The sequence below is a fragment of the Opitutus sp. sgz309028 genome, assembly GCF_059821195.1.
In genome coordinates, this window is sequence record NZ_JCAMRR010000007.1 from 1 (window position 1) to 115,343 (window position 115,343).

The 115,343-nt window shown below is 62.7% G+C and carries 85 protein-coding genes, 1 tRNA gene and 2 pseudogenes; 45 read left to right on the forward strand and 43 right to left on the reverse strand.

Annotated elements, in window-relative coordinates; all coding sequences use genetic code 11:
- The first annotated feature begins 187 nt into the window (after nucleotides 1-187).
- The 14 genes from AC6RV7_RS20150 (at nucleotide 188) to AC6RV7_RS20215 (ending at nucleotide 14,831) form a co-directional block, all read left to right on the forward strand.
- Nucleotides 188-1,009 (forward strand): Mks condensin complex protein MksF, encoded by an 822-nt coding sequence (locus AC6RV7_RS20150; RefSeq protein ID WP_500096004.1) that lies wholly within the window; start codon nucleotides 188-190, stop codon nucleotides 1,007-1,009.
- Nucleotides 1,002-1,898: a hypothetical protein gene (locus AC6RV7_RS20155; protein ID WP_500096005.1), complete on the forward strand. Its 897-nt coding sequence runs from the start codon at nucleotides 1,002-1,004 to the stop codon at nucleotides 1,896-1,898. Before AC6RV7_RS20150 ends, AC6RV7_RS20155 begins: the two co-directional genes overlap by 8 nt.
- A gap of 321 nt (nucleotides 1,899-2,219) precedes the next feature.
- Nucleotides 2,220-3,395: a tyrosine-type recombinase/integrase gene (locus AC6RV7_RS20160; protein ID WP_500096006.1), complete on the forward strand. Its 1,176-nt coding sequence runs from the start codon at nucleotides 2,220-2,222 to the stop codon at nucleotides 3,393-3,395.
- 79 nt (nucleotides 3,396-3,474) lie between these two features.
- Complete coding sequence (locus AC6RV7_RS20165; RefSeq protein ID WP_500096007.1) at nucleotides 3,475-4,560, forward strand: type IV toxin-antitoxin system AbiEi family antitoxin; 1,086 nt, start codon at nucleotides 3,475-3,477, stop codon at nucleotides 4,558-4,560.
- Nucleotides 4,557-5,399, forward strand: a complete 843-nt coding sequence (locus tag AC6RV7_RS20170) for a hypothetical protein (protein ID WP_500096008.1) — start codon at nucleotides 4,557-4,559, stop codon at nucleotides 5,397-5,399. The genes AC6RV7_RS20165 and AC6RV7_RS20170 overlap by 4 nt, the downstream gene beginning before the upstream one ends.
- A 215-nt stretch (nucleotides 5,400-5,614) precedes the next feature.
- Nucleotides 5,615-6,403 carry an antitoxin Xre/MbcA/ParS toxin-binding domain-containing protein gene (locus AC6RV7_RS20175; RefSeq protein ID WP_500096009.1) on the forward strand — a complete coding sequence of 263 codons (789 nt, stop codon included), beginning with the start codon at nucleotides 5,615-5,617 and terminating at the stop codon, nucleotides 6,401-6,403.
- Between the two features lie 1,054 nt (nucleotides 6,404-7,457).
- Nucleotides 7,458-9,023, forward strand: coding sequence for a recombinase family protein (locus AC6RV7_RS20180; protein WP_500096010.1), 1,566 nt, complete (start codon nucleotides 7,458-7,460; stop codon nucleotides 9,021-9,023).
- Nucleotides 9,020-9,898, forward strand: coding sequence for a plasmid partitioning protein RepB C-terminal domain-containing protein (locus AC6RV7_RS20185; protein ID WP_500096011.1), 879 nt, complete (start codon nucleotides 9,020-9,022; stop codon nucleotides 9,896-9,898). Before AC6RV7_RS20180 ends, AC6RV7_RS20185 begins: the two co-directional genes overlap by 4 nt.
- On the forward strand, nucleotides 9,895-10,770 hold the full coding sequence (locus AC6RV7_RS20190; protein WP_500096012.1) for a plasmid partitioning protein RepB C-terminal domain-containing protein: 876 nt from the start codon (nucleotides 9,895-9,897) through the stop codon (nucleotides 10,768-10,770). Before AC6RV7_RS20185 ends, AC6RV7_RS20190 begins: the two co-directional genes overlap by 4 nt.
- Before the next feature lie 448 nt (nucleotides 10,771-11,218).
- Nucleotides 11,219-11,674 carry a JAB domain-containing protein gene (locus AC6RV7_RS20195; protein WP_500096013.1) on the forward strand — a complete coding sequence of 152 codons (456 nt, stop codon included), beginning with the start codon at nucleotides 11,219-11,221 and terminating at the stop codon, nucleotides 11,672-11,674.
- Nucleotides 11,675-12,084: 410 nt separating this feature from the next.
- Nucleotides 12,085-12,930, forward strand: a complete 846-nt coding sequence (locus AC6RV7_RS20200) for a DUF932 domain-containing protein (protein ID WP_500096014.1) — start codon at nucleotides 12,085-12,087, stop codon at nucleotides 12,928-12,930.
- Nucleotides 12,931-13,111: 181 nt separating this feature from the next.
- Nucleotides 13,112-13,324: a hypothetical protein gene (locus AC6RV7_RS20205; protein ID WP_500096015.1), complete on the forward strand. Its 213-nt coding sequence runs from the start codon at nucleotides 13,112-13,114 to the stop codon at nucleotides 13,322-13,324.
- A 48-nt stretch (nucleotides 13,325-13,372) separates the two neighbouring features.
- The gene (locus tag AC6RV7_RS20210; protein ID WP_500096016.1) at nucleotides 13,373-14,026 is read left to right on the forward strand and encodes a DUF7673 family protein; all 654 of its coding nucleotides are present in this window, start codon (nucleotides 13,373-13,375) and stop codon (nucleotides 14,024-14,026) included.
- A 511-nt stretch (nucleotides 14,027-14,537) separates the two neighbouring features.
- Entirely contained in the window at nucleotides 14,538-14,831 is a 294-nt protein-coding gene (locus AC6RV7_RS20215) for a hypothetical protein (RefSeq protein ID WP_500096017.1), read from the forward strand.
- Between the two features lie 56 nt (nucleotides 14,832-14,887).
- On the opposite strand, the gene AC6RV7_RS20220 is transcribed toward AC6RV7_RS20215, so the two are convergent.
- The 16 genes from AC6RV7_RS20220 to mobF all read right to left on the reverse strand — a co-directional run bounded on the left by AC6RV7_RS20220 (nucleotide 14,888) and on the right by mobF (nucleotide 30,899).
- Nucleotides 14,888-15,700 carry a LuxR C-terminal-related transcriptional regulator gene (locus tag AC6RV7_RS20220; RefSeq protein ID WP_500096018.1) on the reverse strand — a complete coding sequence of 271 codons (813 nt, stop codon included), beginning with the start codon at nucleotides 15,698-15,700 and terminating at the stop codon, nucleotides 14,888-14,890.
- Between the two features lie 8 nt (nucleotides 15,701-15,708).
- Nucleotides 15,709-16,632 carry an AAA family ATPase gene (locus AC6RV7_RS20225; RefSeq protein ID WP_500096019.1) on the reverse strand — a complete coding sequence of 308 codons (924 nt, stop codon included), beginning with the start codon at nucleotides 16,630-16,632 and terminating at the stop codon, nucleotides 15,709-15,711.
- 7 nt (nucleotides 16,633-16,639) lie between these two features.
- Nucleotides 16,640-17,104: a hypothetical protein gene (locus AC6RV7_RS20230; RefSeq protein ID WP_500096020.1), complete on the reverse strand. Its 465-nt coding sequence runs from the start codon at nucleotides 17,102-17,104 to the stop codon at nucleotides 16,640-16,642.
- A 113-nt stretch (nucleotides 17,105-17,217) separates the two neighbouring features.
- Nucleotides 17,218-18,369, reverse strand: coding sequence for a TrbI/VirB10 family protein (locus tag AC6RV7_RS20235; RefSeq protein ID WP_500096021.1), 1,152 nt, complete (start codon nucleotides 18,367-18,369; stop codon nucleotides 17,218-17,220).
- Nucleotides 18,366-19,244 carry a hypothetical protein gene (locus AC6RV7_RS20240; protein WP_500096022.1) on the reverse strand — a complete coding sequence of 293 codons (879 nt, stop codon included), beginning with the start codon at nucleotides 19,242-19,244 and terminating at the stop codon, nucleotides 18,366-18,368. The genes AC6RV7_RS20235 and AC6RV7_RS20240 overlap by 4 nt, the downstream gene beginning before the upstream one ends.
- 26 nt (nucleotides 19,245-19,270) lie before the next feature.
- Nucleotides 19,271-19,951, reverse strand: a complete 681-nt coding sequence (locus tag AC6RV7_RS20245; RefSeq protein WP_500096023.1) for a hypothetical protein — start codon at nucleotides 19,949-19,951, stop codon at nucleotides 19,271-19,273.
- Nucleotides 19,952-20,272: 321 nt separating this feature from the next.
- Nucleotides 20,273-21,490, reverse strand: a complete 1,218-nt coding sequence (locus AC6RV7_RS20250; RefSeq protein WP_500096024.1) for a hypothetical protein — start codon at nucleotides 21,488-21,490, stop codon at nucleotides 20,273-20,275.
- 18 nt (nucleotides 21,491-21,508) lie between these two features.
- On the reverse strand, nucleotides 21,509-21,751 hold the full coding sequence (locus tag AC6RV7_RS20255) for a hypothetical protein (protein WP_500096025.1): 243 nt from the start codon (nucleotides 21,749-21,751) through the stop codon (nucleotides 21,509-21,511).
- 42 nt (nucleotides 21,752-21,793) lie between these two features.
- Nucleotides 21,794-22,603, reverse strand: coding sequence for a type IV secretion system protein (locus AC6RV7_RS20260; RefSeq protein WP_500096026.1), 810 nt, complete (start codon nucleotides 22,601-22,603; stop codon nucleotides 21,794-21,796).
- Nucleotides 22,600-23,094 (reverse strand): YMGG-like glycine zipper-containing protein, encoded by a 495-nt coding sequence (locus AC6RV7_RS20265; protein WP_500096027.1) that lies wholly within the window; start codon nucleotides 23,092-23,094, stop codon nucleotides 22,600-22,602. Before AC6RV7_RS20265 ends, AC6RV7_RS20260 begins: the two co-directional genes overlap by 4 nt.
- Nucleotides 23,095-23,117: 23 nt before the next feature.
- Nucleotides 23,118-23,786, reverse strand: a complete 669-nt coding sequence (locus tag AC6RV7_RS20270) for a hypothetical protein (protein WP_500096028.1) — start codon at nucleotides 23,784-23,786, stop codon at nucleotides 23,118-23,120.
- A gap of 11 nt (nucleotides 23,787-23,797) precedes the next feature.
- Complete coding sequence (locus AC6RV7_RS20275; protein ID WP_500096029.1) at nucleotides 23,798-26,500, reverse strand: putative type IV secretion/conjugal transfer ATPase; 2,703 nt, start codon at nucleotides 26,498-26,500, stop codon at nucleotides 23,798-23,800.
- 2 nt (nucleotides 26,501-26,502) lie between these two features.
- A complete protein-coding gene (locus tag AC6RV7_RS20280) occupies nucleotides 26,503-27,129 on the reverse strand; it encodes a DUF4133 domain-containing protein (RefSeq protein WP_500096030.1) in 627 nt (208 codons plus the stop codon).
- Between the two features lie 72 nt (nucleotides 27,130-27,201).
- Entirely contained in the window at nucleotides 27,202-27,609 is a 408-nt protein-coding gene (locus tag AC6RV7_RS20285) for a hypothetical protein (protein ID WP_500096031.1), read from the reverse strand.
- Nucleotides 27,610-27,785: 176 nt separating this feature from the next.
- The gene (locus AC6RV7_RS20290) at nucleotides 27,786-28,172 is read right to left on the reverse strand and encodes a hypothetical protein (protein ID WP_500096032.1); all 387 of its coding nucleotides are present in this window, start codon (nucleotides 28,170-28,172) and stop codon (nucleotides 27,786-27,788) included.
- A 3-nt stretch (nucleotides 28,173-28,175) separates the two neighbouring features.
- Nucleotides 28,176-30,899, reverse strand: coding sequence for a MobF family relaxase (gene mobF / locus AC6RV7_RS20295; protein ID WP_500096033.1), 2,724 nt, complete (start codon nucleotides 30,897-30,899; stop codon nucleotides 28,176-28,178).
- Between the two features lie 297 nt (nucleotides 30,900-31,196).
- On the opposite strand from mobF, the gene AC6RV7_RS20300 reads away from it, so the two are divergent.
- Together AC6RV7_RS20300 and AC6RV7_RS20305 are read left to right on the forward strand one after the other, a co-directional pair.
- On the forward strand, nucleotides 31,197-32,828 hold the full coding sequence (locus AC6RV7_RS20300) for a type IV secretory system conjugative DNA transfer family protein (RefSeq protein ID WP_500096034.1): 1,632 nt from the start codon (nucleotides 31,197-31,199) through the stop codon (nucleotides 32,826-32,828).
- A 32-nt stretch (nucleotides 32,829-32,860) separates the two neighbouring features.
- Complete coding sequence (locus AC6RV7_RS20305; RefSeq protein ID WP_500096035.1) at nucleotides 32,861-33,139, forward strand: hypothetical protein; 279 nt, start codon at nucleotides 32,861-32,863, stop codon at nucleotides 33,137-33,139.
- A 24-nt stretch (nucleotides 33,140-33,163) separates the two neighbouring features.
- Here AC6RV7_RS20305 and AC6RV7_RS20310 read toward each other — a convergent pair whose 3' ends face one another.
- The 10 genes from AC6RV7_RS20310 to AC6RV7_RS20355 all read right to left on the reverse strand — a co-directional run bounded on the left by AC6RV7_RS20310 (nucleotide 33,164) and on the right by AC6RV7_RS20355 (nucleotide 51,854).
- A complete protein-coding gene (locus AC6RV7_RS20310; RefSeq protein WP_500096036.1) occupies nucleotides 33,164-34,069 on the reverse strand; it encodes a DUF5677 domain-containing protein in 906 nt (301 codons plus the stop codon).
- Between the two features lie 55 nt (nucleotides 34,070-34,124).
- Nucleotides 34,125-34,559 carry a very short patch repair endonuclease gene (locus tag AC6RV7_RS20315; protein WP_500096037.1) on the reverse strand — a complete coding sequence of 145 codons (435 nt, stop codon included), beginning with the start codon at nucleotides 34,557-34,559 and terminating at the stop codon, nucleotides 34,125-34,127.
- Nucleotide 34,560: 1 nt separating this feature from the next.
- Complete coding sequence (drmC, locus tag AC6RV7_RS20320) at nucleotides 34,561-35,331, reverse strand: DISARM system phospholipase D-like protein DrmC (RefSeq protein ID WP_500096038.1); 771 nt, start codon at nucleotides 35,329-35,331, stop codon at nucleotides 34,561-34,563.
- Nucleotides 35,328-37,154, reverse strand: a complete 1,827-nt coding sequence (drmB, locus tag AC6RV7_RS20325) for a DrmB family protein (protein WP_500096039.1) — start codon at nucleotides 37,152-37,154, stop codon at nucleotides 35,328-35,330. Before drmB ends, drmC begins: the two co-directional genes overlap by 4 nt.
- On the reverse strand, nucleotides 37,147-41,079 hold the full coding sequence (drmA, locus tag AC6RV7_RS20330; protein ID WP_500096040.1) for a DISARM system helicase DrmA: 3,933 nt from the start codon (nucleotides 41,077-41,079) through the stop codon (nucleotides 37,147-37,149). The genes drmB and drmA overlap by 8 nt, the downstream gene beginning before the upstream one ends.
- A gap of 9 nt (nucleotides 41,080-41,088) precedes the next feature.
- Nucleotides 41,089-42,966 (reverse strand): ATP-binding protein, encoded by a 1,878-nt coding sequence (locus tag AC6RV7_RS20335; RefSeq protein WP_500096041.1) that lies wholly within the window; start codon nucleotides 42,964-42,966, stop codon nucleotides 41,089-41,091.
- Nucleotides 42,967-43,003: 37 nt separating this feature from the next.
- Nucleotides 43,004-47,023 carry an Eco57I restriction-modification methylase domain-containing protein gene (locus tag AC6RV7_RS20340; protein ID WP_500096042.1) on the reverse strand — a complete coding sequence of 1,340 codons (4,020 nt, stop codon included), beginning with the start codon at nucleotides 47,021-47,023 and terminating at the stop codon, nucleotides 43,004-43,006.
- Nucleotides 47,020-50,163: a DISARM system SNF2-like helicase DrmD gene (drmD, locus tag AC6RV7_RS20345; RefSeq protein WP_500096043.1), complete on the reverse strand. Its 3,144-nt coding sequence runs from the start codon at nucleotides 50,161-50,163 to the stop codon at nucleotides 47,020-47,022. The genes AC6RV7_RS20340 and drmD overlap by 4 nt, the downstream gene beginning before the upstream one ends.
- Before the next feature lie 69 nt (nucleotides 50,164-50,232).
- Nucleotides 50,233-51,399, reverse strand: a complete 1,167-nt coding sequence (locus tag AC6RV7_RS20350) for a DNA cytosine methyltransferase (RefSeq protein ID WP_500096044.1) — start codon at nucleotides 51,397-51,399, stop codon at nucleotides 50,233-50,235.
- 377 nt (nucleotides 51,400-51,776) lie between these two features.
- A tRNA-Glu gene (locus tag AC6RV7_RS20355) sits at nucleotides 51,777-51,854 on the reverse strand.
- A 116-nt stretch (nucleotides 51,855-51,970) separates the two neighbouring features.
- Here AC6RV7_RS20355 and AC6RV7_RS20360 point away from each other — a divergent pair.
- Together AC6RV7_RS20360 and AC6RV7_RS20365 are read left to right on the forward strand one after the other, a co-directional pair.
- Nucleotides 51,971-52,879, forward strand: a complete 909-nt coding sequence (locus AC6RV7_RS20360) for a phosphoribosylaminoimidazolesuccinocarboxamide synthase (RefSeq protein WP_500096045.1) — start codon at nucleotides 51,971-51,973, stop codon at nucleotides 52,877-52,879.
- A gap of 92 nt (nucleotides 52,880-52,971) precedes the next feature.
- Complete coding sequence (locus AC6RV7_RS20365; protein WP_500096046.1) at nucleotides 52,972-53,514, forward strand: cupin; 543 nt, start codon at nucleotides 52,972-52,974, stop codon at nucleotides 53,512-53,514.
- A gap of 39 nt (nucleotides 53,515-53,553) precedes the next feature.
- Here AC6RV7_RS20365 and AC6RV7_RS20370 read toward each other — a convergent pair whose 3' ends face one another.
- Entirely contained in the window at nucleotides 53,554-54,885 is a 1,332-nt protein-coding gene (locus tag AC6RV7_RS20370) for a CinA family nicotinamide mononucleotide deamidase-related protein (protein WP_500096047.1), read from the reverse strand.
- Between the two features lie 36 nt (nucleotides 54,886-54,921).
- On the opposite strand from AC6RV7_RS20370, the gene AC6RV7_RS20375 reads away from it, so the two are divergent.
- Both AC6RV7_RS20375 and AC6RV7_RS20380 read left to right on the forward strand, forming a co-directional pair.
- A complete protein-coding gene (locus tag AC6RV7_RS20375; RefSeq protein WP_500096048.1) occupies nucleotides 54,922-56,490 on the forward strand; it encodes an excinuclease ABC subunit UvrC in 1,569 nt (522 codons plus the stop codon).
- Between the two features lie 81 nt (nucleotides 56,491-56,571).
- Entirely contained in the window at nucleotides 56,572-58,080 is a 1,509-nt protein-coding gene (locus tag AC6RV7_RS20380; protein ID WP_500096049.1) for a sialate O-acetylesterase, read from the forward strand.
- Between the two features lie 77 nt (nucleotides 58,081-58,157).
- On the opposite strand, the gene AC6RV7_RS20385 is transcribed toward AC6RV7_RS20380, so the two are convergent.
- The gene (locus AC6RV7_RS20385) at nucleotides 58,158-64,115 is read right to left on the reverse strand and encodes a putative Ig domain-containing protein (RefSeq protein ID WP_500096050.1); all 5,958 of its coding nucleotides are present in this window, start codon (nucleotides 64,113-64,115) and stop codon (nucleotides 58,158-58,160) included.
- Between the two features lie 301 nt (nucleotides 64,116-64,416).
- Here AC6RV7_RS20385 and AC6RV7_RS20390 point away from each other — a divergent pair, with 301 nt between their 5' ends.
- A complete protein-coding gene (locus AC6RV7_RS20390; protein WP_500096051.1) occupies nucleotides 64,417-66,057 on the forward strand; it encodes a mucoidy inhibitor MuiA family protein in 1,641 nt (546 codons plus the stop codon).
- An 84-nt stretch (nucleotides 66,058-66,141) separates the two neighbouring features.
- The gene (locus tag AC6RV7_RS20395; protein WP_500096052.1) at nucleotides 66,142-66,642 is read left to right on the forward strand and encodes a paraquat-inducible protein A; all 501 of its coding nucleotides are present in this window, start codon (nucleotides 66,142-66,144) and stop codon (nucleotides 66,640-66,642) included.
- A 98-nt stretch (nucleotides 66,643-66,740) separates the two neighbouring features.
- Here AC6RV7_RS20395 and AC6RV7_RS20400 read toward each other — a convergent pair whose 3' ends face one another.
- On the reverse strand, nucleotides 66,741-67,400 hold the full coding sequence (locus tag AC6RV7_RS20400; RefSeq protein WP_500096053.1) for a hypothetical protein: 660 nt from the start codon (nucleotides 67,398-67,400) through the stop codon (nucleotides 66,741-66,743).
- Between the two features lie 217 nt (nucleotides 67,401-67,617).
- On the opposite strand from AC6RV7_RS20400, the gene AC6RV7_RS20405 reads away from it, so the two are divergent.
- Nucleotides 67,618-68,118, forward strand: a complete 501-nt coding sequence (locus AC6RV7_RS20405; RefSeq protein WP_500096054.1) for a peroxiredoxin — start codon at nucleotides 67,618-67,620, stop codon at nucleotides 68,116-68,118.
- A 1-nt stretch (nucleotide 68,119) separates the two neighbouring features.
- Here AC6RV7_RS20405 and AC6RV7_RS20410 read toward each other — a convergent pair whose 3' ends face one another.
- The gene (locus AC6RV7_RS20410) at nucleotides 68,120-68,785 is read right to left on the reverse strand and encodes a hypothetical protein (protein ID WP_500096055.1); all 666 of its coding nucleotides are present in this window, start codon (nucleotides 68,783-68,785) and stop codon (nucleotides 68,120-68,122) included.
- Here AC6RV7_RS20410 and AC6RV7_RS20415 point away from each other — a divergent pair.
- A complete protein-coding gene (locus tag AC6RV7_RS20415) occupies nucleotides 68,774-69,109 on the forward strand; it encodes a hypothetical protein (RefSeq protein ID WP_500096056.1) in 336 nt (111 codons plus the stop codon). The two genes, AC6RV7_RS20410 and AC6RV7_RS20415, sit on opposite strands and share 12 nt — an antisense overlap.
- A gap of 26 nt (nucleotides 69,110-69,135) precedes the next feature.
- Here the strand turns inward: AC6RV7_RS20415 and AC6RV7_RS20420 are convergent, their stop codons facing one another.
- Complete coding sequence (locus AC6RV7_RS20420; RefSeq protein WP_500096057.1) at nucleotides 69,136-70,032, reverse strand: nucleotidyltransferase family protein; 897 nt, start codon at nucleotides 70,030-70,032, stop codon at nucleotides 69,136-69,138.
- Nucleotides 70,033-70,086: 54 nt separating this feature from the next.
- A complete protein-coding gene (locus AC6RV7_RS20425; protein WP_500096058.1) occupies nucleotides 70,087-71,085 on the reverse strand; it encodes a threonine/serine dehydratase family protein in 999 nt (332 codons plus the stop codon).
- Nucleotides 71,086-71,348: 263 nt separating this feature from the next.
- Here AC6RV7_RS20425 and AC6RV7_RS20430 point away from each other — a divergent pair, with 263 nt between their 5' ends.
- The 3 genes from AC6RV7_RS20430 to AC6RV7_RS20440 all read left to right on the forward strand — a co-directional run bounded on the left by AC6RV7_RS20430 (nucleotide 71,349) and on the right by AC6RV7_RS20440 (nucleotide 73,935).
- Entirely contained in the window at nucleotides 71,349-72,356 is a 1,008-nt protein-coding gene (locus AC6RV7_RS20430) for a type II asparaginase (protein WP_500096059.1), read from the forward strand.
- 123 nt (nucleotides 72,357-72,479) lie between these two features.
- Nucleotides 72,480-73,607: an ABC transporter ATP-binding protein gene (locus tag AC6RV7_RS20435; protein WP_500096060.1), complete on the forward strand. Its 1,128-nt coding sequence runs from the start codon at nucleotides 72,480-72,482 to the stop codon at nucleotides 73,605-73,607.
- A 106-nt stretch (nucleotides 73,608-73,713) separates the two neighbouring features.
- On the forward strand, nucleotides 73,714-73,935 hold the full coding sequence (locus AC6RV7_RS20440) for a hypothetical protein (protein WP_500096061.1): 222 nt from the start codon (nucleotides 73,714-73,716) through the stop codon (nucleotides 73,933-73,935).
- A gap of 19 nt (nucleotides 73,936-73,954) precedes the next feature.
- Here AC6RV7_RS20440 and AC6RV7_RS20445 read toward each other — a convergent pair whose 3' ends face one another.
- Complete coding sequence (locus AC6RV7_RS20445) at nucleotides 73,955-75,091, reverse strand: DNA topoisomerase IB (RefSeq protein WP_500096062.1); 1,137 nt, start codon at nucleotides 75,089-75,091, stop codon at nucleotides 73,955-73,957.
- A 402-nt stretch (nucleotides 75,092-75,493) separates the two neighbouring features.
- Here AC6RV7_RS20445 and AC6RV7_RS20450 point away from each other — a divergent pair, with 402 nt between their 5' ends.
- The 9 genes from AC6RV7_RS20450 to AC6RV7_RS20490 all read left to right on the forward strand — a co-directional run bounded on the left by AC6RV7_RS20450 (nucleotide 75,494) and on the right by AC6RV7_RS20490 (nucleotide 86,050).
- Nucleotides 75,494-76,609, forward strand: a complete 1,116-nt coding sequence (locus AC6RV7_RS20450) for an NAD-dependent epimerase/dehydratase family protein (protein WP_500096063.1) — start codon at nucleotides 75,494-75,496, stop codon at nucleotides 76,607-76,609.
- Between the two features lie 30 nt (nucleotides 76,610-76,639).
- Nucleotides 76,640-77,611 (forward strand): MDR/zinc-dependent alcohol dehydrogenase-like family protein, encoded by a 972-nt coding sequence (locus tag AC6RV7_RS20455; protein WP_500096064.1) that lies wholly within the window; start codon nucleotides 76,640-76,642, stop codon nucleotides 77,609-77,611.
- 5 nt (nucleotides 77,612-77,616) lie between these two features.
- Nucleotides 77,617-78,678 (forward strand): Gfo/Idh/MocA family protein, encoded by a 1,062-nt coding sequence (locus AC6RV7_RS20460; protein ID WP_500096065.1) that lies wholly within the window; start codon nucleotides 77,617-77,619, stop codon nucleotides 78,676-78,678.
- Nucleotides 78,675-79,877 (forward strand): glycosyltransferase family 4 protein, encoded by a 1,203-nt coding sequence (locus tag AC6RV7_RS20465; RefSeq protein WP_500096066.1) that lies wholly within the window; start codon nucleotides 78,675-78,677, stop codon nucleotides 79,875-79,877. The genes AC6RV7_RS20460 and AC6RV7_RS20465 overlap by 4 nt, the downstream gene beginning before the upstream one ends.
- 15 nt (nucleotides 79,878-79,892) lie before the next feature.
- Nucleotides 79,893-81,074, forward strand: coding sequence for a CgeB family protein (locus tag AC6RV7_RS20470; RefSeq protein WP_500096067.1), 1,182 nt, complete (start codon nucleotides 79,893-79,895; stop codon nucleotides 81,072-81,074).
- Nucleotides 81,071-82,198: a CgeB family protein gene (locus tag AC6RV7_RS20475; protein ID WP_500096068.1), complete on the forward strand. Its 1,128-nt coding sequence runs from the start codon at nucleotides 81,071-81,073 to the stop codon at nucleotides 82,196-82,198. The genes AC6RV7_RS20470 and AC6RV7_RS20475 overlap by 4 nt, the downstream gene beginning before the upstream one ends.
- Nucleotides 82,195-83,328, forward strand: a complete 1,134-nt coding sequence (locus tag AC6RV7_RS20480) for a CgeB family protein (protein ID WP_500096069.1) — start codon at nucleotides 82,195-82,197, stop codon at nucleotides 83,326-83,328. Before AC6RV7_RS20475 ends, AC6RV7_RS20480 begins: the two co-directional genes overlap by 4 nt.
- Before the next feature lie 14 nt (nucleotides 83,329-83,342).
- Nucleotides 83,343-84,191, forward strand: a complete 849-nt coding sequence (locus tag AC6RV7_RS20485; protein ID WP_500096070.1) for a TIGR04290 family methyltransferase — start codon at nucleotides 83,343-83,345, stop codon at nucleotides 84,189-84,191.
- A gap of 116 nt (nucleotides 84,192-84,307) precedes the next feature.
- Nucleotides 84,308-86,050, forward strand: coding sequence for an ABC transporter ATP-binding protein (locus AC6RV7_RS20490; RefSeq protein ID WP_500096088.1), 1,743 nt, complete (start codon nucleotides 84,308-84,310; stop codon nucleotides 86,048-86,050).
- Between the two features lie 141 nt (nucleotides 86,051-86,191).
- Here AC6RV7_RS20490 and AC6RV7_RS20495 read toward each other — a convergent pair whose 3' ends face one another.
- The 3 genes from AC6RV7_RS20495 to AC6RV7_RS20505 form a co-directional block, all read right to left on the reverse strand.
- Nucleotides 86,192-88,273 (reverse strand): hybrid sensor histidine kinase/response regulator, encoded by a 2,082-nt coding sequence (locus tag AC6RV7_RS20495; RefSeq protein ID WP_500096071.1) that lies wholly within the window; start codon nucleotides 88,271-88,273, stop codon nucleotides 86,192-86,194.
- A gap of 103 nt (nucleotides 88,274-88,376) precedes the next feature.
- Nucleotides 88,377-94,832, reverse strand: a complete 6,456-nt coding sequence (locus tag AC6RV7_RS20500; RefSeq protein ID WP_500096089.1) for a HAMP domain-containing protein — start codon at nucleotides 94,830-94,832, stop codon at nucleotides 88,377-88,379.
- A 352-nt stretch (nucleotides 94,833-95,184) separates the two neighbouring features.
- Nucleotides 95,185-95,754 (reverse strand): D-lyxose/D-mannose family sugar isomerase, encoded by a 570-nt coding sequence (locus AC6RV7_RS20505; protein WP_500096072.1) that lies wholly within the window; start codon nucleotides 95,752-95,754, stop codon nucleotides 95,185-95,187.
- A gap of 237 nt (nucleotides 95,755-95,991) precedes the next feature.
- Here AC6RV7_RS20505 and AC6RV7_RS20510 point away from each other — a divergent pair, with 237 nt between their 5' ends.
- Complete coding sequence (locus AC6RV7_RS20510) at nucleotides 95,992-96,855, forward strand: hypothetical protein (RefSeq protein ID WP_500096073.1); 864 nt, start codon at nucleotides 95,992-95,994, stop codon at nucleotides 96,853-96,855.
- Here the strand turns inward: AC6RV7_RS20510 and AC6RV7_RS20515 are convergent.
- Both AC6RV7_RS20515 and AC6RV7_RS20520 read right to left on the reverse strand, forming a co-directional pair.
- A complete protein-coding gene (locus AC6RV7_RS20515) occupies nucleotides 96,836-97,720 on the reverse strand; it encodes an NAD(P)-dependent oxidoreductase (RefSeq protein WP_500096074.1) in 885 nt (294 codons plus the stop codon). The two genes, AC6RV7_RS20510 and AC6RV7_RS20515, sit on opposite strands and share 20 nt — an antisense overlap.
- 85 nt (nucleotides 97,721-97,805) lie before the next feature.
- Nucleotides 97,806-98,744, reverse strand: coding sequence for a glutathione S-transferase family protein (locus AC6RV7_RS20520; protein ID WP_500096075.1), 939 nt, complete (start codon nucleotides 98,742-98,744; stop codon nucleotides 97,806-97,808).
- 253 nt (nucleotides 98,745-98,997) lie between these two features.
- Here AC6RV7_RS20520 and AC6RV7_RS20525 point away from each other — a divergent pair, with 253 nt between their 5' ends.
- On the forward strand, nucleotides 98,998-99,597 hold the full coding sequence (locus AC6RV7_RS20525) for a GNAT family N-acetyltransferase (protein ID WP_500096076.1): 600 nt from the start codon (nucleotides 98,998-99,000) through the stop codon (nucleotides 99,595-99,597).
- Nucleotides 99,598-99,711: 114 nt separating this feature from the next.
- Here AC6RV7_RS20525 and AC6RV7_RS20530 read toward each other — a convergent pair whose 3' ends face one another.
- Complete coding sequence (locus AC6RV7_RS20530; RefSeq protein WP_500096077.1) at nucleotides 99,712-102,807, reverse strand: TonB-dependent receptor domain-containing protein; 3,096 nt, start codon at nucleotides 102,805-102,807, stop codon at nucleotides 99,712-99,714.
- Between the two features lie 306 nt (nucleotides 102,808-103,113).
- Between AC6RV7_RS20530 and AC6RV7_RS20535 the strand changes: the two are divergent.
- From AC6RV7_RS20535 to AC6RV7_RS20560, 6 genes and pseudogenes are all read left to right on the forward strand, one after another.
- Nucleotides 103,114-105,618 (forward strand): annotated as a pseudogene (locus AC6RV7_RS20535) (glycoside hydrolase family 2 protein); the annotation flags it as partial.
- Between the two features lie 177 nt (nucleotides 105,619-105,795).
- Nucleotides 105,796-106,770, forward strand: a pseudogene (locus AC6RV7_RS20540) (alginate lyase family protein); the annotation flags it as partial.
- 112 nt (nucleotides 106,771-106,882) lie between these two features.
- Entirely contained in the window at nucleotides 106,883-109,126 is a 2,244-nt protein-coding gene (locus AC6RV7_RS20545) for a histidine kinase (RefSeq protein WP_500096078.1), read from the forward strand.
- Nucleotides 109,123-109,752 carry a response regulator gene (locus AC6RV7_RS20550; protein ID WP_500096079.1) on the forward strand — a complete coding sequence of 210 codons (630 nt, stop codon included), beginning with the start codon at nucleotides 109,123-109,125 and terminating at the stop codon, nucleotides 109,750-109,752. Before AC6RV7_RS20545 ends, AC6RV7_RS20550 begins: the two co-directional genes overlap by 4 nt.
- Before the next feature lie 12 nt (nucleotides 109,753-109,764).
- Nucleotides 109,765-110,832 (forward strand): glycoside hydrolase family 88/105 protein, encoded by a 1,068-nt coding sequence (locus AC6RV7_RS20555; RefSeq protein WP_500096080.1) that lies wholly within the window; start codon nucleotides 109,765-109,767, stop codon nucleotides 110,830-110,832.
- 225 nt (nucleotides 110,833-111,057) lie between these two features.
- Nucleotides 111,058-112,233 carry an endo-1,4-beta-xylanase gene (locus tag AC6RV7_RS20560; protein WP_500096081.1) on the forward strand — a complete coding sequence of 392 codons (1,176 nt, stop codon included), beginning with the start codon at nucleotides 111,058-111,060 and terminating at the stop codon, nucleotides 112,231-112,233.
- A gap of 200 nt (nucleotides 112,234-112,433) precedes the next feature.
- Here AC6RV7_RS20560 and AC6RV7_RS20565 read toward each other — a convergent pair whose 3' ends face one another.
- The 4 genes from AC6RV7_RS20565 to AC6RV7_RS20580 are packed head-to-tail and all read right to left on the reverse strand — an operon-like array spanning nucleotide 112,434 to nucleotide 115,074.
- Nucleotides 112,434-113,345 (reverse strand): nuclease-related domain-containing protein, encoded by a 912-nt coding sequence (locus tag AC6RV7_RS20565; protein ID WP_500096082.1) that lies wholly within the window; start codon nucleotides 113,343-113,345, stop codon nucleotides 112,434-112,436.
- A 38-nt stretch (nucleotides 113,346-113,383) separates the two neighbouring features.
- On the reverse strand, nucleotides 113,384-114,007 hold the full coding sequence (locus AC6RV7_RS20570; protein ID WP_500096083.1) for a hypothetical protein: 624 nt from the start codon (nucleotides 114,005-114,007) through the stop codon (nucleotides 113,384-113,386).
- A 45-nt stretch (nucleotides 114,008-114,052) separates the two neighbouring features.
- Complete coding sequence (locus AC6RV7_RS20575) at nucleotides 114,053-114,847, reverse strand: hypothetical protein (RefSeq protein WP_500096084.1); 795 nt, start codon at nucleotides 114,845-114,847, stop codon at nucleotides 114,053-114,055.
- Nucleotides 114,844-115,074 (reverse strand): hypothetical protein, encoded by a 231-nt coding sequence (locus AC6RV7_RS20580; RefSeq protein WP_500096085.1) that lies wholly within the window; start codon nucleotides 115,072-115,074, stop codon nucleotides 114,844-114,846. Before AC6RV7_RS20580 ends, AC6RV7_RS20575 begins: the two co-directional genes overlap by 4 nt.
- On the opposite strand from AC6RV7_RS20580, the gene AC6RV7_RS20585 reads away from it, so the two are divergent.
- Nucleotides 115,073-115,309: a hypothetical protein gene (locus AC6RV7_RS20585; protein WP_500096086.1), complete on the forward strand. Its 237-nt coding sequence runs from the start codon at nucleotides 115,073-115,075 to the stop codon at nucleotides 115,307-115,309. The two genes, AC6RV7_RS20580 and AC6RV7_RS20585, sit on opposite strands and share 2 nt — an antisense overlap.
- Nucleotides 115,310-115,343 lie beyond the last annotated feature (34 nt).

Below are 115,343 nucleotides of genomic sequence, written 5' to 3' on the forward strand. Positions count from 1 at the left end.
TCAGCTCATCCAATAACTTCACATCCAAGCCGCCATACGGCAGCTGCTTCTCTTTCGTGGTCACTGTCTTGTCCTTTCATTTCAGTGATCCACACACAAACTTTCTGACACGCTCCTCGATACCATTCGGGCAACGCGGGAACGATGCACGGTGGCGCGCACGAAGGCATCGTTGCTCAACGGGGCCATGACGGCACTGGACAAGGATTTTCCGACGCCAACCTTCCGATACGACCATGCCGCACCTGTCGCGACTCGTCTCGCGCAGCTTGAGGCAGAGATCGCTTCCGTTGAGGAGCGGGCAACTGACATCGACAATCGATGGATAGCTCTGCTTACCGACGCGCGTAGCGGGTTCAGCGCGATGCTCAAATCACTGCGTGCCGTTACGAAACAAGCGAAGAAGCTCACAACTGAGCTGGGAAAGCTTGAATTCTCCAGTCTCGCGGAGGTCCGCCTGGAGATTGTGCAGAACCAAACAGCTGTCGCAGAATATGAGCGCCACTCGAAGGATGCTTCGCAGCCGTCGCTGTTCGACACGCCTGAAGAGGCCGAGCACAAGATGTCGCGGTTCATGCAGCTATTGCAGCGCAGACCGCGTCTTCTTTTGTGGGAGCTCTTCTCGCTGCGCTGCGAAGTGCGCCGCAAAGATGGCACCCGCAACGTCTACGACGACTTCGACCAAATCGAGTCTACCGGCACGACCGTGGTCCTGAAGGTCAGCCTGAATCTGCTAGTCCTGCGCGACCTCCTGATCCCCGGCAAGGCGCGTATCCCCTATTATCTCGACGAAGTTCACGCGTTGGACCGTCAAAACTTCGGCAACATTTTGCAGCTTTCAGAGCGGCTCGGATTTGTCGGTATCTACGCCGCCCCTACTGCGGCAGTCGGACCGCGACGATTCGTTCATCTGGTGCCTGACCCCCGCGGCCGGCTGGTCGTTACGGCTGCCCATTGTAAGGACATCCTCCGAGAGCCGGAGGGAGAGAGCGTGATTGTGCATGGATGAAATCCCGCCGTATGTCGGAAAATTGATCCAAGACGGTCGCGTGGCGCTTAGCGGATTGTCCGCTCGCGCCCGTCGCGACCTGAAACCGCTGTTTGCCGGTGGTGCGCTAATCGAGGATGCGTCAGGCCGCGGGTCTGTGGTCGTTGTTCGCCGGCCGGATGTTCTACTCGAATGGGCACGGCAGCAGTATCCAGTTTCGAGCGGCGAGTGGACGATAAGTAGAGAGTCAGATCGCGCGAGATCGGTGCTGATACGCCGCGCCAGCAAGGCGGGTGGAGCTGCCGCAGGAGCAACAGTCCTTCACGTTCGCGCAATAGGCGACGCGAGCATGTTGGTCGATGGCGTAGATTTTCCGGTCGCGAAACTCACATCTCACTTTGGTGTGACGGCATGTCTGGTCCGCAGCGACACGCGTCTGGCGCTCGGCGCTTCCGCGCTCTTGGTTGAAAACCTCGCCTGTTTTCTTGCCGCGGAAGCAATTGTCCCAACGGCGGGTATTGCGATGAACTCGTCAGGTAAAATTTCCGATGCGCTGATTCGATGTTTGGCGCGATCGTCTTTCACTAGCACACTTCTACACCTGCCAGATTACGACCCGGTCGGACTCGCCGATTATCTTCGCCTGAAATCGGCACTTGGTGACCGTGTCTCGCTTTATGTGCCTCCTGACGTCGAAGCGCGCTTCGCTGCCTTCGGAAACAAAGGGCTGATCACGGGGCGCCCTCGCAATCGCAGCCTCCTTGAATCCCTTGGGACGACTATCTGGCCATGCCGAGAATCGTCTAGGATCTTCAATTTGGTCCGAGAATCCGGCAGCGGTCTCGAACAAGAGAGCTTGCTGCTTTCCCGTGACGCCGCCGGACACATCACCCAAAAGGGAGCCGTTTAGCTCTGCGCCACGTTACATTTCATCTGTTACAGAAGTGCTAGGAGATCATCTTCGTGCCCCATATTCTGGCTCATCGCGCGCGGCGATGAAAGATAGCTACGCGTAGCGTAGAGTCTCGTGTAAAGTCCCGTCCCTGAACGTAACAAACACCTTCGTAATCAGGCGCTTGCGAATTCCTGGCGTCCCCACGGGGATTCGAACCCCGGTCTCGACATAGCCAGTTGAACAAAAACGACTTGTGCGTGTCAAAAACGACTTAGAAAACCTGCGTCCTCGGAAAAACTCGGCGTCATTGTCACTGTCATTGTCACCCCCGCAGCCATGGCTTCGCTCCGGAAAAAGCCCAACTCGAAGTTCTGGATCGCCTGCTACACGGACGGGAACGGCGTCCAGCGGCAGCGCTCCACGCAGACGACCGAGCGCACGAAGGCCCTGGGCATGGCCCAGAAATTCGAGACTGCCTATCGGCTGAAGCTCACCGAGGCGCAGGCCCGAAAGATCGTCTCGGACATCTACCAGGAGCTGCGCGGCGAGCAGCTCTACCACGCCACGGTCAAAAAATTCCTGGCCGATTGGCTCCAGAACAAAAAGAACGAGACCACCAGTGGCTCCTACAAGCGCTACGAAAACGCCGTCGACAAGTTCCTCGAGTACCTCGCGGATCGAGCGGAAAAGGACATCGCTTACGTCCACAAGCGTGACGTGTTGGAGTTTCGTGATCGGGTCGCAGAAAAAACCTCGCCGTCCACAGCCAACACGGACCTCAAAATTTTGCGGTCCGCATTCCGGCAGGCGGTAGCCGACGGGCTCCGCCTCGACAATCCGGCCACGGCCATCAAGACGCTGAAAGAGCGCCGGGAAGACGACGAGCCGGAGCGGCGGCCCTTCACCGAAGCTGAGCTGAAGCAGCTGTTCGCCGTCGCTGAGGGGGAGTGGCGCGGCATCGTGCTCGCGGGCCTCTACACCGGCCAGCGGCTCGGAGACATCGCTTCGATGACGTGGCGCATGGTGGACCTCGACGGTGGCGTGGTGAGTTTCCGTACCCACAAGACCAACCGCGTGGTCAAAATCCCGCTGGCGGCTCCGCTACGCGCCCATCTCGTCGCGCTCGGCGCGCATGAACCCAATGACCCCGTCTTTCCCCTCGCGCACGGCGAACGGCTCGACGCCGAAGGCGAGTCGCGCCGGCTTTCGGGAAAGTTTCACGCGCTACTGGTGAAGGCCGGCTTGACGGCGAAGCGCACGCACAAGAGCACCGGGAAGGGGCGGAAAGGACGACGCACGGTGAGCGAACTCACCTTCCACAGCTTGCGACACAACACCACGTCTTGGCTCAAAAAAGCGGGGGTCCCGGAATCGGTGGTGCGGGATATCATCGGGCATGAGTCGCAGTTAGTCAGTCTCAACTACACGCACGTGGACGAGGAGACGAAGCGAGCAGCGATTGAAAAATTGCCGGCGTTATTTCCGCTGCCTGACCAAACTCTGGTCTCGTGAACCTCTCTGGGTGCGAGCAACGAGTCTTACTGCAACGGCCCTTTTTACTGGTCAGTAAAAATAGGTTTTTCGGTAAGACTTGCGTTCCTTACTCGCATTGCCATTCTTATCGGGCAGTAAAATCATGGTTTCGAGTAAGAAATCGTCCGTCAGAACTTCGTCCGAACTCGCTCGCGAGTTCGCCGAGCTGATTGTGCACGAAAACAGGATAGAACCGATCTCGTTGGATTCCTCCACCCAACCATCGGAAGCACGGCTCAAGTTCGACGGACGTCAGTTCCGCTTTGATCTCAAATTTCTTTTGGCACCTACCCTTGCCGACATCCCGTCGCGCGACTCGAAGGAAAAGGCCCAGCCATTGTTGGTCGTGCCTCGCGCCACCCCGGCTTTCCTTGAAGCATGTCGCGAGCGCGGAGCCAGCGTCGCTGATCTCAACGGGCAACTGTTTCTTCGCGGGCCGGGTCTGCTCGTTTCGTTGCCGAGCCTTCCGGGACGTCGCTTTCGGTTCGAGCAGGAACCCCGCAACGTTTTTGTCGGAAAGAGCGCGCGCATCGTGCGCACGCTTTTGACGGATTCGGAACGCGCGTGGCAGCAGGCCGAGCTGATCCAACGCACCGGAGCCACATCCGGATTGGTGTCGCGTGTCGTCACCTATCTCATCCGCCAAGGTCTCCTCAAGAAGACCGACGCGCGCCGTTTTCAGGTCGCGTCTCACTCGGCTCTCCTCGACGCGTGGGTTCATGCCGACGACTTTTCGCGTCGAGTAACGACATATCGATTCGCGACCCTGAGCGGCGATCCCTTACGCCTAGCGAAGAACCTGCGCAACGTACTCACGCACGGGGGGCCTCCGTTCGCGTTCACGCAGTGGATCGCCGCGTGGCTACGTCACCCTTATACGGAGCCGCCCGTTGTTTCACTCTACGTCGCGCAGTTGCCGTCGGCTGACGTTCTCAAACAGGCGAACCTGCAACCGGTGAATGACGCCGGCCGGGTGTGGTTCCACGTGCCGGTCGATGAGGGAGTGTTTCGTGAGCGCCAGTTCGTTCAGGATCTGCCGCTCGTCACCGACGCGCAGATTTATCTCGATCTTCTCAAGACGGGGCTGCGCGGCCCGGACCAAGCCCAAGCGCTGCGCGAGTGGCCGGGATTCTGCCGTCCATGAAATACGACACCTACGGCGAATACGATCCCCGTGCGGTCGCCCAAACGCAGCCGGCGTTTCTCACTGTCTGGGCGGGGTTAGGAAGCTACCACGAAGACCTGGTGCTCCTCGGCGGATTGGTGCCGCACTATATTTGCCGGCACCCCTCGGGCAGCGGCGCGCTTCCGCGACCAGCCACGCTCGATGTCGATTTCGGCGTGGCGTTGGGTGCGTCCGCCGGCCAATACGGCAGCCTTTCGTCCGATCTGCGTGCGCAAGGCTTCAAACCGAGCCAGCAATACCCCGGGCGCTTCGAGAAAACCGTCAGTGGCTTCACTCTCTACGTCGATTTTCTCGTGGAAGACGGCGCTCAACCTCGCGGCACACGCATGGTGGACGATGTGCCCGCGAGTGTGATGCCGGGTGTCGTGCGCGCGTTGGAAACGGCTCGCCGGATTCCGGTCGAAGGCGAAGACCTGTTCGGTGCGCAGCAAAAGCTCACTGCTCGCGTCTGCGACGTCGGCCCATTTCTTGTACTGAAGCTCCGAGCCTTCCTCTATCGGCAACAAGGTAAGGACGCTTTCGATCTCCTGTATACGATTCTTCACTACGACGGAGGAACGGACGCAGCGCTCGCGGCTTTCGCTCAAGAATCTAAAACGAACAACCCCGCCTTCTCCGATGCGATGAAGGCTCTGGCGCTGTTTTCAGACGCCGATGGCCCCGGCCCTATGAAAGCCGCGTATTTCGTGTTCGGTGAGCCAAACTCCAACGACACCGGCGACATCGCCACGCAGCGGCTCCAAATCCAACAAGACGCATTTGCGGCCGGGCGCGCCCTCCAGCAGGCAATCACCTGAAGGTCATCGATGCGGCTGCGTTCACGGCTCGCCAAAAAGGCTGGGCTGCTGATCGCGACATCGCGCTAGCGAAGCGCGGACGCTTCCAAGCAGTTTATGCAGATCGTATCGGGAATTTAATAACGTTAGCGCACTCGGCTTGCCTCCGGAGGAGCCGCGATGGTTGAATCAGATCGCGCATGCCAGAGTCGCCGCACCAACTCTCCTTGCCTCATTTGCTCGATGTTCGCGAACGCTTCGAGATGGGTGATGGTCTGTTTCGCGAAATCACCGGCATCGAAGTCTCGCAAATATTCGCCTATCGTCGCGGCAAACTGAAAGTCCGCCCAAGCGTTACTCCAGAAGCATTCGCGCGAATCCAACGTTGCGAAGAGCTCCTGAACCTCGCGACTGAACTTACCGGCGACGAAGAAAAAGCACTCGATTGGTTATATGCGGAGTCTCCCACCTTCGGGGGGCGTAGTCCCATCGATCTTACAATAAGCGATGCAGCCGCTGACGTGGTGCGTGGCTACGTCTCGAAACTCCGGACAGCGGTCGCTGCGACGTCGCATTTCTCCACGCCAGCTCTCGCAGAATCGGGGGCAATCTCGCCGTCGCGCAACACCGGTGCTGTCCCGACTGCGCCCGCTCTTTCTGCCTCAAAGGCAGCGCCACCAAAACCCAAAGAAAGAACCCCAGCCACTTCCTCCGGTATTCATACTAAGAATACACATACACTCAAACCAAAGCCATTCCTCCCACCGGCTGGAGTCTCACCGGATCATCGAATTTTTCGACTCAAAGAACCACTGGCAAAAATCCGCGCTTCACGGCCCGATCTTACGCTCAAGCGGATTTCAGAGATAATGCTGGAACGCGGCCATGAGCAGTTTGCTTCAAGCAGCTACATGTCACGTCTCGCTAACTCGTATACTTGGGCGACATGGACCGAAGTTACCGCACTTGCCGATGCGCTCGGGGTGTCTCCGCGGGAACTGGGCAGCGTTTACTCGCACCCGTGACTCGAATCAAATTGGACAACAGCAGCGCGGTCTGATCCGGTGCAATTGCCGGTTGAGCTAGCTCCCGGCGTTAGTTGAAGCTGGACCCGCCCGGAGGACACGGGTTCTCCGGGCGGCACGCTCACTCCTCGTAGAGGTCTCGATTCAAGCGGAAGAGACCACGGCGAGTTCATTGAGATGAGTCATCAAGCTGTCGTAGCTGATCAATCGAATGCCCCGCGTGGCGCCTCTCTTCCGAAGCACAACGCTTTTCACCGGTGGCTGGTAGTCATTTGCGGGACCGGGAATTGTCAGCTCGTTCAGGGTACTACGTGATAGGCCGGTGAAGCGGCAGCGCGTGCCCGGTGCTGGCAAGCGGAGCCACTCCGGTTTGCTTGAATCTGCTGGGTTGCCGTGGACGGATGAAGAATTGGCTGTGAGTTGCATGGCATTTCCGAGTTCGGCGATATCGTTCTGCGGCGCCGGCTCGTTTCAACGCCAGCCCTCTCCCGAAAACGGGGTAGCACAGCTACCACGAAAAGGGCAGATGCGGTCCATCGCGACGATGCCCTCCCAAAAGCACCAATATCGAAATTGCGTTCATTGCGGTCAGCGCTTCCGCGTTGATCCCCGGGTATACCGGCACCATCGCTACTGTTCACGGACCTCATGTGCTAAAGCCAGTCGCGCAGCAGCTCAGCAGCGATGGCTCGAAAAAAACAAAAACCATTTCGGCGGTCTAGCCGATCTCGTTCGAGTACGTGAGTGGAGAAAGGCGAATCCCAATTACTGGCGGCGACGAACTCGCGTCGGCAGTTATCTACTCACAGGTGAACTCGCAGTAGTTGCTCGAGAACTTGCGTTACAAGATATGATTGCTGCCCACTTTTCCCTCGTAATCGGACTGGTATCACATCTCTCCGGGAGTGCGTTACAAGATACGATAGCCTCGGAAATGCGCCGCCTTATACTGCTGGGGCATGGTATCCTTAGCAAGACTACCACAGCCGCCGCATCGCCGGGCAGAAACGGTGATCCCAGTCCACAGTGACTGCGGCACGCCGGAGGCTCGGGAATGACAGGACAGGCCGAGCTTCCGCCGTTTTCGCCCAATCAGAAGACCGTGCCGGTAGCGGCCTACGTCCGCATGTCGACAGAGCACCAGCAATATTCCACTGAGAATCAGCTCGACCGAATCAAGGAATACGCTGCCCGCCGCGGAATGGAGATTGTCCGGATTTTCGCCGACGAAGGTAAGAGCGGCCTGAGTGTCAAAGGCCGAGAAAGTCTTCGCGGCATGATCGCCGAGGTAGAATCAGGGAAGGCCAACTTTCGAGGCATCCTTGCCTACGATGTGAGCCGTTGGGGGCGATTTCAGGATGCCGACGAGAGCGGCTACTACGAATACATCTGCAAGCGGGCCGGCATCGCCGTGCATTACTGTGCCGAGCAATTTGAAAATGACGGATCACCCACCTCGAACATTATCAAGAGCGTTAAGCGCTCGATGGCCGGGGAATATAGCCGAGAACTCTCCACAAAAGTTTTTCAAGGCGCATGTCGACTGATCCAGCTGGGGTTCAAACAGGGAGGCGCAGCTGGATTTGGTTTGCGACGAGTGCTCGTTGACCAGACAGGAACGCCGAAGGGGCAGCTCAAGATCGGCGAACATAAAAGCCTTCAAACCGACCGCGTCGTCCTCGCTCCGGGGCCTGAAGAGGAAGTCACGATTGTGCGCTGGATTTACAGGACGTTTCTCGAGGAAGGAAAAACGGAACGCGAAATTGCGGAGCAGTTGAACGAACGGAAAGTTCTTACCGATTTTGGACGGGCGTGGACCCGTGGCACGGTTCACCAGCTTCTCACGAACGAAAAATATATCGGAAACAACGTCTATCACCGCACCTCGTTTAAACTGAAACGCAAACACGTCGTAAATCCGCCGGAGATGTGGATTCGCGCTGATAATGCGTTCCCTCCGATCGTTGAGCCGACCGTCTTCGCTCGAGTACAAGAAGCGATCCTTGCGCGATCAAAACGATATTCGGATGAAGAAATGCTCGGTGCCCTGAAAGCGCTTTGGTCGCGGCACGGTCGCATCTCCGGTTTATTGATCGATGAGCAGGAGAATTTACCGTCTAGCGCTGCCTTTCGTCATCGATTCGGGAGCCTCATCCGTGCCTATCAACTTATCGGTTATACACCGCGCGCGGATTACTCTTTTCTGGAGATAAATCGCTACCTGCGCGGGCGTCACCCAGAGATTGTTCAAGAGGTAATCACACGTCTCGCGGCAATGGGGATCAGCGTGGAGCGTGATCCCGCAACTGAACTTCTGCGGCTGGAACATGAGCTGACCGTGTCACTTGTGCTCTCTCGCTGCCTAAAGACAGAAGCGGGCACAGCTCGATGGATGCTACGTTTCGAGGAAGGCCTCCGGCCTGACCTCACGATCGCCGTCCGCATGGATGAGACAAATCAAGCTATCAAAGATTATTATCTGTTCCCCGCCCTGGATTTGACCGAGGCCAAACTGAGGATCGCTGAAAACAACCACGCGATACTAGACTCCTACCGCTTCGACGACCTCGAATTCTTTTTCCAGATGGCCGAACGCATAAGCGTGGAGGATGCGGCATGAAAGACGACGACTGCGTTCGGATCATTCCGGTCGATCGAATTCGTGTCGTGAATCCCCGGACTCGCGACAAAAAGAAGTTCGAGCAGATTGTGGAAAATATCGCGGCGATTGGCCTAAAGAAGCCGATCACTGTCACGCCTGGAAAGGCTGACGCCGATGGTCGTGAAACATTCGACTTGGTGTGCGGCCAAGGCCGCTTGGAAGCGTTCATCGCACTGGGACAACGGGAAATTCCCGCGCTCGTGCGTGGCCTATCCAAAGCCGACGGCCTCCTGGCCAGCTTGATCGAGAACATCGCCAGACGGCGTGTGCGCTCGCTGGATCAAGTCCGCCTGATCCAATGGATGAAGGATCAAGGCCATGACTATTCTGCCATAGCTCGCAAGACGGGTCTATGCGAGGGCTACGTGATGGACATCCTCAACATGCTCCGGAAAGGAGAGGATCGACTCCTTGAAGCGGTGCTGAATGGGAAGCTGCCAATCACCATCGCCACCGGAATAGTTGGCGCATCCGATGAGGAGTCGCAGCGACTCTTGCTGGAGGCTTACGAGCGCAAGGAGATGACCCAAAAATCGCTCACGGCGTTTAAGCGAATTATCGATCAGCGTCGGCACTTCGGGAAAGGTTATGGTCCGCGTGGACCTCGCCTGCATCGAACCACCGCTGACAGTCTTGTGCGTGCCTACAAGCATGAGACCCAGCGGCAAAAACTCATCGTGAAGAAGGCGAAGCTGTGCGAGTCACGCCTCCTGTCGATATCGGCGGCTTTCAAGGTGCTCGTTAAGGACGAGGACTACGTGAACCTGCTGCGTGCAGAGAAAGTAGAAACCATGCCGAAATTTCTGGCGGAGCGCGCACGGCAGGTCGCATGAAGTCGGCGATAAAAGCTGCATTTGAACTGGCCGGGGTAAACTTGCCTCTCGCGGCCATTCATCCGATCAGGCAGGTCAAGCCATCCGACGCAGCGTTCGGAAAATACAAGTCGGTCCTGGCATCAATTCGCGAGGTTGGTGTGATCGAGCCGTTGATCGTGTATCCACAACGTGGATCGAAGACGGCGTATTTTCTCCTCGACGGACACATGCGCCTGAAGGCGCTGCACGAACTGGGTCGCACCGAGGCATTCTGCCTGATCTCCAAAGACGACGACGCTTTTACCTACAACGACAAGGTCAACCGACTCTCTTTGATCCAAGAGCATGCGATGGTTATCCGGGCCATGGACCAAGGAGTGACACCGGAGCAAATCGCGAAAGCGCTGGAAATCGATGTCGGCAAAATCAGGGCGAATATCAATCTGCTAGAGGGAATACACCCCGATGTTGTAGATCTGCTGAAGGACAAACCGATCACGGCGACGGCGCTTCGCTTGTTTCGAAAGGTGAAAGCGGTTCGGCAAATCGACATGGCGCAGCTTATGATCACAGGCGCGAACTATACCCGCGCCTATGCCGATGCCTTAATTATCGGGACACCTGCTGAGCAACTGGTGAAAGGGAGCAAAAAGGAGGTCCCCGGAGTTTCGCACGAAGAAATAGTGCGCATGGAAAAAGAGATGGAGACGCTGGAACGGGACTACCGGCTCCACCAGGAGCAATTTGGAGAGAACTCGCTCCACTTGAATGCCGCCCAACGCCACGTGAAACGGTTACTCGAAAATCCTAAAATCAAACGGTTCCTCAGCAACCGGTATCCCGAAATTTTGGAGGAGTTCCAGGAGCTCGTCGCGCTCGAATGCCTCTGACGAAAAACTTTCCGCTGCCGGGAAGGACTACAGTTTAACGGGCTGGCACCCATACGCCGCAACGACCAAAGCCGCGAGAGGCGAATACGGGCACGAGGCCTCACGGCTTGGTGGAATTTTGTTCTTTTGCTACCATCGCGATGTTACGGCCATCCAGGGCGCCCGGCAGCGGTTCTATTTTGGGGCTCGGGCATGTTGATGCTCGCTAGCGCTCGGTTTTTTCCAGTGCTGCCAGCCGCGGTGATTCCCGATTATACGCCGGTCAAGGTAGTGCCTCCGGCCTCCACCACGCTGCGCGTCCGCTTCCCCCTGCGTTGCGGCTAAAGCCGCGGCCTCGGCGCTCCCGCTCCGCTTTGACTTTCGGCGTGGGCGGGAATCGCCCTCCGCTGGCAGAGCTCGATCAGGTGCACTCCCGCACACACGAACGAACCGGCGAGGCGCATTTCTCATGCGCGTGTTTGAAGCGAAGCTCGTTTATGAACCGACGTTGTTCGAAGTCGGAACAAACTGCCTCACAAAAGCCGAACTCGTCTACGACTACATGAAGGACGTGCTCGACGTCCACCCTATGCAGGAGGTGTTCTACGTGATCCTGCTCAACCAAAAGAACCGTCCGTTGGGTCGGATTGCCGTCACGAGCGGAACGGTGGCGAGCACGTTGGTGCATCCGCGGGAAGTGTTCCGCCCCGCAATTCTCGCCGGAGCGAGCGCGATCATCTGCGCTCACAACCACCCCAGCGGCGATCCGGCGCCGAGTTCAGCCGACCTGCACGTTACCCGAAAGCTCCGTGAGGCTGCGCAAGCGATCGATATTATGCTGCTCGATCACGTGATCCTCGGACGCGCGGAATGCGACCCGTGCGGAATCGGGTTCTACTCGTTCAGATCCGCCGGACTCCTCTAACGCAAGGGGCTTTGCCCCCCTTTTTCGTCTGGCAGAATGTTCGAGCGAACCGGAGCCGTCAGAGTGCGCAGGCTTCGCCTAAGCCATCTGACTCGCTCAAACGCCGCTGGGCTTACGGTGCTCGCTCTCGTTGCGCCGCTCGCGCATTCGCAGTCAGCGGGGGCCGCGCCCTATAGGCTGCCTTCATTATAGCACCTGCGCCGGCTGGCGGGCGCGCGGCGCGAGCGCCTTCGCCCGTCCGCGCCTCAAGGTATTGCTCGCTTCACTGCGCTCCACCTTGCGCGACGGTGCTGAACGTCGGCATCCCGACGGGGCGGCCGTTTCAACGGTGTGGCCCACGGAGGGGCCGCGCAGCGCGGATCGCTGCAACCCAGCGCTCTCGTTAGAGCGCTGATCAACCGAGAAAAGTCATGATTAGCTCTGCTCAAAGCTCGTTCGCCGGCGCCTACCGGGCGCTTTCGTTGGAAGACCTCCGCCGCGTTGCTCCTTCCATCTTTGCCGAACATGCCCGGCCCGGCGTGTCCGCGCGCTACACGTTCGTTTCCACGTTTCAGGTCGTTGAACTGCTCCGCGCCGAAGGCTGGGAACCGGTGAAAGCCAGCGAACAGCGCGTGCGCCTCGACGCGCGGCGTGGGTTTCAACTGCACGAAATCCGCTTCGCTCGGAGTCACGATCTCGAAACCTCCACGCCGAGTGTCGGCGACACACGGCCCGAGTTAGTGCTGCAAAATGCGCACGACGGCACGCGCGCTTACCGCATCGACGCTGGCCTCTATCGCCTCGTTTGCCGCAACGGGCTCGTCGTCGCCGACGCGCAATTCGCACAAGTCGCGATTCGGCACTTTGACGGTACGCCGGAGAAATTCGCGAGTGCCGCCCGGAACGTGGTGGAATTCACGCCGCGCGTGCTGGAGCTGGTGGCGCAATGGCAGACGGTTCAGCTCACACCCGCGACTCGTTTCGAGTTCGCCAAGCGCGCCGCCGCCCTGCGCTGGAACGCTGACCAACCCGTGATGAGGTGGCTGACGCCCGCCAAGCTTCTCGAACCCCTGCGCTACGGCGATCATCACGATGATCTTTGGACGGTCATGAACGTCGTGCAGGAGCATTTGGTTCGCGGTGGCGACCGCTACCGCAGTGCTGAGCCAAGTTTCGGTATCCGCCGTAACACGACACGTCCGGTTGCGTCGCTGCATGAAGCTCGGGCGATCAACAAAGCTCTCTGGTCTCTCGCGGCGGAATTCGCGAGCAACTGAGCAGCGCATGGGGAGCGGCTCGATGGCCGCTCCCCTTTTCGTGGTAGGCGTGCTCCCCCGTTTTCGGTAGACGCGCGCCGCTGCCATTTCACCACACAGGCCTTCGCTTGAAATCGGCGCGGCCAGGCAAGCTGGCCGCGCGTTTCTCAAGCATCAGAGCCGGCACGTCCGGCCCATAAATATGAATAACGGAACACTCGAAACGTCGCCGGCCGAACGACTGACCGGCACCACGCGGGCCTCACGGTCCGCTTCCAATCAGGATGAACTCTCGCGACTGAAGCACGATCTCATGCGCGCTGAGGTTCGTCTCGCGAAGGCGCGCGCCACCGTCGTGGGCGCAGAAATCGACATCAAGGTGCTCAACGCGCGCCTCAAGGCACTGACCCAATGACGCCAGCTCAACGATCACCGTTCATAAGAACCGGAACCCATCATTCCCATGAATGCCACCTCTTCCGAGTCCATCGACGAAACCACCACGCGCGCCGCGGCGCTGAGCGAATTCGTTGCGGCAGTCCGCACCGCGGCGCGCGAAAGCGATGCAGCCGTTGAAACCGCCAAGCCGGCGCTTGCGCGAATCGCGTCAGCCGTTGCCGGACACGACAACGGCCAGGCGCTCCGCGTGCGCTCCATTCTCCTCTCGCTCTACAGCGGCGGTTCCGCGCTGGCCGATGTCTCCGACCTCATGGCGCTGGATTGGCCGCTGCGCCGAGACCTTTGCGCGGTGTTACTCGCGTTCGGGCATGGCGAGTTCGATTACGACTATTTGAAGTCGGCATTCGAAATGGCCGGCGACCACGAGGCGCGCTGGTTTCTTGGCACGGCGCGCGACCCGCGGGAGCGGCTCGAAGAAGCGCTCGCCTTCGCGAAGCCCGGTCCCCTGAACACGCCGCGCACGTTAAACGAAAAGGGCGTCGCAATGGTTCTGCTCAGCCTCTTCGCCGGCATGCCTTGCGACCTCCAGTTTGCGCTGCGCGGCTTGGATAGGATGCGCTCCGATCTGATCGTCGCAATCATCACTGACTACGTCGCGCAGCGCTTCGATTTCACGGATGAGGATCGCGTGCGGGAGCACTTTGAGCTGGCGGCGTGAACGCGTCCGACGCGCACGAGCAGGAGCGCCGTTGCTGGCAGCAGCGGCGCTTTTCTTGTCGCTGATGAGTCATCGCTCGTGCATTCGGTCACCAAGCCATGGACGGCTTTCTGGCCCGTACACCTGATACTGGCATCATTCGCGAGCTTCCCGCCCAGCATCTCACAACACCGCATCGTATCCGTCCTTCTCCGTGCTCTGCGATAGGTGACTCTCTCAGCTTCGTTTCCCAGACCCGCGAAAGTGCGGCGATCATTTCGCACCGGTGAGGAGGCGTGATCGTGCGGAATCACGGAGCAGTTTTTCGGCAATTCCGCTCCAGCGGAACGTTCCCTTTTTCCGGAGCGTTTTTGCTCTCTCTGGCGGTCCCTCCGGATGGAACGCCGCGAGCGGCCGACGCCGTTGCGGTCCCCCTTGGAAGGAATCCACCGCACCGGCGCCTCGTTCCAACCGGCCCCTCCGCCTCGGGGCGAGAGAGCAATCCCGCTCCTCAAAAACAAAAAGGAACTATATGCCCACGAAAACCGCTCCCGCCGCTCCGCAAACCAAGCACGCCTCCACGCTCCCGGTGAAAACCTTCCGCCTCGGCCGCATCAAAGCCGCGGTCTGGGAAAACGAAGCCGACAACCGCAAGTTCTACAACGTCACCTTCGCCCGCACCTACATGGGGCAGGACAAGAAACTCCACGATGCGGACAGCTTCGGTCGGGACGACCTCCCGCTGGTCGCGAAGCTCGCGAATGACGCCCACTCGTTCATCTTCGAACAACTCGCGGGCCAGAAAGCCGAAGCGCAGCCGGCCTAAACCGCCGCGGGCCGGCCTCCGGGCCGGCTCGCCGGAGTCGGGGCGACGGCCATCCTTCATGCTGCGCACAGGACCGTGGTTAGTATGGCCGGGAGGAAGCACGTCGCCATGGCCGCGGACGCGACGACCTTGAGCACTGCCGGTTTTACCTTCGAGTTCACCGGTTTCGCTCGGGCGGCAGGGCCTTGAATGCGGCGCTCGAATCCCGGTCGAAAGATACCGCCCGGTGTTACCACCACGTAGCCCTGCTGAAGCGCATAGAGCATCAGCTGACCTTTATGGTGCAACCGGAGCTTCCGCATGATGACTTTCCGATGGGTTTTCATCGTCTGGCGCGACATACCAAGTCGCTCGGACGCGACTTGGTCATCGCAACCGTCGCCAATGACGGAAAGCACCACTTGCTCGGTTTCGGTAAGTTCATCGAGCGTGACGGCACGCGGGTGTCGCAAGTGCTGCATCACTGACGGACTGATATAGGTCTGGTGTTCGATGGCCCGAGAGAGTGCGACCGGAAGATTGTCCAAGCCTTCCGCGAGACCGTCGTAGATGCCGTCGTATCGCAGCGCCTTGAGCATGCGGAAGGTGCGCGCATCGGCGCGCGACGTGACGATCAGAATTGGGAGTCGCTTGTCGACAAACGGCTCCAAGTGTTCGAGGCCGTCCATGTCCTCGATCTTCACGCCGGTAATGAACAGGTCCGGCATCGACTCTTGGATCGACGTCAGCGCATCGAAACCGCGTTGGAATACCTTGACCTCGGCTTTCGGCCAAAAAGCTACAATCTGACGACAGATGAGGTCGCCGTAGAGGCGGTCCCACTTCAGGACCACCACGCGCAATGGAAGAGTTGGCGAGAGCGTATCCATAAAGTCAATCATGCCGCAGCCCGGGCCGTTCGCTGGAGTTCCAGTTTCGTTCCGCTCGGATGAGCGGTCAGGCGCCCACAACCTGAACCACCTGCGAGCACGTCCTCGGTGATCGCGTTCCGCACGAGGAGTTCGGCGGCATCGCGCATCGGTCGCGCGCCGAGCCGGTCGTCATAGCCGCGTTTGATTACGACATCAACGACGCTGGGATCGGTGGACAACGCGAAGCCGAGGGCGGCTTTCGACTCCACTTCTTTTCGCACCATTGCGGCGGCGATCCGGCACTGCGTGTCGTAGCTCAGCTTGTCGAAGACCGCTATGGCAGTCACACGCGCGAAAATCTCCGGGCGAAGCTCGCGCTGGGCGTCCTGCCGCACCAGCCGCTCCATCGTTTCATATTTCGACTTCCGCATGGTCATGATTCGCGGCGCGCCGATATTGCTCGTGAGCACGCAATACCAACTCGAGAAATCGAGCACGCGGTTGGCGCCGGTCGTGAGGCGCGCGGCGTCCAACAACTGCAACAACACATCGAGCACGCGCGCATGCGCCTTTTCGATTTCGTCGAAGAGCAGCGTGCCCGAGCCGCCGCACGCGTCGTACCCTTCCGCGACGCGGCCGGGCTCGTCACGCGAGACACCGAGCAGTAGCGCGAGGCTTTCGCGTGTCTGATATTCCGACATATCGAGCCGCACGAGTTTGTTCGGCCCGCAGAGATCGTTCGTGAATTGCTGCGTGAGTTCGGTTTTCCCTACTCCGGTCGGACCGAGGAACAAGAAGCTGGCCTTTGGCCGCCCCGGTGTCGTGAGCCCAAGTTCGCCGTGTTGGAGTCGTGCGGCGACGAGATCGACCGCGGCATCTTGCCCGACAATCCGCTCTTTCAGTCTCCCGGGCAGTGCCCGGAGCTTTTCACGTTCCTCCGCCGACAGCATGGGACACCTACCATTTGACGCCTTCGGCTGGAGTTGGGGCCGGACTCGGAGTTGATGCCACGACGGGCGCTGGCTGCGCCTGCAATCGCTCCTGAAGTTGAGCTTCCAACTCTCGCACTCTCGCGCGTTCCGCTTCGAGTTGCTGGCGCAGCTTCACGACTTCCTCCGTGTGCGACACGAGCGTTCCATATTGATCCTGCGCTTTTTTCTCCGCCGCGAGGATCGCGGACTTCATCGCGCGCAACTGCTCCGTAATGTCGCGCTGCGCCGAAAGCTCCGCGGATAGTTCTACGCTCACAGGCAATGGATCGTAAGTGGCCGAAATATTCTCGACGTTCGGCTGTGCAGCCAAGTGTGGCGGAACACGCGTGGTGCGCAGCACCGCGACTTCGTTTTGATCACCGTTGGCGGCGGGATAGCGATACGCGCCTAGCTCGTAACGCGTCACGTGAGCGGCGGTCGCGCGTTCCATATTCGCGGGCGGGCGAGCGGACGAGACCGGAGTAGAACGCGACTTGGTGGACAGCGTCGTCGTCGCGCATCCAGTCAGCCCGAGGACAAGAAGAACAATCACAGCGCGCATGACTATCCTTTCGATTCCGCGTCTTTGACCGCGGCTGGGGCAGAAGTTTCGGAGGGTTGTGTTACAGGTTGGTGAACTCCCGGGCCGGACTCGCTCGAGGTGCCAGCGATCTTCGCCTTCTCGGGATTCACACTCTCCAGAACGTAAACGTAGAATTCTTTTCCCGCCGGCACGCGCACGTAGTAACCGTTCTGCTCGATGTCGCGCAGCGTCCGCTGCGCATATACATCGAAGACCTCGGCGACGCCTTCGCGCACGCCGTTGGAGACGGAGCCGGTGATCGTCGTGCCGAGCGCGGTCTGGGTCCGGTCCTGAGTGCCACGCGCGAACCCGCTGAGCGCTGCCGACGCGAGCATCTTCAATTCCTGGTAGTCGTCGGTCATCATCAACCGCCCTTTCATACCGGCCGAGCCGTCGGTGATACCGTAGCCTTCGATTTCCTGATCATATTCCCGGTCAAGCGCGACGCCGTTGAAGGCCAGCTCTCGCCCGTCCTGCCAGATGAAGCGCCACGTTCCCGACGCGTTGATCCGATCGCGGATGCGACCGGCGCGCGCCGTGCCGTGCACGAGCGTGTTGGCCGGGATCACGCGCTCGCCGTTCTGCCACACATCTTCGAGAAGGATTGCGATGATCGGCGTTTCAATGTTCGCGCTGTCGACCGTATTCACGAGCTTGCACTTGAGGAGCGTGCCAAACGGCATGAAGCGTTCCCGTGTCGCCGGTGGCCGTGCCGGCGGCTGAGCTACCGGAGTGTAGGCGGCGAGAAGCGAGGCGTGCCGGATTTTTCGGGGTTTCTCGGCCGGCTTCTTCTCTGGAGGCGGTTGAGTCGGTGCTACAGGTGCCGCCGCACTGACCGGCTGCGTTGGCGGGCGGAATGGCACGAGCTGTCCGTCCTTCGCTCCGCTTTCCCCGCTGGTTGCAGAGGATGCCGCAACCTGCTGCGGCAGTCCGTTCTCCAAACCTTTTTCGAGTGGAACTCGGACTTGGCCGAGCTTCACCTCCTTGCTCGTCTGAGCGGAAAGTTTTGCCACGCGCTTCGCCTCGCTTTGGCGCGAGCCGTAAATCCAGAGGCCAGTGAACAGCACGGCGAGGAACACGAGAAAGAGACCGAACTTGCTCGTGAGAAACTCCCAGACTTTCCGCGGGTTCATGACTTTGGCGCCTCCTTTTCGGTTACGGTCGATGCGATGGCTCGGCGGGAACTGTTCACGAGAATGGTGAATGCATTATCCGCGCTGAGATCGTTGCGCGTGCCGTCTGGCAACCCGACGATCGCGAATTCCGCTTCCGCGGTTTCACCCGGCCCGAGCGACCGCGGCCCATTCGCGATCGCCTGATGAAACTTCTCATCGCCGACGCGTGCAGCGAACGTGCTCGGCGCGATCTCGAGCGTTGCGTCCGTCTTGTTACGCAGCGAGAGCAGGAACACGACGGCATCTTCCTTGGAGAACCGGCACACCTCCTGAAGCTCGATTTCCAGATCGGGAAGATCGATCTTCCGGCGTTGCTCGCGACGCGTGACGCCCTCAACCGCCTTCGGCAGCGATTGTGCAAGCACCGGGTAAGCTCGCGCCCGGTCGAGCAAGCTCAAGCCGATCCGCGGCGTGAATTTCACCGGCTCGGGAATTTGCGTGAGCTTCACCGCGGCGTTGTTCGCGGGTCGTTTCAGGATCGCGCTCGCCACCGAATCACTCGGCACGGACCGGAGCTGAAACACATAGGCTGCGCCCTCGAAAATGATCGTGAGCCGACCCTGCGCATTCGGCTGCAAACTCCGCACGAGAACGAAATTCGAGCCCGGCGCATGCGTCACATGAAAGCGAAGCGGCGCGCCTTCCTCGACCTCGGTTCCGCCAGAGCGGCCGTTGTCGATCAGCATGTCGGCGGCGACCACGGCGGTGATCGGCGCCGGCAGCGTGATCGTGGTGACCTCACGCGAGACCGGCAAATCGACCGAGGTGTAGGGATTCAGTGAATACTCCGAGATTGCCTGTCCGAACGCCGCGGACAGTGGACACAACAACATTGCCGCCAGCCGTCGCATACATCACCTTACGCTTTCTCAATTGGCTCGACCTGAAACGCCGCCACGGCTGTCGGGAAACGTCCGTTACGAGTGAGGTCCGGGTTGACGAGGAACTTGAACTTCACGCGGTAGCGCAGCACTTCGGTGAGCGGCGCGTTCTTGTAGGAACCGACGCGGATAACTTGAACGTCGGCTGATGTGTAGAATGCGTTCTCGCGCGACGAGAGCACCTCCGGTGTCCCCATCTCTACCTTCGTGTGCAGCGCCTTCGCCTGATACTCGGCCTTGGTCTGGTTGATGACCGCCATCGCTTTCTCTGCGGCGTCGCGGAGGAAGAGCTGCTTGAACAGCTCGGGATGGTCGAGGCCCTCCGGGTTGCGCTCGAAGAGCGCCTTGCACGCGAGCTTCGTTTGTAGCGCGTGTAGGTCCTTCGCATGCACGATGTCCACGACCGGCGAGACATAGTAGGTGCCGAGGCTATCGAGCACGACCACCTCTCGCTTACGGGTGAGTCGCTCAACGAGCTGATTGCGATCCCACACGGACCAAACCCACGCACTCACTGCGATGAGGAACCAGATCAGCGACTCGCGACGCTTTCGCGTGAAGATCGCGAGTAACGACGACTTCGGCTGACCGAATCGTTCGGCAAGCCGCGGCGCGGGGGCCACGGCCGCGGGATTTCCGGCTTCAGCTACCATAGCCATTTCCTCCGAGTTTTCTCCGCCTTGGACGGCGTGACGTTGATGCAAGGACGCTCTGCTGAATCGGGCAGAGCGGGGATTCCTCCAGGACCCCGGGGGAGCAGGGGTGGAAGCTCAGTCCCATCACGCATACCACCACCGCCGTTGTATCGGCGCGTGGTAGATTCTGAATCGGGCTGTGAATTTCGTTGGAACCAACGAAAAAACTCCCGGAGCCAAAGCGTCTTTTCCCGCTCAGCAGCTGCCATTACCCTCATCGATTCGGCAATCTGCTCGCTCGATCGTGCAATGCTTTCAGCAGCCTGGGTCTGGCGACGGTGTAGATTATTTCCGAGCATAAGCTTCAATCTCCAATGCTGCCTTATTTGGATCATCGTGATGCGGCTGTGCAGCATGGCCGCGCTCCTGCCGTCTCATAGTTCTTCGCATCTCGCGGAAGTATGCCGCTTGTTCGGCGCGATCCGCGGCCATCGACCTGGCTGATTTGGCCATGTCGACAAATGCATCAGCACCTCGCTCGTGAGCAGCGGTGCGTTTGCGCATGTCTCGGGCTGCGGAGAATCCCGTGAGGCCGCTTAACGCGGTCGCCGTTGTTCGCGCGGATCCTCCGCCTCGCGCGGAAGACTCGACGCCCGACGCCATCGCACCGAGCGCAGCTGCGGCCACCACACCTGCGGCACCTACTCCGCCGGTGGCAGCAGCTGCGGCGGCGCCAAGTCCGCCTGCCACGGTCGCTTGGGCAACTCCGCCTGCACCTTGCGCAAAAGCAGCCGCGGGGTTTGCGCCCATGAGCAGCACCTTCGTCGTGATATACGGTGCCAGGACCGAGCTCACGATCATCCAGGCCCCAACCAGTAATACAGTCAGGCCAGGTCCAACCATCGATCCCGGTAACACGACTGGGATGAGACTCGCACTGGCGGCCGCATCCAGCATCGCATTCGTCACAACGGCGGCAACAACCCAGCCGAAAGGCCAGCATACCAGCGCGGCGAGACCGATGACATACTTCAGTCCGACGCCGGCCAGCGGACGGATCATGAAGAATCCGAGAAAAATCGGACTCAGAGCCCAGCCAGCCGTCAGGAGAATCCCTCCGATTAGCTTCACGATGTATTGAATACCCCATGACAGCCAACCGAAGAGCCAAAGCAGAGCGTAACAGATCGCTGTTCCTATCGATTTTGTGCCCCAGATAACATCCCAGATACTCGCGTCGGGTTCGGTCGCCGTCTTGCCAGAGATGAAAGTGATGAACTTTTCGTCTACCGCAGTCGGATCGACACCCAGCGCCGCTCCGAAGATGATCATGATATCGCTCAGTCGCATGAGCCATTCCCGGATAAACAATGTGGCGATTCCGATAAAGAATACCTTCGTGAACAACCACGCGTAACCCACCGGGTCAGGCCGCATCCTTGCGATTTGAAATGCAAAGCCAGCCGCAACAATCGCGCTAGCGAGATAAGCGCATCCACCCCACAGTGTGGACAAACCGTCGAAGTAGGATGACGGAAGAATGCTACCGGCCGGCGCTGCCATGAGGACGAATGGTTGAGACTACGGGGTCGACTTCTTCTGAGCCTCGCTCTCCTTCGGCGCTGGCTTCTGAGGCTCGTTTTTCTTGAAATAATCAGGATTTCGGAACGTCTTCGGCAGAGCATCCATTTCCTTGCGCGCCGCCTCAGCGCGGGCTTTGGCCTCCGCTTCCTGTCGAGCTTTCTCCGCTTCGGCTGCCTTGTCGGTGCAGCCAGCGGCGAAAAGAACGGAAGTTATCAGAACAAGAGGTAGTTGGGTCTTCATAGGAACGCTCATGAGACAGGAAGGGCGCGCATCCGTTTCGGCCTAGGGACTGAATGGCTTTTCGGTTACATACTGGAGGAAGCACTCATACTGGGGCGTGAAGGCCTTCTTGAGCTTCGCAGCTTCCTGTTGCGCTAACTTGCGTCGCGTCTCAGCTTCCGCCCGGGTTTGTGCATCCTCCATCGCATCCGCCTCGGCCGTTTTCACCTGAATCTCCGCCGCGCTCAGCGACACTTCTGAATCGAGCGCCGCAAGCTGGGCGTATTGCGCGTTTAGGACCGATTCCAACTTCTTTTCCTCGGCCTCGGTTTCGGCCGCTTGGAGTGCGTCACTCGTGGCGGCGATGGCCTTCTTCAGGTTCTCGCGCCGGGTGTAAACGTCCACCTGCACCTCCTTGAAATTGTCTACCTTCGCGGTTATGTCCTGCACGGGCTTGAACACCTCCGGCTTCCGCGAAATTGCGACTCCGTCGAAATCCGGGAAATCACTGCTGATCGGTTGGAAAATTCCGTCGCGCGTGTCGCCGAACAATCCGGTGCCATCCACCTTCGCGACCGTCTTGGCCCAAGTCTCGATCTTGGTGGGTAGCGTCAGGCTAATCTTGAACTCCGGAAAACCGACGATGGCCTTCACGTCCGCCATGTTTCCGAGCCTCTTGAGCTGATCCTCCATTTGCTTGATCTGCTGCACCTGGTTACTGATCTGCTCCGCCTCCTTTGCGATCTGCTCGATCGCTGCCGCATACTGGAGGATGCTCTGATTGAGGTTCGCGACATCGACGACCGCCCATTGAGCCGAGCTGCGACTGCTCGCTGTGAGCGCGAGGAGTCCGACTACAACATACCGTTTCATGATCCGCTCCTTTCCTTCGGAAGCACGACCCGGATCACGCGCGTCGTGGGCTCGCGCCGCACGCCGTCGCGATCGGTCTGCGGGATTTCCACTTGGTAGAACGACTCCTCGTAGCCGTCGTCCGTCTGAGCTCGCTGGTTTTCCCGCGCGATCCAATACTGCTGCTTGATCGCGTTGGATTGTCCCTTTTCGTAGCCGGCTAGATACGCCTCCTTCTGCGCCTTGTTGCTGAAGTAATTGATCGTTTCTCCTACGACGAAGCCCGCCGCCGCGCCAACCGCAGCGTTCTTTGCTTTCCCGTCGCCTTCCTTGGCACCGATATAGGCGCCGGCCGCGGTCGTCGTGGCCGTCGTCGCGAACGATCGCGTTTGCGCTGCCGACTGGCCACCTGCGGCGGTGCAGCCTGTAGAATAGACCAACACCAACAACATCATCAATACGCCGATCATGATCGGGTATAACATCGAGAGCATCTCGTTCAGCGTCTTCATGACTGGGTCCTCAGTTCGGCAGTCTATCCGATCTCGATTGTTTCCGTGATCCGCTGACCAACCGTGATTTTTTCCTCGGCCTGGTAGCAGTCCTGGCGCGCCACCGTGCGAGCAACGAAATCACCGATTTCCATCCTGCCCTCCAGAAACGCGACTGCGTCCACCTTCATCCGCAGTTTCGCTGCAGCCGAAAGCGACAGGTCCGACACGAGTCGTTCCACCTCGGCGATTGCCGCGCTCGTCACCGGCTCTGGGAATGTGTTCGCCTCGATTCGATCCACGACGGGCGTCAGGCCCTCCCGGAGATGATCTTCGTCGAGCCGCTGATAGCCCGCCACCAAAACTTCGAAAGGATCATCACTCGCGACGAGCGACACCGGTTCGTAGTGCCGCACAAGCTGACCATCATCCGAGGAAACAAACTCTTCCTCGACCAACTGATATTCTCCCTCCGGGTCGTTCTCCGCCAGTTCGATCCGGCGAAGCATCCGATGGGTGAGCGGACCTTCAAACTCAGACGCGGCGTTGATTCGGACCGAACTCTCCGGAAACGAAAACAGCACGAGCGGCACTACGCTCGCAGTGGCGAGCGCAAGCTCCGATCCACTGCCCCGACGACGATCCTCCAACGATTGGCGGCCGACTTCCTCGATCCGGCGCGCCTCGATCTGCATTTCCTGACGCGTTTTCATAACTCCTCCTTTCAAGCATGGGCGATGATTCCCTCGACGATGTTGTCATACGCCTTCAGCTCCTTCGCGCGCTGATCGTAGTGCGCGCCTGAGCTGGAGGCGCAGTAAAGCATTTCGCGTGACGCGATGTTACGCATCGTAGCGATGAGTGGCCGACGTTGGTCGGTGTGATAGTATGTAAACTGTGAATACTTATGACCGACGAGTTTCTCCGGCTCTGGGTGCGTGAGCACCGCGTCCTTCACGGCGTCCGGAATCGGAAAATCACGGCTGAGGTCTTCGACGTCCGAGCGGTCGCTCTGGCGCAGCAGAAACAGAATGCGACTGTTGCCTAACACCGGGCCGCGAATGTCTGACGTGCGGAACGCCTCGTAATTCTGCACCTCGGCGAGATTCCAGACGTTATACTTTCTGAGTTGCTGGTAAGCTTCGCGGATGACCTTGCGGCCGGAGGGCACGAGCGAGAACCGCGCGACTTCGCCGAACAGATTCCGTTTTCGCAACGCACGCGGCAGACGCATCATGTGCGCGCGAGTATAGTTCGCGATCAGGAACGCCGCCGCGGCTTTCAGTTCCTCCGCCGATTCCGGAATGTAACTCAGCTCGAAATGCGCGATGCGTCCCGTGAGATCGATATTGGAGACGCCGTCGAACAACTCACCGTAAGCGCCGTTCGCGCTCCACGGCTCGAGGAGCGTTGCAAGGTAGCGCATCTCCTCCGCCTGAGGCCCCGACGCCTCGGCGGCGAGAAGCTCCTGCAGATGGCCATGCTGCGGATAATCCGCCGGCGCGAAATACGCGAATGCGAGGTTGCGCAGGTGCTGCGCGCTCGCTGGGTCTTTCGCAAACCGCGTAACGTCCTCTTCGGCGAAACCGGCGAGAAACGCCGCAGACTCGTCGGGTCGCGCCTGCTCCCACTCGCCAAATTCGATGAACGCGTCCACGTCCGTCGCCTGCGGTCCCATGCGCTGGGCGCGATACCCCGCCAGCGCGCAGGCGCGGCGAGCGATTTCGGCCCACTTGTCCGGATGGTGATTCGAATACCAGCGTGCGAAATCGTCGTAGAGCCGGCCAATCGCGTTCGAGAGCAACGCCTGACGCAGCTTGTTTTTGTCCTCATCTTTCGAGAGGCCGACCATGAGCATCGGCAGCGCTGCCGCCGCGCTGAGATGCAGGCCGCTGAGCGGCAGGCCGCGCGTGTCGAGATAGTTCATCGTCAGGCGACCGTTCGCCTGGACGATGATCGGGTCGGCCTTCGGATCGACCGTCTTCGTGTAGATATTATAGGAACAGCCTTCGTCCACAATCACGGTGTAGGCGAAGTAGAGTTCGGTCTGCGTGAGTATATCGATCGCGTTGACGCTCTTGCCCGAACCCGTTGTACCGAGGATCACCGCGTTCTGCGGCGTGAGGTTGTTGCCCTCGCCAACGAATGTCCGGCCGCCGACCAAATTTCCGTTTACGCCATCGAAAAGAAACTCGGCGCCGTCGAGATGGCCCACCGGCGTGGACGAGAACGGCAGAATGTCCGCGACGAGGGCATCGTCGTAGTCGTGAACAAGTGCGTCGTAGCGGCTGAAGGACCAGCCCGGCCACGATGAGTAGAAGAAATTGCGCGCGGATGTTTCGATCGCGGGCTCGTAAGCCTGTGCGCGCTCCATGTTCCCGACCGCGGCACGCAACGCAGTGAGTTTGGAGCGCAAGTCTTCCCGCGACCGGTCCCATGCCCGGATGATATATTGGATGCGGTAAGGCGAGCTGTCGCCGTTCGAGTAGCGCGCGATTTTAGCGGCCTTCGTCCGCATCGCGGCGAGGAGCTTCACCTTTCGCTGACTCTCGTAGTCGCCTTCGACGCGATTCAGCTCCTTTTGCTCTTTCTCGATCAGCCGCTCCACGTCAATCGGGTCCACGTTGACCGTGATCGCATAGTCGCGGAAGCCGAGCTTCGTCAGCAGATACGCCATGCTCGGCCGAGTGCGCTTCGGCAACGACCGCAGCACGAGCATTCCGTGGTAGCAGCCGTCGTGGTAGAAGCCCGTATCCGGTTTTTCCAATGGCCGACACTGACCGTTCCAGCAGTTCTCCTGAATCGTGCGCTCCGGATCGAAGAACTCCAGAGGATCGGATATCTTCTGCTCCGGCAGCGAGGGATTCAGGAATTCCAGATAATGGAGGAAGTGATCGGCGTCCGTCATCGGTCGCACTCGGCCACCGCTGCCGCCAATGAGCGCCTGGAGAAACTGACCGATCTGATTGAACTCCTCCTGATACGCGCTGAGCAGCGCGTGCGTGGACAGGCGACCACGCTTGCCGCCGAACGCTTCACCATCGACGGGCATCGTGAAATAGAGCCGGAGCTTCTCCCGACGGAGCAGACCTTCCTCCATCATGCGCCAGTAGCGGACGAACCGTTCATTTCGCTGGCGCCGTGTCCACTCGTTGGTCGCGAGCGCTTCCGTGGCGTCGCGGTAGCGGAGCAACTCCGCACGGTAGTCGCTGTTCACGGTCCACTGCACCTGCATCCGTTGTCCCGGCTTTAGCACGGTCAACAGCGCAACGAGATCAGACTCGAAAGCGTTGTGGTGGACGGGATCGGCGTTTTCGAGATCGGGTGCCGTCACCTCGAAACCCCGCGAAATATAGCCACCGCGCCGGAGTCCCTCAAACACGATAACGTTCTCGCCGAAATAACCGTCTACGGGTTCGAGTCGCATGGTCAGACCTCCTCGCGCTCTGCGAGCACATCGGCCAACTGCTCTTGCGTGATCTCCAGCTCCGTTTGCAGTTTTTCGTAACTGTGGAGCGGAACGGTCGGCTCTGGTTCATCTCTGCCCGGCTTGGCAGCGCGTTTCGTTTCGGTCGAGCCATCAGCAGGCGCGGCAAACGCAGCGGGCGCAAGAACCTGGCGCTGTGATCCGGCGCTTCGGACTGCCGTCCTCTCGCTCGGTTTCTCAGAAACCGGAGACTGCACCTGTTCATCCGCTCCAGCGACGCTCGAGAACGGATTCGCTGGTCGGCGTGAGCGCTCCCGTGGCCCAAACGCGAGTTCAACGACGCCGGCCTCAACGAGCGCCGCTTCGAAGAAGTCCGTGTCGTAGTGCTCCGGCTTGTTGTTCTTCAACGTGAACACATACGCGATCGAGAGCAGACACAGGAGCAGTCCCACCATGATGCAGAGCAGCAGCGACACCTCGAATACGCCCCACAGCACAATCACCATGAGCACGGTAGAACCCGCCGAGCCGAGGAGATACCAGGCGGAGTTTCCCGTCATCCCGAGAAACTCGCCTTTCGACTGAGCGCCTTGGTTCGCGTCGTGTTCGTTGAGAACGACCGTGCTCATGATGTGTCTGCTGGTTGAAGGTTGAACGAAAATATGGAGCGCGCGGCGGAGAGGACCGCGCGCTCCTCGGGATCACGGCGTGAAGGTGGTGACGTCGGCCGGTGTGAGGCCGAAGTTGCTCCACATCGTTTTAACGATCGCGAAGCCGAGTCCCGAAACCATAGCGCCAGCGAAAGACCATTTCGCGATGGTTGGCCGGCCGGCCATCATCGAAACACCCGCGGTCACAATGCCCACCGCAGCGAAGACGCCGCAAAGATACATGATGATCGCGTTGCCTGATTCGACCGACGTTTTCAGATCGACTTGCGCGTAGCTGAGCGTCGGCGCTCCGACTGCCAACGCCAGCAGAGCGGCTAACCGCTTCCGACCGTTTCGGACCACACCCGGACGAACTTCAAACAGGCGCAGTGCTTTTCCCATCATCACCGCGCCGCACACAAATGCCACCCATGGCATCGCAACGATTAGGTCTTTCATAATTTCTCCTTTTGCACCGGCGCTCTCGGGGGCCGTTTCCCTCGCCGCGATCACGCTCGATTCGGAGTGCGATTGCCGCGTCGAGCGGAGAAAGAAAGAATCAGATGAACTCGGACAAGAGGCTGCTCCTACCGAAAAAGGGGTAGATGAAAATGGCGAAGGCCAGTGCCGCGCAATCAGTCGATTCCCAGCTCCATTTGCGGCGAGCTTTTCCGCTTTGTCGGCGTGCCAAGCGTCAGCGAACGCATGAAGCGAATGTGTGACACAAACGTCTCCGAATCGCGCTCCCCGTTCTGTGCCAGCTCCGGCAGAGCGCGAACCCGGAGAAGCGTCTGCTCCTCGATGGCGACAAAGAGCGGGCCGAGATTGTATCCACGTAGCACTACAATCCATTCGCCGACTTCGAAGCGGATGATGTTTGGCTCCGCGCTGTCGCGCGTTGCCTCGCCACAACTGATCCAGGGAAAACTGCGCTCCGTCTTCCCGTCGTCGAATGTGACTCGGCTGGGATGGACCGCCGTGTCGAAATGCTGGCGTGGTTTTTTGAACGTGAGACGTTCCATGGCCTATACCTCCTGTTTTTGAGAAATCGCTTCGCGCATTCGTCGCCACTGCTCGGCGAGATTCCACAATGCGAGGCGCATACGCTCGCGCACCCGCGGCAGCCGACGCCGAGAGATGAGTTCTGCCATCGTGAGCCGTTGACGTGACAGGAACTCAGTCGCCAGTTCGCGACCGGGATCGGGTCGCGAGAGCCGATCCAGGATCGCTTCTCGATGCGACACGTAGATGCGATGCGCGCCGCGAAACCGGGTGTTGCCGACGTAGAATTGCCGCCGTGCAAGAGAGCGCTCCGCCACTTCGCCAAGCACGAGGATCGATTCCTCTGCAGTGCTGCCTTGGGCTCTATACGACGTGAGCGCGTGCGCGTAAGTCCATGCATGGAAATCACGCGGCAGCGTGCGTCCATCGGTGAGGACGATCTCGTCTTTCTCGGTATCAACCCGTTCGACCTCCTTGATGTCGCCGTTCGTGAACTCCTGCGTGTCTTCGCGCCCGCGCATCAGCAGACGATCGCCCGCGGCGACGGGCAGCTTCTCGACGCGCCCGACGTCGTAAGTGCCGCGCTGCTTGCGCGTAATTTTCGCGAATCGTGCCTTCGCATCGCGTACGCGCAGTCCGTCGGGGAGAATCTCCGTTACCTCCGCCGCAGTCCCGCGCTTCATGAACCGCGTGTCGCGCACGAAGAGCAGGCGGTCACCGAGGCGATACTGGTCCCAGTGCGCTTTCTGCTCTTCGCTCCACGCGAGCGGCTTCACCGCCTCGCGCACGACTTCGGTTTCGCCGAGCAGACCGGCTCGCCGCAGCGCAGGCCGCGCATGGCGATTGAAGCGGTCGATCTCCTCCCAGAAGGGAATCACGACGAGCGTGTCCACGCCGTCGGCCAGATTGCGTGCGTAATGCGTCGCAGCCGCCGAAAACAGCGCCTCATCGTCGCCGGTCTCGACGATCATGTGCTGGCGCTCGGCGTAGTGAAACGCCTCCACGACGTTTCCCGAAGCGAGCATACGGCTGAAGCGCTTGGCGGAATCGGTGCGCTGCCGCAGCACCTCGGACAACCGCACGACCGGCACATCCGTGTGCCGAATCAGATTTCGCAAGGCGTCACCGCGTTGGACGCTGTAGTGCTGCTTCGTGTCGCCGACGAGCAACACGCGCGCGCGAACGCTCTCGGCGATGCGCGTGAGTTCGTCGAGTTGCTCGGTGGAGAGAAGTCCAGCCTCATCGACAAGGATCACGCGTCGGGCCGCCTGCGCGTGCATGGCTTCGCTCACGAGGAAACGTTGCACCGTGTCTGCGTTCTCGAAACCAGAGCTGGCGAGCGCCTCACGCGCCCGCGTTGTCGGCGCCAGCGGCATGAACGGCTGGCCTCCTTTCGACCGATGCGACGCTTCGATCGCGGTCAGCACCGTCGTCTTCCCCGTGCCCGCGTCCCCGACAAGGACGCTGACGAAATCTTCGTTGCGCAGGAGCGCCGTGGCCGCGGTGCGCTGCCCCGGCGTCAGCTTCGCGGGCAAGTTCGCCGGATCGCCGAGAGGGAAGCGAGTTGCTCGACCTTCGCGGACTCGCCGCGCCGTTTGCGCCTCCTCCATTGTGATCGGAAGCAGCGTCATTTCACCTTCGCTCCGAATCGCGGCCGGATGCACTTCGAGCGCTTCGCGCAACTCGCGCCAACGATCAAAGTCTGGATGAAGCTCGAGCGCTGCGTTCAGCACCGCGCCCTCGCGCACAACGCTCTCGCGTTCGTAGACGTGACGCAGTGCCGCTTCCAACACCTCGCGCGTCTGGCCGATGGAGGCTTTGCGGCGTGGCTGCTGCTTTCGCGCACCCTCGACCAGCTTTTCGAGCCGACGCTGCTCGTCATCGTCGAGCTGCGCGCGCTGCCGTGCCCGCACTTCAGGCGTGCTGACCTCGGTTAACTTGTCGCCGCGGGATTCGCGCACGAGCACCTCGACTTCGCGCTTCGTCGGCCGGCGGCCCTTGTTCGCGGCGAACTCGTCGGCGAGCTGCTGTACGCGCTTTGTTCGCTTCGAATAGCGCTCTCGCAGATGCTCGACCCCGCGCACGGCGAAGCCCTTCGAGTTCATGTCGTAGGTTTCGTATCCAAGCTGGTGCAGCCGGCTCGCCAGTTCGCGATAGAAGACCTGCCGGACGTAGGGCGACGCGCGAAGCATCTCTGCCGCCTGTAACGCCATCCACTGGGAACGCTCGGCGTCCCAGGTCACGTTCGCGAGGACGGCATGAACGTGAAGCTGAGGATCGAGATCACGGCTCGTGTCGTGGAGGAACAGCGCACCAACAAAATTCTCGGTCAATCGAAACGCCTCGCTGCCGCGCGCCTCACCTCGACGCTCCCGGACGGCAGCGAAGTGCTCCATCTCCGAAAGCGCGACCTTGGCCGCCTCGTAGAATGCCTGCCGCACGCGTTCGTCGCCACCGACCATCGCGAGCACACTCACGTCTTTCGGTGCCGACATTTGAATGTCGAGTAGCGCCATACGCTTTCGCGCGTCGCCCGTCGTGAGCTTCTTGTTCGTGCCGGGATGGCGGTTGCGCCTCAGCGCGTCGAACGCCTTCGCATCGACCTCTCCGGCGAGCCCCAATGCTCTCGCCGCCTCGCCGATCCACTCGCCACGGACCTCTTTCTCCCCCTCGGTCCAGTAGTCGTTCTTCCGAAGATGGTGCGACAGGTAGCGCTCACCGTTGCGAATGACACCTGCTGTGATCATGCGCCAAACCAACTCCACGGTGCAGCAGTTCCTCAATGTCGCGGTCCTGCCGAATCCGGGGTAGTAACGGTCCCCCGAAAGGGGTAGGTGAGCGCCTCATTCGCTCGATAACAGGCGCAACCAGCCGGAATGACATTCGCGAGTCACCCCCGCTTTGTTTATGTCAGACGCAATACCCTCACGAGTTCGTGAGGCATCGTCGAGCCCCTCCACACTGGTCTGAAGTGCCTACCCCGATTTCGGTAGGCGCACGCTCTGGACGGAGCGCCGGCGTGGATAGAATTAGGCACGCGAACGATGAAAGCGGGGCTGAAAATTCCCTCTCCCAATGTGCGCGAATGGCTCGCGCACCCGCACACCATCACGGCGGGAGCACTCATAATCTGCGCCGGTGCACTCGCGATTGCTGCGTGGCTCGTGCTCCGAAATCTCCGCCGGAACGAGCCAGGACTGAAGGCACCCGCCGCGTTCGTGCTCGCGATTCTCATCGCGGCCAGCGGGCTCGTGGCGAGTTTCCGAATACCGGAGAAATGGCAACCGTCAGCCGCAGCGAGTGTGTGCTGCCTCGCGAGCAGCCTCTTCTTTTTCGCGGACCGGAATCGCTTCGTTCGCGATCCGCGCGGCAACATCGTCGCGGATCGCTGGGAAATCGCGCTCGCCTTCGCTCACTTCCGGTGGACGCGCGACAAGGTGAACCGGCACTTCTTCTTCACGGGCGATACAGGTTCAGGAAAGACGACCGGCATGAACGCGCTCCTCACGGCGCTCATGAAACGCAATCCGCGCCTCGGCGGAATCGTGATGGCGAATAAAGGCGACGAATGGTATTTCCTCGAGTGGCTCGCGAAAAAATGCGGCCGAGAGAAGGATATCATCCGCCTTCGTCCGCGTGCCTCTGGTGAGCCTGTCGATGAATTTCGTCACCGGCTGAACGTGACAGGAGACGAGCGTCTACCGTTCACGACGCGTGCGCGCATCCTGGTGGATACGGCGGCGGCGTTGAATCCGAAGGACGAGAAGAGCTTTTTCAAAATCAAAGGTGCCGCGCATATCGGTCGCGCCCTCGAACTGCTGCATGACATCGGCAGTCGCCCAACGCCGACCAACGCTTACGCGCTGCTGACGTCGCAGAAAGCATTGGAGGCGGCGCTCGCGAGGTTGACGGAGCAGGAGCCCACGTTGCGGCGTATCCGCCTCGCCGAAGTCTTGGAGCAAACCTACCTCAAACACGAAGCGAAGGAGCAGCGCGCCGGCGAAATCGGCACCTCACAAAATTACCTGGAATACCTCGGCACGCCCGAAGTGGCCGAGGTGTTCAGCAGCGATGAGCCCGATACGTGCACCATTGCCGACGTGGACAAAGGGAAAATCTTCTGCGTGGACGTGCCGCAGGACTACACAACCGAACGCCAATACGTGTTCACGGTAATGAAACTCTTGCTCTATCGGCATGCGTTACGGCGTTACGCGCGGCCTCCGTGGGAGCGCTACGCACTCAACCAGCTTTTCTACGTGGGCGACGAATTTCAGACGGCCATCACGGCGAGCTACGACGGCACGAGCGACTTCAACGTTGTGGATCGTCTCCGCGATTGCTGGCTCGCGCTGATCATTTCCGCGCAGGCCTTCGAGTCGCTGATCCCACCCCAGACCAAAGACCAGGCCGAAGTCCTCGCGCTAAATCTCAAGAATCTCGTGATGTATCGTGCCGCGTCAGAGGCCGACGCATTGCGTTGCGCCAATGCGCTGGGCCGCCATTACGTTGAGCGTGCCACTCGCACCGTGAACGCAGATCACACGGCCTACACCTACCAGCGAGTCGAGGAGTTCCGAATCAAACCCCACGAATTTCGGAGCCTTCCCGATCACACCGCCGTCGTGCGCCACTGCACCAACGGCTATCGTAGAGTCCGGCTCCGTCCGGTCTGATCAGTTACCTGAACCTGAATCCCGAATCCGAAATGAATCCGAACGACACTTCTTATCCAACTCCAGATGACCTCATCGCGTTGCGCGTCGAGGAAGACCCCGTGCGTATCATCTCGGAGAAACTCAAAGTGAAGGAGATGGGGCCGGCTGATCACATTCGCACCAAGCATGAGGTGAAAGCGTTCGTCGAATCCGGCGAGCGCAACGCTGCCCAAGAGTTGGTGAAGCGCGCCCAAGCGCGAAGGGAGCTGGCTCAGCCGGCGACAGTTCGGCAGTCTCAGCAGCAAGGAAGGAACATCACGTCTGAATAGGACGTTCGAGCCGAATCGAGATCCTTACGAAGTCGGCTTTGTTATATCGCCAGCCGAGGTTCCATACTCGACAGCATCGAACTCAGTCATCGCTTGTGCCGTGGTTTGATGTAACGCTTTGATCTTGTCGGTTAGCGGTTTCAGGCACGCCATTTCGACTTTGCACCGTTCAAACAGCATTCGTGCGCGTAGCCAGCTCATCGAGCATACGTCAGAGATGAGGCGGGCACCATGAGCCAATTCGACAGCTTCCCTGCGTTCCTGGCTTCGACCATTGCGATCCCATACCATCCCGACTCCGACGCTATCCTGATGCGCCACATGGCTGCTCATCCCATAATTATACATCAGGTGACCGAGGTTTGATAAACCAGGTGTGTCGCAGCGTTTCAGCGCTGCGCAAATTTCGCCAAAAGACCAACGCTGCTCGATAGCCCGGCGAACATCCCGAGGGTATTTCGCTTTGATCTGCGCAATGCGTTCCGCAGGCAGGATCATTTCCCGAAAAGGGCGCCACTCGGCGGCATTGGGATCTTGCAGCACCTTCAGGATCTCCTCGAGACGTGTATTTTGTTTGATGGAGGAAATTTCGAACAGGATGTCTCCAAACTCGTGGATTTTCTGTTTTCTTTCCGAGTCGTCCCCTACTAGCAGGAAAGTGAATTTGAGTGATCCCTCTACAACGGAGCGGACCAAAATGTCCGCGTCCCACAATCGGACGCTGCTGACTAGAAGAAGCACGCTTTCAGCCGTCGCGTGTGAACTCGCCTGAAGTTGCCAGAGCGTCATACCCTCGTTGCGATCCGGAAAAGCCTCTTCGGTGAACCGCTTGCTTACTTCATCGAACATATCGCCTATGATGAAACTGGCCTCTCGCGACCATCCGATCAACTGAGCCTGGACGGGAGTCGCCTGTGGCATTGCGCTCATGTTACTGCAATCGATTCCGAGATTCCCAGCCATGCTAAGAAACGCAATCGCCGGTTCAAAGTTCGCGGTATCGGCTTCCTTCCTTGAGCCACGCGGCTGCGCGATCGACAGTCGTCAGAAGGAGCGCGCCTCGTAGGGAACATTCCCAAACGACTAGAATTCTCCAGCCAAGCTGGCGGAGCGCTGTATAATTCCGCTGATCTCGCGCGCGGTTCGTCCTGAACTTCTCCGACCAGAACTCAACTCTGGTGGCCGGTTTTGTTGCGAAGCGACAACCGGCATGATCGTGCCAGAAGCAACCATGGACAAATATCACAGCGCGGCGGCTTCGAAAGACCAGGTCGGGCGAACCCGGAAGGTTACGCTGGTTTACGCGATAACGAAAGCCCATTCGATGAAGCGCGCGGCGAAGCAAGAGCTCCGGCTTTGTATTACGCTGCCGCACCGCTGCCATTAGCCGTGACCTTACATCTGGCCCCACTCGATCCATCTCAAATCCTCACGATGACATTGTTGTCCACCAGCGTTTCGAAGTGTTGGTGCAACTGCTCAGGGACGTGGCCACCCTTCACCAGCAAGCCCACCTCCATGTTCCGTTCCATGGCAGCGGCAGTAAGATTAGCGCTCGTCACGAAGGCTAACTTACCATCAGCGATTGCACACTTTGCGTGCACAGATCCTAGGTCGATACCGCCCATAGACCCATCCTGCTGCCACATATAGAAGTGCGCTTGCGGAAGTCGCCGCAGCAAAGGAGTCGTGGCGTCGAATGTTAACTTTCCACCCTTCTCCGTCGACGGTTCGAGCAGGATTTTGACCTCGATACCGCGTGCACACGCCGCATCCAAGCACCGTAACAAACGATCGAGGCGATACGCGACGTAGCTAACCAAGAACAAACAGACGTGGGCACTTTCAATTACCTCGCAAAGCACCTCTTCGGTCTGACGAACTGGCACAACTCCTGTCGACGGTCCGGACCAAACGAGTTCCAGCGAGCCACGTGAGCCTTTGAGTGCTGCGGCTGCGGAAGCACTCTTCAATGCCGCTGCAATTTCAGGAGCTGTAACGGCCGACGCTTCCTGCCATGCTTTCTGCAGCTTTAAAAAGAGTTCTTTGCCCGCGCTGGGTCCGAAGCGTTCTCGCGTCGATGAAAGGTGATCAACCGAGCTTAGCCTTCTGATACCATTCGCGATGGTGTCTACCCGATCGGGATGTAGCTCAAGGCACAGTTCCGCTATTGTGTGCCAGATATCACTCATTCGAAAAATGCCGCGTCGGCACTGTCGAATGTCCCTGTAACCAGCGCCCGATCCAAGTAGCGATTGCTCTTCTCGCAGGACGTTTCGGCGACAAATGAGCACCCGTGGCACGAAGCCCCATGCAGGCTGCGATCGTTGCGCGCGTCATGTTCCGAGCACAGAGGGTCTGACGAACAGATCGATGCACGCCTGAGTGCCTGTGCGATCATTCGCCCCAGAGTCTCGGGTTTTCCAAGCTCCACGAGCCCACCAAGCGTGCCATCGGAATCCGCGGCAGCGGTGTAGAGCAGAATCCCCGCCATCGGTTTAGTGGCATCGTCATCGGAGTAGATGCGCTCTCTGATACTTGCCGTGTTGTATCCACACTCTAACGCGAGTTCTCGGATAAGCAGATGCGAGAACGTGTGCAGCATCGCATATCGAGTCCCCAGGTAACCCTTTTCTGGGATCAGCTGTCGGGCATGCCGCCAACCGCGGTGCCCTCCGAGCAGCATCAGATTTCGGTCTCTGACAGCCGGTTTGTCGAGCCATGTGCGAATCGCAGTCTCCTTGAACTTTATGAAAATTCCTTCGCCGTGGACTTCGAACGCGGGAATCCATGTTGGCTTTCCCCGGCAGAGATCAGCCATGGGGGGGCGTTCATCCGGGTCATCTGACTCCTCTGGTGCCTCGACTCTAGTGAAGCCAATCAGTGCGTTGACCTCTTTCAGTCGCTCCAAGAGCAGGACGTCCTCGATTTTCTCCGTGTATTCGGATGGAACCGTGCCCTTGGACGTCATGAAATGCGGCCAGTTGTTGGGCGCTGCAGGGTCGGTTAAAATGTCCCACTCCGGACGCTTGATATCAGTCGACTGCAACGCAGCGCCACCATTGCCGGCTTTGTGGCTCTGCATCTGCTGCCAGATTGCATCGGGAGAGTGAGATTCGATACCTGGCAATTGTCCCGTTTTGGTGAGCGTCTTGAGAATTACTTTGAGTTCCGAGATATCCGCTACGTCCTCAAAATACGTCCATCCATCGGAAACCAGCTGCTCAAGTGCAGTTTTCGTCAGGGGAATGGAGAGCACCGATATGCTCATCGAAAACCAGCTGTTGGTTGAGCCGAGCAACACAGCACGTGGTTGTTCGGAGCAAGAATCGTCGAAGTGATTCAAATGGGGATGACGCCCCCGGCAGGCCGGGAGATACTTTGCGCCTTCCTTGCCGAATGCGTGCACCAGCGACCGCGCTTTGCCGCAGGAGCATTTCACCCAAAGGTTCTCGGTTTGTAGCGACGCACCTTGTTCAAAGAAGCTGAGGGTGCCCTTACACTCCGAAGGACCTTCGTGCACGTAGTAGCGCCACGGGAAATCGTCGAGGTGACCATTTCGGCACGCCAAGAGAAAGCGCGCTGGCACTGCATCGGCGTTTTTTCCTTTCTCACACGTCTTGTGAATGAACCGCGTGTCTTCTGGGCGAAAGGGGTTGTCCTTGATCTCGAATAATCCGGAGTCGAATTCGGCCAGCACTCCGCATTTTGCGCAGCGTAGCCAACGCGGAAACGGTCGCACCGGAACACCGATTTTGGCCTCGGGACTGAAAACATCCACACCTTCCGATGGCGCCACCGGCGGCATTCGCAACCGCTCTACCTGAGGTCCCAACTGCTTCCTGACCGCCTCAAGGAGTCGGTTCTCATCGATAGGCACGCAACGGTTCACGTCCCATCGATCCAAGCCCATGGTCAACACAGACAAGTTTGGGAGATCGACCAGTGCGCCTGGCCCATAGGTCCACAAGAGCTGGCTCGGACGAACGGAGCCAACGGGCAAAACGTTACTCATCGTTACCTCCCCCGTCGGTTTTGTTGTCCGGCGTTTTCCACTGAGGTCCCTCATCGAGCAACGAAGCGTCCATTACCAGCCGCACTCCTGGTTCAACCTCGCGCAATGACATTGGAGCTGTAAGTATATCCCAGCGGTGTAGCCCGGGTTTCTTCAGCAAAGCAACCACGTCACCTTGTCCGTACTCTGTCTCGTAGCCCAATCTGCGTCCGGGCTTATTGGCTTCCTTCACCCAACGATCGACACGCTCGGAAGTCATTCCTTCTGCGAGGGTCTTCACTACCGCTTTGTCGCTTACCTTCCACGCACGAGCGGCGATTGCATCTTTGACGCGTTGGACACCTGGATAGCTAGTGCTGATCAGACGCATCGCTCCCAAATTTGGGTTCAATGGCTCGTCCGTGTGCCTGAGTAGGCTGGTGAGAACACCTGTAAGACCACGATCCATCGCTCGTGGAGCGAAGGGAGTAACCGATTGCGCTTCGACGTGTTTGTAGAACGTCGCATGATAGTGCTCGAATGTCTCGTAGTGGGACAAGTCTCTCGGTCGTGACCACGTGAGGACAGAGCAAACAAGCCCAAGGTAAGAACGCCCGACGCGGCTTGTCGCCTGAATGTATTCGGCAGTGCTCTTCGGCTGACCGTTCACTGCCATCAACCCGAGCCGATTTACGTCTACGCCAACCGAGAGCATGTTCGTCGCGAGCACGACATCGATCGCACGTGCTTCTCCCTTCGCCCATGTCGCCTTAAACTTTGTTTCGAGGTGGTCCAACTTCTTTGGTATTTCCTTGTTGGATACGCGTGACGTGAGCTCTTCGATAATCTTCACGTCGCGCTGCGCGAGTCCCGGTCGCCGGACTTTACTCATCTGGACACGATATGAACGAGTCTGCACGTCGTCTTCCGCCAGCCGCCGCATGCCTCCGAGCTCGCGCAGGGAATTGAAATAGCCGACGAGGGTCATGTAAGGATCGGCGGCTGGACCGAATCGGTCGAAAAGCTCTTTCGCGCCCGTGAGCAACGCTACGTAGAGACGGATCAAGACAGCAGGTCGTGAACTTCCGGGTGCGCAGATTCCCACGTAGAGCCGTCCTGGCTTCTCGGAGATCGGCCGCTGAACCGAGAAAAAGTTGTCCTCGATATCGAGTCCATTTGGCGGGAAAACGGCCACATGGCGCATGAACACGTGATGAACCTGCTCCTGCGCTTTCCTTACGGTCGCTGATGACGCGATGACTTTCGGCCTTATCGTCTTTCCCTCGAGCGACCAAGACGACAGTTCGTCGATCGCCGTCTCGTATAGGCCCACCATGGTGCCCAGTGGACCGCTGATTAAGTGGAATTCATCTTGGATGATAAGGTCGGGTGGCCGTATCGGGCGAACAGCCCTTGTCTTGGTTGCGGGAAATGAGCCTTTCTTCGCGTGGTTCCCGGTGCAGTCGCACTCCGGCCACATGAGTCCATGGCGCTCACACTCATGCTCGACCCGCCCGAACAATGTGCGTGTCTCGCCTCGCCACGCCATCATCGCAAATTTGTCCACTGTGCCGATCAACATGGACGGTGGCCGTCGATAGATTTCCTCATCGACCACTACCACAGGTAAGCCGTCTGAGCCGTCTTTCCTCGAAAAATCACAGTGTGCGAGTTTATCGCCACAATACAGTTTGGTCCTGCGACATTCCCGATCCACAGTGATATCGCGGCCGGCGAGGATCTCGGATCCGCACCAAGGGCAAAACGTCAACTGAGCCGGCGTTTCCGAGCCACCACGTTGATTGTCGCGCTCGTCTTCGATTACTTTGTGCGAACGTTCGGTCGTCCCGGGAGTCACTTTGTTGCCAACCCAGAGCCCAAGGGTGAACGGCGCATCACCCCACTTCTCGGAATCCCCGCGACGCAGTGTCTCCATCGCGCACAACAGGGCAGTGGCACGTTGAAATTGCTGAATCGTGAGGAGCCGCAGCGTGTAGCGCATCACTACCGAAAGGCCCCGGGACGAATCATAGCCGCCTAGGCCGTCTTGCAGACGACGAATGGCCATGGTGAAAGCAGCGACGCCCAGATATGCCTCGGTCTTTCCACCACCCGTTGGGAACCAGAGCAAATCCGCAGCAGCCATCAACGGCTCGGTCCGATCGGTGTGCAATGGATTCGCGAGCGCCGGGATCGACAGAAGGACAAAGGCGAGCTGAAACGGACGCCACGATCGGTTCTTGGGCACACTCTCCGCTTCGACAGTCGTCTCCTCTTTTCTCCGCCGTTTGAGTGAGTAAATGCTGCGGACGCGCTGACGGGCCATTGCGAGATTCGCAAATCGAAATGCCTCCAGAGCGCGGTCGTCGGTCTTTAGGGTCTCGATTCCTTCCCGCAATCTAGCCAGTATATCGGTGCACCGGTCCATCGCAGCCGTGGCGGCATCAGAATATGCGGCGAATTCCACGGGAATGCGGCCTTGTTGCTCAGAAATCCACGTGGCATAATCGTCGGTCAATACGGCCAGAGCGACGAGCAACTCGGTCCGCGACATGCCCGCGAGCCGCTCCATATCAAACATTCCTTCAGCAACGAGCGTCTTCATCGCTGGTCGGTCGTCAGGCTCGGTCCCAGGCGTTTCGGTCACGGGCACCTCATATTCAGGGAGAACGACCGTTCTGACTTCGTGCGCTCTCTCTGCATTCGTCGGCTCGGTCACGGCATGAACCGCTACGCCGTGCCCGGCCGCGAATTCGACCCGTTTCCGGTAAACCATTTCGAGCGCGATGCGCTCACGGGCTTCAATGTCGTCATCTTCTTGCGCCTCGAGCACGGGACGCCGCCGAAACACTGCGGCTCCTTCAACCCCGTGCACGATGATCTCAGGTTGAAAGACCCATGCTGCGTCCTGCGACTCTTCGGGTTTCACCTGGTTGTTTACCAAGAAGAGCGTGACTAGTCGGTCGCCTTTCGACAGCGGCTCACGTATGCGTCCCGTGATAACGACATCCGGGCAGGTCGCGTCAACGGCCGCGGGAGGGATCGCACCTTCGACAACCGATAGTCTTCGGACGCCGCCGCTTGGTACCCGTTTCCATGCACGCAACGGCCGACCCGTCGAAGGATTGGTTTCAGTGTCACTATTGCCCCGCTCATAGCGCCCCCATCGAACCTCAAGTTCGATCTCCTTCACGTTTGCATCCAGGCAGAACGTCAGGCCGATCGAGGACGGCACCAGCGACTGGTTTTCGAGCCGCTCAGCTTCATTGTTTTCGTCCTCTCCACTATCAGAAAGCCGATAGCTACTCTTCTTATCGTTCGAGATGTGCTCGTCGTTCGCCTTGGGCGCGAGATCGGCATCCGGAACCTCATCCGCCTCATCAGGCGCTAGCGTGGGAATGCCTTCCTCTTGCACGTATTCTTTCGGAGCCAGTTTACCGACGAGGTATCGATCCCGAACGCTCATACCGATCACTTCTTCATGAGGACCGTTGGCCGGGCCGAGGAGATCGTCCAAAAGGGAAAGCTGGAGTAGGCTGCGAAGGTGGTTCTGCTGCTCCCGTGTCTCTCCCGCGATGGACTTTAGGTCGGCAAAGGCTTTACCGGTCACCTTCGTGTAAGCGGCTTCGAAGTCCGGCCACGGCAGACGTTCGATTGCAGCGCTCGGTGGGATTAGCTGGAGTGATGCCGCCGACACCGCTGGCGTCAATCGCGCAAGCCCGTCGAAGTATAGGATCGTCGCGTCGGATGACTGGCGAACCCGGTAGATGCGAGCGAAAGAGCTGACTTCACCCGTAGGCCGATTCATGACCATGACACCATCGCCTTCCTTGACTCTTGGAATTTGCCCGTGGGCACGACGGTCGATCGCGATGCTCAGCCCGTCACTCTCTTTGTCGGGTGCGGCTGCGACCAGCCAGGCGTTTGGTGCATCATCCAGCGGCATATTCGTTCCTCAGCTTTTTCGGATCGAAACGAGTGTGCCGAGGTAGGACTTGTTCTCAGTTCGGGTTTTCTTCTTGTAGCCCAGTGTATCGCAAACCGCTTCGATCTTCTGACAGAAAATGTCGGCGTTCAAAGGCGTCATCCAGAGTTCATTCTTCTTATCCCTGCTGGTGGATTGCCACTGGGCTTCATCATCCAAGGGATGCTCGGGCCTGAAGGGACGGATATTGAAAATCTTGTGGTCGATCTGCGTGATCCAGGCAGCTCCAACCTCGGTGATCGCTCCCCATGAAACCTTCGTGTTCTCACTGGTGATGAAGAGAGCGAAAATCTTTTGGTCCGAGTAGCTCTCGATGAAAAAGTCGCGCAGGTATTCATAAACGTGGCGCCCTTCCGGAATGCGACAGACCTCATCGTCGCAGTTGGTGTAAAGGATGTCCTCGGCCGGCACGTTGTTGAACACGAGCATCGCATGGACGATGTCCGCGAACGATTTGTCCGGGAAAGTCTGACTGATTAGGATTCTCTTCTTTTGGGAATCCACGAGCCGCTTCAACCCGAGATTGGGAGTATTCTGATTGATCGAGTCCAAGACGATTTTCTCGATCGACTCCAAGGGCATCTTCACACCGAGCTTAGCGAGATTGCTTGCCGCCACCTTACTCGCTTTCCCACGGAAATCATCGAAGGCGATCCGCAGGTTCTCTTCGTCCAGCTTTTGCTTCTCTTCTTTTTTCAGCTTTTTCTCGGTGTTTCTGAGGTCGGTGAAAGCATCCCGTCGCCTGAGGATGTCCGCCAGCAGATCGCGCCTCACGTAATCGAGGAGTGCGACATAGCGGGGATCATCGGACTTGTAGCCCTGCCGGTTGCTCAGGGCCATGTCGGGTAATTCCGTCAGTTCGAACAGATCGACGTGAAGCTGGCCGACTACGTAGACCTCGTTCAGTTTGTTCTGGCCGACGACGGGAAGAATGTTGAATTCGCCCATCTTCCCGTTTGCGAACAGGGAGATGAAATTATCCGGGAAATCCGTCATCTCGGCCTTCCGCCCTTTCGTGGTCTGATAAGTGCCGATCCAGCCTTTGATTTCGAGGGAGTATTCATGCTCGGCTCCCTTGTTGTCCTTCAGTGGCAGCGGAACCGCTTTCGCCGGATAGGCGACGACCAGTTCTTTCCGCTTTTTCGGAAAGGTGTTCGGAACCAGATCGCCCAGGGAGGCATAGGCCTTGCCGAGCGTGATGAGCGTGACCAGCTCCGCCATAATGTTCCGGTCGAAATCTTTTATCACCTCCGATTCCTTCCCCCTGATGATATGGATTTTGAAATCCTTACTCACCAATGGGAATATCTTCAGGAGATTGCGCTTCACGGCGGTCAGCGACTTGTCCAGCCGATATTGCGGCACCTTCATCACGATGGCCGTGCCGTGTTTGGTTATGCGTTCGAACTCGATCTTCTCCTCGGGGATCGCGCGCAGCTTGCGCCCTTTCTCGATTCTCCGCGACAGGACGAATCCCGACTTTTCGCCACCGGCTATGGTCATGATATCGACATTCTCCGACACGGAAAGAGCCGCCAGTTTACCCACGCCCTTGCGCCCCATCTTCCTGCGTTTGCGCGACCTCGTTAGGGAATCCTTTTCCGTCGTTCGTGATTCGGCGGCGACATCCAGATACCGCCTGACATCGCCTTTCGCGTAGGACATGCCGTGCCCATCGTCTTCCACGCGGATGTCGTCCTTGTTCGCGATGATATAAACATTTTTAGCGTCGGCGTCGTAAGCGTTGGCGATCAGCTCGGCCAAAACGTAGTAGATGTTTGTGTAAAGGTTCGGCCCCAAGAGCTCCAGAATTCGTGGGTCGATGCTGATTTCGTATTCCTTGCTCATGAGGGGTGGGGTCGCGCTTGCGTGTTGCCTGGACTACTTAAATGAATTCTTCCTGAATCTCTTTAGATTGTGCCACCGAGCGAGGAGTTACGTGCTTCTTTTTGTTGGTCTTCTTGTCGTGGAGACCGGCTTTGACCTCCTCCTCGTAACGCTTGTGGTTAAGAGCAAGAAGGCGGTCGAGAATGGCGCGGCGGGCGATCTCGCCGATTGTGAAACGCTCACCCTGGCTGGTGGTATGAAAGTCGTGGCCCAAGTTTAAATCTGTCCACATGTAAGCTGCGGCGACTATTCGATCCATCTCGATTTGTAGCGCCCTAAGTTTGCTTATATCTGAAGATATATCACGTCGGCTGTGGAATCGATTGTATATCTTGGTCAATCCCTCTTGGCGAGTTCGCATGATTTGAAGACGTAATTCGTGGTATTCTCGACCGATGCGCCGAATTTCCCCGTTCAACGCGCAAACCGGGAATGTCTGATAACAACTCGATAAAGAATAGCATGGATCGCCTTTCAGGGTATACATGTAGTGGGCCGCCCAAGCCTCGTGCAGTGCAGATGATAGCACCCCGAAAACGGCACGATCATCCGTCACAAATACGGCGACTTTATCGGCAAAGACCTGCCGTGTTGGGACGAAAGAAAAAGCGAAGTATTTAGTAGCCATGCCGCAGACGAGGGTCTCGGTCATTCCTGCTATACCTCGATAAAGCTCCGGTCGCTTATCAGAGAATTTCCAATAGCAGTCTTCGTGAACCTGACGCTGCGGTTTTTCGCGCTGAGGTTTCACCTTCTCGAAAACGATAGCGAAAGGCGCGGGGTAGGTTTGAGCGACCTCCAGTGGCCAATCAAAGAAATTTATTACCTCACGCGTGGCAGCTTCATCGGGAGAGGTGGAGAAATCTACAGCGTTCAAATAAGGAAAAAGAACCTCTGAATTTCTTTGGTCTAGAGATCTCAAGCGGGATGCTTCTTCTCGGGTTACCACAAACCCAATCCCGAGGATTGTCGTGCCGCGCGAGGCATAACACGGCAAAGACACCAGTGTTTTGGGTTCACTCACGAGGGGAACATCATCAAGTGCTGATGTGATAAGCGCGGCGTTACGTCCATTGAGCATGCGTTCTCCGCGCCAATCCCCCTTATGAACGTAAGCGACACTGATATGGACATTCGCGGTTCCCGGCCAGCTCATCGACTTAACCGCGGAATATATTACGCCCTGATTCGCACAAATGTAGTCTAATCCAACAAGTCGAGTGTTTCCCTGTGGTAGAGTATTGGTCGCAACCATACCAAGGCCCCCATTCGGCCGTAAGCGCTCAAACGCCTGTAAGAAGAAATAGGCGATTAAATCGGCCGCGCCTTTTCTATGATTCCAACGGCGCTTAAGGTATGCTTGGAAGTCGTCCCCGCAGGCCTGGGCGATTCGCATTGCCCCCAAAAATGGCGGATTGCCGACAAATGCATCGAATCCCCCGTGTTCGAAGACTTCGGGAAATTCCAACACCCAATGGAAAGGGCGATGTTCGCACAGCGCGGCGCGGGCGTTAAAGACTAGATCAGCATCGGCCTTCGACGATTCGATCCGATCTCCGAACTTCGGCTCCAATAGATTTTGAACCTTCTCCGCTATATGCACGCGCTCAGCTTCATAGGCGTCACCGTCGAGTCCTTGCAGTTCCAAGACGATGAGGATGTCTGCTGCCACCTTAACTTTCGCCGTGGCCGCTTCCGCTTCGGCGTGCAACCGATTCTTCGCTTCGATCTGAGAAAAGTCGTTGGAGGAGAGAGCCTCTAGCTCCCGACGCTTACTATCAGCCGCCTCAATGTAGCGATGCAAGCTGGCGGTAGCGAAAGTGAGTTGGCGCCCATCAGGATGAAGACTGAAACTTTCGATCTGCCTCAGATCAGTAACTCCGAGTAGGGAATCACCGCACTTCAGCGCATGGTCTAGGAAGCTAAACGGTCGCCCCTTCATCATGGTTACAAGCCACAAGCTGACCTTGGCCAGTTCGACCGCCATCGGGTTCTTGTCCACGCCGTAGAGGCAGCGACTGGCCACGTGTCGCCGAGCAATGATCACCCGCTCCGCTTTATCACGTGGCAGCAATTCGGCCTTGCCTGCCTCGGCCATGGCGACGCCCTCCATCGAGATCGACTGACCTGACCTTCCCGCCGCATCCCATGCCTCCACCACACGGTCGGCCAGCCAGCGGCATGCCTGCACAAGGAAGGCCGCCGAACCCATCGCCATATCGCATATTTTCACGGCCAGCAGGTCGGCAGGAGACTTCAGTTTCCACTCCTCACGCGGTTTGCCTTCGGCCGGCCCGATATACACGAGCGGTTCGAGCGTGTGCTGCACGATGGGTTCGGTGAGCGATTTCGGAGTATAGTGCGTGCCCGTGGCGCGTCGACTGGCACCCAGCGTGACGATAAACGCGCCCTTGGCATAGACGAGCAGACGCTTCGCACTGTCGTCACGAATCAGGTTGGCGAATGGGAGCAGACGCGGAACCAGAGCGGTCTCCAGGCCACAAGCAACAGCAACCCGATGCCGCAGAGCATCGTCGACAGGTTTGTCCAAAGCCCTGCCCAGCGCCGCGGTCGAGCGCTCGGTCGCCTCTTGCAGGAAAGCCAACAATGACTCTCGGCCCTCGGTCGACTTCTCCTCCAGCTCCCGCAGAGAAAGGTTCGGGTTATACGCCTTCGCCGAGCCGATCAGTCCGAGGGTGACCTCGGGAACGCGCTTGACCGTGCGCTCCAGCAGACCCTCGTAAACATGGCCGATCTGCTCCACGTCGAGCGCTTCGTACGACAGAAGCTGCGCCCCGGCGGACTGCTCTAGCACCTGCAAGGCGGTGAGCAGCGTGAGCACGGTACGATTGTCTATTGGCAGCGGCACCGCTGGAGTCGCGCGCCATGAAGTGCCGGAGGCGCGCCCTTCCAGGAACGGGAATCGGTCGGGATCAAACAATGATCCGCCCAACGGCGGCAATCGAACAGACGCGTGCTCGATTCCGCCAAAGACGCCTCTACAAACCGCCAGAATCCGTGACCACGCATCGTGCCGCCGCTCCTGGACATCGTCGGTCAGGTCCTTTTGTTCCTTAACCAAACGTGCACGTAACGTGGTGATCGCGTAGTATTGATCGTAGGTGTCCACGCCGAGGAGCAGGAGGCCCCGCTGCTCTGCACAAAGAAGCACCACCAACCGCATCATCACCGTCAGGCCCGCTTCGTAGAGCTGCGAGGGAGTGACCCCCGCCAAGAGCTGGCGGTTCGAGCCAGCATCGGCCTTATCGAGAGCCTGCACCAGAACCTCGACCGCTCGCCGAACTTGTTCACCGAGCGTATCCGTAACCTCGTTCTGATTCTCCGCCGAATGTGCGAGTAAGCTTTCCAACGTCCCTGCTGCTGGGCCGAAGCAACGACGAACCCCGAGGAGCGACACGAACGCCTGCAACGTTACCGGTTCCTGCTGCCAGATACGCGCAAACCAAGTGGCAACGCTGGAAGCTCCGTCCGCAAGCACGCATACCACCGACCATGCTTCACCGTTGGTGACGATACCGAGTCGAACCCCTGTCGCACGACAGAGCTGCGTCATGCGCTCGATCGGCGAAGCCGTCACCCATGCATCGCCGGCAAGCGGGGAATTCAAACCCAGATCGGGCGAGCACACAGAAAACAGAATACGCGACGTTTCACCGGCAAATGCAACAAGGTCGGGCCTAACCACGACACCGCTCAACGACTCGCGAAAGGAAACGGAATCCGGAATCGCTCCACCCGTCTTCAGCGCAGAGGTGTCGTATTCCAACAGGTCTTCAACAACCATGCGGACCCACGCCGCATGGAGCGCGGAGAGTTGAGGATCGTCCTCATCGACAGCGTCGCGCCATTCGTCGTAAGCGCTGCGCATGCGCTGGCGTCGCCGGGTATCCACCTTCTCGAGTCCTTGCGGGAACGCCTCTGCGAGCACGCCGACAGCCAGAAAAGGCCCCGTTTTCTCGACGAGGTTCAACCACTCGATGTGTTGGTTCTCGCTCATCGGCTGGGAAGAATGAAGGTGACCGCCACGGGAAACGTGCGGTGGGAAAATCCGGAGTAGCGTCGCTCGATAGCGGCGATCTCCTGCTCTTTCTCGCTGGGAATGCGTTCGAGCCGAGCTTGGAGTGCGGCTACGTCGCGACGTAGCTGGAGGCGTTCGTTTTCCAAGCCGAGCGACAGTTCCAACTGCTTCACTTTCGCTGGCTCCAGCTCCCGACGTAGGGTGAGTTCCAACTCTCCGAGCAAGCTGGTGATATCCTCGAAATCGGTTTGCTTGCGTCGGTCCAACGTGCTTTCCAGCGACTTCAGCCGCTCCCTCGCGCGACTCTCCGTCGCCAAGCGAATGGAGTGGTCATGCTTCTCGAAAGCGGATTTCAGTTCGGCGAGCTCTCCGCTGGACGGTGTAACCGTCACAGCTTGCTCGAGCAATGCTTCGAGTCGTCCGACTTGGTTGATACGCGAAAAACCCGAGTCGCGCAGCTCTCCGCCTGCGAGGGTCAGCTCCTCGTGCAGTTGATGATGATTTCCTCCTGTTACGAGCAGGCGGGATGAAACTGCGACAACCGGGTATTCAAGGCTGTCGTCGCGAGTCCGCCGGACAGCAATACGGTGCAGGCGCTTCCGTTCATCCGATGACCATATCTCGGCTCGAAGGATACGAAGACAGGTCTGCACCAGACGATGATTCAGATGGGCGAGCACGATATCGTCGCGGCCGTTGGCGACGGCGTGATCGAACGTTATCGGACGCCGCACACCGGTATGCGGATGATGCAATCCATCCGTCGCGCGGTCCCAACCGGGAATAGGAGGAACTTCGAAGACTGTGCCTGACGGCGCCCCTTGCCACTCGACCGGCCGTAGTGGCGGTTTTTCGGCAAGGCTTAGGGCCAATTGGACCCCACGCGCAATACGATCTGGGGAGAGATGGAAGTCGTTCCGCGTTTCCAGCAGGCGCTCGTGGAGGCGGGCGATCTTCTCCTGAAGTCGCCGCTCGGCCGTGACGAAGCGTCGAGCTTTGGCTGCCTGCGCCTCGGCATCGCGCGTATCGATTGTCGCGCGCTTACCGGACATTGCTTCGATGATCTGCTGAGCTATTACGGGTCCGACGCTTCCCAAGTCCTCGCGTATCGCCTCCACCTTCATGACCGCGCGCATGAGGTATTCGTGATCCCCATCCACGTCTCCGACCTTGGAGGCCGCCGTGTCTTCCGACGCCTTGAAGGTCGTCCCAACTGGGTGCCAGATGATCGGCGTCTTTTTCTGCCCGTGACGGTCGATACGGCCGTTGCGCTGCTCCATGACATTGGGATTCCACGGAATCTCGACGTGGATCAGGTAACGACAATGGTTCTGGAGGTCGATACCCTCGGAAGCGGCATCCGTTGCGAGCAAGATGCGCACCTTCGAATCCAGAGGTGACGCTTGGAACGCAGCCATGACGCGTGCGCGCTCATCGGGATCGAGGCTACCGTGCAACTCCATCAGCCGCTCGGCCCCAAAACCGTGCTGGGTCAAAACTTCGTAGAGCCAGCCATGTGTGGCCCTGTATTCCGTGAAGAGAATGACTCGTTCGTCACTCCACTTTCCATCGGGACGGATATATGCATCCAGCCAACCCAATATGGCCTTTGCCTTGGAGTCCGGACGCGACTTCGCAGACGCACTCCAATCCGCCAGTTTGTCGAGAAGGCTCCGCTGTTGATCTGTGAGAGGTATCGTGATGGCACCGGCTTCATCCACCACCTCAGATATTGTGTTCTCCACCTCCGCGTCGTTGGAGTCTTCTTCGAGCTTGCTGATCGCCTTCCGTAAGATCCGATCGTCGAGATCGGCCGAAGTGCTGCGTCGTGCTCCACCACGGAAGCTCTCCCGATGCTTTTCTAAGGTGAGCGCAAAAGCGCGGGGCGAAGAAAAAAGACGCTTTTTGAGAAGATTGAGGACGAAGGCGCTCCCAAAGGCAGCCTTGCCATTGCCGCCGGTGCAGGCGAGCCGGCTGGTGGAATACTCACGAAGCAGGGAGTGCGCGCGCCGCTCGTCGTCGGAATATGCGACCGAAAGCGGCTGAATGACTCGTTTGGGATAGATCGGATTTCCCGACTCATCAACCAAGTCGGTTTTCAACCGGCGAACCATGACTCGTTGCAATTGCTTTTCGTCCGGCATCGCGGACCGGGCGAAACGCTGATCGTCGAGCAGTTCCAGCAACGAGGTGAACGATTCCTGATACCCGTTGTGGGGAGTGGCACTCAGAAAAATGCGGTGCTCGAAATGCGGCGCGATGCGGCGGATCAAGGCCGTTCGCTGACTTTCGATAGCGTATTGAGAGGCCATCGCGGGGGCTACGTTGTGCGCCTCGTCCACCACAAGGATGTCGAATTTACGCGGGTAACTCAGATGAGGAGGCAGGACATCCTTGATGAGACGCAAAGCCTCGCCCGACTTCACCCAGTCCATCGAGGCGATGAGCCGGGGAAATGATGTCCAGGGATTGGCGTGGATCCCTTGTTCGCGGCGAAGCTTCTGGAGGTATTCGGTATTAACGATGCGGAATTCTAGGCCGAACTTCTCCTGCATTTCCGTCTGCCATTTCAGTTGGAGCGAGGAGGGACAAATGACGAAGACGGTGCGTGCCCGGTGCCGCACCAACAACTCTTGGACTACGAGTCCCGCTTCGATGGTCTTACCCAGGCCCACGTCATCGGCGATGAGCAGGTTCACGCGCGCCATGTCGATGGCACGAACCACGGGTTCCAGCTGATAGCTCTCGATCGATACCCCGCTACGAAAAGGAGCCTGAAGAAAGCTGCGATCAGCGTTTACTGCGGTGCCCCATCGAACTGCGTCGATGAAGGCTTCCATGTGTTCGGCAGAGTCGAATCCAGTGATCGACGGAAAGCCAGACCTCTCTAAAACGCGTGCACCCGGTTCGATTTCCCAGATGACTTGGAGACCCTCGCCATACGAATCCTCATCGACGGCCTGCAACGTGACCAGATGCTGAGGGGCAATTCCCGGCGCAACCGTGTCGGACCTCAGCACGTCGGAGACAATCCACTGGCGTCGGCGAACTTCGACTAACTGGCCAACTTCAGGAATTGTCGTTAGAACAGTGGTTGAGGCGCTGGGGATCCCGACCATCGCCCGACGATGGCTGATGAGGCCTACATCGGAAAGGGAAATTTCCGACGTGTAGCGATTAAGGATCGCCTAAATGTTGGCGGCTGTGGCTTGAGCCTCAAGCGCTTGGGTAGACCCGCCACTCTGCACATACCGGTCGAGTTCTCTGGCGAATCCCGCGCCATAGTTGAGCCCGCTCGCGAATAGACGGTCTCTGAATCCTTTGGCAGCCTTGATGCGAAGAGGCGGTGCCGGAAACCGCAGGAAGGCACTGAGGGCCGGCCAAGAATTCGCGGCCGGAAAATGCGAAATTTCGACTGCTTTCCTAACTCCATCGCGCGAAAAAGCGGCGTCGGGCCACACTCCCGGAAACCTCAGTTCGCTTGTTTTTCCAATTACGCGCTCACCCGGTGAAACTAGGCGCCGTCCTACCCATGCGGCAGCGGTAATTGTGATCGCGTTACCAACCAGTTTCCAACGGGCCCCCGAACGAGCAACAGCCTCGGCAGGCTTTGTCCAGTCCGCCGACAGCCCCTGTAAGCGTTCTGCGTCACGGATGTCGGGTGTATAAAATCCGCGGCCGGGGAACCACATCGCGGGAGGGGATGGAATTCCAAATGAGGAACCTCGCTTTAGTGGCGGCACTGCGTTCGGCGCCCATCCCAGGCCAGTGTTGCCCTCAGTCCAATAGAACCCGCATGCGGAACCGCGGGGAACTCGCTTCCGGGGCTCACCTGCATCGTCTGAAAGCAGCACGAGCGAGGGGTCGGAATCGAGACTCGCTACCAGAAATACGCGTTTCCGACGATGCGGAACCCCAAACGACCTGCTGTCTACGACTCGATACGCCCAGTCATATCCGAGCTCCTCGAGCTGCTGTGTGATCAGTTTCATCGCTGCTCCGCCCTGGAGCCGGAGCATGAACGATACGTTCTCAAGGAGCACCCACTGAGGTTTGGACTTCCGAAGTAGCCGAAATACCTCCGCGATGAGGCCTGATTGTTCCCCCTGAATCCCAGCAGTCTTGCCGGCCTGCGACAGGTCTTGGCATGGAAAACCCGCTGCCAACACATCCACGTCCGAGGGCAACCTATTCACTTCTCGGATATCTGGGGATAGCTTTATCTTCGGAAATCGGTCGCTCAACACCGCACGAGCGGCCTCATCGATTTCGCAAAGCATCTCCGTTCGGTGCCCGGCACTAGCCAAACCACACTCGAATCCACCGATACCAGCGAAGAAACCTGCGACCTTCATGCGTGTTAGAACTAACGACTGGGGTTCCGACCTCGAGCCAAAACTTCCTTCAAGTGAGCCTTTGTTTTCTGACTAGGTCGGCGGCATCGTCGCAAGAACTGCATTGTTTTTGTGACGAGCGGAGTCTGATGGCCGTGATTCAGCAGGAGGGGCTGGCCGATCCTCCAGCCTTTGTTGAGCCGCAATCGAAATTATCTCAGCAGGCTTTGCTTTCTTCTCGGCTGGCAGTCTATGTCGCAACGCGCGCAGACGGGTCTCCACGCCACCCGAAAGCATCCCTGAATTTCGTCGCATTTATTGTCACCTGTATTGTCACTTGAGCCTTCCCTGCACATCAAAAAGCCCGCAACTCGTTGGGAGCTGCGGGCTTTTTAAATTGGCGTCCCCACGGGGATTCGAACCCCGGTTCTCACCGTGAAAGGGTGGTGTCCTGGACCGGGCTAGACGATGGGGACTAACCGCGGAGCCGCGCACCCTACGGGCGGTGCTTCCTCATGCAAGGCAATTTTTGCACGCGTCTTTCCCGCAAAATCGGCTTCGCCCCGCCCCGCTTTCCTGCAAAACCAACCCCATGACTTTCGCCGAGATCGCCGCCGCTCTGCCCGCCTCCGCCGTCACCGCCATCGACGTGCCGTTCCCCCGCGTCGCCTCCGGCAAGGTCCGCGAAATCTTCGATCTCGGCGACGCCCTCCTCCTCGTCGCCACCGACCGGCTCTCCGCCTTCGACGTCGTCCTCCCCGACGGCATCCCCGGCAAGGGCGCCATCCTCACCCAGATGAGCAACTGGTGGTTCGCACAAACCGCGGCGATCGTCCCCAACCACCTCCTCCCCGACCAAGCCTCGCTCCTGGCCAACACCTATCACCTCTCGCGCGACCTGCAGCTGCGCAGCATGGTCGTGCGCAAACTCAAGCCGCTCGCCATCGAATGCGTCGTCCGCGGCTATCTCATCGGCGGCGGCTGGGCCTCCTACCAGAAAACCGGCGAGGTCTGCGGGATCCGCCTGCCCGCCGGGCTGCGTCAAGCCGATCGTCTCGCCGAACCGATTTTCACGCCCACCACCAAGGCCCCGAAAGGTCAGCACGACGCACCCATCAACGATGCCCAAGGCGCCGCGATTGTCGGCGCCGCTCTTTACGAGAAGGTCAAGGCCACCAGCCTCGCGCTCTACCGCTTCGGCCACGAACGCGCCCGCGCCGCTGGTATGATTTTGGCGGATACCAAGTTCGAATTCGGCACCGACGACGCCGGCAATCTGTTCCTGATCGACGAGGTCCTCACGCCCGATTCCTCCCGTTACTGGCCTGCGGAAAGCTACGCGCCCAACCAATCCCCTCCGAGCTACGACAAGCAGTTCGTCCGCGATCACCTGCTCTCGCTTAACTGGGACCAGAAGCCGCCAGGGCCGCGCCTGCCCGCCGACGTGATCGCACGCACGCGCGAGAAATACCTGACCGCACTGGAAAACCTCCTGCGCTGAGCCGCGAGTCCACCGCGAGCGAGGATCACGCGCGCGAACAACGCGCTCACGGCACCGCCGTTGCGGATCTGTCGAAGCCGGTAAGTTGGCGCATGCGTCCCAATCCCGAGGTCCTCGCTTTCCATTTCGCCGACACGGGCGTGTTTCCCAACCACCCGCGGCTGCCGGTGCTCGTTTACAAACAGGTGCGCACGCGCGCCGACGGCGACGCGAACGCGCTCGCCTCCTGGTTCGAACAAACCTGGCCGCAACACGGCTGGCGACCGGCCTGGCGCTGGGGCGTTTACGATTTCCCGCATTATCACAGCACCGCGCACGAAATCCTCGGCGTTTACCGCGGTCACGCGTCGCTCCGGCTCGGCGATCGCACGGGCGCCACGCTCGTCGTCGAAGCGGGCGACGTGCTCGTCCTGCCCGCCGGCACGGCGCATCAGAATCTCGGCGCGAGTTCCGATTTCCACGTCGTAGGCGGTTATCCGGACGGCCAATCCGCTGACCTGCTCCGCGGCGAGTCCGGCGAGCGTCCTGCAGCCGACGAACGCATCGGACAGGTCCCGTTGCCCCCAACCGATCCGCTCTTCGGCGAACAGGGTCCGCTCGTGCGTCACTGGCACGTGCCGGCGGCGGCACGGTGACATGATCGCTGTCCGCCGGCTGCGCCCGCGCGGCGCGATTTATTGCATCACGCCGCTGCGATGCACGGGCGCCACCGCGCCGGTCGCGACGCGGAGCAACTCCCGCCGGAGCCAGTCGAGCGCGGCATTCACCGCGCGAATCTTCACGGTCGAGCGCGGGCCGGGATAGCTGAGCTTCTTCGACCACACGCCATGCGGCGCGTGCAGCGCGATGAAAATCGTGCCGACCGGATTCCCCCCGGGGCCGGTCGTCTCGCCGCCGAAGCCCGTCACCGCCAGTGCGTAATCCGCCCCGAGCGTCTCGGCCGCGCCCGTCGCCATCGCAACCGCGCATTCCGCGCTTACTGCGCCATGCTGCAGCAGCAGGCACTCGGGAATGTCCAGCAGCTGCATGCGTGCGTCATTGCAGCAGCACACGACGCCGCCGGCGAAAAACTTGCACGCACCGGAGATCTCGCTGAACGCATTCGCCAGCAGCCCGCCCGTCGCCGTCTCGGCCACGGCGAGGCGTTTGTCCTGCGTGCGCAGCAAGTCGCTCACGATCTTCGCCAGCGAATCGTCGCCGTAGCACATCAGATCCTCGCCGAGCAGCCGGCCGCACTCGCGCGCGGCGAGTTCCACCTGCGTCTCCGACAAGGCTCCCGCGCGCGCACTCACGCGACAATCGACCATGCCTTGATGCGCACAAAAGGCGACGTTCAACGCGTCGCCATAGCGATCGAAAACCGGCTGCAGCTTCATCTCCAGCGCGGACTCGCCGATGCCCGCGGTGCGAATCTGCACATAGGCCTCGCCGTCCGCCAGCAGACCGAGCCGCGCGAGCCGCGGCAGCACCTGATCGACAAACATCGGCTGCAACTCGTTCGGCGGACCGGGCAACATGCACAACACGCGTCCGTCCTGCTCGACCCACAAGCCCGGCGCCGTGCCATTGGAATTCGGCAGGACTTCGCCGCGCTCGAACCGGTAGGCCTGCTTCAAATTGTTCGGCGCCACCTTGCGACCGAAGGCCGCGAAGCGCTCCGTGATCGCGCGCTCGATCTCGGGATCGAACACCAGCTTCTGCCCCAGCACCGCCGCGAGCACCTCGCGGGTGCGATCATCGCACGTGGGACCGAGTCCGCCCGTCGTGATCACCACGTCGGACCGCGGCCAGCTTTCGCGGAACTGCCGCGCGATCGCCTCGGCATCGTCGGTGATCGTGACGTTGCGCTGCAGTGTCACGCCGCGGCGTCCAAGTTGCTGGCCGATAAACGCCAGATGACGGTTCGTCGTCAGGCCGAGCAGGAGTTCGTCGCCGAAGGTCAGCAGCTCGTAATGCACCTGGCTGACCGGTTTGAACGGCTGATCGGCGTGAACGGTAGAGACCATACTTGCGAGCCGGGAGATTAGGCGGATTCTGGGAAAATGCCAGCCACTGACCCGGTAAATCTCAAGGAGAAGGTTCGGCATCTGCCGGACCGGCCCGGCGTGTATTTGATGAAAGATCGGCTCGGACGAATCATTTACGTGGGCAAGGCCCGCAGCCTGAAAAAACGCGTTTCATCCTATTTTCAACAGGGTCGTGCGAGGACCGTCATGCAGCCGAAGATACGCGCCCTGATTCCGCTCATCTGCGACTTCGAGACGATCGAGGTGAAATCCGAACCCGAGGCGCTGCTCCTCGAGGGCAAGCTGATCAAGCAGTGGCGCCCGCGCTACAACACCGACTTCACCGACGACAAACGTTTCCTGCTCGTGCGGCTCGATCCACATGAGGAGCTGCCGCGGTTTCGCCTCACGCGCATCAAGAAGGACGATCGCTCGCGCTATTTCGGGCCGTTCGCGCACAGCGGTTTGCTGCGCAAGACCCTCGCGCAGATGCGGCGGCAGTTCGGCATTTTGCTCGGCGACGCCACACCGCAGAAGCAGCCCGACGGCACGTGGAAACTTTACGACGACGTGCGCCAGGAGATCTACGCCGGCGGCAACGTCGTCAGCGCCGAGACCTATCGCCAGCGCATCGAGGATGCGGCGGCCTTCCTCGAGGGCAAATCGCGCGAGTGGCTCGAATCGCTGCGCGCCGAGATGGCCGACGCCGCCGGCCGGCAGGCCTTCGAAAAAGCCGCAGAATTGCGCGACGTGATTTTCGCGCTCGAGGAAACGCTGCGCAAAACGCGTCGCTTTGAACGGCTCGATCCGACGCGTCCCGCGGCGGACGAAGAGGCGCTGCGGCTGCTCGGCGAGGCGCTCGGGCTGCGCGGACCGCCGCGCACGATCGAGTGCTTCGACATCTCGCACATCTCCGGCACGTTCGTCGTCGCGTCCATGGTGCACTTCGCGAACGGCCGTCCGGACAAAAACAACTACCGCCGTTTCCAAATCAAAAGCTTCATCGGCAACGACGATTTTCGCGCGATGGAGGAAGTCGTTGGCCGCCGTTACCGCCGGCTCGCGGAGGAGGGAAAGCTGTTTCCCGATCTCGTCGTGATCGACGGTGGCCGCGGGCAGATCGCCGCGGCGTTGAAGGCGTTCGTCGGGCTCGATGCGATGCCGCCGCCGCTCATCGGCCTCGCGAAAAAGCACGAGACGGTGTTCTTCCCCGACGAGCGCCCGCCGCTCAACCTGCCGCTGAATCATCCCGCGCTAAATCTTCTGCAACGCGTGCGCGACGAAGCCCACCGCTTCGCCAACACCTACAACGCCGTGCTACGCTCGAAGAAAATTCGCGAGAGCGTGCTCGAGGATTTCGCCGGACTCGGTCCCGTGCGCCGCGCCGCGCTGCTCGCACATTTCGGCAGCATCGACCGGCTGCGCGAAGCAACCGTGGAGCAGATCGCAGAAGTCGAAGGCTTCGGCCCGCGCCTGGCCGAGGAGCTGCATCGGTTTTTTCACCCGCCGGAAAACGCGATGCCGAGCGTGGCAGCAGACGAAACGGGTGAAGCGGACAACGTTTCGCTCGAAGAAGCGGATACTGCCGGAGAGGAACAGCACTGAGCGCCCGACTGGCGTCGCCGCGTTTACAAAAAAAGCGATGTCCAACACGGCCCGCGACGGTTCAACTCGCGCTGCTTTCCCATGCAACTCCGGGTCCTTCTCGCCTGCCTGATGCTTTCACCCGCCGCATTCGCCGAAATCGTCCTCGCACCGGTGTTCGGCGACCACGCGATCCTGCAATGCGACAAACCCGTTCCGATCTGGGGCCGCGCCGCGCCCGGCGAGCGCATCACGGTCACATTTCGGGATCAGTCCGTAAACGCGGTTGCCGGTGCCGACGGCCGGTGGATCGTTTATCTGGAGCCGCTCGCACCGTCCGCCGAAGGCGCCGACCTGATCGTCGCCGGCCGCGAAACGATCGCGTTGCGCGACGTCCTCGTCGGCGAAGTCTGGCTCGCGTCCGGCCAGTCGAACATGGAATGGCCCGTCTCGCGGGTGCGTGACGACGAGCAGCGAGTCGGCGCCGTCGATCTGCCGCTCGTGCGTGAGTTGAAGATCGAGCGCGCCGTGGCCGGCGCGCCCGCCGACACCGTGCCGACGCGCGGCTGGCGCGCGGCGACAAAGGACAACGTCGGCGACTTCAGCGCCGTGGCCTACTTCTTCGCCCGCGACCTCCACCGCCGATTCGGCATCCCGATCGGCATCGTCAACAGCACGTGGGGCGGCACCGCGATCGAGTCGTGGATGAGCGAGCGCGCCCGCGCCGACAGCGGACTCGGCGACGCGATCGCCGCGCGCTGGCAGCAGGCAATGGCCGAGTGGCCGCCGGAACGCGTGGCGCGTTATCCCGAAGAGATGGCCGCGTGGCAGAAGGCCGAGGAACAGGCGAACGCCACGAAAACGAAAAACCCGCTGGCCTGGCCGCCGCCGCCGGCGACGCCCGACTCGCCGTCGTGCCCCGGCGGTTTGTTCAATGCCATGATCGCGCCGCTGCAACCCGCCGCGATCCGCGGCATCCTGTGGTATCAAGGCGAGTCGAACGCGAGCCGCCCGCAGGATTACGCCGCCCTTTTCTCCGCGTTGATCCGCAATTGGCGCGAGAACTGGGGCGACGACGCCCTGCCCTTCTATTTCGTGCAACTGCCGAACTACGCCGATAACGACGCCACCGCCCGCGGCTGGGCGCGACTGCGCGAAGCGCAGGCGGCGGCGCTCGCGCTCCCGGCCACCGGCATGGCGGTGACGATCGATCTCGGCGAGGCGGACAACATTCATCCGACCCGGAAAATGGAGGTCGGTCGCCGGCTGGCGCTGATCGCGAAATCGGAGCTCTACGGCGTCACCGCCGACCCGTCCGGCCCTGTATTCGAAAAAGCAACACGCGAAGGCGCGACGATGCGCGTGCGTTTCCGCCACGCCATGACCGGCCTCGTGGCACATGGGCGGCCGGTGCAGTCGCTCGAGCTCGCCGGGCCCGACAAGGTTTTCCGGCCGGCCACGGCGAAGATCGACGGCAACACGCTGATCGTCTCGTCGCCGGAAGTGAAGGAGCCCGTGGCCGTGCGCTACGCGTGGATGAACAACCCGCCGGCGAACCTCTTCAACGGCGCCGGGCTGCCTGCCGCGCCGTTTCGCTCGGACGACTGGTAAACGCGGAAAACAAAAAGGGGCGGGTCTGAGACCCGCCCCGGAAAAGCGATCGCTGACTATCGGCTGTCGCTGCGAGCTTACGGCGTCGGCAGATCGAGTTCGTAGATCTCGACCATCGCGCTACCCGTTCCCGAGCCGTTGCGGCCGACCTGCGCGGTGTAGACGCCCGGCGCGAGCGTCACGACCAACGCCGCGTCGAGGCTGCCCGTGTCGAACGCCCCGGCGCCCGCCGCAGTCGCCGCCGCCGCAATCTGCGGCGCGGTGACGGACGGATAGGTCGGATCAAGCGTGACCGGCGTGCCCCAGTTGTCATTCGTCGCGATCAACGTGCTGGTCGGCGAGCCGGTGCGATAGAGCCGCAGGACCGGATCGGCCAGCGAGCCCGCGATCCGGATGCCCGGACCCGTGCCGCGGATGAGCACGCGACGCGCGGACTTGCCGTGGATCACGAAACCGCCGGTGACGACGGTGCCGGAATCGTTGACGAGGCTGCGGCCGGAGAGGTTCACGAGTCGGGGCCAGGCCGGATCGAAATCGTCGCTGGCGTCGTAGACCTCCGCCACCGCGTAGCCGCTCGCGCCGTTGGCGGAGGCGACGTGAATCGTGTAGACGCCCGGATCGAGCGTGACGATCAGCGCGGCATCCTTGCTGCCGGCCTTCAGCGGACCGGCGCCGAGGCGCGTGAATTCGGCGGCAAGCGTGGCGTTGTCGGCCCAGCCGGAATTCTGCTCGATCACCGAACCATCGGAGGCCTTGAGCTGGAGCCGTGGTTCCGCGAGGCAGTTGGCCACGCCATAATCCCCGAGCGTGGGACCGACCGCGCGCAGCAGCACCTTCTTCGAGGTCTTTCCACCCACGACGAAACCGGCGATGATGGGATCGGTCGCGGTCACCTGGCCGTTGATCGAGACGTTCACCAGCTTGCTCGTGCCGGTGTCGTTCTGCGGCGCGGCGGACACGATGATGGTCAACGTGCCCGTCGTCGTGCCGCCGGCATTGGTGGCGGTCACGGTCACGACAAAGGAGCCCGTCTGCGTCGGCGTGCCGGAGATGACGCCGGTCGCGGCATTGAGGCTCAAGCCGGCCGGGAGACCCGTCGCGGAGTAGCTCGTCGGCTGGCCGGACGCGCCGAGGGCGAACGAGAAGGTCGCGCCGGACGAGCCGCCGACGACTTCGGAGCTGGTGAACACGGGCGGTTGCGTGGTGTTCAGCGAATCCAGGTAGAACTGGGTCTGCGCGAGCACAACGCCATTGGAGCTGTTCGGCCCGACCGCGGTGACGCCGCGGGCGCGGACGAAGATGCGGTTCTGGTTCGGCAGCGACGGATTCTGGAGTTTCCAAGTGGCGCTGCCGGACGTCCGCGTGCCTTCGCCGATCGTGGTCCAGGTGGCGTTGTCGGTCGAGGTTTCGAACAGCGCGCCGTAAAGCGCAGCAGCGCCGCCGGAACGGGTCCAGGTCAGCGTGCTGCGATCGGCCGAGAGCGTGAGGCTCTGCGAGACGGCGGTCGGCGCCGCGATGCGCGCGATGCCAAGACGCGGCAGGCCGTCGACCTTCGCGAAAGTCCCGCCGATGAGGATCTTGCCGTCGGGCTGAATCGAGAGCGCGGTGACGGTGCCGTCGGGCGTCACGTTGACGCTGGTGTCGAGCGTGCCGTTCGCGTTGAGGCGGGCGAAATTGCTGCGCGAGCCGCCGCCGATCGTGGTGAAGCTGCCGCCAACCACGATGTGGCCGGACGCCTGGACGCCGATGGCGTTGACGCGATTATTGTTGGCCGGATTGAAGCCGGAATCGGCGGAACCGTCGGCGTTGACGCGGGCGAGGACGTTTGCCGAGCCGGCGGTGGCATAGGTGAAGAGCACGCGGCCGTCGGGCTGCAGTGCCACGGTGCCGACTTCGCCGCTGACCGCGGGAGCGAACGACGTATCCAGCGAACCGTTACTGTTGAGCCGGGCGAGATACGAACGGCCCGCGCCGCCGACGCTGGTGAACGCGCCGCCCACCAGGATCTTTCCGTCCGGCTGCACGACGACCGCGCGAACGACGCCGTTGAAGTCGGGGTTGAAGGCCGTGTCGAGGCTGTCGTCCGCCAGGAAGCGCGCGAGGCGGTTGCGCGTCTGGCCGGCGAGCGACGTGAACGCGCCGCCGACGAGGAGGCGTCCGTCGGTGAGCGGGACGACCGCGTAGATCGCGCCGTTCGGATTCGGCAGGAAGGTGGAGCTCACGGAACCGTCGCGGCTGAGCAGCGCGAGGTTGTTCACCGACACGCCGTTGATGAGGCTGAAGCTGCCGCCGACGACCAGCGCGCCGGTGGGCTGGATCGTGGTGAAACCGCCGTAGGCAACGATGGTGTTGTCGGGCGCCGGCACGAGGCCGCTGACCTGGCCGTCGAAGCTCGGATTGAAAGTGGGATCGACGGTGCCGTCGGCATTCAGCCGGGCGGCCCGGCTGCGCGGCGTGGCGAGCGCCGGATCGTAAGTCGTGCTGTTCGGCTGCAGGCCGGTGAACACGCCCGCGATGAGGATCTTGCCGCTGGCGTCGAGCGCCATCGAAAAGACGCTGCTGTTGGGATTCGGATTGAACGCGGTGTCGAGCGCGAAGCTCGCGTCCGTGCGGGCGAGGAAGTTTCGCGTCTGCCCCAGGAAGCTGGTGAACGAGCCGGAGAAAACGACCTTGCCATCGCCGTGGACCAGGAAGTCGCCGACCACGCCGTTGGCCGCGAAGTCCTTCGCGTTCAGCGTGCCGTTCGATTCCAGGAGCGCGACGTAGTTCCGGTCCGTCGCGGTGCTCGCGCCGTTGGGCGACAGCTTCGTGAACTGACCGCCGATCAGGATCTTTCCGTCAGCGAGCGTCTGGATGGCCTGCACGCTGGCGTTCGGGCTGGGATTGAAATCGTTGTCCACCGTGCTGTCGGTGTTGATCCGCGCCAGGTAGCTGCGGGCCGTGCTGGTGTTCGCGCCGCTCACCTGCGCCGTCGTGAAGCCGCCGCCGATGAGGATCTTGTTATCGGACTGGACGGCGATCGCCAGGACCGTGCTGTTGGTCACGACCGTGAACGACGTGTCGAGCGAGCCGTCGCTGTTCAGGCGCGCGAGGTTCGCGCGAGCCGTGGTGCCGATCGAGAGGAAGGCGCCGCCGATGAGGATCTTGCCGTCGCTCAGCGGCTGAATGACATAGACCTCGGCCGCGGTGTCGTCGATTTCGTCGGCGTCGTTCAGGTCGTTGATGGCAAAGCCGGTGTCGAGGGATCCGTCCGGCTGGAAACGCAGCAGGTTGGTGCGGACCGAGCTGCTGCCGACCGTGAAGCTGCCGGCAATCAGCACCTTGCCGTCAGCCTGCACGGCCACGGTGCGAACCGATACGACGGTGACGTCGGACGGGAAGGTGAAGCTCTTCAGCTGGCCGTTGTTCTGGAGCCAGGCGAAGCCGGTTTTCGGCGTCGAGACCGCCTCACCCTTGGTCAGCTGCTGGCCCAATGCGTAAACCGGGCCGTTGAGGGTCGGTGCGAAGGTCGTGTCCGGCGTGCTGTCGAGATTGAACCGGGCGAAGTTCTGGCCGTTCGTGCCGCCGAAGGCCGCGAAGGTGCCGGCGGCGAGGACGCGGCCGTCCGACTGGACGGTGACCACTTCGACCGGAGCGCCGGCCGACGCGCCGGTGTCGGCATCGAAGCTCGTATCCACGGAACCATCACCATTTACCCGCGCGAGGCGGTTGCGGTAAACGGGCGTGCCGCCGGTCTTCAGGGCGGTGAACGCACCGCCGACCAGAAGTTGATTGTTGGGCAGGGCGACAACGCTGGCGACCAGGTTGCCGGGACTTTGGTCAAGTTGCAGATCGAAGCCGGTGTCGACCTTGCCGTCGGTATCGAGCCGCGCGACGTAATTGCGGGTGACCGGGGTGCCTGCGACGCCGGGATCGAGGGTCGTGAAGCGACCGCCCACGACGAGCTTGCTGTCGGACTGCTGCGCGAGCGTGAGGACGATGTCGTTGGGATGCGGATCGAAGCCGGCATCGAGCGTGCCGTCGGCATTCAGTCGCACGAGATTCTGCCGGTCGTAAATCGTGGTGCTGCCATTGGGCGCGAGCTGCGCGAACTGACCACCGACCACGATCTTGCCGTCGGATTGGATGAGCACCGCGATCAACGTGCCGTTGATCGTCGGGTTGAAGGTGGTGTCGAGCGTCGCATCCGGATTGATCCGCGCGATCGAGAGGCGGGACTCGCTGCGGTTGGCGCCGTGCGGCAGCAGCCCGGTGAACTGACCCGCGATCACGATCTTGCCGTCGCCCTGCAAGGCGAGGGCGGAGATGGCGCCGTTCAGACCGAGGTCGAAACTCGTGTCGATCGTGCCATCGGCATTCAGCCGCGCGATGTAGGGACGGTTGGTGTAGTCGGTCGAGCCGGTCGGACGGACGGAGCCGAACGCGCCGCCGATGAGAATCTTGCCGTCGCTCAGCGGCAGGACGGCCGAGATCGCCGAATCCGTCGCCGGATCGAAGGCCGTGTCCAGCGTGCCGTCGCTATTGAGGCGGGCGATATTCCCGCGCGTGACGCCGTTCACGCGGCTGAACGAACCTGCAATCAGCAATTTCCCGTCCGCCTGCTGCGCGGACACGGTGACGAGCCCGTTGACCTCGGGCTTGAACGCGGTGTCGAGCGTGCCGTTGGCCTTGAGCCGACCGAAGCCCTGGCGCGTGGAGCCGCCGAGGCTGGTGAACGTGCCGCCGATCAGGATCTGGCCGTCGGACTGGACGGCGACGGACCGCAAGCGTCCGTTGAGATCGGGGCGGAAATCGACATCGAGGGCGCCGTTGGGCAGGACGCGGGCAACGTGATTGCGAACGACGGCGTTGGCGCCGTTGCCGCGGAAGGTCGTGAAGCCGCCGCCCACGACGAGCGAGCCGTCCGTCTGCAGGGCCGACCCGTAAACGACAAAATTCGCGCCGCCCGTGAAGCTCGTGTCGAGGCTGCCGTTCGGCAGCAGGCGTCCGAAATACGCGCGGCTGCCGCCTCCGAGCGAGGCGAACGCGCCGCCGACGAGGATGTTTCCATCCGGCAGCGCCTGGATCGTGTAAACCTGGCCGTCGACGTTGCCGTAGAAAGTGGTATCGACCTCGCCGTTGGCCTTCAGCCGCGCGAGCCGCGAGACATTGGTCGTGACGGCGGTGGAGGTGCCGTTCGGCTTCAGCGTTTTGAAGGTGCCGCCGATGAGGATCATGCCGTCGGGGAGCACCTGGATCGCGGAGACGGCGTTGTCGGCGTTGGGGTCGAACGTCGTATCGACGGTGCCGTCGCTGTTGAGCCGGGCGATGCGGTTGCGGGTGGTGGCGGTCGCGGCGCCGTTGGGCTGGACGCTGGTGAAACCGCCGCCCACGAGGATCTGGCCGTCGGGCTCGACGGCGAGCGAGAGCACGAGGCCGTTCGCGTTGGGATTAAAAGCCGCGTCGAGCGAACCGTCGGCGTTGAACCGCGCGATACGGTTGCGCGTCGTCGGCGCCGTGGCGCCGTTGGCTTGAACGGTGGTGAACCCGCCGCCGACGACGATCTGGCCGTTGGGTTGCAGCGCGAGCGCGCGCACCTCAGGCGTCAGGCCGCCGGTGAGATTCGGATTGAAACTGGTGTCGGGCGAGCCGTCGGCATTCAGCCGCGCGAGACGGTTCAGCGTGGTGCCGTTGACCGCGGTGAACGCGCCGCCGATCACGATACGTCCGTCGGGCTGGACCGCGAGGGCGTTGATCTGGCCGTTGACGTCGGAGGAGAACGAATAATCCACGCGGCCGTCGGCGAGCAGGCGGGCGATGCGGTTGCGCGGGACGCCGGGGACGGAGCCATTGGGCTGCACCAGCCCGAATTCGCCGGCGACGAGGATCTTGCCGTCAGGCTGGATCGCGACCGCGTAGACGTTGCCGTTTACGTTGGGATCGAAACCGTCCACCACGGGCGAACCGGTTTGGGCCAGCAACGACGGCGTGAGAGAGGCGACAAGCGCGATGCCGACGAAGCGCAGCACCAACCGGAAGGCAGAAGCAATGGGCATTTGAGGGGAGCTGATTGGTAAAGACGGAAGTGGAAGGGAGAAGCTTGCCGCGAAAAGCCAGCGTTTGTCCGCGAAAAGGGGGTCTATGACAAGCCTCCTGCGGGTCCCAAGGCAAGCCTCCGGCCGCCCGGCGCTGGAAAACGATCGAGGGGACGTCTCACGGGCGGAGTTAGTGTCGCGCCGATTTCTCGAAGTTCCGGCAAATTCAGTCCGGCGGCGCACGCCACCCGGCGCCGATGCGCGCTAACGAATCGCGGATTGGCGCGTTGGAGGAGCTGTGCAACCTCCTCGTCACCTCGCGATGAAAACTCCCCTCCTGCTTGCGTTCGTCGTCAGCGTTTGCGCGCGCCTCACGGCCGCGCCGCTCACCCCCGATTCCCGCATCACCGCCGTCACCGTCTACGCCGACCGCGCGGTGGTCACCCGCACCGCGCAACTCGCCTTTCCCGGCGAAGGCGTGATCGAGGCGGTGTTCGACCGCCTCCCCGCCACCCTGCTCGAGGAGTCGCTGCAGGTGAGCGGACGCGGGGCGACGGCCGCAACGTTGCTGGATGTCGGCGCGCGCACGGCGTTCGTGGATTTCACGCCCAACGAACGCGTGAAGGCGCTCGAAGACGAGCTCCGGCAAGTGAATCGCCAGGATCGCACGCTCTCCGACCGCATGAACGTCCTCAACCAGCAGCGGGAGTATGTGTTGAAGATCCAGATCGCCACGACCAGTCCGGCGGAAAAGTCGGGCGATGTCGTCGTGCTCCCGGAAACCTGGGCGAAACTGCTCTCGTTTTCCGAGGAGCGGCTCGGCGCGATCGCGGCGGAATTGCAAACCATCGACCAGAACCGCGAAGACCTGCAGGCCCGTCGTAGCGCACTGGAAAAACAACTCGGCGAACTCCGCGGCCAGCGCGGCCGTAATTACAAAGTGGTGACAGTCCGCCTCGCGGCCGCCGCGGCCGGCTCCTTCGAGCTCACGCTGCGCTACACGGTCCCCGGCGCTGCCTGGCGTCCGAGCTACGACGCCCGCGTCAACGCCGGTGACCGGCTCGTGCAACTGGGCTACTTCGGACTCGTCCGCCAAAACACCGGCGAGGACTGGAACAACGTCGCCCTCACGCTTTCGACCGCCCGTCCCTCGCTCGGCGGTGCCGCTCCGGAGCTCTCGCCGTGGATTGTGCAGCAACAGGAAGTCCGGCCGCTGGCGCGCGCGCAGGAAGCGCGGGAACGCGTGGCACTCGCGCAGTTCGCGGCGAAAGTTTCCAGCGCGGGCGGCGCGGCGGCGGACAACTATATTTCCGCGAACCTGGCCGAAGCGCAGGTGCAGACGCAGGCCACCAGCGCGACCTTCGCGATCGCCACGCCCGCCACCGTGCCAAGCGACAACGCCGAGCAGAAACAACCGATCGCGCAGCTCCGGCTCGCCGCGGCCCCACGCTATGCCACCACGCCGAAACTCCAGCCGAGCGCCTTCCTCACCGCCGAAGTCGCCAACGCGTCCGACTATCCGCTGCTCGCCGGTTTGATGAACGCGTTTCTCGACGACACCTTCGTGGCAACAAGTCATCTCCGCACCGTCATGCCGGCGGAAAAGTTCGAACTCGCACTCGGCGTCGACGACGGCATCGCGATCAAGCGCACGCTGAACAACCGCTTCGTCGAGGACACCGGCCTCGTGACCAAGAGCAAGCGCATCACCTACGACAGCACGATCACCGTGCAGAACCACAAGCGCACCGCGGAGACGATCGTCGTCACGGACCAGATCCCGGTCTCGCGTCACGAAAAGATCGTCGTCCGGCAACTCGCACCCGACGAGCGCCAGCTCAAGCCCGACAGCGCCGGCCTCCTGAAGTGGACGCTGGAACTGAAACCGGGCGAAAAACGCGAACTGCCGGTCAAGTTCAGCGTCGAGCATCCCGTGGATCTGCCGGTCACCGGCCTCGAGTAAACGAACGCGCCGGGCGCGCCGGAGTTTCGCGGCGCGCCGCTTTGCTTTTGCCGGCTCCGCCCCGAGCTGTCAGCTCGATGGGCCATGCCGTCCGCCTCGTCCTCCGCCGCAGACTCCGTTGCCAACCCTCGTCATGTGCCGTGGCTGCTGGCCGGCGCTGCGCTCTGCTTTCTCGCGGGCGTCTTCTTCCCGTTTTTCCACGTCACGAAGTTCTGGCTGTTTCACGATGCGATCTCCGTCGTGGGCGGCATCGCGACCTTGTTTCAGGAAGGCGAATACTTTCTTTTCGTCGTGCTCACGCTTTTCACGCTGGTGTTTCCCGTGATGAAACTCGGGCTGCTCGGTGCGATCTGGCGCCGCCGCCGTCGCGGTGACGAAGCCTTGCAACGGCTGCACGCCCGCGTCGAACAGCTCGGGAAATGGTCGATGCTCGACGTGTTCGTGGTCGCGATCCTGGTGGTCGCGATGAAATCCGCCGGCGTGGCCGACCTCCAGATCGGGGTCGGGCTGTATCTGTTCACGGCCTCGGTCGTCACGACGCAGCTTGTATCCGGATTGGTCGCACGCACGTTGAGGGCGGACTGACTTCGCCGTTGCCAAACGGGAAAAGCCACGGCGCCGGAGCGCCGTGGCTGAACAATGATTGCACTGAGCCGAACGCGGCCCGCAGGGCCGCGACCGCGTTAGAAGCGGTAGATCACGCCGGCCGCCCACTCGGTGGTGTCGGCGTCGTGACGGACGGACTCATACTGGCCGCGAACCATGGCGCTCCACGACTCGTTGAAACGATACGTGGCCTTCGCCCCGATCTCGAACTCGCTCGCGTTGAAGTCGGTCGCGCGGACGAAGTTCACGAACGGCGTGATGACGAACGCGGGCGCGACTTCGAACTCCGCGCCGACGCCCACCTTGTAGGTGAACGAGTCGTCGCGGAACGTCGCGACCTTCTGCCACTCCCAGCCGACCGCGGCGAGCACGTAGGGCTTGGCAAAGGAGTAGTTCGAGAAGGCCTTCACGCCCACTTCGAGATCCTGCACCTTGGCGTCAAACGCGCCGAGATCGGCCTTGGCCCAGTCGTAGCTGGCCGTGAAATCGAAACCGGCCGACAGCGGCTGGTTGTAATTGAGGGCAAAGCCGTGCGCGTTGTCCGGGCCCTTCAAGTTGATGAACTTGTAGGCGACCTCGGTGTAGCGCGTGCCGAGCTGGCCGCTGACGACGGCCGTGTCCGCCTCGGCCGGATTCGGCACCGCCACGTTCGCGCTCTGCGCGACCGCCGCGGAAACCAGGCCGAGCGAAATCGCCGCGGCCAAGATGAACTTCTTGGAGGTAGTTGTCTGTTTCATGTTTGGTGTCTTAGGTCCGCCCGCCCCGGCCGGCTGGCCGGAGCAAGCGGGGTGAGTATGACCATCCGTCCCACGAAAGTTCCTCGTATTATTTTTTTACCTACACGCGATTTTTCTGGAACTTTCGCCGGCCCTCCGCCAGCCGGCGCGCTTGCGGAAATCGCTGCCTTGGCTTCCGTTGCAGCCGATGAAAATCCGCACGTGCACGTTTCTTGCCATGACCTTCCTCTCCTCCCTGCTGACCGCCTTTGGCCGCAGCGACCCGGTCCGCGTGGGCGACCCCGCCCCGCAAATCTCCGGCATCACCGAGACCGGCGAAAAGCTGAATTTCGCCGAGGTGTATCAAAAACATCCCTACACCCTCGTTTACTTCTACCCCAAGGCGGACACCCCCGGCTGCACGAAGCAGGGCTGTTCGCTGCGCGATTCCTACGAAGCCCTGACGAAAAAAGGCGTGGCCGTGATCGGCGTGAGCCATGACGACGTCGCTGCGCAAAAGGCCTTCAAGGAAAAATACCACCTGCCGTTCACCCTGATCGCCGACGAGAAGAGCGAGGTCATGAACGCTTTCGGCGTGCCCCACATCGCCGCGACCAGCCTCGCCCAGCGCCAGGCTTATCTCATCAAGGACGGCCAGGTGATCTGGACCGATTATCACGCGGCCACCGACCAGCAGGCGGCGGACGTGTTGAAGGTCCTCGATCAGCAAAAGGGCTGAGCTACAGCTCGTCGTCCGCCGCGGCGGGCAGCAGCCCGGCGTGCGGATCCGCGCGCACCCGCACCAGCCACTCGCCGATCAACGGATGACGCCGCGTCTCGCTCGCGGGCCACGGCGCCGCGACGAGATCGATCACGCGCAATTCGCCATCGATCGCGCGCACGAAATTGCGCGCGTGCAGATCGGCGATGAGCCACGCGGCGCCACCGTGGAACAACAGCCGCGGGTGATCCCGGTTTGCGCGCAGGAAGCGTGACGGGATTTCGATCAACTCCGGCGGCAGCGATCCCGAAGTGTCGTCGCCTTGGGGCAGCGGGTCGCCGAGCGTTTGCTTTGCGACCACAATTCCTTCCGGCGTGACGGCCACGATCTCTGTCGCCATGCCGCCGAGCGCATGGATCAGCCATAGTTTCTCCAGCAGCCCGCGGTAATCCCCGAGCTGCGCCTGCGCCAGCAACGCCGCCTCGTCGCCGGGCCGAAAGCCGAACACGCTGCCGATCCGCTTCTCCTCACGCGGAAGGTAGAATTTGTAAACGGATCCGTCATCCGCCGCGAACGCCCACGCCTCGACCCCGCCGCCAATCCGGCGCAGCCGGGCATTCGGTTCCTCGAGCGGATTGTCGGTGTCGGCAGGAAACCCGAAGGCCTCCAAGGGTTGCAGCGGCACGATGTGACGCCACGCACGGATTGCATCGCCGAGCGCAGCCCATTCGCCGCCGGCGCCTTCCAGCAGGCTTACTTCGTCTTCGGCAAGGAGGACGAGATCGCGGTCCGAATCTGCGCGGAGACCGCATTCGGCTGCCGCCGCGCCGAGGCGAGCGAGCGCCGCCAGTCGTCGCTCGTGATCGTGTTGAAGAGCGGCTCGCTCGTCCCGGCCCGGGAGCGCGCGCCCGCGGATGCGGGTGAGTTGTCCGGTGAAGGGATCGTGCATGGGTCCGCCATGGCCGCACCGTCAGCAGCGCACGAGGCCTTGGCAAAGGATTTCTGCTGACATGTTATTCGCAGCCGCCGACGCGCTCAAAACAGCCGCGACGGATACGCGCCGCGCGCGATCAGATCCGCGACCGCCGCGACGACGCGCGGCTTGTCCTCGCGATACGTCACGCCGAACCACGCGCTCTCCGTCGGCAGCACGCGCACGTCCGCCTCGCCGCGCGCAATCATCTCCGACACCGCCGCCGGCAAATAAAACTCCGCCTTCGGCTCCGCGCCTCGCTGCGCGAGAAACTCCCGAAACTGCTGGTCGAGCCCCGCAAACAACGCCGGCGTAAATCCCCAGCAATTCATCGAGACGATTTCCTGTCCCGAAAACGTCCGCCCCGCGCCCACGTCGGCCGCGAGAATCCCCGTCCGCTCCACGATCGACGCGAGCCGGCCGCCCGCATCCGTCGCGCACACGCCGCGCGACACCGCGCCATGCTCGGAGAGGGTGTTCGCAAGCCGAAAGCCCACCATCGCGAACCGCGCCTTTTCCGCCGTCCGCGCGATCATGTTCGCATCCCGCAGAAACGCCGCGAGCTGGCGAAACGAGTCCGCACCGTAAAAATCGTCGGCGTTGATCACCGCGAAGGGCTCCCGCACCGTCTCGCGCGCGCACCACACTGCGTGACCCGTGCCCCACGGTTTCTCGCGTCCGGCAGGAGCCGCAAAGCCCGGCGGCAAGGCGTCGAGCGACTGGAAAACGTAATCCACCGCGATCTGCTCCCGATACTTCGCGCCGATCTGTTCGCGAAACACCGCTTCGAATTCTTTTCGAATCACGAACACGACGCGCCCAACGCCCGCCCGCCGCGCGTCGTGCACGGCGTAATCGAGCACCGTCTCGCCCGATGGACCGACGGGATCGATCTGTTTCAACCCGCCGTAGCGGGAGCCCATGCCGGCAGCGAGGACGAGCAGCGTCGGAGAGTGCATCGCGCGCGAGCAGAAGCACTCGCGCGCCGCGGCGCAAGCGGCGACCTCCGCGCGCTACGCGGCATGCGGCAGCAGGTGCGTCTCGCGCGACGTCCGCGCCGCGAGCAGGCGTTGGTGCACGCGCGCGTCGATGTTACGACCGGTGACCGGCAGCACGACCGACCGCGCGCGCACCTTGCCCGCCAGCACCGCCGCGAACGCCGTCGCGCCCGCGCCTTCCGCCACCACTCCCGCCTCGCAACCGAGCACCGCGATCGCTGCCGCCAGCTCGCGTTCGCTGACGGTGACGACGTCGTCTACCAGCGCCGCCGCGGTCGCAAACGCCGTCGCGCCCACCCGCGACACCGCGAGTCCATCGGCGAGCGTGGGCTGCACGACCGCCGCCGTCGGCGCTCCGCGCAAACACGCGGCCAGAAAACCCGCGGCGTTCTCCGGTTCGACCGCGATCACCCGCACGCTCGGACGCACCGCTTTCACCGCGACCGCGACGCCCGCCAGCAAGCCGCCTCCACCCACCGGCACCACGAGCGCATCGAAGTCCGCGACTTGTTCGAGGATTTCCAGCCCCAGCGTGCCCTGCCCCGCGATCACGCGCGGATCGTCGAACGGATGCACGTAACTCGCCCCCGTCTGCGCGGCGTGCTCGCGCGCGAAGCGCTCCGTCGCATCGAAGGTCTCGCCGTGCAGCACGACGTCCGCACCCAAGCCACGACAGCGCGCAACTTTCACCGTCGGTGCGTGCACCGGCATGACGACGGTGACCTTCACGCCGAGCGTCGCGCCGTGAAACGCGAGCCCGAGCGCGTGATTGCCGGCGGAGGCGGCGACCACGCCGCGCGCGCGTTCGGCTTCAGACAGGCAGAGCAACGCGTGACGCGCGCCGCGCTCCTTGAACGACCCGGTGCGCTGCAGGTCGTCGCGTTTCAGCCAGACCGGAATTCCCGTCAACGCCGCGAGCGCCGGCGCCGCGTGGCAAGGCGTGAGCCGCAGACCGCCCGCCAGACGGCGGCGCGCGGTCAGAACATCGTCGAAATTCACCGAGGGCGTTTTCATGGGAAAATAAAAAAGCCCTGAGCGGGAAGCTCAGGGCTCGGAGAGAGTGGTGCTTGTTGTCGTTAAAATTACACAGCCACCCGCCGCCGCCCTGAGTAGGGGCGCATAATAATCGCGGCGATGATGATCGAGCGGAGGCTCATGACTGTGCCGACACCAAAAGCGATCCGGCGGGAATTGTCGAGCGGCGACTCGCGTCGGCGTCGCGCGGCCGCCGGGCGTTTTCCCGCGACACGGCGAATTTCCCGCGTCATTTTCAGCGCATGGCCTCGCCTGCCTCGAGCCCCCTGCCCCGCGTCCGCCTTCTCGCCACCGGCGGCACGATCGCCGGCGCGCAGGTCGGCGGAAGTCGCGGCTACCACGCCGCCGTGCTTTCGGTCGACGCGCTCGTCGCCGCCGTCCCGCAAGTCGCTGAGCTCGCGCAACTCGACGTCGAACCAGTCGCCGCCGTCGGCAGCCAGGACATGAGCGACACGATCTGGTTGCAGCTTGCGACCCGCGCCCGCGCCGCCGCCGACGACCCCGCGATCGACGGCATCGCGATCACGCATGGCACGGACACGATGGAGGAGACCGCTTATTTTCTGAACCTCGTGGTGCGCACCGAGAAACCCATCGTTCTCGTGGGTGCGATGCGTCCGGCGACCGCGATCAGCGCCGACGGTCCGATGAACCTTTACAACGCGATCGCCGTCGCGGCGCATCCGGACGCCCGCCGCCGGGGCGTGCTCGTGGTCGCCAACGACGAAATCCATCTCGCGCGCGAAGTGACGAAAACCAACACCACTCAGGTCGGCACCTTCCGCTCCTCGCATCGCGGGCTCGCCGGCCTGGTCAACGCCGGACGCCCGCATTTTTACGCACCGCCCGTGCGCCGGCACACGTCGACGAGCGAGTTTTCGTCTGCGGCGTTCACCGCGCTGCCGCGCGTGGACATCGTTTACGCGCACGCCGGAATGAGACGCGAATTGATCGATGCGGCGGTCGCGACCGGCGCGCGCGGACTGGTGATCGCCGGCGTGGGCGACGGCAATCTGCACCGCGATGCGCTCGCCGCCGCCATCGACGCCGCGCGAAAGGGTGTCGCCATCGTGCGCAGTTCGCGCACCGGCGGTGGCGTGGTGGAGCGCAACATCGAGATCGACGACGACGCGCACGGCTTCATCGCCGCCGAGGAGCTGAATCCGCAAAAGGCGCGCGTGCTCCTGCAACTCGGCCTGACCCGCACTCGCGATCCGCGCGCGTTGCAGGAACTGTTCTACCGCTATTGAGCGCCAGCGGCCCGCTCTATTTTCCCGCTCGCCAGCACACGGCGCTCGACGCGATCCTTCCGCTGGCTCTACTTTTTCGCGGCTCCGCGTGCCCCGTCACCGCCACCCCTTTCAAGGATCCACATGGCCACCGTCGTTATCGAAAACCTCGTCAAAACCTACCCTGAAAAAAACGGGCCGGGCGTCACCGCGGTCAAAGGCATCAATCTCACGATCGAAGACCGCGAGTTCATGGTGCTCGTCGGGCCTTCCGGTTGCGGCAAGTCGACCACGCTGCGCATGATCGCCGGACTCGAGGAAATCAACGGCGGCACCATCTCGATCGACGGCAAGGTCGTGAACGACATCCTCCCCAAGGACCGCGACATCGCGATGGTTTTCCAGAACTACGCGCTCTACCCGCACATGTCGGTCTATGAAAACATGGCGTTCGGTTTGAAGCTGCGGAAGTTTCCCAAATCCGAAATCCAAGCCCGCGTGAAGGAGGCGGCGGCGATGCTCGGCCTCGAGCCTTACCTCGATCGCAAGCCCAAGGCGCTCTCCGGCGGTCAGCGTCAGCGCGTCGCCGTCGGACGCGCCATCGTGCGCAAACCCAAGGTATTTCTCTTCGACGAACCGCTCTCGAATCTCGACGCCAAGATGCGCGTCTCCACGCGCACGGAGATTTCGAAGCTCCACGACCGCCTCGGCGCAACGATGATTTACGTGACGCACGATCAGGTGGAGGCGATGACGATGGGCGATCGGATTTGCGTGATGAAGGACGGCGACATCATGCAGGTCGCCGCACCGCTCACTCTTTATAACCAGCCCGCCAATCTCTTCGTCGCCGGTTTCATCGGTTCGCCGCCGATGAATTTCTTCAAGGGCACGCTCCAGCGCGCCGGCGATCGCCTCGTTTTTGTGGAAACCAACGCCAAGTCCACGCCGGTGCGTGTGACGCTCAACGACACCCTGTCGCGCAAGGCCGCCGCGCGGATCGACCAGCCGGTGATCTTCGGCATCCGTCCGGAGAACGTGAACGACACGCTCACCGTCGCGAATCCCGACCCTGCCTGCACCGCCGAGGTGAAGGTCGAGGTGTCCGAGCCCATGGGCTCGGAGACGTATCTCTACCTCGACACGGGCGCGACGTCCTTCATCGCGCGCGTGCGGCCCACCGATCGCTTCGAGGCGGGCCAGCGGGTGCAGGTCACCTTCGACGTCGAACGCGCGCATCTTTTCGATCCGACGACGGAAGCGGCGTTGTAAGCGCCCGCAGGGCTTTCCCCCGCCCGGGCGGTCAGCTGCTTGGACTTACGAAAGTCCCGGAAGTTGACCAACCAGGACGTCTCCTGCAGCCTCCCTGCGTCACCCCATGCACGTCTCGTCGGCCAACATCATCCGCTTTCCCGAGCCGATGAACGATGGACGGATCGGTGCGATCCAGCCGGGACACGTGCCAGCGGAAGTGGTGGCGTTTCCCTCCGACCGCGAGGACCCGCTGCTCGCTTCCTCGCAGGAACACGGCCTGATCCACGCCGCGCATCGCATCGCGGACCGGGTTGCGGCGGATCTGGACTCGATCGCTCCGCTCTGACGCGCCACCGCGCGAGCCGTTAGCGACCGCGCTTCGCCTGCTCGGCGCGCAAGGACGCCCGCAACCGCGCCTCGGTCGTCGGCAGTTTCCGCTGCAAAAACTCCAGCACCGCCCGCTCCTCGTCGTCCAGCGTCCGCGCCGCCGCACCGCCGCGCGAGCCTTCCACCGCCCGGCGCGCACGCGCCTTCACCTGCTGCACGGTCACGCCATCGAGATAACTTTCGAGCACGACCGGATGGATGTAGCACTTGCGGCACACCGCCGGCGTATTTCCGAGACGCTGCGCGACGCGCTCGATCGCCTGCACGAGATTCTTCTTCGCCTGCGCCTTCGTTTCGAATTTCTCCAGTTCGCGCAACGCCACCGCCGCCAGCACCGTGCCGGACCACGTGCGAAAATCCTTCGCCGAAAATTCCTCGCCCGCGATCTCCCGCAAATACGCGTTCACATCGGCCGACCCGATCTTCTGCGGCTGATCGTCCTCGTCGAGATACTGAAACAGATCCTGTCCCGGCAAATCCTGCGCGCGGCGCACGATCTCCGCCAGCCGCGGGTCGTGCAGGTCGATCTCGTGCTGCTTGCCGCTCTTGCCGCGAAACTCGAAATGCAAACGGCCGCGCGCGATCCGGACATGGCGGTCGCGCATCGTGGTCAGCCCGAAGGAGCGGTTTTCGCGCGCATACTCCTCGTTGCCGATGCGCACGAGCGTCGTCTCGAGCAGCCTCACGACCGCGGCCAGGACCTTGCGGCGATCGAGCCGGCGCCGCGCGAGGTCGCGCGCGACGCGGCGGCGGATGCGCGGCAGCGCCTTCCCAAACGCGATCGTCCGCTCGAACTTCGCGCTGTCGCGCACCGCCGACCAGTCCGGATGATAACGGTATTGCTTGCGCCCCCGTGCGTCGCGGCCGGTCGCCTGAATATGGCCATTGGCGGAGGGGCAGACCCACACGTCGGTCCACGCCGGCGGTATCGCGAGCCGCTTGATCCGGGCGAGTGTCGCAGAATCCTTGATACGTTTTCCGTCCGGCCCGACGAAGGTCGCGCGTGCGCCGGCGCCGCGGCGGACGATGCCGGGCGCGTCGTCGTTCACATAGCGCAGCCCCGCCTCCCGCGCGACGACCGCCGCCTCCTCCGGGCGCGGCAGGGCGCTTAACACTTTATGCTTGGAGCGGCGGCGCGCAGAGGGGGCCATGATCCCGCGCACTGACCGCTCGCGGACGGGTGCGTTCGCACTGAGGGGAATTTCCGGTCACCCGCAAGGGAGCTCTCCCACGGCAGCTGCGGAGATCGGTTTGGAAACCCGGGTTCGCAAAACCTGACCTTCGTTCCCCTCCCGGCCCGATGGCGGCCGTCCTTTGCGCCAGCTACTTTGAAGCACGATGAAATCAGCCGCCCAGCATCCTGCAGAAACGTCCTGCAGGCGACCGCCATAACGTTCGCCACCGGCCAGAAGGGCGACTCCGAATCCGAAGCCCCCGCGGATCTCGGCACGATCGGGCGGCCGGCGCACGCCGCGAGGCCGCGAACCCCGCGACGGGAGGCACCAACTCGATCCACCATGTCCAAACGAATCCTGATCACCGGCGGTGCGGGTTTCATCGGCTCCCATCTGGCCGACGAACTCATCCGCGCCGGACACCACGTCCGCGTCCTCGACCCCCTCAGCCCCCAGGTGCACGGCGAAAAAGCCGAGCGCCCGGACTACCTTCATCCCGATGTCCGGCTGCTACGGGGCTGCGTCGAAGATGCCGATCTCATCGCCGACGCGCTCGTCGGCGTCGATGCCGTCTACCACCTGGCCGCCAAGGTCGGCGTCGGGCAGAGTATGTATGATATTAATGGTTACACCATGACCAACAACGCCGGCACCGCGGTGCTGCTCGAGGCTCTGCTGCGGCATCCCGTCGAGCGCCTCGTGGTGGCGTCGAGCATGAGCATCTACGGCGAAGGCTTGTATCGCGATTCCGCGGGCCGGCTCGTCGCCGGCGGCACGCGCTCCCTCGAGCAACTGAAAGCCCGGGACTGGGAGCTGCGCGACGACGCCAATTTCCCCCTCACGCCGGTGCCGACACCCGAGACGAAGCAGCCGGCGCTCGCCTCCGTTTATGCATTGTCGAAATTCGATCAGGAGCGCATGTGCCTGCTCGTCGGCCGCGCCTATGGCATCCCGACGGTGGCGCTCCGTTTCTTCAACGTCTACGGTCCGCGCCAGTCGCTCTCGAATCCCTACACCGGCGTGCTCGCGATCTTCGCGTCGCAGCTGCTGAACGGCCAGCGTCCGATCATTTTCGAAGACGGGCAGCAGCGTCGCGACTTCGTCAATGTTCGCGACATCGCCCACGCCTGCCACCTCGCGTTGGAAGCGCCGGGCGCCGTGGACCAGGTGTTCAATATCGGCAGCGGCCGCAATTTCAGCGTGCTCGAAATCGCCCATCGCCTCGCCGGCATCCTGGGCAAAGACGTCGAGCCCGACATCACGCACCGCTATCGCGTCGGCGACATCCGTCATTGCTTCGCGGACATCACCGCGGCGCGCCATGGCCTCGGCTATACGCCGCAGGTCACGTTTGAAGAGGGCCTCACCGAACTTGCCGAATGGCTCGAGGGCCGTATCGCCGACAACCGCTTCGAAGAAGCGCACAACGAGCTCGCGGCCCGCGGCCTCACGGTCTGAGCGAACCCAAAACTCAGAACCCGGAACTCGATGCGTCAGCATCATTACCGCACGGCCATCTTCGCTTCGCCCGGTCGCGTCGCCTTCGAGGAGCGCCCGCTCGTCGATCCCGCGCCCGGCCAGGTGAGAATCCGCCTGCAGGGCTGCGGCGTCTGCGGTTCGAATCTTCCGGTGTGGGAAGGCCGGCCGTGGTTCACGTATCCACTCGAACCGGGCAAACCGGGTCACGAAGGTTGGGGGATCGTCGACGCGGTTGGCGAGGGCGTCACGACAACGCAGCCCGGCGATCGCGTCGCAGCGCTCTCGCAGCATGCGTTTGCGGAATACGATTATTGCTCCGCGAACGAGGTCGCGCCGCTCCCGACTAGCGTCGCTTCGCTGCCGTTTCCCGGCGAAGCGCTGGGCTGCGCGATGAATGTGTTTCGCCGCGCCGACCTCCAGCCGCACCACCACGTCGCGATCGTCGGGCTGGGTTTTCTCGGCGCACTGCTGACCCAACTCGCCGCCCGCGCCGGCGCGCACGTCTACGCGATTTCGCGGCGGCCGTTCGCGCGGCGCATCGCGCGCGAGATGGGTGCGACGGAGGTCTTCGGGCTCGACGATCCGTGGACGACGATCGAGGAGATCAAGCAGCGCACCGACCGTGCCGGCTGCGAACGCGTCATCGAAGCGACGGGCCTGCAAGCGCCGCTCGATCTCGCGACCGAGCTCACCGCCGAACGCGGCAAGCTCATCATCGCTGGTTATCACCAGGACGGGTTGCGCCAGGTAAACATGCAACTCTGGAACTGGCGCGGCCTCGACGTGATCAACGCCCACGAGCGCGACCCCCGCGTCTATCTCCAAGGCATGAATGAGGCCGCCGCGGCCGTCGCGGCGGGGCAGCTCGATCCGGCTCCGCTTTACACGCATCGCTTCGCCTTCGACGAACTGCCCGCCGCGCTGAATCAGCTGCGCGATCGTACCGACGGGTTCTTGAAAGCGCTCGTCACCTATTCCTGAGCGCCATGCTTTCGACCGATCGCCTTCCCACTCCCGCCCGTCCGTCCGCCGGCCCCGATCTTCGCGGCCTGCCGCGGCTCGGCTTCGCCGGCCTGGGGTGGATCGGACGCCGTCGCCTCGAGGCGATCGCGAGCAGCGGCTTGGGGGAAGTGGCGGCCATCACCGACGTGTCGAGCGACGCGCTCGCCGAGGCGCGGAAACTCGCGCCCGAGGCCCGAACGGTGAACAGCTTCGACGAGCTGCTCTCGCTGCCGCTCGACGGGATTGTAATCGCCACGCCGAACGCGTTGCACGTGGCCCAGACCACCGCGGCGCTCCGCGCGGGCAAATCGGTTTTCTGTCAGAAGCCGCTCGCCCGGACGGCCGCCGAAACCGCGGAGGTCATCGCCGCCGCGCGCTCGGCCGACCGGCTGCTCGGCGTCGACCTTTCCTATCGCTTCACCACGGGTATGCAGCAGATCCGGCGCCTCATCCGCCAGGGCGAGCTCGGCCGCATCTATGCCGCCGAGCTGATTTTTCACAACGCCTACGGACCGGACAAGGCGTGGTTCTACGACGCGCAACAAGCCGGCGGCGGCTGCCTGCTCGATCTCGGCATCCATCTCGTCGACCTCGCGCTGTGGTGTCTCGATTTCCCGGAAATCGCCGCCGCGCGCGGCCAGCTCCTCGCCCAAGGCCAGCCGCTGCAACCCGGCAAGACCGTCGAAGATTATGCCGCGGGCCAGTTGACGACCGCGACGGACGTTTCGATTCAGCTCACCTGCTCCTGGCGCGCGCCTGCGGGTTGCGACGCCCGGATCGAGGCGACCTTCTTCGGCACGAATGGCGGCGCGTCGTTTCACAACGTCGATGGTTCGTTCTACGATTTCGTGGCCGAGCGTTTTCGCGCCGATCGCTCGCGCGAGCGACTCGCGGGACCGCCGGACGCGTGGGGCGGCCGCGCTGCGACCGCGTGGGCCCGCCAGCTCGCCATCGCGCCGAACTTCGATCCCGCGATCAACTCCCTGGAGCGCGTCGCCACCGCCCTCGATCTCCTCTACGGCCGCGCCAACCCCACCGCCGCATGATCCCCGCCCTCTCCGCTCTTCCGCAACGCGTGCTGATGACCGCCGATACGGTGGGCGGTGTGCTCACCTATGCGCTCGACCTCTGCCGCGGGCTGGTCGCGCGTGACGTCCACGTGATCCTCGCGACGATGGGCGGACCGCTGCCCGCGCATGCGCGCGAGACGCTCGCCGCGCTCGGTCACCGCGTGCACGTGCACGAAAGCGATTATCGTCTCGAATGGATGGACGATCCGTGGGCCGACGTGGACGCCGCCGGCGAATGGCTGCTGGAGTTGGAAGGTGAATACGCCCCTCACCTGATCCATCTCAACGGCTACGCCCATGCCGCGCTGCCGTGGTCGGCGCCGATTCTCGTCGTGGCGCACTCATGCGTCTACTCGTGGTGGCGCGCGGTAAAACAATCCGCTCCCCCGGAATCGTGGCATCGCTACCACGCGGCCGTGCGCCGCGGCCTCGAACACGCGGACCTCGTCGTCGCCCCGTCGCACGCCATGCTGGCTACGCTCGAGCATAACTACGGCTGCACCACCAACGGACGCGTGATCCACAATGGACGCTCGCCGGTGACGGATCCGGGTCCGCGCGGGCGTCCCCGCTGCATCGCACCGGGGACGCGCTCGCCCTTCATTCTGAGCGTCGGCCGATTGTGGGACGAAGCAAAGAACGCCGCGGCGCTCGCCGCCGTCGCCTCCGAGCTGCCCTGGCCTGTCCGTCTCGCCGGCGACGTGCGCGCGCCCGACGGTTGCGCCGGCGTGAATTTCGCCAATGTCGAATTGCTCGGTCAACGCCCGCCGGCCGAACTCGCCCGCGACTACGAACGCGCGGCCATCTACGCTCTCCCCGCTCGTTACGAACCGTTCGGCCTGTCGGCGCTGGAGGCGGCCGGCGCGGGCTGCGCGTTGGTGCTGGGCGACATTCCCAGCCTGCGCGAACTCTGGCATGACGCCGCTGTTTTCGTGCCGCCTGAGGACACGGCAGCGCTGCGCGAGGCGCTGATGAGTTTAGTCGAGGACGAAGCTCAACGCGCGGCGCTCGGCCTGCTCGCTTCTGCACGCGCCCGCCAGTTCACCGCCGATCGCATGACCGACGGCTACCTCGAAGCTTACGGCGAACTCATCGCCGCCACGCAGCGGGACGTCGTTTTCGCCGGCTCCGACTCCGCGGGCAGCAGCTACGCCGCACCTCCCGTTCGTCCCTGACGCCGCGATCCTTTCATGAAAATCCGCCTCTTTTACCACTCGCTGCTCTCCGACTGGAACCATGGCAACGCCCACTTCCTGCGTGGCGTGGCAACGGAGCTGATCGCGGGCGGTCACGAGGTGAAGGTTTACGAACCGCGGGACAGCTGGAGCCTTGCCCACCTGCTCGCCGAGCATGGGGAGACGCCGGTGCGTCGTTTCCACGCCGCTTATCCGCTGCTGCAGAGCGTGCGCTACGATCCCGAGGAACTGGACCTCGACGACGCGCTCGGCGACGCCGACCTGGTCATCGTTCACGAATGGAATTCCCCCGAACTCGTGAAATCGATCGGCCTCGCGCGCCGGCGGCACGATTTCGTCGCGTTGTTCCACGACACGCATCACCGCCTCGTCACCGATCGCACGAGCTTGCGCGCGTATGATCTCAGTCGATACGACGGAGTGCTCGCCTACGGAAAGGTCCTGCGCGACCTCTACCTCGAGGAGGGGCTCGCACGCCGCGCTTGGACGTGGCATGAGGCCGCCGACGTCCGCCGTTTTCGTCCGCTCGAGTCGCCCGCCACCGAGGGCGACCTCGTGTGGATCGGCAACTGGGGCGACGACGAGCGCACCGAGGAGTTGATGGAGTTTTTGCTTGGACCGGTGAAAACGCTCGGTCTCCGCGCGCGGGTTTACGGCGTCCGCTACCCGCAGGCGGCGATCGACGCGTTGGCCGACGCCGGCATTTCCTACGGCGGCTGGCTGCCGAACTTCGAAGTCCCCGAAGTGTTCTCTCGCTACCGGCTGACGGTGCACGTGCCGCGCCGTCCGTATGTGAAGGCACTCCCCGGCATCCCCACGATCCGGCCGTTCGAGGCCCTCGCCTGCGGCATTCCACTCGTTTCCTCCCCGTGGCAGGACACGGAAAAGCTGTTCTCGCCCGGCGATTTTCTGATCGCGCGCAACGGTCGCGAAATGACGCGCACCCTCGAAGACTTGCTCGCCAGTCCTCGGCGGCGCCACGACATCGCGCGTCATGGCCTCGCCACCCTCCGCAGCCGCCACACCTGTGCCCACCGCGCCGAGGAGCTCCTCACCATCTATGCCGACGTCGTGTCCGCGACCGCGTCCAGGAACAAGCGGCGCCGCCTCGCGGACCTTGCGTCCGATCCGCTCGACAGCCTGCCACCCCTCTACACCCGTCCGATCGCTCCGTGAAAAACCATCTCAACATCGCCTTCTTCGGCTCCAGTCTCGTCTCCGCTTTCTGGAACGGAGCCGCCACCTACTATCGCGGCATTATTCGCGCGCTCTCCGAACGCGGCCACCGCGTCACGTTCTACGAACCCGATGCCTACGATCGCCAGCAGCACCGCGACATCCCCGATCCCGATTGGGCCGAGGTCGTCGTTTACCGCGGCGACGAACGCTGGTCCGCGCTCGGCGCGGTGGAGCGCGCGCGCGGCGCCGATCTGGTGATCAAGGCGAGCGGCGTCGGCGTTTACGACGAGGTCCTCGAAGCCGCCGTGCTCGAGCTGAAATCCCCGCGCACGCTGGTCGCATTCTGGGATGTCGACGCGCCGGCGACGCTCGATCGCGTCGCCAACAACTTCAGCGATCCGTTCCGCCCGCTCATCCCGCGCTACGACCTGATCCTTACCTACGGAGGGGGCGACCCCGTCGTCTCCGCCTACGAGGCGCTCGGCGCGGCGCACTGCGTTCCCATCTACAACGCGCTCGATCCGCACACGCACCACCCCGTGCCCGCGGAATCGCGTTTCGCCGCCGACCTCGCCTTTCTGGGCAACCGCCTGCCCGATCGGGAGGCTCGCGTGACGGAGTTCTTCCTCCGCGCCGCCGAGCTGCTGCCGGCGCGTCGGTTCCTCATCGGCGGGTCCGGCTGGGAAAGCCGGCCGCTCCCGTCCAACGTCCGGCACGTCGGCCACGTCTACACGAAGGACCACAACGCCTTCAATTGCACCCCAACGGCCGTGCTCAACATCAACCGCGAGAGCATGGCCCGCTACGGCTTCTCGCCGCCGACGCGCGTCTTCGAAGCGGCCGGCGCCGGCGCCTGCCTCATCACCGACGCCTGGGCCGGGCTCGAACTTTTTCTCGAACCGGGCCGCGAGGTCCTCGTCGCCCACGACGGCGCGGACGTCGCGCGCCACGTGGAAACCCTCGATCCCGTCCGCGCCGCCGCGATCGGCCAGGCCGCGCGTGCGCGTATCCTCGCGGAACATACGTACGCTCATCGCGTCGCCCAGCTCGAGGCCGTGCTGGCCGGACACGATCGGTCGGCCGCGTCTGCCACCGCGTCCCCTGCGACCTCCCGGTCATGAAAATCGTCGTCATCGGTCTTTCGATCACCTCGTCCTGGGGTAACGGCCACGCCACCACCTATCGCGGCTTGCTGAGGGAGTTCGCGCAGCGCGGACACGAGGTGCTGTTCCTCGAGCGCGACGTGCCGTGGTATGCGGACAACCGCGACCTGCGCGAGCTCGGCGGCGTCGACATCCATCTCTATTCCACGCTCGACGAATTGCGGCGCACCTACCGTGACGAGGTTCGCGATGCGGACGCGGTTATCGTCGGCTCCTACGTGCAGGATGGCATCGCCGTCGGTCGCTGGGTGCAGCAAACCGCGACCGGGGTGACGGCGTTCTACGACATCGACACGCCGGTGACGCTCGCGAGCCTGCGTCGCGGCGGTTCGAGCTACCTGTCCGCCGAACAGATCCCCGGCTACCGTCTCTACCTTTCGTTCAGCGGCGGACCCACGCTGCAAGAGCTGGAGGACACCTGGGGCGCTCCCGCCGCGCGGCCGCTCTACTGCGCCGTCGATCCGCAGGCGTATTGTCCCGAGCCCTACGCGAAAGAATGGGACCTTGGCTTTCTCGGCACCTACAGTCGCGACCGGCAACCGGCGCTGAATCGCCTGCTGCTGTCCACCGCCCGTCAGGCGCCCGACCGCCGTTTCATCGTCGCCGGCCCGCAATTTCCGCCGGACATCGCGTGGCCGGAGAACGTCGCCCGCATCGAGCATCTCCCGCCCGCCGGGCACAAACGCTTCTACAACCAGCAGCGGTTCACGCTGAACCTCACCCGCGCCGACATGATCGCCGCCGGCTGGTCGCCCAGTGTGCGGCTGTTCGAAGCGGCGGCGTGCGGCGTGGCCATCGTTTCCGACGTGTGGCCGGGGCTGGAGGAGTTTTTCGTGCCGGGTCGCGAGATCCTGATCGCCGCGTCGGCCGACGACGTCACGCGCTATCTCTCCGAACTGCCCGACGCGGAAGCCGCGGCGATCGGCGCCGCGGCGCGTCAGCGTATCCTGATCGAGCATACGGCTGCGCACCGCGCCCGCGAGCTCGAGTCGTATCTCTTCGAAGCGGATCGCGTGCAATTGGGGTCCGCGCGTCCGCGCCGGTCTTCCGCCCATCCTTTCCGCCGCCGCCCGGCACTCGCCCAATGAACTCCGCCCGCTGCATGACCCGTCCCCGCGACGCCGCATCCGGCCTCGCCGCGGAGGCCGTCCATTTCGAACCTTGGTTTCACAACATCCATCTGCCCGACGGTTCGCAGACCGCGCCCCATCATCCGTTGGGCGACTTTCCCTCGTTCAAATGGCAGCAGATCGCCACGAGCCTGCCCGACGATCTGAGCGGCTGGACCGCGCTCGACATCGGCTGCAACGCCGGCTTCTACAGCATCGAGCTCGCGCGGCGCGGCGCGCATGTCACCGCGATCGACAAGGACCCGCATTTTCTCCGGCAGGCGCAGTGGGTGATCGAGCAGTTCCATCTCAAGGATCGCATCGATCTGCACCAGGGTCAGGTCTATGACCTCGCGCACTGGCGGCGGGATTTCGACCTCATCCTGTTCATGGGCGTCTTCTATCATCTGCGTTATCCGCTGCTCGCCCTCGACATCGTCGCCGCGAAGACCCGGCAGCTTCTCGTCTTCCAAACGCTCACCACCCCGGGTGAGGCGATCGCGCCGACGCCGGAGGATCTCGGACTCGACGAGCGCGACCGCCTCTCCGAACCGGCCTGGCCGAAGATGGCGTTCATCGAAAAATCCCTCGCCGGCGATCCAACGAACTGGTGGGCGCCGAACCACGCCTGCATCGAGGCGATGCTCCGCACCAGCGGGCTGCGCGTGATGCAGCGTCCCGGCCACGAGATCTACGTGTGCCAGCCCAGCGCGCCGGCGCTCACGGAAATCCGCGGTCGCGATCCCGAGGAGCTTCTCTCCGCCACCGGTTCCGGTGGCGCCGTCGCGACCAGCCTGCGCGGCGAGCTCAACCGCTTTCTCGACGAACGCGCCGAACGCTAGCCCGCCCAACCTCGCGCGGCACGCGCGCTGCCCCGCTCCTGACCGTTTCGCTTCTCGTGCCGGACCTCGAACGCGCCTCCCTCCTCCACACCTCAGCTCCTGCCCCCGCGAACCGGATGCGGCGCGCGCTTCGTTTCGCGGCGCCGCACAAGGTCCCGGTGATCGCGATTGTCGGGCTCACCCTCGTGCTCTCCGCCGTCGGCGCCGCGGAGCCGCTCGTGTTGAAATACATCTTCGACGGACTCGCTGGCACCTCGGTGAATCGCGTCCTCCTAAGCGGTGTCGGCATCCTGATCGCGCTCGCGCTGGTGCGCGAAGGCATCGGCAGCCTCACGAACTGGCTCACGTGGAAAACTCGGCTCGGCATTCATTTCACCCTTTTGGAGTCCACGGTCGGCCGGTTGCACAGCATGCCGCTGCGGATGCAGCGCAGCGAGGGCGTGGGCGCGATCATCACGCGACTCGACCGCAGCATCCAGGGTTTCATCGGCGCGATCACGCAGATCCTGTTTTCGGTGCTGCCGGCCGTCGTATATCTCGTGCTGTCGGTCGTGGTGATGTTGCGCCTCGAATGGCGGCTGGCGCTGCTCGTGCTCGCGTTTGCACCGCTGCCGGCGCTTATCGCCGCCGCGGCCACGCCCGAGCAAACCCGCCGCGAGCGCACACTGCTCGATCAGTGGGCGCGGATCTATTCGCGTTTCAACGAGGTCCTTTCCGGCATCGTCACGGTGCGCAGTTTCGCGATGGAAGACATGGAGAAGCAGCGCTTCCTCAACGACGTCGCCGCCGCCAACCGCACCGTGATCCGCGGCGTTCGCACCGACAGCAGCTTCGGCGCCGCCGGCAACCTGCTCGTCGCGCTCGCGCGGATCGCCGCGATCTTTCTCGGCGGCGTGATCGTGATTCGCGGCGAGATGACTGTCGGCACGCTCGTGGCGTTTCTCGGCTACGTCGGCGGCCTCTTCGGTCCGGTGCAGGGCCTGACGGGTATTTATCAGACGATCAAGAAGGCCTCCGTTTCGCTCGACGAGATCTTCGCGATTCTCGACGTGCAGGAGCATCTCGGCGATGCGCCCGATGCCGAGGAGGTCAACGACGTCACGGGGCGGGTGGAATTCGACCAGGTGAGTTTTCGCTACGAACAAACCGGGCGCCCGTTGCTCGATCGCCTCTCGTTCGTCGCGGAGCCGGGCCAGACGATCGCGATCGTCGGCCCGAGCGGTTCCGGCAAGACGACGCTGATGGCGCTGCTGATGCGTTTCTACGATCCGATCGAGGGCGCGGTGCGCGTCGACGGCCGCGATCTGCGTCGGCTCAAGCAGCGTTCGCTGCGGCGTCACATCGGCGTCGTCCTGCAGGATCCGCTGCTCTTCAACGACACGCTTCGCGCCAACATCGCCTACGGCCGTCCGGGTGCAACCCAGGCAGAAATCGAAGCCGCCGCCGAAGCCGCGAACGCGCAGGCGTTCATCGCGCGTCTGCCCGACGGCTACGATACGATCGTGGGCGAACGCGGCAGCCGCCTGTCGGTCGGCGAACGCCAGCGGCTCACGATCGCCCGCGCGCTGATCAAGGCGCCGAAGTTGATCATTCTCGACGAGGCGACGTCGTCGCTCGACGCGGAATCCGAAGCGCTCGTGCAGGAAGCGCTCGAGCGCCTGATGAAAGGCCGCACGACCTTCGTGATCGCGCACCGGCTCTCAACCGTGGTCAACGCCGACCGCATCCTCGTGCTCCGCGAAGGCCGCATCGCCGAATCCGGCAAACACACCGAGCTCATGAAGCTCGGCGGCTACTACGCGACGCTCGTGCGCAAGCAGACGAGCGGGCTCCTGCAGAACGAAGGCGAGCCGTTGTAGTTTGCGGTGGTTCGTTTTGCGCGAACGGCGCGGCAGGGGGCCCACGGAACACACGGAAAGATCTCGGGTGCTAGATCCGGAGTGAGGGAACCACGAAACACACGAAAGGCACGAAAACGAAAACCCTCCCGGCCGGCGCAGCTAACTTTCCTTCTCCGTGGCGCCGCTCAGCATCGCGGTTAACACGGTCTCGAGCGCCTGCACGCTTACCGGTTTCGTGAGGTGCGTCGCGAAGCCGGCGTTGCGGCTCCGCTCGAGGTCGTCCTCCATGCCGTAGCCAGTCAACGCCACGCCGGACAAACCGTAGCGGTCGCGCAGCTCGGCCATCAGATCGCAGCCGTTGCCGTCGGGCAGGCCGATGTCGGAGATCACGAGATGAAACGTTTCGCGTTCCGCCGCCGCGCGCGCGTCGCCAGCGCTGTTCGCGGTGACGACATCGAATTCGCGCCGCTTGAGCAGCGCCGCGAGCGCCGCGCAGGTGGGCTGGTGATCTTCAACCAGCAATACCCGGCGGCGGCCCCCCGCCAGCACAGGCGCCGGCGCCGCGTCCATCGTGACCTGACTGCCATCGCGCGGGCCTTCCAGGCGCTCCAGACAAAGGGGGAGCCGGATGGTGAACGTGGCGCCCCGATCGCGCCCTTCGCTCGCGGCGGAAATCTCGCCCGCGTGCAGTTGCACGAGCATTTTGGAAATCACCAAACCCAATCCCAATCCGCCGAAGCGGCCGTTGCCGTTGGCGGCGTGATCGCCTTGCGCAAAGGCGGCGAAGATGCGCGAGCGTTCCTCGTCCGTCAGACCCAGGCCGCTGTCCGTCACGTTCACGACCATGTCGTCGCCGACGGTGTCAGTCGCGATCGCGATGCGGCCGCCGGCCGGGGTGAACTTCACGGCATTCTTGATCACGTTCCAGAAGATCTGCTTCAGCCGCATGTCATCGCCGAAGACCGTGTGCCGCGGCGCGCCGAAGTGAACGTCAACCTGGAGCGTCTTCTGCACGATGTCCTGTCGCATCATGCTCAACGCGTCGTGCACCATCGCGTGCACGTCGACCGGCTGGAGGGTCAAGGCCAGCTTGCCGCGCGAGATCGCGGTGAGGTCGAGGAGATCGTCGATCAGGCGCGCCTCGAGCATCACGTTCTGCGCGATCATCTCGAAATCCGCGCGGATGTTCTCCGGCAGCGCCGGGTTATTCGCCGCCTCGCTCGCCAGCAGCAGCACGGGATTGAGCGGCGTGCGCAGTTCGTGCGAGAGGCGAGCGAGAAACTCGTCCTTCGCCCGCGATGCCGCGAGCGCCTTGTCGCGCGCCGCGGCGACGGCCTGCTCGGCCTGCTTGCGTTCGGTGATGTCGGTCGTGACCGCCACGAGGCCGACCACGCTGCCGTCGACCGCGCGCTCCGGCTCGTGCACGACGAACACCCAGCGCGCTCCGAGCGAGGCATACGCGACTTCCGCCTCGAACTCCACGCGCTGACCGGCGAGCGCCGCATCGAGGTGAGGTTTGACCGTGCGATACAGCTCCTCGCCCATTACCTCGGTGAAATGCTTCCCGATCACCTCGTGCGGCTCGAAACCGAAGCGCCGCGCGTAGGTGCGATTCACGAATTTGAACCGGTGCTGCCGGTCGATCTGCGTGATGAACACCGGCGCGTAATCCGTCACCAGCCGCAGCTGCGCCTCGCGAGCGAAGAGTTCCTCGTTGGCGAGCAACAGGTCGGCGGTGCGGGCGCGCACGCGGGATTCGAGTTCGTTGTTCGCCTGACGCAGCGATTCCTCCGCGGCCTGGCGCTGCTGCACTTCCTGCTCGAGGGCCGCATTGGCCGCGGCGAGCGCGCGGGTCTTGCGGAAAAGATCGACGAACACGCCGATCTTCGAGCGCAGGATCTGCGGGTTGACCGGCTTCGTGAGATAGTCGACCGCGCCGCTGCCGTAGCCTTCGAGGACATCCTTGTCCTCCTGAAAATAGGCGGTGAGGAAAATGATCGGGATGTGCTGCGTGCGCCGGCGCTGCTTGATCAGACTGGCGAGCTCGATGCCGCTCATATCCGGCATGTGGATATCGAGCACGATCGCCGCGAACTCGCCGTCGAGCAGCAGCATCAGCGCCCGCTCCGCCGTGAGCGCACGGACGAGGTTGTAGTCCGGCGAGTGCAGCAGGCTCTCGAGCACGTCGAGGTTCCGCACCTCGTCGTCGACGAGGAGGATGTTGACCGGCGGCGGGGTCATGTGAGCTGGAGACTCCTCCCCGAGTCGTCCGCCTGGACGGGCGCATCCACGGCCGAACGGACGGCCCGGAGAGCCGTCTCTACCTCGTGCGCGGTCGTCGCTGTCACCGATACAGCCATACGCGCAACAGGGACAGCAGTTCGTTCGTGTTCACCGGCTTGGCAATGTAGTCGGACGCGCCCGCCGCGAGGCACTTGTCGCGATCGCCCTTCATCGCCTTGGCCGTCAGCGCCAGGATCGGTAGCGTGCCGAACCGCGGATCCTTCCGGATCTCGCGCATCGTCTGATAACCGTCCATCTCGGGCATCATGATGTCCATCAGCACAACGCAGATGTCAGGCTGGTTCTGGATCATCTCGATCGCCTGGCGGCCGTTCATCGCGCTCACGACCTTCATTTCCTGATTTTCCAGCATCGTCGTCAGCGCAAAAATATTCCGCGCGTCGTCGTCGACGACAAGGGCGGTGCGGCCGCGCAGGACCTCGTTCGACGCGTGCAGGTGGTCGAGCATCTTCTGCTTCGACTCGGGCAACGACGTCACCACGCGGTGGAGGAAGAGCGCCGTCTCGTCGAACAGCCGCTCCGGTGACTGCACGTCCTTCACGAGCACGCTCTTCGCCATCGTGCGCAGCTTCTGCTCCTCCTCGCGGCTGAGGTCCTTGCCGGTGAACACCACGATCGGGATGTCGCGCAGCGTGGACTCGGCCTGTACTTTCTCGAGCAACTCGAAACCGCTCATGTCGGGCAGCCGCAGGTCGAGCACGCAGCAGTCGAAGGGCCGGTCGAGCAGCTTCTCGAGCGCTTCCGCGCCGCTCGAGGCGGTGGCGATCTCGATATCGTCGTGGCCCAGCAACTCCACGATGCTCTGCCGTTCGACGTCGTTGTCCTCGACAATCAGCAATCGCTTCGTGTGCGATTCGACGAACTTCCGGATGCGATCGAAACACTGGTCGAGGCCCTCGGTCGTGGTCGGTTTCACCGTGTAGGAAAACGCGCCGCGCGAGAGCGCATGCGAACGCTCCTCCTCGACGGAGATGATCTGCACGGGGATGTGTCGCGTGGTCGGACTGAGCTTCAGGTTGTTGAGCACCGTCCAACCGAGCATGTCGGGCAGGAAGACATCCAGCGTGATCGCGGTCGGCTGATAGCGCCGCGCGAGCGTGAGGGCGGCGTTGCCGCGCATCGCGACGATGCCCTTGAACCCCTTCTCGCGCGCGAGCCCGAGGAGCACGCGGGCGTAGTGCGGATCGTCCTCGACGATCAGCAGGCTCCGGTCGCCCGGATGGATCTGCTCACGGTCGTCGAGCACGATTTCCTCGCGCGGCGCCGGCAGCATGATCGGTGAGTTCGTCGAGCTCGTCCGGGATTTCTCCGCGGCGGGCTCGGTGTAGAACAACGGCAGATACAGCGTGAACGTGCTCCCCTCACCCACCGTGCTGTTCAGCCGGATCTCGCCGCCGAGCAGCGCCGCCAGTTCGCGCGAGATCGAGAGTCCCAGGCCCGTGCCGCCGTATTTGCGACTCGTGCCGGCATCCGCCTGCTGGAACGCCTCGAAGATCAGCTTCTGCTTGTCCTGCGCGATGCCGATGCCCGTGTCGCTGATGGTGAACGCGATCACCTGCGCGGCGCGGTTCAGCACCGGATGCCCGTGCGTCCAGCCTTCCTGCGCCGCCTGCACCTTGACCGCGATCTGGCCGTGAGCCGTGAACTTGAACGCGTTCGAAAGCAGGTTCTTCAAGATCTGCTGCAGCCGCTTCGGATCCGTCGTGATCGCCCGCGGCAGGCCGGACGCGAACTCCACGAAGAACGGGAGATTCTTCGCATCGGCGATGTGGCGGAAGTTGCGCTCGATCGCGTCGCGCAGCGAACTGAAGCTGATCTCCTCGGCCTCCACCGTGACGGTGCCGGACTCGATCTTCGAAAGATCGAGAATGTCGGTGATGAGGTTGAGGAGATCGGAACCCGACGAGTGGATGTTGCGGGCAAACTCCATCTGCTTCGTCGTGAGATTGCCGTCCTTGTTGTCCGCGAGCTGCTGGCCGAGGATCAGGATCGAGTTCAACGGCGTGCGCAGCTCGTGCGACATGTTCGCAAGGAACTCGGATTTGTATTTCGACGTGAGCGCGAGCTCGGCCGCTTTTTCCTCGAGCGCGCGGCGGGCCTGCTCGACCTCGGCGTTCTTGCGCTCGACTTCCACGTTCTGCTCCGCGAGCTGCCGCGCCTTCTGCGCGAGCTCCTCGTTCGTCTGCTGCAACTCCTTCTGCTGCGACTGCAGCTCGACTGTGAGCTGCTGCGACTGCTGCAGCAGGCGCTCGGTGCGCATCGTGGCTTCGATCGTGTTGAGCACGACGCCGATCGACTGCGTGAGCTGCTCGAGGAAGGAGATGTGCGTGACGCTGAACGGATGCAGCGACGCCAGCTCGATCACGGCCTTCGTCTGGCCTTCGAACAACACCGGCAAAACCACGACGCTGACCGGCGCCGCTTCGCCGAGACTCGAGTGCACGCGCGTGTAGCCGGGCGGCAGATCGCTGAGCAGGATCCGCTGCTTCTCCACCGCGCACTGGCCGACCAAACCGGTGCCGAGCGGGATGCGCTCGGGCTGCTCGGGCGAATGCGCGTAGCCGGCGAGCAGGCGCAGATACAAGCGCCCGTCATCCTCCTCCATCTGGTAGATCGTGCCCTGCTGGGAATCGACGAGCGGCGCAAGTTCGGAGAGCAGCATCTTACCGACGGTGAAGAGATCGCGCTGGCCCTGCAGCATGCGCGTGAACTTCGCGAGATTGGTCTTCAGCCAGTCCTGCTCCTGGTTGGACTCCGTCGTGACACGAAGATTGTAGATCATCGTGTTGATGTTGTCCTTCAACTCGGCGACCTCGCCGCGCGCATCGACCTGAATCGAACGCGTCAAATCGCCCTTCGTCACCGCCGTGGCGACCTCCGCGATCGCACGCACCTGTGTCGTCAGATTGGCGGCGAGAAGATTCACGTTGCCGGTCAAATCCTTCCACGTGCCCGCCGCGCCCGGCACGTGTGCCTGGCCGCCGAGCCGGCCTTCGACGCCGACCTCGCGGGCAACGTTCGTCACCTGCTCGGCAAACGTCGCGAGCGTGTCGGTCATGTTGTTGATCGTCTCGGCGAGCGCGGCGACCTCGCCCTTCGCCTCGACGGTGAGCTTCTGCCGCAGATTGCCGTTGGCCACGGCTGTCACCACTCTTACGATACCGGACACCTGGTCGGTGAGATTCGCGGCCATCAGATTCACGTTGTCGGTGAGATCCTTCCAGATGCCCGCGACGCCCGGCACCTGCGCCTGACCGCCGAGTTTGCCTTCGGTGCCGACCTCGCGCGCGACGCGCGTCACTTCCGCGGCGAAGGCGTTGAGCTGGTCGACCATCGTGTTGATCGTGTTCTTCAGCTCGAGGATTTCGCCTTTCACGTCGACAGTGATCTTGCGCGACAAGTCACCGCGCGCGACGGCCGTCGTCACCTCCGCGATGTTGCGGACCTGCGCGGTGAGGTTCGCGCCCATGGCGTTCACCGAGTCCGTCAAATCCTTCCACGTGCCGCCGACGCCCGGCACCACCGCTTGCACGCCGAGCCGGCCTTCGGTGCCGACCTCGCGGGCGACACGCGTCACTTCCGACGCAAACGACCGCAGCTGTTCGACCATCGTGTTGATGGTTTCCTTCAGCTGCAGGATCTCGCCGCGCACGTCGACGGTGATCTTGCGCGACAAGTCGCCGTTCGCGACGGCGATCGTCACCTCGGCGATGTTGCGCACCTGCGTCGTCAGGTTGTTCGCCATCGAATTCACGTTGTCGGTCAAATCCTTCCACGTGCCCGCGACGCCCGGCACCTCGGCCTGGCCGCCAAGCTTGCCTTCCGTGCCGACCTCGCGCGCGACGCGGGTCACTTCCGAAGCGAACGCGTTGAGCTGGTCGACCATCGTGTTGATCGTGTTCTTCAGCTCCAGAATCTCGCCGCGCACGTCGACCGTGATCTTGCGCGACAAGTCGCCTTTCGCGACGGCCGTCGTCACCTCCGCGATGTTGCGCACCTGACCCGTGAGATTCGCCGCCATCGAATTCACGTTGTCGGTCAAATCCTTCCAGGTGCCGGCGACGCCCTGCACCTGCGCCTGGCCGCCGAGCTTGCCTTCCGTGCCGACCTCGCGCGCCACGCGTGACACTTCCGACGCGAACGCGTTGAGCTGGTCGACCATCGTGTTGATCGTGTTCTTCAGCGCGAGGATCTCGCCCTTCACGTCGACCGTGATCTTGCGCGACAAGTCGCCGCGCGCGACCGCGGTCGTCACCTCCGCGATGTTGCGGACCTGGCCCGTGAGGTTCGTCGCCATCGCGTTCACCGAATCGGTCAAATCCTTCCACGTGCCCGCGACGCCCGGCACCGCCGCCTGACCGCCGAGCTCGCCTTCGGTGCCGACTTCGCGCGCCACGCGCGTCACTTCCGCGGCGAAGCTGTTGAGCTGGTCGACCATGGTGTTGATCGTGTTCTTCAGCTCCAGGATTTCGCCTTTCACGTCGACGGTGATCTTGCGCGACAAGTCGCCCTTCGCGACCGCGGTCGCGACTTCCGCGATGTTGCGCACCTGACCGGTGAGATTCGCCGCCATTAGATTCACGTTATCCGTGAGATCCTTCCACGTGCCCGCGACGCCGGATACTTCGGCCTGGCCGCCGAGCTTGCCTTCCGTGCCGACCTCGCGCGCCACACGCGACACTTCCGACGCAAACGCATTCAGGCGGTCGACCATCGTGTTGATCGTTTCCTTCAGCTGCAGAATCTCGCCTTTGACGTCGACGGTGATCTTGCGCGACAAGTCGCCCAGCGCGACCGCAGTCGTCACCTCCGCGATGTTGCGCACCTGACCGGTCAAATTCGCGGCCATCAGGTTCACGTTGTCGGTGAGATCCTTCCACGTGCCCGCCACGCCCGGCACGACGGCCTGGCCGCCCAGCTTGCCTTCCGTGCCGACCTCGCGCGCGACGCGCGACACCTCGGACGCAAACGCATTGAGCTGGTCAACCATCGTGTTGATCGTGTTTTTCAGCTCCAGGATTTCGCCCTTCACGTCGACCGTGATCTTGCGCGACAAGTCGCCTTTCGCGACGGCGGTCGTCACCTCCGCGATGTTGCGCACCTGACCGGTGATGTTGGTCGCCATCGCGTTCACCGAGTCGGTCAAATCCTTCCACGTGCCCGCGACGCCCGGCACGACCGCCTGGCCACCGAGCTCGCCTTCGGTGCCGACCTCGCGCGCCACGCGCGTCACCTCGGCGGCGAAACCGTTGAGCTGGTCGACCATGGTGTTGATCGTGTTCTTCAGCTCCAGGATCTCGCCGCGCACCTCGACTGTGATCTTGCGCGACAAGTCGCCGCGCGCGACCGCGGTCGTCACGTCAGCGATGTTGCGCACCTGCGTCGTGAGATTGTTCGCCATCGAATTCACGTTGTCCGTGAGATCCTTCCACGTGCCCGCGACGCCCGGCACCTGCGCCTGGCCGCCGAGCTTGCCCTCCGTGCCGACCTCGCGCGCCACGCGCGACACCTCCGACGCAAACGCATTCAGGCGGTCGACCATCGTGTTGATCGTTTCCTTCAGCTCGAGGATCTCGCCCTTCACGTCGACGGTGATCTTGCGCGACAGGTCGCCGCGCGCGACGGCCGTCGTCACGCCCGCGATGTTGCGCACCTGCGCGGTGAGGTTGCCCGCCATCGCGTTCACCGAATCGGTCAAATCCTTCCATGTGCCGGACACGCCCGGCACGACCGCCTGCCCACCGAGCTTGCCTTCCGTGCCGACGTCGCGGGCGACGCGCGTCACTTCCGCCGCAAACGACCGCAGCTGGTCGACCATGACGTTGATCGCTTCCTTCAGCTGCAGGATCTCGCCGCGGACATCGACGGTGATCTTCTTCGACAAGTCGCCGTTCGCGACCGCGATCGTCACCTCCGCGATGTTGCGCACCTGCGCGGTCAGGTTGCCCGCCATCTGGTTGACGGACTCGGTCAACTCCTTCCATACGCCGGACACTTTCTTCACCTGCGCCTGGCCGCCGAGCTTGCCCTCGGTGCCGACCTCGCGCGCCACGCGAATCACCTCGACGGAAAACGCCTCGAGCTGGCCGACCATGCCGTTCACAAGCTTCGCGGTGCGCAGGTATTCGCCTTTCAACGGACGCCCGCCGAGTTCGAGCGGCATCGCTTGCGAAAGATCGCCTTTGGCGACCGCGCCGATCACGCGGCCGACCTCGACCGTCGGTTGCGAGAGATCGTCGAGCAGCGAATTGATCGCCTCGATCCGCTCGGCCCAGCTGCCGACCGCATCGCCGATGGGCAGGCGTTCGCCGATCTTGCCTTCCTCGCCGACCTGCCGGCGCAGGCGCATGAGGCTGCCGTTGGAGCGCTCCATGCGCACGGAAATCTCGTTCAACCGCTCCGCGACCTTTCCTTCGAGCCCTGTCCAGTTCGACGGCAGCCGCGTCGAAAAATCGCCGTCGCGCACGGCGTCGAGCGCCTCGATCAACTGCGTCATGAACGCGTCGCGGTCGATATCGCGCCCGTTTCGGCCGGGAGCGGCGGGACTGGCGGCGGCGAGCGGGGCGGAAGAGCGGGACGAGCGGGTGGGCATGATAACGGGAAAGGAGAGTGAACCTCGGCTCAGGGTCGGAAAGGGGGCCCCGGTTACAGGCAAAGCCCTGCCGCCGACGCAGCCACCGCGTCGCGGGCAGGGAAAGGGAAAAATTGGGAAGCGTGGAAACGCACGCGGACAGGGAGGCTGATTACGCGCGGCGACACTGTGGCCGTCTAGACCGCTTGGTTCCGCGAAACCCTATCTTTTTCCCGGGGATTTCACGGATGGAGTTCTCTCTTTCGGGGACGGGCTCTTATTCCGAAACCAGCCGCACCAGCGCCGGCTCGTCTTCGACGATCCCGGGGAAGCGGCCGATCCCGGGATTCGCAAAAAAATTGTCGTGCCGATCGTCGTTCGCGGTCGAAACCTCGCCGATGATGCATTCGGCCGAACTGGGTTCGAACTCGTGCCAGATCCCGGGCCGCAGTGTCACTCGCGAGCCCGCCGGTAGGTGCAGCGGCTCACCGGCCGCGAGTTCACGGAGTTCTCCATCGACCGGCACCCTCACGCGCGCACCGGGCGGCACGACGTCCGGCTTTTCGGGCCACAGGCGCAACACGAGTTCTCCGCTGCGGCAGATGATGTCTTCCTTTTTTCGCACGTGCGCGTGGCAGGGCGTGGTCTGCCCGCGGGTCGCGAACATCAGTTTCTCGCAATATTCGGGCTCCGTCGCGAGGTTCACGAGCGTCAGCCCCCAGCGAGGAAAATCGCCCAGGCCGAAGTCCGTGATGTCCCACCGCGGCCGCGGCGGCAGGACCCAGTGATACCGCGCGAAACAAGCGCTCGCCTCGCGGAAGGCCCGGTTGATTTCGGAACGCTTCATGAACAAGAACCGCGATACACGCGATGACCCGCAAATAGAAGCCTGCGTTCACTCGCAGAGCTTCGGGAGTTTGCGGTCGCACGCCAGGCGTCGCGCGCATGTGCTGTCCTGCGCATGTTCGAACAGGTCTTCAAAACCATCGACCGTTCCGTCCGGCCTTGCTCGCGGACCCGACGCGCCGCCCGAAACATGAACTTGCCCGACGTCCGCGTCAGCATACCCCCAAGCCGCTGGACCATGCTCGCGTTCTCCGCCATTGGACTCGGTCCACTCACGCAAGCCGCTCCCGCTCCGACGCCGCCGGCAGCGATCGTCCGCCAGGTGGACCACCTCCTTCTTTCTTCGCCCGAGGCCGGTGAGCTTTTTTCCCTTCTGACGGACATCTTTCAACTGCCCGTCGCGTGGCCCTTGTCGGATTACGGCCGTTTCGGCAGCGGCGGAGTCGCGCTCGGCAACGTGAATCTCGAAATCGTCCGAGCCGCCGGCTCGGATCAAAACGCCTCCTCGCATCGGTTCGTCGGTCTGGCACTGGAACCAGCGCCGCTGCCAACCAGCCTGCGAGAACTTGAGCGGCGGAATCTCCCGCACGGTCCCGCCATCCCGTTTCGTTCGCGAGAGCTCAGCCGCCTTTTCGCGACGCTCTGGACCACGGTCGCTCTCCCGGACGTCTCTCACGACCTCTTGGAAGTATTTCTCTGCGACTACGCTCACGACGTGACCGCCCGGCGCCAACGCCTGCAGGCGCAACTGCGCGCGAGTGACGGCGGTCCGCTCACGATTCATTCCGTCCGCGAAATCGTGATCGGCGCGAAAGACGTGAACGGGATGAAGGCGCGCTGGCAGAAACTGCTCGAACCGCGGCGCCCATCGTCGGACGGAGCATGGCCGCTCGGCGACGGTCCCGCTCTCCGCGTGGTCGAAGCTGAAACCGACGCGATCCGCGCGGTGGTAATCAACGTCTCCTCATTGAAGGCGGCCGGGGACTTCCTCCGCCAACACGACCTGCTCGGGACCGAACTCCCGACTTCGATGACGGTGGCCAGCCGCCGCTTCCCCGGTTTCGAACTTACGCTCGTGGCGTCTACGCCTGCCGCCCCTTGAACGTCAGCTCGGCGACGCCGCTCTTGTCGAGTTGACCGAGCCCACGCGCGACCATCCGCTCGTATTGCAGCTTCGTCGCCGCAGCGAGCGGCAGGTGCAGGCCGGTCTCGCAGCCGAGCGTCCACGCGATCGTGCTGTCCTTCGCCGCGTGCGCCGCGGAGAAGTAGCACTCGTGCGCGCGGTTCTGCATGTCCTCGCCGTCGGTCTTCAACACCTGCGATGCCGCCCCCGTTTGCCCGAACACCTCGCGCAGCATCGTGAGATCGAGACCGAGCGCCGCGCCCAAACCGAGTCCTTCCGCGAGTGCCGCGGTGTTGATGTTCATCACCATGTTCACAAGCGCCTTCACCTGCGCGGCCTGCCCGGTCCCGCCGACGAAGCGCAGCGCCGCGCTGAGCTTTTCCAGCATCGGTCGCACGCGCTCGAACACGTCGCGTTCGCCGCCGCACATCAGATAAAGCGTGCCGTTGCGCGCCTGCGGAATCGACGACGCCATGCACGCCTCGAGCGTCTGCGCGCCCGTGGCCCGCGCGCGGCGTTCCACCTCGACATGCGTCCGCGGCGAAATGGTCGCGCAGTTGATGAAGATTTTCCCTCTTGCGCCCGCGAGCAGCGAGTCGCCGGTTTCGGCAAACACACCGAACTGCGCCGCGTCGTCGGTCACGACCGTGAACACCACGTCGGCCGCCGCGGTCACGGCCGAAAGGGTGGTCGCGTGGACGGCCCCGATTTCCCGGGCGAGTTCCGCCGCCGCCGGCCCGTGCACATCGTAAACGACCGTGACCGCATACCCGCAGTCCTTCAACCGCCGCGCCATATTCGCGCCCATCCGCCCCACGCCCACGAAACCGATTTTATTGTTCATGTCAGAAAAGAATTCTCTCCGCCTCACCACGAAACAACCCGGATCCTGGTCCGCTCCGCCCCCGTGCTCATCTGTGGTTATCATTTCACAGCCATTCGCGCCCATGCGGCGCCGTCAGATCCAGTGCCGGCCCCAACGGCACGATCTGCGTCGGATTGATCTCCGTGTGCGTCACATAGTAGTGCCGCTTGATGTGATCGAAGTTCACCAGCGCCGCGACTCCAGTTTGCTGATACAAATCCTGCAAATAACCCTGCAGGTTCGGGTAGTCCACGATCCGCCGGACATTGCACTTGAAGTGCCCGTGATACACCGCGTCGAACCGCACCAGCGTGTTGAAGAGCCTCCAGTCCGTCTCGACGATCCGCCGCCCGAACAAATACCGTGATGCCGCCAGCCGCACCTCCAGTTCATCCAACGCCTCGAACACCCGCCGGCACGCCCGCTCATATGCGGCCTGTTTCGTCGCGAACCCGGCGCGGTACACGCCATTGTTGATCCGCTCGTAAATCCACTCCGACAACGTCTCCTGCTCCTTCTTCAGCTCCTCCGGAAACAGCTGCACGCTCTCCGGCGCGTGAGAGCCAAACGCATCGCTCAACATCCGGCAGATGTCGTCCTCCGAGTTGTTCACGATCCGCTTCGTTTTCTTATCCCACAACACCGGCACCGTGTAGCGCCCGCGAAAATCCGCGCGCGTCGCACGATACGCCTCCGACAGGAAAAGAAACCCATTCACCGGATCCTTGCTAAACCCCGGACCGTCGCGAAACGCCCAGCCGCGTTCATCGCGCACCGGATCGACCACCGTCATCCCGATCGTCTCTTCTAACCCGAGCAGCGCCCGCACAATCGCCACGCGCGTCGCCCACGGACACGCCAGCGACACATACAGGTGATACCGCCCCGCCACCGCTGCATATCCGCTCGACCCGTCTTTCGTGATCCATTCCCGGAAGGCATCCTCCTGCCGCTCGAATTCTCCATCAACCTGCTCGGCGGAAAATTGAGGGCGAGGATTCATCCTTAACCAGTGCTCCCGCTGAGCGCGTTTCTCAACCTCGATCCTCCATCCTCCCGGTGAGCGCCTTCGCCCTGCAAACGCGCTCACCATCCACCTCCGCTTCGCCAACGCGTCTGCGTCAGCCGCCGAGGAGGCAGATCCGCCATCCTGCTCACATTCACATCGCTTACCTGCAGCGCTTTGGTTACCGGCGAAAACCCGTGCAATCGGATCGCTTTCCTGGCCCGCAGTTCTCTGCTCACACTTCTCCGCCATGACCTCCGGCATTCGCCACTTCCAGCCCGCCGATCTCGAGGCCCTTTATCGGATCTGCCTGTGCACGGGGGCGCACGGCGAAGACGCCACGGCACTCTATAACGATCCGAAGCTGCTCGGCAGTTTCTACGCGGCACCTTACGCCGTGCACGATCCGGACCTGTGCCTGATCGCCACGGCGGACGGAGCGCCGGCCGGTTATATTCTCGGCACCGACGATTCCGCGCGTTTCCGCACCTGGTCGGAAGCCCATTGGTTTCCGGCGCTCCGCGCGCGTTATCCGCTCCCCGCTCCTGCCGACGAAAGTCCCGACGCGGCGCTGATCCGCTTGCTGCACGCCGGGTATCAGCCGCACCCCGACACCCTCGCCTATCCTGCGCACCTGCACATCGACCTGCTCCCATCTCTGCGCGGCCGCGGCCTCGGTCGCGCATTGATGCAGCGCTTTCTCGACCGCCTGCGCGCCCGGGGTTGCCCGGCGGTTCATCTCGGCGTAAGCGCCGCGAACACGGGCGGCATCGCCTTCTACGAGAAGCTCGGGTTTCACCTCATCGGCGATTACCCGGGCTGGCGGGCTTATGGGATGAAACTCGCTTGAAGCGACGGCGGCTCCCGGTGCCGCCGTCGCATCGAGTCTGAACAACACCGATTCCGTGGTGAGCGGGCGAACGCCCCCAGCGGCGCCGCTCACCGCGGTCGTGCGGTCCCTTGGTCAGAAGGAACCCTTGATCCCAAAGCTCCAGTTCGTCCCGTAATTCTCGTAGCGCCAGAGCACGTCGGGATTGCCGGCGCTCGTCTCGAAGATGCGATGCGGCTCCTCGAAGATGTTCCGGCCCGAGAAATAGAGGCTGAAGTTCTGCGTCAGTTTCACCGAGCCGCTGAGATCGAACTTCAGGTTGGATTTCAGATAACGGTTGGTCGAACTCTGGAACCACGGCGAGTCGTCGCGGAAGACGCCGTTGAACCGCAGCGTGAATCGCTTGTAGCGATAGCTCAGCCCGCCCTTGATCGCGTGCGGCACCACGCCCGTCACCCGCCGGCTCGCGTAGGTGCGGGTATATGAGAGGTTCAGCGACGTCCCCTGGAGGAATTTCGGCAGGAAGCTCAGGTATTGAAGATAAGAATACTCCATCGAGCGGAATGTCACCGGCGCGCCCGCGTTGCTGAAGCTGATGAAGTCGTAGGAATCGTAGGCCGGATCGGTGTTGCCGTATTCCGCCGCCGACAGCGTCTCGCCTTCCTGGAGATCGCGGACCTTCGTGTGCGACGCCACCACCTGCACGTTGCTGCTGCTGTTGCGGCCAAAGAAGTAGCTTAACGACGCCGCGAGTTTCTGCGAGCGCTCCGGCCGCAGGTTCGTGTTGGGCGTCGTCACTGTCTCGGCCACGTCGTTGATCAGCGTCGTGCCGGCGAGCTTCGAGAGATCCGGCCGCTTGATCGTTTTGCCCCAGCCGATGTCGCCGAGCAGGTTCGGCGCGAACAGATATTTCGCCGTCAGGCTCGGGAAGAAATCCGCGTAGTTGTTCTTCCGCGTGATCTTCGGACGCGAGTAGCGGTAGTCGACGCCCGCCCACGTGGTCGGCACGCCCGAGGCGTTCACCGGAAATCCCGCCGCCGCGACTTCGGACGACGTATAGGGATTCCAGTCGAGCGACTCGAGTTCCGTGCGCTCGTAGCGCACGCCGCCCTGGAGGTGCAGCTTCTCGATCTTGGTGTTGCCCATCAGGTAGCCGGCCGAGACGGTTTCCGACATGTCGTAGGTCGGATTATTGAGGTATCGGCCTTGTTCATACTGCGTGGTCGAGATGATTCCGAGACTCTCACCGCGCACGAAATACTCCGGATTCGTGTTGAACAAGCGCCCGAGCGCGTCGCGATCGGGAAAGGCCGGTGCGCCGCCGCCGCCGATCGAGGCGAATTTCACGCCCACCTGGTTGCCCGGCCCGTAGAGCCGGATCGGCGACGGGTAATTCGCAAAGCTTCCCGTCGGTCCGCCGCCGGGTCCGACGTAACTCCAGACGTCGTAGCTGTTCGAGTTGCGCGCGATCCGGCTGTCCTCCGTGACCTTCACGCCGGCCTGCAGAAACGTCGGCAACGCGGTCGGCAGCTGATACCGCACATTCAAGGCGCCGATGTTCAGGTCCGTCGTCGCCTGCCGGTTGTCGTCGGAGATGCGCGGGTTCGTCATGTTCGCGAGATCCGTCCAGTCGGCGCCGGAGGTCTGCGTGATCTTCCAATCGGCGTCCTCGATGCTCGAACGCGTCGCGGTGAAGCCCACATTCTGGAGGTTGTTGACGGTGGAATTCGCGACCGAACCGTGCGCGAGGTTGTCGTAGTCGTTGCGCGAATGCGACAGCTGGAACGCGCCGTCGATCGTGAGATCGTTCCAGCGATACTCGAAGCTCGGCGCGATCGTGATCGTGTTGGTGAACTTCAGGCCGTTGCCGCCGCCGAACACGACCTGGCGCGACGCCGGCGTGCCGCCCGTGGTCGTGCCATACGTCAGCAGACCGTCGCCCGCGACGAACTGACGCCCGGTGGTGGCGTTCGTGTTGTTGGTCCCCGCCTGCATCGTCACCTGGCGGTTGTAGAAACGCGCGTCGTAGGCGTTGAAGATCACGTTGAGCGACAGCGTGAGATTGTCGGTCGCGCGGAAGTCCGCCGTGAACGTCGTCGTGAAACGCTCCGTCCACTTGGGCCCGTCCTTCAGCAACACCTGCGTCAGCACCTGCGGCCGCGGATCGCTCGCGGTCGGCGTGCGGTTGTAGGTGTGGTCGACGCGATATTGTTCGTTATAGAGATTCGATTCGCTCACGCCCAGCAGCACGCCGAGCCGTCCGCCGAAGAGCACGTCGGAGTAGCTGAAATCGTAGTTGAGTTTGTATTTTCGGCCAAAGCCGTCGTTGGGGCCTGCGGTGCGGCCCAGCGTCATTTCCTCGGTGTTCATTACCGTGCCGACGTTGAACGCCACGAAGCGGCCTTTCAGGTCGAACGCGCGCTTCGTCTTCATGTTGATGTTTCCCGCCGGGGCGTTCGCGTCCATCGCCGCGCTGATCACGCGGTTGATCTCGATCGACTCGATGCTGTTGATCGAGATCGCGTCGAAGCCGAACGAGCGGTTCGAGGTGCCCGCGGCGGAGTTTTCGAACGCCACATACTGCGTGAAGGCGTCCGCGCTCGCGATCGATCGGCCGTCGAGCGTCACGCTCGTATACTCCGAGCCCATGCCGCCGAGCCGCGGGCCGCGGGTGTCGGCCTCGACGTATTCCAGCTCCACGCCGGGAAGATATTTCAGGAACTCGCCGACGTTGCCTTCCGTCACATCGCCAAACGCGTCGGACGAAATCGAGCGGCTGAGGTTCATCGACGCGCGCTGACTCTGCAGCGCTTTCGCGTTGCCGGTGCGGTCCGTCTCGACGGTGAACGCTTCCAGCATCACGACCTGGTCGTCACCCGCGCCGGCGCTCGCGAGTCCGCTGTAGATCTCGATCTCGCGCGTCACCGTGCCGCCCGCCGGCACCGTCACTTCCGCGGCCACCGTGCGGTAACCGGTGAAACTCACGACGACGTTTGCCTTGCCCGCCGGCACGCGCAGCAGCCGGAAATAGCCGCCGGCTTCCGTGTTGGCGCTGATTTCGGTGCCTTGCACGCGCACCTCGGCGTTGCGGACGTATTCTTTTGCCGCAGGATCGTAAACACGACCAGTGACGGTGCCGGTGCCGTCACCCGTGGATTGGGCAAAGACCGAAAGCGCGGTCGCAAGCGCCGCGCTGAAAACCAAAACGAAGCGGAGGGGGTGGTAGTTCATGGGGGAGTGGTCGGTGAGCGCGTCGCAGCCCGCGCCAGGCTCGAGCGTGGCGACGATCGCCACGATTGGGGTATCTCGATGAAGTCAGAATACCGCGGGCTCCGCGCGACTTCCCCCCTCGTTCGAGGGGTGAGCGCATTTTCCGCGTTTTCTCCTCGGAAAATGCGGCGCACACCCCTCAAACGGGGGGTGCTGCCTCCACCCCGAAACGCTACGCTCGCGCCGCAATTTCCCCTCGCCCCACGATCGCCTTCACCTCGCGTTTACACCGAGGCCGGACCCGTTCGCACTCCCCGTTTTTTTCGCATGACCTTTCGTCTCTTCGCTCTCCTCGTCCTCGCGTTCGCGCTCCCCGGCGCGGCACCTGCCGCACCGCCCGCGCAGCTTCGCCCCAGCGACTGGCGCGACCAAACCACGCTGTCACGCGACTGGGAATTCGTGCGCGGTGACCTCGGCGGCATCTGGGAAACGCTGCGCAGCGCCGATCGCGCCCTCGACCTGCCGGTGTGGTCGCCCGTGACGTTGCCGCATTGCTACAACGCCACCGACGCCGTCGATCCCGACGTGCCGTATTATCAAGGCCCCGCCTGGTATCGCACCCAGCTCGACATCGCCAATCCCCACCCCGGCGGTCGCACCCTGCTCCACTTCGAAGGCAGCGGTCAGAAAACGCAGGTGTGGGTCGGCGACCGGCGCGTCGCGGAACACGTCGGCGGCTACGACGAATTCATCGTCGATATCACCGATGCCGTCGCGGCCTGGCGCGCCTCTCCCCTCGCGCAACTCCCGCCCGCGGAATCGCGCGTCGCGCCCGGCCGCGTGCCGCTCGCGATCCGCTGCGACAACTCCCGCGACCTCGAAACGATCCCGTCCGATCTCAGCGACTTCAATCTCTACGGCGGACTCTACCGCCCCGTGCATCTCGTCTATCTGCCCGCCGCCGGACTCACCCGCCTGCACGCCACGCCCGCGCGCCAGACCGACGGCTCGTGGCGTGTCGACCTGAGCATCCGTTTCCTCGCCGCCGGCCCCGAACAATCGCTCGCGCTTCGTCTCGTCGGCCCCGACGGCGCGACGCTCTCCACGAGCGAAACGCGCCTCGCCGCGTCCACCGAACCCCAGTCGCTCGCACCGCTCACGATTCCCGCCGCGCAGGCACAACTCTGGTCGCCCGCCTCGCCGACGCTCTACGGCGTCGAGATCGTCGCGCGCAGCAGCGGCGGCGAAAGCCGCGTGTGGCAGCGCTTCGGCCTGCGCACGTTCGAGTTCGTTGACCACGGTCCGTTCAAACTCAACGGCGAACGCCTCCTCCTCCGCGGCACGCACCGCCACGAGGATCACGCCGGCCTCGCCGCCGCGATGACCGACGAGCTCATGGAAACCGAGATGCGGCTCATGAAGCGCATGGGCGCAAACTTCATCCGGCTCGGTCACTACCAGCAATCGCGCCGCATCCTCGAACTCTGCGACGAGCTCGGCCTGCTCGTCTGGGAGGAAATCCCTTGGTGCCGCGGCGGCCTCGGCGGCGAGCGCTACCGCGATCAGGCGCGCGGAATGCTCCGCGCGATGATCGATCAGCACCGCAACCACCCGTCGGTCATCCTCTGGGGCTTGGGCAACGAAAACGACTGGCCGGGCGATTTCTCTGCATTCGACAAGGAAGAGATCCGCACCTTCATGCGCGAACTCCACGAGCTCTCGCACACGCTCGACCCGACGCGGCTCACGACCATCCGGCGCTGCGACTTCTGCCGCGACATCGTCGACGTCTATTCGCCGTCGATCTGGGCCGGCTGGTATCGCGGCCAGTTCACCGAATATCGTGCCGTCCTCGAAAAGGAACGCCCCCGCGTGAAACACCTCCTGCACGCCGAATGGGGCGGCGACTCGCACGCGGGCCGGCACGCCGAAGACCCGTATTCGCTTCTTCGCGACGTCATGGCTGCCGGCGCCGCCGACGAACGCGGCCTCGACTTCATGGACGTCGGCGGCAACGCCCGCGCTTCGCGCGACGGCGACTGGTCCGAGAGCTACATCTGCGATCTCGTCGACTGGCACCTCAAGGAGCAGGAGAAACTCGACTGGTTCGTCGGCAGCGCGATGTGGCCGTTCAAGGATTTCTCCACGCCGCTCCGCCCCGAAAACCCCGTCCCGTTCGTCAATCAAAAGGGCGCCGTCGAGCGCGACCTCACGCCGAAGGAATCGTTCTACGTTTACCAATCCTACTGGACCGACGAGCCGATGCTCCGGATCTACGGCCACTCCTGGCCCGTCCGCTGGGGCCGCGCCGGCGAAAAGCGGACCGTGAAGGTTTACTCCAATTGCGACGAAGTGGAGCTCTGGCTCAACGGCGTTTCCCAAGGCACGCGTCGTCGCAACAGCCAGGACTTCCCCGCCGCCGGCCTGCGCTGGCCCGTCGTCTTCACCGATGGCATGAACACGCTGCGCGCCGTCGGAAAGAAAAACGGAGCCACCGTCGCCGACGAGATCGCGCTCCGCTACGAAACGCGTGCGTGGGGTTCGCCGCACCATCTGCGCCTCCAACAACTCCCCGCCGCCGAGGGCCGCATCCGCGTCCAGGCCGAACTCCTCGACGCAGCCGGCGTCGTCTGCCTCGAGGCGCGCGATTTTCTCCGCTTCGGTCACGCGGGCGACGGACGCCTCCTCGACAACCTCGGCACCGCGGGCGGCTCGCGCCTCGTGCAACTCGCCAACGGTCGCGCGCAGATCGACGTCGTCCTCCCGCCCGGCGGCCGCGCGACGCTTTCTGCCTCGGTGAAAGGCGTGCCCACCGCGCTGCTCGATCTGGAAACTCCCCTCACGTCCGCCGCCCGCGCGCCGGACTTCGCCGAAATCGCCGCGCTCGAACGCGACCGCGTGATGCCGCTCGCTACCGCCGCGCTGGCGGTGCAACCGGTTTCCCTGCGCGACACGCCGCTGCCGGCCTTCGCCACCGCCGTCGGCGCCCGGCCCGGCGATTATCTTTCCATGGGCGATTACTGGTGGCCGAATCCCGCCACGCCCGACGGCCTGCCCTACGTCCGCCGCGACGGCGAAAGCAATCCCGACAATTTCGACGCCCACCGCCAGTCGCTCCGCACGATGCGCGACGCCGTCGCCACGCTCGCCGTCGCGTATCGGATTTCCGGTGACTCGCGTTTCGCGCTCCGTGCCGCGGACTGGCTGCAGGTGTTTTTCGTCGCGCCGGAGACGCGGATGAACCCGCACCTGCGTTTCGCGCAGGCGATCCCCGGCGTCAGCGCCGGCCGCGGCATCGGCATCATCGACACGCTGCACCTGTGCGAAGTCGCGCTCGCCGCCCAGGCGATCGCAAATGCACCGGGCGTTTCCGCCGACACGATCGCCGGCGTGCGCCGCTGGTTCGGCGATTACCTGCAGTGGATGTTGACCGACCCAAACGGTCGCGAGGAAGCCGCAACGAAAAACAATCACAGCGTCGCGTATTGGCTGCAGGTCGCCGTCTTCGCGCGCTTCGCCGGTCGCGAGGAGGCGTTGACCGAAGCGCGACGGGTATTCCGCGAAATCCTGCTGCCGCAACAGCTCGCGCCCGACGGCGGCTTCCCGCGCGAGCTCGCGCGCACGAAGCCGTATGGCTACTCGATCTTCCAGTTGGACAATGTCGCACTCCTTGCCGAGGTGCTCACGACGCCCGCCGAGAATCTGTGGCAGTTCGCATTGCCCGACAGCCGTAGTGTCGCGCAGGCGGTCGCGTTCCTCGCGCCGTATCTGGCGGACCGCGAGCGCTGGCCGTTCGCCCCCGACATCGCGCATTTCGAAGCGTGGCCGATTCGCCAACCCGCGCTCCTGCTCGCCGGCTACCGGCTGGGTCGTCCCGATTATCTCGCTCTCTGGCGCCGATTGCCGGCCGACTCCACTGATGCCGAAGTGCGTCGCAACATGGCTGTCACCCAGCCGCTCCTCTGGCTAAATCCCGCGCCATAATCCCCTCCGCCATAACCCCCGGGCGTTTGTTTTCCGATGTAACCGCTGCCGCCGGCAGAGAACGCTTGGAATCTCCCGCCGATCGACGTTCCTTCGCTCCCACCCCACCGCCATGCGCCGAAAAATCCTCCGCCGGTTCGCGGGAGTCGTCGCGCTCCTTTCCCTCTTCGCCGCCACGCCAGGCTTCGCGGACGACGTCGAATCCCCCCGCCGCGTCATCACCACCGCTGCCGAGGTGCGCGCGCTGCCCACCGATGCCGCCCAGTCGAAATTGCCCGTCACGCTGCGCGGCGTCGTCACCGCCGCCGAACCCGATTGGCTCGGCAAATTCGTCCTGCAAGATCAGAGCGCCGGTATTTTCGTCCGCAACACCGGCCTGCAACCCGCGATCGGCGACTATCTCGAAATCAGCGGCACGACGGAGTCGGGCTGGTTCGCCCCAGTCGTCGAAACCACCGGCTGGAAAAAACTCGGCACCGCGCCGCTGCCGCCGGCGAAACCGGTTTCGGTCGAGCGCCTGATGGCCGGCGTCGAGGCGAGCCAGCGCATCGAGATCACCGGGATCGTCCGCTCCGTCTCCTACGTCGCTTCGCAGAAGACGATGGTCGAGGTCTCGATGGGCGGCTATCGCGTGCGCGTCTTTCCCAAGCTGCCCGGCAACATCAACCCGCGCTCGCTCGTCGCCGCGAAGGTTCGCGTGCGCGGCACCGCCGGCACGACCTTCAATGCCGCGCGCCGCCAGCTTACCGCCGTCACGCTGATGGTGCCGCGCGTCGAGGATTTCGTCGTCGAGGAAGCGGAGCTGCATCCGCCGTTCGAGGAGCCGATCCTGCCGGTCGACGATCTCGCGAAGTTTCGCACCAGCGCGAATCTCGGCGAGCGGTTGCACGTGAAGGGCGTGCTGACGTTTCGACGCCCGGGCCTCGATTTGTTCATCCAGGACGAAACGGGCGGGCTGCACCTCGAATCGCGCCAGCCGATCGAATTGCCGCTCGGCCGTTTGATCGAGGCGGTCGGATTTTTGGAGATCGTCAACTACCAGCCCGTGCTCCGCGATGCCGTGCTGCGCGACCTCGGCGAGGCGCCCGCGCCGGTGCAGCCGCGCGAGGTGCCGATGGCCGAACTGCGCGAGGGATTGCACGGCGCCGAGCTGATCACGTTGCGTGGCACGCTGCTGGATCGCAGCGTCCGTCCCGTGCGCCGCGCCGATGCGTCGTTCGTCGGTTACCGCACCGTGTGCACGATTCGCAACAGCGAGCAGTCGTTCTCCGCCGAATACGAAGGCCCCCAGGAAAGCCCCGCCATCGCCGCCGCACCGCTCGGCAGCGTCGTCGAGGTGCACGGCATCGCAGCGTTCGAGACGGGCGACGATGGAAGACCGAAAGCCGTCACGCTGATGCTGCCGGACGCGAAAAGCTTCCGCGTGCTCCAGACGCCGAGCTGGTTCACGTCCGAGCGCCTGCTGATCGGTTTCGCGGTCGTGTGCGTGTTGTTCGCGGCCGTCGTTGGCTGGCTGCTGACCGTTTCGAAGAAGAACGCGATGCTCAGCTTTCTCGTCGCCGAACGCGAGAAGGCGCAGCAGGAACTGCAGCGCGCCAACGACCAGCTCGAGGTCCGCGTGAAGGAGCGCACCGAGCAGCTCAAGGTCGAGATGTCCGTGCGCAAGGCCGCCGAACTCGAATTTCGGGCCGTGTTGATGGAGCGCACGCGTCTCGCGCGGGAACTTCACGACACGCTCGAACAAGCGCTCACCGGCATCGCGCTGCAGCTCGAAACCGCGATCAAGCTCTTCGAGCGCAATCCCGCCGACGCCGGCCCGCCGCTCGAACTCGCGCATCGTTTTCTCCGGCAAAGCCAGCTCGAGCTGCGGCGCTCGATCTGGGACCTCCGCTCGCGCGAACTCGAGCAGTTCAATCTCGCGAAAGCGCTTTCGATCTCCGGCTCGCAACTCCTCGCCGGCAGCGCGATCACGCCGGAATTCACCACCGTCGGCGAACAGCGCCGCCTGCCGGAAGTGATCGAGGAAAACCTGCTCCGCATCGCGCAGGAAGCGCTGACCAATGTCGTGAAACATTCGGGCGCCACCGCCGTGACCGTGCGTCTCACCTTCGGCGAGGACGACGTCGCGCTTGAAGTCCGTGACAACGGCTCCGGTTTGCTCGCGCATCGCATCTCCGAAAACGGCCTGCAGCATTTCGGTCTGCTCGGCATGGCCGAGCGCGCGAAACGCATCGGCGGCCGCCTCGATGTCGCCGGCCCGCCGGGCGAGGGCACCAGCGTGCGCGTGCACGTTTCCCTGCGCGATTTCGAAGCCAGCGAGGCCGCGCCTTCACCCGCTCGCGATCACGTCCTTTGAACCCGCCCGGCAAAATCCGCATCCTCGTCGTCGACGATCACTTCATCGTTCGCACCGGCCTGCTGTCGCTGATCAACACCGATCCGCACCTCGTCGTGATCGGTGAAGCTGGCGACGGCGCGGAGGCGATCCGCCAGTTCGAATCGTTACGACCCGACTTGATCGTGATGGACCTGCGCATGCCCGGCAAAAGCGGCCACGAGGTCACGCGCCACATTCGCGAACGCGACCCGGAAGCGCGCGTGCTGATGCTGTCGGCGTTCGAGGGCGATACCGATATCCACCTCGCGCTCGAGGCCGGCGCACGCGGCTATGTTCTCAAAAGCGTCACGCGTGAGGAACTCATCCCCGCCATTCACGCCGTCGCCGCCGGGCGCCGCTGGATTCCCCACGAGGTCGCCACGCGACTGAAATCCCGCAGCAGCTACGAGGAGCTCACCGCACGCGAACTCGATGTGCTCGTGCAACTCGCCCGCGGACGCGCCAACAAGGAAATCGCCGACGCCCTCGGCATCAGCGAATACACGACGAAAGGCCACCTGAAGAGTATCCTCGCCAAGCTCCGCGTCGCCGATCGCACCCAAGCCGTGATTGCCGCGGTGCAGCGCGGCATCATTCATTTCTAAATCCATCCCTCCATGATCCGACCCTTCCTGTTCCTCTGTCTCGTCTCGTTCCTCGCGCCGGCCGCACTCCGCGCCGCCGACGAATCCACGGCCGCCGTCATGCGCCGCGTGTTCGATTGGCAGGTCGCGCACCCGTGGAGCACGCAGCAGCCGCTCACGCACCACCACGGCAACCGCGGCTGGGTCCAGGGCGCTTTCCTCACCGGCGTGATGGAAGCGTATCGAGCAACCGGAGACGACGCTTACCGCCACTACGCGGAAGCCACGGCCGACGCGAATGGCTGGCAGCCGGGCGCGCGTCCGCGCCACGCCGACGACCACGTCGGCGGCCAGACTTATCTCGAGCTCTACGAACTCGCGCCCGCGCCGCACAAACTCGAGCCGATCAAAACCATGCTCGACGATCTCGTCGCCGCGCCCGGCGCCGGCCGCGAACTCTGGTGGTGGTGCGACGCCCTCTACATGTGCCCGCCCACGCTCGCGAAGCTCGCCCGCATCACCGGCGAACGCCGCTACCTCGACGCGATGGACGCGCTTTACTGGGACTCGTATCTCGCGTTCTACGATCCGGCCGAAAACCTGTTCTACCGCGACCAGCGTTACGTGTTTCCGGCCGAGGGAAAAAAGATCTTCTGGAGCCGCGGCAACGGCTGGGTGCTCGCCGGACTCGCGCGCCTGCTCGACGTGATGCCCGCCGATTATCCGACGCGTCCGCGTTATGTGGCGTTGTTCCAGGCGATGGCTGCGCGCCTGGTGGCGCTGCAGCCCCAGGACGGCCTGTGGCGCTCCAACCTGCTGTATCCGGAAGATCAACACGGCGAGGCCAGCGGCAGCGGATTTTTCTGCTACGCGCTGGCGTGGGGCCTCAATCACGGCGTGCTGACCGAGGCGAAATACCGCGACGCCGTGGATCGCACGTGGACCGCCCTGCTCGGCTGCGTGAATTCCGACGGCCTGTTCGGCTGGGTGCAGCCGATCGGCCACGCCCCCGGCGACTACGACGCGACCAGCTCGCAGGAATACGGTGCCGGCGCCTTCCTCGCCGCCGGCTCGCAAGTGATGAAACTCCCCCCGCGCTGACCCGCCCGCTCCCGCCCAAAAACGGAGAAGTAGAGTGTCATCTAATGTATGACACTCTACCTAGCCCGTTTGGCCATGGCCCATTTGCCTGCGCCCTGAAACGACTCGGCCGCACCTTTGCCGGCGGACGAGTCGCGCCGGTCGTTGCGCGATTGATGACTTCCTCGGCCCACCTTCGCCGATGCGCCTTTGACCCACCGCCGGCCGTCGCTAGTTTGACCGCCCATGACCGACTACCCGTTTACCCCGACTTCACTGCTGACGCCGCGCGTCGCCGGCCTGCTCGCTTCCTTGGTGCTCATCCCACTGGCCTCTGCGCAAAGCCCACAGACGCTTCAAGCGGCCTACGAAGGCGCCTTCCGTTTGGGCACCGCCGTCAACGAAGCCATCGTCGCCGGCGAGCCGCCCGCGCTGCAGCAGATCGCGATCCGTCAGTTCAATTCCATCACGGCTGAGAACGTGCTCAAAGCCGAGGAGGTGAATCCCCAACCGGGCGTCTACGATTTCGCCGCGGGCGACGCCTTCGTCGAGTTCGGCGAGAAACACCACATGTTCATCGTCGGCCACACGTTGATCTGGCACAATCAGACGCCGTCATGGTTTTTCCATGACGACAACGGTCAGCCCAACACCCCCGAAGCCCAGAAGGAAGTCCTGCGCCGCCACATCGAGAAGGTGGCCGGTCGCTACAAGGGCCGCATTCACGCCTGGGACGTGGTCAATGAAGTGATCGCCGACGATGGTTCCTACCGCCCCACCACTTGGGTCAAGGGCATCGGCGACGGCGACGAGCTCGTGAAGCTGGCTTTCAAATACGCCTCCCAGTATGCGCCCGACGCCGAGCTCTACTACAACGACTTCAACGCCTGGCGTCCGGCCAAGCGCGACGGCATCGTCCGCATGGTGAAGATGCTGCAGGAGGCCGGCATCCGGATCGACGGCGTGGGCATCCAGGGCCATTGGGGCCTCAACTATCCAAAGAATGAATACGTCGAAGCCGCCATCGACGCCTACGCCGCGCTGGGTGTGAAGGTCATGATCACCGAGCTCGACGTCGACGTCCTTCCGCTCACCAAGGAAGGCCAGATCATCGGCACGGGCATGATGCACCCGCAGTTCCAGCTCGAGGAGTTCAAGACCTTCCTCGACCCGTATCGGAACGGCTTGCCCCCCGAGCTGCAAACGGCCCTGGCCAACCGCTACGCCGAACTTTTCGAGATCTTCTGCCGCAAGCGCGACAAAATCGACCGAGTCACCCTCTGGGGCATCCACGACAGCATGTCATGGAAGAATGATTACCCAATCCCTGGCCGGACCAACTACACCCTGCTCTGGGACCGCGCCCTCCAGCCCAAGCCCGCACTCAAGGCGGTCCTCCAAGTCCCCGCGCAAACGAAGTAGCGTTTGGCACGGCTGGCGCGCGCTCATTGCCAGCGTGCGCCGATATCTGTGGCGCCTCCTATTTAGCGACGTAGTCGGCGAGGAGATCAGACACGAGAAATTCAAGGTGTCCGAAATTGAGGAGAAATAATCCCACGGCCGAAGCCCAGGTCAGTTCGCTGCCCATCAAGGGGACCGTGCGCGTGGCCGACATGGGAGGATCAGTCCTCGACATCGCGGCACAGTTGATCGAGCTGGCGGGTGATCAGGTCGATTTGCTCCTCGGTTAGGATGTCACTGCCATTACCTGTCACAGCTGCTGCCACGTTCTTCGAGTTGACGACTGTGACTGGTTTGTAGGCCTTTGCTTCCACCCACCAACCTGGAATGGCAAGGATCGGCTTAACTGGGGTGTCTATATTCGTTCGCTGCTTGATAAACTTTTTCAGCCAGTCCGCTTCCGCCTGCGCCTGTTGGAGCCCGTGAGAGTCTTCTCCCCACGGCCAGATGAGTTTGATTCCATCGTAAGTCACCACGTGGTCCTTCATTCCGGGTCGCGCGCGACCCTTCCGCCGAGTCTTAGTTTCAATTAGAGCGATGCCTCGCGGGCCGATCGCGACATGATCAAGGTTGAAAGGCTTCCCGGAGCCTTCTGCCGGAACATCGTGGAAGATGCGGTAGCCTCGCGCCAACAGACACTGGAGGTGTTCGGCGACTTCACGCTCGCCGAGGTAGCCTAGGCGATCTGAACGGTAGCGGACCAGATCGCGAATGGCCCAACGAATCGCAAGCACCAGCGTGCCTAAAAAAACTGCGGTGATGACGCTAAGCCAGACAATGAGATGAGCGCCGGTCTTTGGTCGGAAGTAACTCATCGCGGCGATGGGGATTCCGGTCGCCAAGATCGGGACCAAAGCGGCGGCTGCCATCTTCTCACCGAAGTTCTCCTCGGCCTTTGCGATCCGGCGCCGCAGTGACTCTCCGGGACCTCGCAGGAGTTTGAACTTAACCGGGACGCGATCCCTCCGCCTTTTCGATTTCCAGACTGTGAGGCCTACCGCCACGGCCATGAAAAGAAGAATATAAGCGCTCAGAGCATAGAGGATCCAATAGTCTCGATAGTGTTGGAGCATGGTAAAGCCGAGTGAGGACACGTTGCCGGAGGCGACTGTTAGCGGATTTTCCTGATCCACAGAATGATTCCGGGGAGCAGGAGGCCGTCTGAGCTTTGTAGCGGCCGTTTGAGGTTCGGAAACACCCAGGCGACAGCGTCGGACTTCGTTGATGTAGCCGTCGCGATCGATGCGAGAGATTGGAGCTGCGCGGGCAGATCGTCCTTCAGCTTTACTGGCGCAAGAGCGATGCCGAAGACCATCGCGAGCCGTGGCCGTCCGTCTGGGATGCAACAGCTCGCATCCTTGCGTGCGCGGTCCATTGCCTCGCGAGCGAGACGAACACTTTTGGAATGGTCGTCGCTATAGATCCAGCACTGCTTAGCCTCGGCCATGAACTCGCGCTTCCCGAGCGCGAACCAGAGGTCGATCCGCCCGCTTCCGATTTCTTTCACGCGGCGTTTGTCAGATGCAAATTCCTCGAACGCGTCTCCGCCGCACCGCCACACCGCGCCGGCGAAGACGCTCACGAGCGCACGTTCGTTATACCACCATGGAGCGTCTTTCACCTTCGCCCACTCACGCCCCATGCGCGAATTGAGCGATTGCCATTCACGGAGAATGGGACGGAGGCATTTGAGCTCTGGATGGCGAATGATTGGTGGCGGCAACGTCGACTTCACAGCGTTGAACAGGAGGAGTCCACGGCGGCGCTCCGACAGCGGTGACTATCGGGCTGATGCCACATCGATCAGATCATGCAGGCGGGTGACGTTGTCGTAGGGGCCGAAGTAGTCGCAGACGGCTTCGCCGATCGCGGTGGCGGTCGAATCGATCTCTTGCACGGCGGGATCGTAGAGCATGACGCGCAACAGCCGCGGGTGCGCATCGTGGAGGTCGCGCCAGCGGAAACCCCATTGCTCCATGTAGCTCGTCACCGCGCCGCGGCGTCCGAGCACCTGCACCGCCAGCGAACGGTAGGGCGTGGCGAGGTAGTCTACGCGGATCCGTTTCTCGACTTTACCGGAGAGAACTTGGTTGGTCTTCGCCTCAATCTGCCGTTCACGAAACACCTTTTCCACGGTCTGGCGCGCGACATTGAGCGTCTGCGCGGCGGGCTCGTGAAGGTAAGCGAGGTGGGCAATGCTGACCAATGCCTCAGTGAAGAGATGAATCTCTGCGCCCGGCGCGGGCCAAGGCACGAAACGAAACAGCTCCCAGCCGTCGCGCGTGAGCTGGTAGGCTTCGCACAGCTCGCGGATGCGCTGGGCGGTGACGTCGGCCTCGATGTTTTGGCCGGTTTGGGCGAGCTGCCAGAGGGTTTTGCCGCCGTCGCTCAGGCGGGCGGTGGTGGCGGTGGGCAGTGAAAGCCGAAGGACAATTTGCCAGCCGTCGGGGTAGGATTGCGGCACGGCGAATTCGAGTCCGTGGGGCGTGGAGGCGATTTCGAGCGACTCCTGCCAGAAGGATTGCAGGCTCTCGCGGAGGACGGAAGGAGACGGAGTGTTTTCGGCAGCGCTCACAGCAGCACCTCCTGGGTCTTGAGGTCAATGGCCCAGAGTTGGGCGCAATTGCCGATGAAATCCCCAAAATCGGTGGGCGCAAAGTTGGGCAGCGGTTCGTGCCGGTTATACTCCACGTGCGACGTGGGCAGATTGGGATCTACCTTGTTCTGGTGCCAGCCGGCGGGAATGCGCTGCTTGGCTCGAAGATTGTTGCGACCGACGTGATTGTGCCCGACGCCGCGCATGCCCGGCGAGAATCAAGTTGGCTTCGTAGCTCGCGGTTTCGCGCTGGTCGGTAGCCTTGCCGAGATAGCGGAGGTCGACGAACGGCCCATCGATCAAATCGAGGTTCACATCGAAGCGCCCGCCGTGCTCGCCGAAGGGCTCCACCTCCAGCCGCGAGTTCTCACGCACGACTTTGGGGGCCTGCACAAGTTCATGGATTTGGTGGCGGGCGTGCGGGTAGGACATAAGGTTTAGAACATCGGTGGCGAAGCACCGGGCGCGGATGTTT

Excerpts from the sequence above, each read along its gene's own strand:
- AC6RV7_RS20150 (WP_500096004.1), top strand. The coding sequence starts at position 188 with ATGACGGCACTGGACAAGGATTTTCCGACGCCAACCTTCCGATACGAC.
- AC6RV7_RS20155 (WP_500096005.1), top strand. The coding sequence starts at position 1,002 with ATGGATGAAATCCCGCCGTATGTCGGAAAATTGATCCAAGACGGTCGC.
- AC6RV7_RS20160 (WP_500096006.1), top strand. The coding sequence starts at position 2,220 with ATGGCTTCGCTCCGGAAAAAGCCCAACTCGAAGTTCTGGATCGCCTGC.
- AC6RV7_RS20170 (WP_500096008.1), top strand. The coding sequence starts at position 4,557 with ATGAAATACGACACCTACGGCGAATACGATCCCCGTGCGGTCGCCCAA.
- AC6RV7_RS20180 (WP_500096010.1), top strand. The coding sequence starts at position 7,458 with ATGACAGGACAGGCCGAGCTTCCGCCGTTTTCGCCCAATCAGAAGACC.
- AC6RV7_RS20185 (WP_500096011.1), top strand. The coding sequence starts at position 9,020 with ATGAAAGACGACGACTGCGTTCGGATCATTCCGGTCGATCGAATTCGT.
- AC6RV7_RS20190 (WP_500096012.1), top strand. The coding sequence starts at position 9,895 with ATGAAGTCGGCGATAAAAGCTGCATTTGAACTGGCCGGGGTAAACTTG.
- AC6RV7_RS20195 (WP_500096013.1), top strand. The coding sequence starts at position 11,219 with ATGCGCGTGTTTGAAGCGAAGCTCGTTTATGAACCGACGTTGTTCGAA.
- AC6RV7_RS20200 (WP_500096014.1), top strand. The coding sequence starts at position 12,085 with ATGATTAGCTCTGCTCAAAGCTCGTTCGCCGGCGCCTACCGGGCGCTT.
- AC6RV7_RS20205 (WP_500096015.1), top strand. The coding sequence starts at position 13,112 with ATGAATAACGGAACACTCGAAACGTCGCCGGCCGAACGACTGACCGGC.
- AC6RV7_RS20210 (WP_500096016.1), top strand. The coding sequence starts at position 13,373 with ATGAATGCCACCTCTTCCGAGTCCATCGACGAAACCACCACGCGCGCC.
- AC6RV7_RS20215 (WP_500096017.1), top strand. The coding sequence starts at position 14,538 with ATGCCCACGAAAACCGCTCCCGCCGCTCCGCAAACCAAGCACGCCTCC.
- AC6RV7_RS20220 (WP_500096018.1), bottom strand. The coding sequence starts at position 15,700 with ATGGATACGCTCTCGCCAACTCTTCCATTGCGCGTGGTGGTCCTGAAG.
- AC6RV7_RS20225 (WP_500096019.1), bottom strand. The coding sequence starts at position 16,632 with ATGCTGTCGGCGGAGGAACGTGAAAAGCTCCGGGCACTGCCCGGGAGA.
- AC6RV7_RS20230 (WP_500096020.1), bottom strand. The coding sequence starts at position 17,104 with ATGGAACGCGCGACCGCCGCTCACGTGACGCGTTACGAGCTAGGCGCG.
- AC6RV7_RS20235 (WP_500096021.1), bottom strand. The coding sequence starts at position 18,369 with ATGAACCCGCGGAAAGTCTGGGAGTTTCTCACGAGCAAGTTCGGTCTC.
- AC6RV7_RS20240 (WP_500096022.1), bottom strand. The coding sequence starts at position 19,244 with ATGTTGTTGTGTCCACTGTCCGCGGCGTTCGGACAGGCAATCTCGGAG.
- AC6RV7_RS20245 (WP_500096023.1), bottom strand. The coding sequence starts at position 19,951 with ATGGCTATGGTAGCTGAAGCCGGAAATCCCGCGGCCGTGGCCCCCGCG.
- AC6RV7_RS20250 (WP_500096024.1), bottom strand. The coding sequence starts at position 21,490 with ATGGCAGCGCCGGCCGGTAGCATTCTTCCGTCATCCTACTTCGACGGT.
- AC6RV7_RS20255 (WP_500096025.1), bottom strand. The coding sequence starts at position 21,751 with ATGAAGACCCAACTACCTCTTGTTCTGATAACTTCCGTTCTTTTCGCC.
- AC6RV7_RS20260 (WP_500096026.1), bottom strand. The coding sequence starts at position 22,603 with ATGAAACGGTATGTTGTAGTCGGACTCCTCGCGCTCACAGCGAGCAGT.
- AC6RV7_RS20265 (WP_500096027.1), bottom strand. The coding sequence starts at position 23,094 with ATGAAGACGCTGAACGAGATGCTCTCGATGTTATACCCGATCATGATC.
- AC6RV7_RS20270 (WP_500096028.1), bottom strand. The coding sequence starts at position 23,786 with ATGAAAACGCGTCAGGAAATGCAGATCGAGGCGCGCCGGATCGAGGAA.
- AC6RV7_RS20275 (WP_500096029.1), bottom strand. The coding sequence starts at position 26,500 with ATGCGACTCGAACCCGTAGACGGTTATTTCGGCGAGAACGTTATCGTG.
- AC6RV7_RS20280 (WP_500096030.1), bottom strand. The coding sequence starts at position 27,129 with ATGAGCACGGTCGTTCTCAACGAACACGACGCGAACCAAGGCGCTCAG.
- AC6RV7_RS20285 (WP_500096031.1), bottom strand. The coding sequence starts at position 27,609 with ATGAAAGACCTAATCGTTGCGATGCCATGGGTGGCATTTGTGTGCGGC.
- AC6RV7_RS20290 (WP_500096032.1), bottom strand. The coding sequence starts at position 28,172 with ATGGAACGTCTCACGTTCAAAAAACCACGCCAGCATTTCGACACGGCG.
- mobF (WP_500096033.1), bottom strand. The coding sequence starts at position 30,899 with ATGATCACAGCAGGTGTCATTCGCAACGGTGAGCGCTACCTGTCGCAC.
- AC6RV7_RS20300 (WP_500096034.1), top strand. The coding sequence starts at position 31,197 with ATGAAAGCGGGGCTGAAAATTCCCTCTCCCAATGTGCGCGAATGGCTC.
- AC6RV7_RS20305 (WP_500096035.1), top strand. The coding sequence starts at position 32,861 with ATGAATCCGAACGACACTTCTTATCCAACTCCAGATGACCTCATCGCG.
- AC6RV7_RS20310 (WP_500096036.1), bottom strand. The coding sequence starts at position 34,069 with ATGAGCGCAATGCCACAGGCGACTCCCGTCCAGGCTCAGTTGATCGGA.
- AC6RV7_RS20315 (WP_500096037.1), bottom strand. The coding sequence starts at position 34,559 with ATGGATCGAGTGGGGCCAGATGTAAGGTCACGGCTAATGGCAGCGGTG.
- drmC (WP_500096038.1), bottom strand. The coding sequence starts at position 35,331 with ATGAGTGATATCTGGCACACAATAGCGGAACTGTGCCTTGAGCTACAT.
- drmB (WP_500096039.1), bottom strand. The coding sequence starts at position 37,154 with ATGAGTAACGTTTTGCCCGTTGGCTCCGTTCGTCCGAGCCAGCTCTTG.
- drmA (WP_500096040.1), bottom strand. The coding sequence starts at position 41,079 with ATGCCGCTGGATGATGCACCAAACGCCTGGCTGGTCGCAGCCGCACCC.
- AC6RV7_RS20335 (WP_500096041.1), bottom strand. The coding sequence starts at position 42,966 with ATGAGCAAGGAATACGAAATCAGCATCGACCCACGAATTCTGGAGCTC.
- AC6RV7_RS20340 (WP_500096042.1), bottom strand. The coding sequence starts at position 47,023 with ATGAGCGAGAACCAACACATCGAGTGGTTGAACCTCGTCGAGAAAACG.
- drmD (WP_500096043.1), bottom strand. The coding sequence starts at position 50,163 with ATGGTCGGGATCCCCAGCGCCTCAACCACTGTTCTAACGACAATTCCT.
- AC6RV7_RS20350 (WP_500096044.1), bottom strand. The coding sequence starts at position 51,399 with ATGAAGGTCGCAGGTTTCTTCGCTGGTATCGGTGGATTCGAGTGTGGT.
- AC6RV7_RS20360 (WP_500096045.1), top strand. The coding sequence starts at position 51,971 with ATGACTTTCGCCGAGATCGCCGCCGCTCTGCCCGCCTCCGCCGTCACC.
- AC6RV7_RS20365 (WP_500096046.1), top strand. The coding sequence starts at position 52,972 with ATGCGTCCCAATCCCGAGGTCCTCGCTTTCCATTTCGCCGACACGGGC.
- AC6RV7_RS20370 (WP_500096047.1), bottom strand. The coding sequence starts at position 54,885 with ATGGTCTCTACCGTTCACGCCGATCAGCCGTTCAAACCGGTCAGCCAG.
- AC6RV7_RS20375 (WP_500096048.1), top strand. The coding sequence starts at position 54,922 with ATGCCAGCCACTGACCCGGTAAATCTCAAGGAGAAGGTTCGGCATCTG.
- AC6RV7_RS20380 (WP_500096049.1), top strand. The coding sequence starts at position 56,572 with ATGCAACTCCGGGTCCTTCTCGCCTGCCTGATGCTTTCACCCGCCGCA.
- AC6RV7_RS20385 (WP_500096050.1), bottom strand. The coding sequence starts at position 64,115 with ATGCCCATTGCTTCTGCCTTCCGGTTGGTGCTGCGCTTCGTCGGCATC.
- AC6RV7_RS20390 (WP_500096051.1), top strand. The coding sequence starts at position 64,417 with ATGAAAACTCCCCTCCTGCTTGCGTTCGTCGTCAGCGTTTGCGCGCGC.
- AC6RV7_RS20395 (WP_500096052.1), top strand. The coding sequence starts at position 66,142 with ATGCCGTCCGCCTCGTCCTCCGCCGCAGACTCCGTTGCCAACCCTCGT.
- AC6RV7_RS20400 (WP_500096053.1), bottom strand. The coding sequence starts at position 67,400 with ATGAAACAGACAACTACCTCCAAGAAGTTCATCTTGGCCGCGGCGATT.
- AC6RV7_RS20405 (WP_500096054.1), top strand. The coding sequence starts at position 67,618 with ATGACCTTCCTCTCCTCCCTGCTGACCGCCTTTGGCCGCAGCGACCCG.
- AC6RV7_RS20420 (WP_500096057.1), bottom strand. The coding sequence starts at position 70,032 with ATGCACTCTCCGACGCTGCTCGTCCTCGCTGCCGGCATGGGCTCCCGC.
- AC6RV7_RS20425 (WP_500096058.1), bottom strand. The coding sequence starts at position 71,085 with ATGAAAACGCCCTCGGTGAATTTCGACGATGTTCTGACCGCGCGCCGC.
- AC6RV7_RS20430 (WP_500096059.1), top strand. The coding sequence starts at position 71,349 with ATGGCCTCGCCTGCCTCGAGCCCCCTGCCCCGCGTCCGCCTTCTCGCC.
- AC6RV7_RS20435 (WP_500096060.1), top strand. The coding sequence starts at position 72,480 with ATGGCCACCGTCGTTATCGAAAACCTCGTCAAAACCTACCCTGAAAAA.
- AC6RV7_RS20440 (WP_500096061.1), top strand. The coding sequence starts at position 73,714 with ATGCACGTCTCGTCGGCCAACATCATCCGCTTTCCCGAGCCGATGAAC.
- AC6RV7_RS20450 (WP_500096063.1), top strand. The coding sequence starts at position 75,494 with ATGTCCAAACGAATCCTGATCACCGGCGGTGCGGGTTTCATCGGCTCC.
- AC6RV7_RS20455 (WP_500096064.1), top strand. The coding sequence starts at position 76,640 with ATGCGTCAGCATCATTACCGCACGGCCATCTTCGCTTCGCCCGGTCGC.
- AC6RV7_RS20460 (WP_500096065.1), top strand. The coding sequence starts at position 77,617 with ATGCTTTCGACCGATCGCCTTCCCACTCCCGCCCGTCCGTCCGCCGGC.
- AC6RV7_RS20465 (WP_500096066.1), top strand. The coding sequence starts at position 78,675 with ATGATCCCCGCCCTCTCCGCTCTTCCGCAACGCGTGCTGATGACCGCC.
- AC6RV7_RS20470 (WP_500096067.1), top strand. The coding sequence starts at position 79,893 with ATGAAAATCCGCCTCTTTTACCACTCGCTGCTCTCCGACTGGAACCAT.
- AC6RV7_RS20480 (WP_500096069.1), top strand. The coding sequence starts at position 82,195 with ATGAAAATCGTCGTCATCGGTCTTTCGATCACCTCGTCCTGGGGTAAC.
- AC6RV7_RS20485 (WP_500096070.1), top strand. The coding sequence starts at position 83,343 with ATGACCCGTCCCCGCGACGCCGCATCCGGCCTCGCCGCGGAGGCCGTC.
- AC6RV7_RS20490 (WP_500096088.1), top strand. The coding sequence starts at position 84,308 with ATGCGGCGCGCGCTTCGTTTCGCGGCGCCGCACAAGGTCCCGGTGATC.
- AC6RV7_RS20495 (WP_500096071.1), bottom strand. The coding sequence starts at position 88,273 with ATGACCCCGCCGCCGGTCAACATCCTCCTCGTCGACGACGAGGTGCGG.
- AC6RV7_RS20500 (WP_500096089.1), bottom strand. The coding sequence starts at position 94,832 with ATGACGCAGTTGATCGAGGCGCTCGACGCCGTGCGCGACGGCGATTTT.
- AC6RV7_RS20505 (WP_500096072.1), bottom strand. The coding sequence starts at position 95,754 with ATGAAGCGTTCCGAAATCAACCGGGCCTTCCGCGAGGCGAGCGCTTGT.
- AC6RV7_RS20510 (WP_500096073.1), top strand. The coding sequence starts at position 95,992 with ATGCTCGCGTTCTCCGCCATTGGACTCGGTCCACTCACGCAAGCCGCT.
- AC6RV7_RS20515 (WP_500096074.1), bottom strand. The coding sequence starts at position 97,720 with ATGAACAATAAAATCGGTTTCGTGGGCGTGGGGCGGATGGGCGCGAAT.
- AC6RV7_RS20520 (WP_500096075.1), bottom strand. The coding sequence starts at position 98,744 with ATGAATCCTCGCCCTCAATTTTCCGCCGAGCAGGTTGATGGAGAATTC.
- AC6RV7_RS20525 (WP_500096076.1), top strand. The coding sequence starts at position 98,998 with ATGACCTCCGGCATTCGCCACTTCCAGCCCGCCGATCTCGAGGCCCTT.
- AC6RV7_RS20530 (WP_500096077.1), bottom strand. The coding sequence starts at position 102,807 with ATGAACTACCACCCCCTCCGCTTCGTTTTGGTTTTCAGCGCGGCGCTT.
- AC6RV7_RS20545 (WP_500096078.1), top strand. The coding sequence starts at position 106,883 with ATGCGCCGAAAAATCCTCCGCCGGTTCGCGGGAGTCGTCGCGCTCCTT.
- AC6RV7_RS20555 (WP_500096080.1), top strand. The coding sequence starts at position 109,765 with ATGATCCGACCCTTCCTGTTCCTCTGTCTCGTCTCGTTCCTCGCGCCG.
- AC6RV7_RS20560 (WP_500096081.1), top strand. The coding sequence starts at position 111,058 with ATGACCGACTACCCGTTTACCCCGACTTCACTGCTGACGCCGCGCGTC.
- AC6RV7_RS20565 (WP_500096082.1), bottom strand. The coding sequence starts at position 113,345 with ATGCTCCAACACTATCGAGACTATTGGATCCTCTATGCTCTGAGCGCT.
- AC6RV7_RS20585 (WP_500096086.1), top strand. The coding sequence starts at position 115,073 with ATGCCCGGCGAGAATCAAGTTGGCTTCGTAGCTCGCGGTTTCGCGCTG.
- AC6RV7_RS20580 (WP_500096085.1), bottom strand. The coding sequence starts at position 115,074 with ATGCGCGGCGTCGGGCACAATCACGTCGGTCGCAACAATCTTCGAGCC.